Origin of the sequence: Frigidibacter sp. SD6-1, from assembly GCF_030143255.1 — a bacterium.
Classification (GTDB): domain Bacteria; phylum Pseudomonadota; class Alphaproteobacteria; order Rhodobacterales; family Rhodobacteraceae; genus TMP-24.
This window is the reverse complement of record NZ_JARJNR010000004.1, coordinates 225,714-339,062: the sequence shown is the minus strand read 5'-3', so window position 1 is coordinate 339,062 and position 113,349 is coordinate 225,714. Positions and strand designations below refer to the sequence as shown.

The 113,349-nt window shown below is 66.7% G+C and carries 101 protein-coding genes and 5 tRNA genes (2 of these 106 running past the window's edge); 50 read left to right on the top strand and 56 right to left on the bottom strand.

Features of this window, described 5'->3' with window-relative positions; translation table 11 throughout:
- Nucleotides 1–386 carry the final stretch of a tryptophan 2,3-dioxygenase gene (gene kynA, locus P0645_RS09985; protein WP_284164420.1) on the top strand. The gene continues 451 nt to the left of window position 1, outside the view, so 386 of the gene's 837 nt are visible here — the last part of the coding sequence; its start codon lies off the left edge, out of view; it ends in the stop codon at nt 384–386.
- Nucleotides 387–681: 295 nt separating this feature from the next.
- Nucleotides 682–5,733, top strand: a complete 5,052-nt coding sequence (locus P0645_RS09980) for a Hint domain-containing protein (RefSeq protein WP_284164419.1) — start codon at nt 682–684, stop codon at nt 5,731–5,733.
- 30 nt (nt 5,734–5,763) lie between these two features.
- Here P0645_RS09980 and P0645_RS09975 read toward each other — a convergent pair whose 3' ends face one another.
- The 5 genes from P0645_RS09975 to P0645_RS09955 form a co-directional block, all read right to left on the bottom strand.
- Nucleotides 5,764–6,516 (bottom strand): ABC transporter ATP-binding protein, encoded by a 753-nt coding sequence (locus P0645_RS09975; protein WP_284164418.1) that lies wholly within the window; start codon nt 6,514–6,516, stop codon nt 5,764–5,766.
- A 178-nt stretch (nt 6,517–6,694) separates the two neighbouring features.
- A complete protein-coding gene (locus tag P0645_RS09970) occupies nt 6,695–7,525 on the bottom strand; it encodes an ABC transporter ATP-binding protein (protein ID WP_284164417.1) in 831 nt (276 codons plus the stop codon).
- Entirely contained in the window at nt 7,522–8,427 is a 906-nt protein-coding gene (nikC, locus tag P0645_RS09965) for a nickel transporter permease (protein WP_284164416.1), read from the bottom strand. Before nikC ends, P0645_RS09970 begins: the two co-directional genes overlap by 4 nt.
- A complete protein-coding gene (locus tag P0645_RS09960; RefSeq protein WP_284164415.1) occupies nt 8,424–9,485 on the bottom strand; it encodes an ABC transporter permease in 1,062 nt (353 codons plus the stop codon). The genes nikC and P0645_RS09960 overlap by 4 nt, the downstream gene beginning before the upstream one ends.
- Before the next feature lie 44 nt (nt 9,486–9,529).
- The gene (locus P0645_RS09955) at nt 9,530–11,128 is read right to left on the bottom strand and encodes an ABC transporter substrate-binding protein (protein ID WP_284164414.1); all 1,599 of its coding nucleotides are present in this window, start codon (nt 11,126–11,128) and stop codon (nt 9,530–9,532) included.
- Between the two features lie 146 nt (nt 11,129–11,274).
- Here P0645_RS09955 and P0645_RS09950 point away from each other — a divergent pair, with 146 nt between their 5' ends.
- The 4 genes from P0645_RS09950 (at nt 11,275) to P0645_RS09935 (ending at nt 14,655) form a co-directional block, all read left to right on the top strand.
- A complete protein-coding gene (locus tag P0645_RS09950) occupies nt 11,275–11,727 on the top strand; it encodes a GAF domain-containing protein (RefSeq protein WP_284164413.1) in 453 nt (150 codons plus the stop codon).
- A 72-nt stretch (nt 11,728–11,799) separates the two neighbouring features.
- Nucleotides 11,800–13,161, top strand: a complete 1,362-nt coding sequence (locus P0645_RS09945) for an aminotransferase family protein (RefSeq protein WP_284164412.1) — start codon at nt 11,800–11,802, stop codon at nt 13,159–13,161.
- Nucleotides 13,162–13,249: 88 nt separating this feature from the next.
- Nucleotides 13,250–14,176: a 3,5-dioxohexanoate:acetyl-CoA acetone transferase gene (gene kce / locus P0645_RS09940; protein ID WP_284164411.1), complete on the top strand. Its 927-nt coding sequence runs from the start codon at nt 13,250–13,252 to the stop codon at nt 14,174–14,176.
- The gene (locus P0645_RS09935; RefSeq protein WP_284164410.1) at nt 14,173–14,655 is read left to right on the top strand and encodes a GNAT family N-acetyltransferase; all 483 of its coding nucleotides are present in this window, start codon (nt 14,173–14,175) and stop codon (nt 14,653–14,655) included. The genes kce and P0645_RS09935 overlap by 4 nt, the downstream gene beginning before the upstream one ends.
- Before the next feature lie 10 nt (nt 14,656–14,665).
- Here the strand turns inward: P0645_RS09935 and P0645_RS09930 are convergent, their stop codons facing one another.
- Nucleotides 14,666–15,868: an ROK family transcriptional regulator gene (locus tag P0645_RS09930; RefSeq protein WP_284164409.1), complete on the bottom strand. Its 1,203-nt coding sequence runs from the start codon at nt 15,866–15,868 to the stop codon at nt 14,666–14,668.
- 318 nt (nt 15,869–16,186) lie between these two features.
- On the opposite strand from P0645_RS09930, the gene P0645_RS09925 reads away from it, so the two are divergent.
- The 9 genes from P0645_RS09925 (at nt 16,187) to P0645_RS09885 (ending at nt 24,763) form a co-directional block, all read left to right on the top strand.
- Nucleotides 16,187–17,203, top strand: coding sequence for a substrate-binding domain-containing protein (locus P0645_RS09925; protein ID WP_284164408.1), 1,017 nt, complete (start codon nt 16,187–16,189; stop codon nt 17,201–17,203).
- Nucleotides 17,204–17,308: 105 nt separating this feature from the next.
- A complete protein-coding gene (locus P0645_RS09920) occupies nt 17,309–18,385 on the top strand; it encodes an ABC transporter permease (protein WP_284164407.1) in 1,077 nt (358 codons plus the stop codon).
- Nucleotides 18,382–19,182 carry an ATP-binding cassette domain-containing protein gene (locus tag P0645_RS09915; RefSeq protein WP_284164406.1) on the top strand — a complete coding sequence of 267 codons (801 nt, stop codon included), beginning with the start codon at nt 18,382–18,384 and terminating at the stop codon, nt 19,180–19,182. Before P0645_RS09920 ends, P0645_RS09915 begins: the two co-directional genes overlap by 4 nt.
- A complete protein-coding gene (locus tag P0645_RS09910; protein WP_284164405.1) occupies nt 19,179–19,787 on the top strand; it encodes a nucleoside triphosphate hydrolase in 609 nt (202 codons plus the stop codon). The genes P0645_RS09915 and P0645_RS09910 overlap by 4 nt, the downstream gene beginning before the upstream one ends.
- A 97-nt stretch (nt 19,788–19,884) precedes the next feature.
- Nucleotides 19,885–20,796 carry an AAA family ATPase gene (locus tag P0645_RS09905; protein ID WP_284164404.1) on the top strand — a complete coding sequence of 304 codons (912 nt, stop codon included), beginning with the start codon at nt 19,885–19,887 and terminating at the stop codon, nt 20,794–20,796.
- A gap of 69 nt (nt 20,797–20,865) precedes the next feature.
- Entirely contained in the window at nt 20,866–22,128 is a 1,263-nt protein-coding gene (locus P0645_RS09900) for a vWA domain-containing protein (protein ID WP_284164403.1), read from the top strand.
- Nucleotides 22,129–22,239: 111 nt separating this feature from the next.
- Nucleotides 22,240–23,226 carry an XdhC family protein gene (locus tag P0645_RS09895; RefSeq protein ID WP_284164402.1) on the top strand — a complete coding sequence of 329 codons (987 nt, stop codon included), beginning with the start codon at nt 22,240–22,242 and terminating at the stop codon, nt 23,224–23,226.
- On the top strand, nt 23,223–24,239 hold the full coding sequence (locus P0645_RS09890) for a molybdopterin-binding protein (protein WP_284164401.1): 1,017 nt from the start codon (nt 23,223–23,225) through the stop codon (nt 24,237–24,239). The genes P0645_RS09895 and P0645_RS09890 overlap by 4 nt, the downstream gene beginning before the upstream one ends.
- Nucleotides 24,240–24,301: 62 nt before the next feature.
- The gene (locus P0645_RS09885; RefSeq protein WP_284164400.1) at nt 24,302–24,763 is read left to right on the top strand and encodes a GNAT family N-acetyltransferase; all 462 of its coding nucleotides are present in this window, start codon (nt 24,302–24,304) and stop codon (nt 24,761–24,763) included.
- Between the two features lie 51 nt (nt 24,764–24,814).
- On the opposite strand, the gene P0645_RS09880 is transcribed toward P0645_RS09885, so the two are convergent.
- Genes P0645_RS09880 through P0645_RS09870 form a run of 3 tightly spaced genes read right to left on the bottom strand, consistent with a single transcriptional unit; the run spans nt 24,815 to nt 28,896 of the window.
- A complete protein-coding gene (locus P0645_RS09880; protein WP_284164399.1) occupies nt 24,815–27,004 on the bottom strand; it encodes a hybrid sensor histidine kinase/response regulator in 2,190 nt (729 codons plus the stop codon).
- The gene (locus P0645_RS09875; protein WP_284164398.1) at nt 27,001–28,188 is read right to left on the bottom strand and encodes an FIST N-terminal domain-containing protein; all 1,188 of its coding nucleotides are present in this window, start codon (nt 28,186–28,188) and stop codon (nt 27,001–27,003) included. The genes P0645_RS09880 and P0645_RS09875 overlap by 4 nt, the downstream gene beginning before the upstream one ends.
- Before the next feature lie 21 nt (nt 28,189–28,209).
- Nucleotides 28,210–28,896, bottom strand: coding sequence for a response regulator transcription factor (locus P0645_RS09870; protein ID WP_284164397.1), 687 nt, complete (start codon nt 28,894–28,896; stop codon nt 28,210–28,212).
- Nucleotides 28,897–29,131: 235 nt separating this feature from the next.
- Between P0645_RS09870 and P0645_RS09865 the strand changes: the two genes are divergently transcribed.
- From P0645_RS09865 to P0645_RS09845, 5 genes are all read left to right on the top strand, one after another.
- Nucleotides 29,132–29,662, top strand: a complete 531-nt coding sequence (locus P0645_RS09865) for an SRPBCC family protein (protein ID WP_284164396.1) — start codon at nt 29,132–29,134, stop codon at nt 29,660–29,662.
- Between the two features lie 40 nt (nt 29,663–29,702).
- Nucleotides 29,703–30,188 carry a (2Fe-2S)-binding protein gene (locus P0645_RS09860; RefSeq protein ID WP_284164395.1) on the top strand — a complete coding sequence of 162 codons (486 nt, stop codon included), beginning with the start codon at nt 29,703–29,705 and terminating at the stop codon, nt 30,186–30,188.
- An 11-nt stretch (nt 30,189–30,199) separates the two neighbouring features.
- A complete protein-coding gene (locus tag P0645_RS09855; RefSeq protein ID WP_284164394.1) occupies nt 30,200–32,578 on the top strand; it encodes a xanthine dehydrogenase family protein molybdopterin-binding subunit in 2,379 nt (792 codons plus the stop codon).
- 12 nt (nt 32,579–32,590) lie between these two features.
- Nucleotides 32,591–33,379, top strand: coding sequence for an FAD binding domain-containing protein (locus tag P0645_RS09850; RefSeq protein ID WP_284164393.1), 789 nt, complete (start codon nt 32,591–32,593; stop codon nt 33,377–33,379).
- Nucleotides 33,380–33,533: 154 nt separating this feature from the next.
- The gene (locus tag P0645_RS09845) at nt 33,534–34,379 is read left to right on the top strand and encodes a sugar phosphate isomerase/epimerase family protein (protein ID WP_284164392.1); all 846 of its coding nucleotides are present in this window, start codon (nt 33,534–33,536) and stop codon (nt 34,377–34,379) included.
- Here P0645_RS09845 and P0645_RS09840 read toward each other — a convergent pair whose 3' ends face one another.
- The 9 genes from P0645_RS09840 to P0645_RS09800 all read right to left on the bottom strand — a co-directional run bounded on the left by P0645_RS09840 (nt 34,380) and on the right by P0645_RS09800 (nt 43,754).
- The gene (locus tag P0645_RS09840; protein ID WP_284164391.1) at nt 34,380–35,444 is read right to left on the bottom strand and encodes a DUF1513 domain-containing protein; all 1,065 of its coding nucleotides are present in this window, start codon (nt 35,442–35,444) and stop codon (nt 34,380–34,382) included.
- A 1-nt stretch (nt 35,445) separates the two neighbouring features.
- Nucleotides 35,446–36,414: an imelysin family protein gene (locus P0645_RS09835; protein WP_284164390.1), complete on the bottom strand. Its 969-nt coding sequence runs from the start codon at nt 36,412–36,414 to the stop codon at nt 35,446–35,448.
- Nucleotides 36,414–37,895: a di-heme oxidoreductase family protein gene (locus tag P0645_RS09830; protein WP_284164389.1), complete on the bottom strand. Its 1,482-nt coding sequence runs from the start codon at nt 37,893–37,895 to the stop codon at nt 36,414–36,416. The genes P0645_RS09835 and P0645_RS09830 overlap by 1 nt, the downstream gene beginning before the upstream one ends.
- Before the next feature lie 63 nt (nt 37,896–37,958).
- The gene (locus P0645_RS09825; RefSeq protein ID WP_284164388.1) at nt 37,959–39,215 is read right to left on the bottom strand and encodes an imelysin family protein; all 1,257 of its coding nucleotides are present in this window, start codon (nt 39,213–39,215) and stop codon (nt 37,959–37,961) included.
- A gap of 17 nt (nt 39,216–39,232) precedes the next feature.
- Nucleotides 39,233–39,394 (bottom strand): hemin uptake protein HemP, encoded by a 162-nt coding sequence (gene hemP, locus P0645_RS09820; protein WP_267632549.1) that lies wholly within the window; start codon nt 39,392–39,394, stop codon nt 39,233–39,235.
- Between the two features lie 132 nt (nt 39,395–39,526).
- Nucleotides 39,527–40,579 (bottom strand): lysine-2,3-aminomutase-like protein, encoded by a 1,053-nt coding sequence (locus P0645_RS09815; protein WP_284164387.1) that lies wholly within the window; start codon nt 40,577–40,579, stop codon nt 39,527–39,529.
- Between the two features lie 151 nt (nt 40,580–40,730).
- Nucleotides 40,731–42,053, bottom strand: a complete 1,323-nt coding sequence (locus P0645_RS09810; protein WP_284164386.1) for a TRAP transporter large permease — start codon at nt 42,051–42,053, stop codon at nt 40,731–40,733.
- Nucleotides 42,050–42,679 (bottom strand): TRAP transporter small permease, encoded by a 630-nt coding sequence (locus P0645_RS09805; protein WP_284164385.1) that lies wholly within the window; start codon nt 42,677–42,679, stop codon nt 42,050–42,052. The genes P0645_RS09810 and P0645_RS09805 overlap by 4 nt, the downstream gene beginning before the upstream one ends.
- A gap of 73 nt (nt 42,680–42,752) precedes the next feature.
- Nucleotides 42,753–43,754: a TRAP transporter substrate-binding protein gene (locus P0645_RS09800; protein ID WP_284164384.1), complete on the bottom strand. Its 1,002-nt coding sequence runs from the start codon at nt 43,752–43,754 to the stop codon at nt 42,753–42,755.
- Nucleotides 43,755–43,988: 234 nt separating this feature from the next.
- Between P0645_RS09800 and P0645_RS09795 the strand changes: the two genes are divergently transcribed.
- The 7 genes from P0645_RS09795 to P0645_RS09765 all read left to right on the top strand — a co-directional run bounded on the left by P0645_RS09795 (nt 43,989) and on the right by P0645_RS09765 (nt 49,110).
- Entirely contained in the window at nt 43,989–45,902 is a 1,914-nt protein-coding gene (locus tag P0645_RS09795; protein WP_284164383.1) for a sensor histidine kinase, read from the top strand.
- A complete protein-coding gene (locus P0645_RS09790) occupies nt 45,899–46,522 on the top strand; it encodes a response regulator transcription factor (protein ID WP_284164382.1) in 624 nt (207 codons plus the stop codon). Before P0645_RS09795 ends, P0645_RS09790 begins: the two co-directional genes overlap by 4 nt.
- Before the next feature lie 41 nt (nt 46,523–46,563).
- Nucleotides 46,564–46,637, top strand: a tRNA-Cys gene (locus P0645_RS09785).
- Between the two features lie 142 nt (nt 46,638–46,779).
- Nucleotides 46,780–46,854, top strand: a tRNA-Gly gene (locus P0645_RS09780).
- 122 nt (nt 46,855–46,976) lie between these two features.
- Nucleotides 46,977–47,564 (top strand): imidazoleglycerol-phosphate dehydratase HisB, encoded by a 588-nt coding sequence (gene hisB, locus P0645_RS09775; protein ID WP_284164381.1) that lies wholly within the window; start codon nt 46,977–46,979, stop codon nt 47,562–47,564.
- The gene (gene hisH, locus P0645_RS09770; RefSeq protein WP_284164380.1) at nt 47,561–48,202 is read left to right on the top strand and encodes an imidazole glycerol phosphate synthase subunit HisH; all 642 of its coding nucleotides are present in this window, start codon (nt 47,561–47,563) and stop codon (nt 48,200–48,202) included. The genes hisB and hisH overlap by 4 nt, the downstream gene beginning before the upstream one ends.
- A complete protein-coding gene (locus P0645_RS09765) occupies nt 48,199–49,110 on the top strand; it encodes a glutaminase (protein ID WP_284164379.1) in 912 nt (303 codons plus the stop codon). Before hisH ends, P0645_RS09765 begins: the two co-directional genes overlap by 4 nt.
- On the opposite strand, the gene P0645_RS09760 is transcribed toward P0645_RS09765, so the two are convergent.
- The gene (locus P0645_RS09760) at nt 49,111–49,506 is read right to left on the bottom strand and encodes a DUF2147 domain-containing protein (protein WP_502854274.1); all 396 of its coding nucleotides are present in this window, start codon (nt 49,504–49,506) and stop codon (nt 49,111–49,113) included.
- Between the two features lie 135 nt (nt 49,507–49,641).
- Between P0645_RS09760 and hisA the strand changes: the two genes are divergently transcribed.
- On the top strand, nt 49,642–50,361 hold the full coding sequence (gene hisA, locus P0645_RS09755) for a 1-(5-phosphoribosyl)-5-[(5-phosphoribosylamino)methylideneamino]imidazole-4-carboxamide isomerase (RefSeq protein WP_284164378.1): 720 nt from the start codon (nt 49,642–49,644) through the stop codon (nt 50,359–50,361).
- A 367-nt stretch (nt 50,362–50,728) separates the two neighbouring features.
- Here the strand turns inward: hisA and P0645_RS09750 are convergent.
- From P0645_RS09750 to P0645_RS09730, 5 genes are all read right to left on the bottom strand, one after another.
- A tRNA-Ser gene (locus P0645_RS09750) sits at nt 50,729–50,818 on the bottom strand.
- Nucleotides 50,819–50,880: 62 nt separating this feature from the next.
- On the bottom strand, nt 50,881–52,812 hold the full coding sequence (locus P0645_RS09745) for a potassium transporter Kup (protein ID WP_284164377.1): 1,932 nt from the start codon (nt 52,810–52,812) through the stop codon (nt 50,881–50,883).
- Nucleotides 52,813–53,042: 230 nt separating this feature from the next.
- A complete protein-coding gene (locus tag P0645_RS09740; protein ID WP_284164376.1) occupies nt 53,043–53,762 on the bottom strand; it encodes an alanyl-tRNA editing protein in 720 nt (239 codons plus the stop codon).
- On the bottom strand, nt 53,759–56,251 hold the full coding sequence (locus tag P0645_RS09735) for a DUF3772 domain-containing protein (protein ID WP_284164375.1): 2,493 nt from the start codon (nt 56,249–56,251) through the stop codon (nt 53,759–53,761). The genes P0645_RS09740 and P0645_RS09735 overlap by 4 nt, the downstream gene beginning before the upstream one ends.
- Nucleotides 56,252–56,255: 4 nt before the next feature.
- A complete protein-coding gene (locus P0645_RS09730) occupies nt 56,256–57,287 on the bottom strand; it encodes a cysteine synthase A (protein WP_284164374.1) in 1,032 nt (343 codons plus the stop codon).
- A gap of 274 nt (nt 57,288–57,561) precedes the next feature.
- Between P0645_RS09730 and P0645_RS09725 the strand changes: the two genes are divergently transcribed.
- The 6 genes from P0645_RS09725 to P0645_RS09700 all read left to right on the top strand — a co-directional run bounded on the left by P0645_RS09725 (nt 57,562) and on the right by P0645_RS09700 (nt 63,898).
- Nucleotides 57,562–58,224 (top strand): Npun_F0296 family exosortase-dependent surface protein, encoded by a 663-nt coding sequence (locus P0645_RS09725; protein ID WP_284164373.1) that lies wholly within the window; start codon nt 57,562–57,564, stop codon nt 58,222–58,224.
- Between the two features lie 372 nt (nt 58,225–58,596).
- Entirely contained in the window at nt 58,597–59,634 is a 1,038-nt protein-coding gene (locus tag P0645_RS09720; protein WP_284164372.1) for a UDP-glucuronic acid decarboxylase family protein, read from the top strand.
- Nucleotides 59,634–60,635, top strand: a complete 1,002-nt coding sequence (gene galE / locus P0645_RS09715; protein ID WP_284164371.1) for a UDP-glucose 4-epimerase GalE — start codon at nt 59,634–59,636, stop codon at nt 60,633–60,635. The genes P0645_RS09720 and galE overlap by 1 nt, the downstream gene beginning before the upstream one ends.
- A 1-nt stretch (nt 60,636) precedes the next feature.
- Nucleotides 60,637–62,424 (top strand): glycosyltransferase family 2 protein, encoded by a 1,788-nt coding sequence (locus P0645_RS09710; RefSeq protein WP_284164370.1) that lies wholly within the window; start codon nt 60,637–60,639, stop codon nt 62,422–62,424.
- A gap of 29 nt (nt 62,425–62,453) precedes the next feature.
- On the top strand, nt 62,454–63,341 hold the full coding sequence (locus tag P0645_RS09705; RefSeq protein ID WP_502854279.1) for a glycoside hydrolase family 26 protein: 888 nt from the start codon (nt 62,454–62,456) through the stop codon (nt 63,339–63,341).
- Between the two features lie 242 nt (nt 63,342–63,583).
- Nucleotides 63,584–63,898 (top strand): hypothetical protein, encoded by a 315-nt coding sequence (locus P0645_RS09700; protein ID WP_284164369.1) that lies wholly within the window; start codon nt 63,584–63,586, stop codon nt 63,896–63,898.
- A 3-nt stretch (nt 63,899–63,901) separates the two neighbouring features.
- Here P0645_RS09700 and P0645_RS09695 read toward each other — a convergent pair whose 3' ends face one another.
- The 4 genes from P0645_RS09695 to proS form a co-directional block, all read right to left on the bottom strand.
- A complete protein-coding gene (locus P0645_RS09695; protein ID WP_284164368.1) occupies nt 63,902–64,321 on the bottom strand; it encodes a c-type cytochrome in 420 nt (139 codons plus the stop codon).
- Nucleotides 64,322–64,394: 73 nt separating this feature from the next.
- A complete protein-coding gene (locus P0645_RS09690) occupies nt 64,395–65,069 on the bottom strand; it encodes an ABC transporter ATP-binding protein (RefSeq protein ID WP_284164367.1) in 675 nt (224 codons plus the stop codon).
- Nucleotides 65,062–66,348 (bottom strand): lipoprotein-releasing ABC transporter permease subunit, encoded by a 1,287-nt coding sequence (locus P0645_RS09685; RefSeq protein ID WP_284164366.1) that lies wholly within the window; start codon nt 66,346–66,348, stop codon nt 65,062–65,064. Before P0645_RS09685 ends, P0645_RS09690 begins: the two co-directional genes overlap by 8 nt.
- Before the next feature lie 91 nt (nt 66,349–66,439).
- Nucleotides 66,440–67,777 (bottom strand): proline--tRNA ligase, encoded by a 1,338-nt coding sequence (proS, locus tag P0645_RS09680; protein WP_284164365.1) that lies wholly within the window; start codon nt 67,775–67,777, stop codon nt 66,440–66,442.
- Between the two features lie 160 nt (nt 67,778–67,937).
- On the opposite strand from proS, the gene P0645_RS09675 reads away from it, so the two are divergent.
- The 5 genes from P0645_RS09675 to P0645_RS09655 all read left to right on the top strand — a co-directional run bounded on the left by P0645_RS09675 (nt 67,938) and on the right by P0645_RS09655 (nt 75,362).
- Complete coding sequence (locus P0645_RS09675) at nt 67,938–69,017, top strand: AI-2E family transporter (protein WP_284164364.1); 1,080 nt, start codon at nt 67,938–67,940, stop codon at nt 69,015–69,017.
- A gap of 9 nt (nt 69,018–69,026) precedes the next feature.
- Nucleotides 69,027–69,713, top strand: a complete 687-nt coding sequence (locus P0645_RS09670; RefSeq protein ID WP_284164363.1) for a P-loop NTPase family protein — start codon at nt 69,027–69,029, stop codon at nt 69,711–69,713.
- A gap of 39 nt (nt 69,714–69,752) precedes the next feature.
- Nucleotides 69,753–71,915, top strand: a complete 2,163-nt coding sequence (locus tag P0645_RS09665; RefSeq protein ID WP_284164362.1) for an RNA degradosome polyphosphate kinase — start codon at nt 69,753–69,755, stop codon at nt 71,913–71,915.
- A gap of 405 nt (nt 71,916–72,320) precedes the next feature.
- Nucleotides 72,321–73,886, top strand: coding sequence for a Ppx/GppA family phosphatase (locus P0645_RS09660; protein WP_284164361.1), 1,566 nt, complete (start codon nt 72,321–72,323; stop codon nt 73,884–73,886).
- A 63-nt stretch (nt 73,887–73,949) separates the two neighbouring features.
- Nucleotides 73,950–75,362 (top strand): protein adenylyltransferase SelO, encoded by a 1,413-nt coding sequence (locus P0645_RS09655; RefSeq protein ID WP_284164360.1) that lies wholly within the window; start codon nt 73,950–73,952, stop codon nt 75,360–75,362.
- A gap of 159 nt (nt 75,363–75,521) precedes the next feature.
- On the opposite strand, the gene P0645_RS09650 is transcribed toward P0645_RS09655, so the two are convergent.
- Nucleotides 75,522–76,208, bottom strand: a complete 687-nt coding sequence (locus P0645_RS09650) for a DUF2238 domain-containing protein (RefSeq protein WP_284164359.1) — start codon at nt 76,206–76,208, stop codon at nt 75,522–75,524.
- Between the two features lie 35 nt (nt 76,209–76,243).
- Here P0645_RS09650 and P0645_RS09645 point away from each other — a divergent pair, with 35 nt between their 5' ends.
- On the top strand, nt 76,244–76,945 hold the full coding sequence (locus P0645_RS09645; protein ID WP_284164358.1) for an endonuclease/exonuclease/phosphatase family protein: 702 nt from the start codon (nt 76,244–76,246) through the stop codon (nt 76,943–76,945).
- On the opposite strand, the gene P0645_RS09640 is transcribed toward P0645_RS09645, so the two are convergent.
- The 3 genes from P0645_RS09640 to P0645_RS09630 form a co-directional block, all read right to left on the bottom strand.
- Complete coding sequence (locus tag P0645_RS09640; RefSeq protein WP_284164357.1) at nt 76,923–77,429, bottom strand: DUF1176 domain-containing protein; 507 nt, start codon at nt 77,427–77,429, stop codon at nt 76,923–76,925. The two genes, P0645_RS09645 and P0645_RS09640, sit on opposite strands and share 23 nt — an antisense overlap.
- A 79-nt stretch (nt 77,430–77,508) precedes the next feature.
- Nucleotides 77,509–79,404: an acyl-CoA synthetase gene (locus P0645_RS09635; protein ID WP_284164356.1), complete on the bottom strand. Its 1,896-nt coding sequence runs from the start codon at nt 79,402–79,404 to the stop codon at nt 77,509–77,511.
- A 123-nt stretch (nt 79,405–79,527) separates the two neighbouring features.
- Complete coding sequence (locus P0645_RS09630) at nt 79,528–81,327, bottom strand: ABC transporter transmembrane domain-containing protein (RefSeq protein WP_284164355.1); 1,800 nt, start codon at nt 81,325–81,327, stop codon at nt 79,528–79,530.
- A gap of 171 nt (nt 81,328–81,498) precedes the next feature.
- On the opposite strand from P0645_RS09630, the gene P0645_RS09625 reads away from it, so the two are divergent.
- Nucleotides 81,499–82,209, top strand: coding sequence for a hypothetical protein (locus P0645_RS09625; protein ID WP_284164354.1), 711 nt, complete (start codon nt 81,499–81,501; stop codon nt 82,207–82,209).
- 152 nt (nt 82,210–82,361) lie between these two features.
- Here the strand turns inward: P0645_RS09625 and P0645_RS09620 are convergent.
- A tRNA-Gly gene (locus P0645_RS09620) sits at nt 82,362–82,435 on the bottom strand.
- A gap of 84 nt (nt 82,436–82,519) precedes the next feature.
- Here P0645_RS09620 and P0645_RS09615 point away from each other — a divergent pair.
- Nucleotides 82,520–83,161 carry a VOC family protein gene (locus tag P0645_RS09615; RefSeq protein ID WP_284164353.1) on the top strand — a complete coding sequence of 214 codons (642 nt, stop codon included), beginning with the start codon at nt 82,520–82,522 and terminating at the stop codon, nt 83,159–83,161.
- Nucleotides 83,162–83,223: 62 nt separating this feature from the next.
- Here P0645_RS09615 and P0645_RS09610 read toward each other — a convergent pair whose 3' ends face one another.
- The gene (locus P0645_RS09610; RefSeq protein ID WP_284164352.1) at nt 83,224–84,738 is read right to left on the bottom strand and encodes a bifunctional metallophosphatase/5'-nucleotidase; all 1,515 of its coding nucleotides are present in this window, start codon (nt 84,736–84,738) and stop codon (nt 83,224–83,226) included.
- Between the two features lie 131 nt (nt 84,739–84,869).
- Between P0645_RS09610 and P0645_RS09605 the strand changes: the two genes are divergently transcribed.
- The 3 genes from P0645_RS09605 to arsC are packed head-to-tail and all read left to right on the top strand — an operon-like array spanning nt 84,870 to nt 86,607.
- Nucleotides 84,870–85,208: a DUF952 domain-containing protein gene (locus P0645_RS09605; RefSeq protein WP_284164351.1), complete on the top strand. Its 339-nt coding sequence runs from the start codon at nt 84,870–84,872 to the stop codon at nt 85,206–85,208.
- The gene (locus tag P0645_RS09600) at nt 85,205–86,266 is read left to right on the top strand and encodes a quinone-dependent dihydroorotate dehydrogenase (RefSeq protein WP_284164350.1); all 1,062 of its coding nucleotides are present in this window, start codon (nt 85,205–85,207) and stop codon (nt 86,264–86,266) included. Before P0645_RS09605 ends, P0645_RS09600 begins: the two co-directional genes overlap by 4 nt.
- Nucleotides 86,257–86,607, top strand: coding sequence for an arsenate reductase (glutaredoxin) (gene arsC, locus P0645_RS09595; protein WP_349775078.1), 351 nt, complete (start codon nt 86,257–86,259; stop codon nt 86,605–86,607). The genes P0645_RS09600 and arsC overlap by 10 nt, the downstream gene beginning before the upstream one ends.
- A 120-nt stretch (nt 86,608–86,727) precedes the next feature.
- Here the strand turns inward: arsC and P0645_RS09590 are convergent, their stop codons facing one another.
- The 3 genes from P0645_RS09590 to rlmB form a co-directional block, all read right to left on the bottom strand.
- Nucleotides 86,728–87,159, bottom strand: coding sequence for a CoA-binding protein (locus P0645_RS09590; RefSeq protein ID WP_284164349.1), 432 nt, complete (start codon nt 87,157–87,159; stop codon nt 86,728–86,730).
- 220 nt (nt 87,160–87,379) lie between these two features.
- Nucleotides 87,380–87,826 (bottom strand): YHS domain-containing (seleno)protein, encoded by a 447-nt coding sequence (locus P0645_RS09585; protein WP_284164348.1) that lies wholly within the window; start codon nt 87,824–87,826, stop codon nt 87,380–87,382.
- A 124-nt stretch (nt 87,827–87,950) separates the two neighbouring features.
- On the bottom strand, nt 87,951–88,739 hold the full coding sequence (gene rlmB, locus P0645_RS09580) for a 23S rRNA (guanosine(2251)-2'-O)-methyltransferase RlmB (protein ID WP_284164347.1): 789 nt from the start codon (nt 88,737–88,739) through the stop codon (nt 87,951–87,953).
- A 142-nt stretch (nt 88,740–88,881) separates the two neighbouring features.
- Here rlmB and P0645_RS09575 point away from each other — a divergent pair.
- Nucleotides 88,882–88,965 (top strand) — tRNA-Tyr (locus P0645_RS09575).
- A 78-nt stretch (nt 88,966–89,043) separates the two neighbouring features.
- Here the strand turns inward: P0645_RS09575 and recN are convergent.
- The 15 genes from recN to P0645_RS09500 form a co-directional block, all read right to left on the bottom strand.
- Nucleotides 89,044–90,687, bottom strand: a complete 1,644-nt coding sequence (recN, locus tag P0645_RS09570; RefSeq protein WP_284164346.1) for a DNA repair protein RecN — start codon at nt 90,685–90,687, stop codon at nt 89,044–89,046.
- A gap of 49 nt (nt 90,688–90,736) precedes the next feature.
- Nucleotides 90,737–91,576 (bottom strand): outer membrane protein assembly factor BamD, encoded by an 840-nt coding sequence (locus P0645_RS09565; RefSeq protein WP_284164345.1) that lies wholly within the window; start codon nt 91,574–91,576, stop codon nt 90,737–90,739.
- A gap of 161 nt (nt 91,577–91,737) precedes the next feature.
- A complete protein-coding gene (lpxC, locus tag P0645_RS09560; protein WP_284164344.1) occupies nt 91,738–92,658 on the bottom strand; it encodes a UDP-3-O-acyl-N-acetylglucosamine deacetylase in 921 nt (306 codons plus the stop codon).
- Nucleotides 92,659–92,905: 247 nt separating this feature from the next.
- Nucleotides 92,906–94,555: a cell division protein FtsZ gene (ftsZ, locus tag P0645_RS09555; RefSeq protein WP_284164343.1), complete on the bottom strand. Its 1,650-nt coding sequence runs from the start codon at nt 94,553–94,555 to the stop codon at nt 92,906–92,908.
- A 169-nt stretch (nt 94,556–94,724) separates the two neighbouring features.
- Nucleotides 94,725–96,056, bottom strand: coding sequence for a cell division protein FtsA (ftsA, locus tag P0645_RS09550; RefSeq protein ID WP_284164342.1), 1,332 nt, complete (start codon nt 96,054–96,056; stop codon nt 94,725–94,727).
- The gene (locus tag P0645_RS09545; RefSeq protein ID WP_284164341.1) at nt 96,053–97,405 is read right to left on the bottom strand and encodes a cell division protein FtsQ/DivIB; all 1,353 of its coding nucleotides are present in this window, start codon (nt 97,403–97,405) and stop codon (nt 96,053–96,055) included. The genes ftsA and P0645_RS09545 overlap by 4 nt, the downstream gene beginning before the upstream one ends.
- On the bottom strand, nt 97,393–98,316 hold the full coding sequence (locus P0645_RS09540; protein ID WP_284164340.1) for a D-alanine--D-alanine ligase: 924 nt from the start codon (nt 98,314–98,316) through the stop codon (nt 97,393–97,395). The genes P0645_RS09545 and P0645_RS09540 overlap by 13 nt, the downstream gene beginning before the upstream one ends.
- A gap of 71 nt (nt 98,317–98,387) precedes the next feature.
- A complete protein-coding gene (murB, locus tag P0645_RS09535; protein ID WP_284164339.1) occupies nt 98,388–99,320 on the bottom strand; it encodes a UDP-N-acetylmuramate dehydrogenase in 933 nt (310 codons plus the stop codon).
- A gap of 183 nt (nt 99,321–99,503) precedes the next feature.
- Nucleotides 99,504–99,752, bottom strand: a complete 249-nt coding sequence (locus P0645_RS09530) for a DUF2484 family protein (protein WP_284164338.1) — start codon at nt 99,750–99,752, stop codon at nt 99,504–99,506.
- Complete coding sequence (locus P0645_RS09525; RefSeq protein WP_284164337.1) at nt 99,749–100,006, bottom strand: DUF2484 family protein; 258 nt, start codon at nt 100,004–100,006, stop codon at nt 99,749–99,751. The genes P0645_RS09530 and P0645_RS09525 overlap by 4 nt, the downstream gene beginning before the upstream one ends.
- Nucleotides 100,007–100,037: 31 nt before the next feature.
- Complete coding sequence (gene murC, locus P0645_RS09520) at nt 100,038–101,456, bottom strand: UDP-N-acetylmuramate--L-alanine ligase (RefSeq protein ID WP_284164336.1); 1,419 nt, start codon at nt 101,454–101,456, stop codon at nt 100,038–100,040.
- The gene (locus tag P0645_RS09515; protein WP_284164335.1) at nt 101,453–102,577 is read right to left on the bottom strand and encodes a UDP-N-acetylglucosamine--N-acetylmuramyl-(pentapeptide) pyrophosphoryl-undecaprenol N-acetylglucosamine transferase; all 1,125 of its coding nucleotides are present in this window, start codon (nt 102,575–102,577) and stop codon (nt 101,453–101,455) included. Before P0645_RS09515 ends, murC begins: the two co-directional genes overlap by 4 nt.
- Nucleotides 102,577–103,743 carry a peptidoglycan glycosyltransferase FtsW gene (locus P0645_RS09510; RefSeq protein ID WP_284164334.1) on the bottom strand — a complete coding sequence of 389 codons (1,167 nt, stop codon included), beginning with the start codon at nt 103,741–103,743 and terminating at the stop codon, nt 102,577–102,579. Before P0645_RS09510 ends, P0645_RS09515 begins: the two co-directional genes overlap by 1 nt.
- Before the next feature lie 208 nt (nt 103,744–103,951).
- Nucleotides 103,952–105,352 carry a UDP-N-acetylmuramoyl-L-alanine--D-glutamate ligase gene (gene murD / locus P0645_RS09505; RefSeq protein WP_284164333.1) on the bottom strand — a complete coding sequence of 467 codons (1,401 nt, stop codon included), beginning with the start codon at nt 105,350–105,352 and terminating at the stop codon, nt 103,952–103,954.
- Between the two features lie 103 nt (nt 105,353–105,455).
- Nucleotides 105,456–105,956: a cupin domain-containing protein gene (locus P0645_RS09500; RefSeq protein WP_284164332.1), complete on the bottom strand. Its 501-nt coding sequence runs from the start codon at nt 105,954–105,956 to the stop codon at nt 105,456–105,458.
- Between the two features lie 107 nt (nt 105,957–106,063).
- On the opposite strand from P0645_RS09500, the gene P0645_RS09495 reads away from it, so the two are divergent.
- Nucleotides 106,064–106,957, top strand: coding sequence for a LysR family transcriptional regulator (locus P0645_RS09495; RefSeq protein ID WP_284164331.1), 894 nt, complete (start codon nt 106,064–106,066; stop codon nt 106,955–106,957).
- 12 nt (nt 106,958–106,969) lie between these two features.
- Here P0645_RS09495 and P0645_RS09490 read toward each other — a convergent pair whose 3' ends face one another.
- Nucleotides 106,970–107,914 carry a LysR family transcriptional regulator gene (locus tag P0645_RS09490; RefSeq protein WP_284164330.1) on the bottom strand — a complete coding sequence of 315 codons (945 nt, stop codon included), beginning with the start codon at nt 107,912–107,914 and terminating at the stop codon, nt 106,970–106,972.
- Nucleotides 107,915–108,052: 138 nt separating this feature from the next.
- On the opposite strand from P0645_RS09490, the gene P0645_RS09485 reads away from it, so the two are divergent.
- Nucleotides 108,053–109,288 (top strand): urate hydroxylase PuuD, encoded by a 1,236-nt coding sequence (locus tag P0645_RS09485; RefSeq protein WP_284164329.1) that lies wholly within the window; start codon nt 108,053–108,055, stop codon nt 109,286–109,288.
- Between the two features lie 123 nt (nt 109,289–109,411).
- On the opposite strand, the gene P0645_RS09480 is transcribed toward P0645_RS09485, so the two are convergent.
- Nucleotides 109,412–110,392 (bottom strand): aldose epimerase family protein, encoded by a 981-nt coding sequence (locus P0645_RS09480; RefSeq protein WP_284164328.1) that lies wholly within the window; start codon nt 110,390–110,392, stop codon nt 109,412–109,414.
- Between the two features lie 50 nt (nt 110,393–110,442).
- Nucleotides 110,443–111,243 (bottom strand): phytanoyl-CoA dioxygenase family protein, encoded by an 801-nt coding sequence (locus P0645_RS09475; RefSeq protein ID WP_284164327.1) that lies wholly within the window; start codon nt 111,241–111,243, stop codon nt 110,443–110,445.
- A gap of 83 nt (nt 111,244–111,326) precedes the next feature.
- Between P0645_RS09475 and P0645_RS09470 the strand changes: the two genes are divergently transcribed.
- Nucleotides 111,327–112,211 (top strand): LysR family transcriptional regulator, encoded by an 885-nt coding sequence (locus P0645_RS09470; RefSeq protein ID WP_284164326.1) that lies wholly within the window; start codon nt 111,327–111,329, stop codon nt 112,209–112,211.
- 12 nt (nt 112,212–112,223) lie between these two features.
- On the opposite strand, the gene hutC is transcribed toward P0645_RS09470, so the two are convergent.
- The gene (gene hutC, locus P0645_RS09465) at nt 112,224–112,922 is read right to left on the bottom strand and encodes a histidine utilization transcriptional repressor HutC (RefSeq protein ID WP_284164325.1); all 699 of its coding nucleotides are present in this window, start codon (nt 112,920–112,922) and stop codon (nt 112,224–112,226) included.
- Nucleotides 112,923–112,983: 61 nt separating this feature from the next.
- Here hutC and P0645_RS09460 point away from each other — a divergent pair, with 61 nt between their 5' ends.
- Nucleotides 112,984–113,349, top strand: partial view of a HutD/Ves family protein gene (locus P0645_RS09460; RefSeq protein WP_284164324.1) — the 5' portion only. 168 nt of this gene lie beyond the right edge of the window; the window shows 366 of its 534 coding nt (coding positions 1–366); its start codon is at nt 112,984–112,986; its stop codon lies beyond the right edge, outside the window.

The window sequence follows — 113,349 nt, the reverse complement described above, 5'->3', positions numbered from 1 at the left end:
TGACCGAGCGGCTGAAGGCAGAGCTGGCGCGCCCTTCACTTTATGACGCGGCACTTAGGGCGCTGAACGGCGCGGGCATCGCCGTTCCCGACGACATCCTGAACCGCGACGTGAGCCAGCCCTGGGTCGCTGACGACAGGGTCGAGGCCGCCTGGGCAAAGGTCTATGCCGACCCTGCAGGTCACTGGACACTCTACGATCTGGCCGAAAAGCTCGTCGATTTCGAGGATTATTTCCGCCGCTGGCGTTTCAACCATGTCACCACGGTCGAGCGGGTGATCGGCCTGAAACGCGGCACCGGCGGCACGCAGGGTGTGAGCTATCTCAAGCGCATGCTGGAGGTCGAGCTCTTCCCGGAACTGTGGCGCGTCCGCACGGCGCTGTAATATCCCGGCTCAGAATCTCAAAAGCGCCGATACTTATTTCAAAGGATCGGCGCCGGATCTCCGTTGCAAAGTGCAAAGCGGCTGAGCGCCATTTCATGAGCATTGACAAAATAATAATTCAGAGAGAACAAGTCGCTACGTCAGTCAGTGTCAGATTGAGTGATGCCCCATTGCATCATGTAATTACCTAAACGCCGCCACAATTGCGCCTTCAGTTCACTTTAACCGCAGTGACATATTATGCCCATCGGCATCAAGCCTACGGCAACAAGTAAATTGGTAAGAGGTATCGGCCATGCCCAGCGGCTATCTTGTTTCCCTTGGCGGGAACAACGCGCTTAACAGCGGCGATGTGATCAGCGGCAGCACCGTCACCTTCACGACGCAGACGGCGCTCGGCGCGGGTCAGTGGGTCTGGAGCGGCACAGCGGGCGGCACGACCTACACCAATACGACCGAGCCAGGCCAATATTACCTGGGCACCGACGGCAGCATCTATTTCGTGCCGGATTTCGGGACGGTCGACACGCTTACATCATCGAGCGTCATCAGTTCTCCCACCTTCACCCCCCTCATGGGCACGTCCGGCAATGATGCCGCAGTGTCGGGCACGGCCGGAAATGACACGATCTATGGCGGCGCATCGACCAGCGCGACGGGCACCGGCAACGACTCCGTCACCGGCGCGGCCGGCAATGACGTCATCTTCGCTGGCGACGGCAACGACACGCTGCAGGGCGGCGCGGGTGCCGATAGGCTCTACGGCGGCGCAGGCAGCGACACGGCGAGCTATTCGGCATCGGGCAGCGCGGTCAATCTCAACCTCGGCACCGGCACCGCGTCCGGCGGGGACGCCACGGGCGATGTCCTCAACTCCATCGAGAATGTCATCGGATCGGGCTTCAACGACACGCTGACCGGCAGTTCCGCCGACAACCAGATCTTCGGCGGCGGCGGCGCGGATTCGATCGCGGCCGGGGACGGGAACGATACGGTCGATGGCGGCGACGGCAATGACACGATCGATGCAGGAGCGGGCAACGATTCCGTCACGGGTGGACTTGGCAACGATTCAATATTTGCAGGCGATGGCGCCGACAGCGTTTCGGGCGGCGACGGCACCGACGTCATCTACGGCGGCGGCGGGGCGGACTCGCTTCTCGGCGACGCGGGCAACGACACGATCTATGGCGGCAGCCCGACCGTAACCGCCACGCAGGAACATCTGAGCTGGATCGCCCAGGGCACCAGCGGCACCAATATCGCGGGCGGCTTCACCCAGGACACCGGCGGGATGAATGTCACCGCCAGCTTTGTGAACAACGGCGGCAACACGGCCGTCCAGACATCCAACTCGACACAATATGTTGGAGGCGGACCCTACAGCACGTCGTCGGGCCTCTTTCTGGCAGGCAACGCCGGACCGGATGTCACCGCCACACTGACCTTCAATGCCGAATCCGGCAGCGGCCTGACCAGTCAGGTGTCCAGCCTGTCCTTCCGCCTCAACGATGTGGACATGGCGGGCTGGCAGGACATCATCACGGTCAATGCCTACGACATCAACGGCAATCCGGTCAGCGTCACGCTCACGCCCTCCGGCAACGACACGGTGTCCGGCAACACCATCACCGCCGGAAATACAAGCGACGCAGAGAACAGCGCTCAGGGCTCCGTTCTGGTTACCGTCGCAGGTCCGCTCCATTCGATCCAGATCGTCTATTCGAACGGCGGAACCGCGGCTCAGTCACTGTGGGTTACCGACGTCTACTACACGACCGTACCCGACATGTCGGACGCGACCGATGCGGGCGACATCATCGACGGCGGCACCGGCGCCGACGTGATCGTGGCGGGCAACGGCGACGATACGATCCGGCTGACGGGCGTTTTCGGCAATGACACGATCACCGGCGGCGAGACGGGCGAGACCGCGGGCGATCTGATCGACGCGACCGCGATCACCGGCAACGAGACGCTGACCTTCACCGGCAACGAGGCAGGCACCCTCTCCGACGGCACCTCGACCGCGAGCTTCAGCCAGATCGAGCGCTTCCAGATTGGGTCCGGCAACGACACGGTCAATGCCTCGGCCACCACGACGGGCGTCAATGTCGACGCGGGCGACGGCAATGACAGCATGCTCGGCGGTTCGGGCGCCGATACGCTGACCGGCGGGCTCGGCAACGACACGATCCAGGGCGGCGGCGGGGCCGACAGCCTGTCGGGCGGCACCGGCACGGACACGGTCAGCTATGCCAGTTCCGCCGCGGCGGTCAGCGTCAACCTGGCGACCAACACCGCCTCGGGCGGCGACGCGACCGGCGACACGATCTCGGGCTTCGAAAACATCGCCGGCTCGGCCTTCAACGATACGCTGACCGGCGACGCGGGCGCGAACCTCATCGACGCCGGCGGCGGCGCAGACTCGGTCGATGGCGGGCTCGGCAACGACACGCTGCAGGGCGGCGCGGGTGCCGATACGCTCTACGGCGGCGCAGGCAGCGACACGGCGAGCTATTCCGCATCGGGCAGCGCGGTCAATGTCAACCTCGGCACCGGCACCGCGTCCGGCGGCGACGCCACGGGCGATGTCCTCAACTCCATCGAGAATGTCATCGGGTCGGGCTTCAACGACACGCTGACCGGCGACGCGGGCGACAATTCCCTCACCGGCGGTGGCGGCAATGATACGTTTGTCACCTCGGACGGCCATGACACGATCACCGATTTCGGCACCGGCAGCACCAATGCCAATGACAATAACCCGGCCAACAACGATTTCGTCGATCTGACCGGCCATTACAACTGGGACAATTACAATGCCGCCGTGTTGGCGGGCGATATCGACCCGACGGTCATCCAGAACCTTCAACAATGGATGCAGGCCGACCAGAACGACGATGGCATCCTGAACGACACCCTCGCTGGCTGGACGGTGGATGACACGCTGACGATCCAGAACGGCGGCAGCGCCGTCGCGGGTTCGGCGCTGAAGACCGAAACCACCGGGGTCGGCACCGCCGGGCAATACAGCTTCTCGGTCTACAACCTTGGTACCACGACAAGCTTCACCTTCGACGGCACGACCCATTACAAGGGCGATGTCACGGTCAGCGAAACGAATGACGCCATCTTTCACGATAACGGTGGCGGCTATTACACCAATCCGGTTCACAACCCGGCAGAGACCGATCCCGATACCGGCGGGGCGCTGAAGGACCAGAAGATCACTGCCTCGACGGTATCGACCCTTCAGGTGGGCTACGGCTTCAGCTCGGCGAGCCAGATTCTGCTGACGGGCAGCGACGGGTCGCAGATCCTCGCCTTCTACACCTATGTCGACACCAACAATGACGGCACCATTGACACCTACAGCACCCTCGCCCATGTCGTAACGACCGCGCCGCTGGTGGATGGCGTGACCTACACCAAAAGCAGCGTTCCGCCGGGCTTCATGGGAAGCGGCGGCAATTCCTCCAATGCATCAGTTGCCGGCGCGCTTCTGGCGACCTACACGCCGCCCGACGGCATCGTTTCCGGCACTGCCGGCGACGATGTGATCGACGCCAGCTATACCGGCGACCCCGAAGGCGACAAGGTCGACAACAGCGACGCGACCGGCGGATACGGGGTGCCCGGATCGAACGACGACCGGATCGAGGCGGGCGACGGCAACGACTCCGTCCTCGCCGGAGCGGGCAGCGATACCGTTTTTGGCGGCGCGGGCAGTGACACGATCTACGGCGGCACGGGGGCCGACAGCCTTCTGGGCGAGGCGGGCGACGACAGGTTCAAACTGACCGGCACTTTCGGCAATGACACGGTCGTGGGCGGCGAGACGGGCGAGACCGCGGGCGATTTGATCGATTCCGGGGTGATCACCGCCAACCAAACGCTGACCTTCACCGGCAACGAGGCAGGCACCCTCTCCGACGGCACCTCGACCGCGAGCTTCAGCGAGATCGAGCGCTTCCAGCTCGGCTCCGGCAACGACACGGTCAATGCCTCGGCCACCACGACGGGCGTCAATGTCGACGCGGGCGGCGGCAATGACAGCATGCTCGGCGGCGCCGGGAACGACACCCTCCGTGGCGGCGGCGGTAGCGATACGCTTGCAGGTGGCGCGGGCGCCGATTCGCTGGACGGCGGCCTCGGCATGGACTTTGCCGATTACAGCGCCTCGGCGACCGGCGTCAGCGTCAATCTGACCACGAACCTCGGCTCCGGCGGCGATGCCCAGGGCGACACGTTCGCCGGTATCGACGGTGTGATCGGTTCGGCGCAGGACGACACGCTGATTGGTTTTGACGACCAGAGCACCACTCCGGGCGACAGCTGGACCAATGTCTTCTACGGGGGCGGCGGCAACGATTCGCTCGACGGCATGGGCGGCGACGATTCGCTTTACGGCGGCATCGGCAGCGACACGGTGATCGGCGGGGCGGGCAACGACCTGCTCGACGGTGGCGACGGCGCGGATACGCTCTACGGCGGTGACGGAAACGATACGATGCTTGGCGGCCAGGGGTCGGATCTCTTCTCCGGCCTCGGCATCGGTGACGTCGTGGACGGCGGCGAGGATACGCCCTCGACCGAGAACGACGTGCTCGACCTTTTCGGCTCGGGCTGGACCAAGGCCACCACCAATGTGCTCTATGCGGGTGGCAACAACGAGGCGGGCACCGTCGAGTTCCTCGACGGCGGCGGCGCGGTGATCGGCACGATGAGCTTCTCGAACATCGAGACGGTCATCCCCTGCTTCACCCCCGGCACGCTGATCGACACGATGACGGGCCCGAGGCCGGTCGAGAGCCTGAAGGCGGGCGACATGGTCCTGACCCGCGACAGCGGTTACCGGCCGCTGCGCTGGGTCGGCCGCCGCGATCTGGGCGTGGCCGACCTTGCCGCGAACGCCGCCTTCCGCCCCGTCCTGATCCGGCAGGGCACCCTTGGCGCGAACGAGCCCGCACGCGACATGCTTGTCTCGCCGCAGCACCGCTTCCTCTTCACCGGCGCCGGCGCAGAACTCGTATCGGGTGAAAGCGAGGTCCTGGTCGCAGCCATCCATCTGGTCGGCCAGCCCGGGATCGAACGGATAATGCCGGACGCGGGCGTCAGCTATATCCACCTCCTCTTCGACGAGCATGAGATCGTTCGCTCGGACGGCACATGGAGCGAGAGCTTCCAGCCCGGCCTTGCAACCGTATCGGCGATCGAGGAGGAGCAGCGCGCGGAGCTTCTTGCCCTCTTCCCGGAGCTTGGCTCCGGCGACGGACCGGCCGGATATCCCGCCGCCCGCCTGTCGCTGAAGCCACACGAGGCGCGCGCCGCAATCGCGCACTGAGCCTCATCGCGCGAACCGGCGAAGCGCCGGTCATAGCATGCGGTCGGCGCTCGCCTCGAACAGGCTGCGCGCATAGCCCGTCTGCATGCGCGCGCTTGCCAGATCCTCGCGCGAAAGCTCCTCGACCGCCCGACCATGCTGCATCACAAGCACCCGGTCGCACATATGGTCGATCACCGCGAGGTCATGGCTGACCATCAGGAAGGTCAGGCCGCGCTCGGCGCGGAGGCGGTTGAGAAGGTTCAGCGTCTCGGCCTGCACGCTTGCGTCGAGCGCCGAGGTCGGCTCGTCGAGAAGAAGGATTTCCGGCTTCAGCATCAGCGCGCGGGCAATCGCCACACGCTGGCGCTGGCCTCCCGACAGCTGGTGGGGATAGCGGAAGCGGAAGGCCGACGGCAGCCCCACATCGGCCAATGCCTCCTGCACGCGGCGGTCGGTATCGCCGATGCCGTGGATCCCCAGCGGCTCGGACAGTGCCCGATCGACGGTATGGCGGGGATGAAGCGAGCCGTAGGGATCCTGGAACACCATCTGGACGCGCGCGGCGAAGGCGCGGTCGCGCGGCTCGGGGACCGGCTCGCCCGCGATGCGGACCCTGCCGCCGGTGACCGGCGCCAGCCCGCAGATCGCGCGCAGGATCGTCGACTTGCCCGAGCCGCTCTCGCCGACGAGGCCGTAGCTTTCCCGTTCGGCTACGGAAAGGCTCACGCCTTCGACCGCTCGCACCAGATGGCCCTTGGCGCGGAAATGCACGGAAAGGTTCTCGATCTCGATCAGCGCCAAGGGCAGCCTCCGTTGACCGTGTCGGCGAAAGTCCGGGTGCTTCCCTCCCCCTTGTGGGGAGGGAGAGGGTGGGGGAACGGCGTTTGGCACAGGCGCCCCCCACCCCCGTCCCCTCCCCACAAGGGGGAGGGGAGGCGCGTGAGGCCAGAGGGCGGGCTCAGGGGCCGAAAGCCAGCCATCAGTCCGCCCAATCCGCCAAACGATTGAGCGCAGGCAGGGGCTCTCGTCCTCCGCCGATGCGCGGCAGGCAGTTCAGCAGGCCCTGCGTATAGGGATGTTTCGCCTGCATCAGATCCTTCGCCGCCAGTTCCTCGACCACCTTGCCCTTGTACATGACCAGCACCCTGTCGCAGAACCGCGCGACAAGCCTGAGGTCGTGGCTGATGAAGATCAGCCCCATCCCCCGGTCGCGCACCAGCGCATCGAGGATCGACAGGACCTCGGCCTGCACCGTCACGTCGAGCGCCGAGGTCGGCTCGTCGGCGATCAGGAGGTCGGGGTTCGGGATCAGCATCATCGCGATCATCACTCGCTGACCCATTCCTCCGGACAGCTCGTGCGGATAGGCGTCCATCACCCGCTCCGGATCACGGATCTGGACGGCGGTCAGTGCTTCCACCGCCTTCGCGTGCGCCTCGGCCCTCGGCATCCGGTCGCGCTGGCGCAGGCCCTCGACCAATTGCGCGCCGACCTTCATCACCGGGTTCAGCGAATATTTCGGATCCTGCATGACCATGGCGATCCGGTGCCCGCGAAGCGCGCGCATCGCCGCCTCGTCGGCCGCCATCAGGTCCTGTCCGTCAAAGATCATCCGGTCAGCCTCGATCCGCCCGGGCGGGCGGATCAGCCTGAGGACGGCGCGGCCGGTCATCGTCTTGCCCGATCCGCTTTCGCCGACGATCCCCAGCCGCTCGCGCCCCAGCGCGAAGGACACACCGCGCACCGCCTCGACGAGGCCCGCCTCGGTGTCGAAGGTCACGCGCAGGTTTTCGACCGTCAGAAGCGTCATTTCGAGGCGCTCTTGGGGTCGAGGACGTCGCGCAGGCCGTCGCCCAGCAGGTTGAACCCCAGCGAGACGATGAAGATCGCAAGGCCGGGCATGGTCGCGACCCACCATTGCTCGAACAGGTACTTGCGCCCGGCCGAGATCATCAGACCCCATTCCGGCAACGGCGGCTGGACGCCGAGGCCGAGAAAGCCGAGGCCCGCCGCCGTCAGGATCACGCCTGCCATGTCGAGCGTCACGCGGATGACGACCGAGGGCAGGCACATCGGCATGATATGACCCCAGATGATCCGCGCCCGGCCCGCGCCCTGCAGGCGCACGGCGGCGATATAGTCCGAGTTGCGGACGGTCAGCGTCTCGGCCCGGGCGACGCGGGCGTAAGGCGGCCAGGAGGTCAGCGCGATGGCAAGGACGGCGTTCACCATGCCGGGGCCGAGGACCGCGACGAGGGCGAGCGCGAGGATCAGCTTGGGGAAGGCGAGGAAGATGTCGGTGATCCGCATCAGTACCTGATCGACCCAGCCGCCGAAATAACCCGCGACCGTGCCGATGATCAGGCCCGCCACCGGTGCGGTCAGGATGACGAGTGCCACGATGTAAAGCGTGATGCGGCTGCCGTAGAGGATGCGGCTTAATATATCGCGGCCAAACTCGTCGGTTCCCAGCCAATGGCCCGCGCTGAAGGGCCGGATGAATCGGGCAGACAGGTTCTGGGCAATCGGGTCGTGCGGTGCCAGAAGCGGCGCGAAAAGCGCGATCAGCAGAAGTGCTGCCGAAATGCCAAGCCCGAGCATGGTCAGCGGATTGCGGCGGAGCCTCAGCCAGCTGAGATAGCTTTGACCCAGCCGCGCCTGCATCCTCGACTGAGGGTTCGGGTCGCGCAGCCATGCGGTGAATGTCGTCATGCGCGCGCCCTCGGGTCGGCCAGCCGGTAGAGAAGATCGGACAGCATGTTCAGCCCGATATAGACCGCGCCCACGACGACCGTGCCGCCCAGAACGGCGGGCATGTCGGCGACCAGAAGCGCGTCGGTGATATAGCGGCCAAGACCCGGCCATGCGAAGATCGTTTCAGTCAGCACAGCACCTTCGAGAAGAAACGCATAGGAAAGTGCGATGACGGTGATCAGCGGCACCAGCACGTTGCGCATCGCGTGAACCCAGACAACGCGGCGCTCCGGCATGCCCTTGACCCGCGCGGTCGTCACATATTCCTGCCCGAGCTCGTTGATCATGAAGCTGCGGGTCATGCGGCTGATATAGGCCATCGACAGATAGCCCAGAAGGCTCGCGGGCAGGATGATATGCGACAGCGCGTTCGCCCACATGTCCCAGCGTCCGGCAATTGCCGTGTCGAGAAGGATCATGCCGGTGGGCTTGTCCACCTCGAAATCGAACATCATCTGATAGGCCGCATCCAGCCGCCCCGGCCCGGCCACCCACTCAAGCCGCCCGTAAAAGATCAATAGCCCCACAAGCCCCAGCCAGAAGACCGGCATCGAATAGCCGATCAGCCCCACGACCCGCACGATCTGGTCGGTCCACGACCCGGGCCGCGTGGCGGCGGCAACGCCCGCAGGCACACCCACCAGAACGCCGATGATGGTCGCAAGCGTCGCAAGCTCCAGCGTCGCGGGGAAATAATGGGCGATATCCTCAAGCACCGGGCGGCCGGTGTTCAGCGAGGTGCCGAGATCGCCGTGCAGCGCATCGCGGACATAGAGGTAGAACTGCCACCAGTAGGGTTCGTTCAGCCCGAGTTGCTCGCGCAGCGCCTCGATCTGCGCGGCCGAGGCGCGGTCGCCGAGGATCGAGGTTGCCGGGTCGATCGGCACCACGCGGCTGATGATGAAGGTCACGGCCAGAAGGCCGACGAAGGTGACGAAAAGCGTCAGAAGCGTCGCCCCGATCTGGCGGAGCGCCTCGATCACCCTGTGATGTTCGGGAAGGGATGTATCTGTCATGGGTGGGAAGGCCGCGCGACGAAATCGCCGCGCGGCCTGATCGCTTACTTCGTGACCAGCCAGTAGGCAGCCGAATCGGTGGCGCCGCCGGTATGGAAATTGTTCACATTGGCGCGCAGCCCGGTCTGGTAGGCGATCTGGTTGAGGATGATGAAGGGTGCCGTTTCGCGGTGCTTCTTCTGGATTTCCTCATATATCGCGCGGCGCTTGTCGCCATCACGCTCCTCGACCGCCGCCTGGGTCATCGCATCCAGATCGCCCGGCTCATAGGCATTGCGCCAGGCGAGGTAGCCCGTGTTCTTGTCCTCGTCGGCATTGCCGGGATTCTGCGCGAAGGTCGAGGCGTTCGTGTGCGGGTCAGGATAGTCCGGACCCCAGCTTTGCAGCGTCGCATCATGCGTGCGGGCACGATACTCCTCAAGCTGCTCGGCCCCCTCGCCCACCTTCAGTTCGACCGTGATCCCGGCCTGGCCGAACGTGTTCTGGATCGACTGGGCCATATCCATCCGGTCGGCGGCGTTCCTGACAGACAGCACGATATGGGGATCGGTCACGCCGCTTTCGGCCAGAAGCGCCTTCGCCTTTTCGATATCGAGCGTGTAGGGCACATCGTCGAGCGCGCCGAGATAGCCCTTGGGCAGGAAGTTCTGGTGGACGATGTTCGTACCCTTGAGAAACGTATCCACCATGCCCTGATAGTCGATCGCCCAGCGCATCGCGTCGAGGTACTTCTCGTTCTTGTACTGCTCATGCTTCTGGTTGAAGGCGAGGTAGAAGACCTGCCCGCCGACGTCGGACTGGATCTTCACGTCCGCGTTGCCGGACAGCCCCTCGATGTCGGTAGGCGTCAGTTCCCGGGCGATGTCGATATCGCCCTTCTCCAGCATCAGCCGCTGGGTGGCGGCCTCGGGCACATGCTGCATGAAGACCTTGGCGATCTTGGCATCCCCCCGCCAGTGGCCCGCCCGCGCCTCAAGCACATAGCCTTCGTTCGGCTTGTAGCTCTTCAGCGTGTAGGCTCCGGTCCCGGCCGAATTGGCGTTCAGGTACTCGTGCCCCATATCGCCGTCCTTTTCGTTCGCCATCACCACCTCCTTGTCGACGATGGAGGCGACGCCCGCGGTGAGGCAGTTGTAGAGGAAGGTCGGCGCATAGGGCTTGTCGGTCCTCAGCGTCACGGTCTCGCCGTCCGCCGTGACCATCTGGTCGACATTCTCTCCCGTCCAGCCGAACTGGCCGAGGATGAAGGACGGGGTCTTGTTCAGCTTGATCGCCCGCTGCAGCGAGAAGGCCGCATCCTCTGCCCGGACCGGATTGCCGGACGCGAAGCTGACACCAGGACGGATGTGGAACGTATAGGTCACGCCATCCTCGGCGACCGACCAGCTGTCGGAAAGGCCCGGCACCATCTCGCCCGTCGCCGGGTCAAGCTCGACGAGGCCATCATAGGTGTTGTTGTTCAGGTCGGTGCCGGAAAATTCATAGGCCTCCGCCGGGTCGAGCGAGACGATATCGTCGATCGCATCGGCGATGACGAGCGTATCGGCAGGCGTTTCCGCCAGAAGCGCGGCGGGCGCCGCACCAAGCAGGAGACCGGCAAGCGCAGCGGCCCCGAACCGCCGAAGGGTCGGATCCAGTAGCATCAGTAACTCCCTGTTTTCGTTGCTTGTTTCAGAACTGGCTTTCTAACATGCCAGATTCCTTGACTGATTGGGCAGCTTCTGGCCTATGTTGTCAAGCGCCGCGACGCGGTTTGCCCCCGATCAGTACAAAAAATTGTGGAGCCCTGATGCCCCCCTCCCCGTCCGAGACCTTCCGGCGCCTGCACGAAGCCACGTCCGCGCATGGCGGCGCCCGGCTTTTCACCGTCAGCCGAATCGACTACGACGCCCAGCTGTCGCGCCGCGCCTATACCTCGCATCCTGCCGAATACCCGGTCAGCGGCACCAAGCCGATGGTGATCGACGGCTGGGGGCGTCAGGTGATCGAGGGCCAGCGGACGTTCGTCGCCAATTCGACCGACGGCTTCTCGCCCTATTTCCCCGACCATCCGCTGATCAATGCGCTGGGTTGCCAGTCGGCGATCAATATCCCCGTGGTCGAGGGCGGAAAGGTGGTCGGAACCGTCAATCTTCTTGATGTCGAGAACCATTTCACGCCCGAAAGGGTTGCGGCCTTCGAGGCGCTTGTCGCACGCGAACGCCCCGCACTCGTGGCAGCACTCGAGGCCATGCCGCTCTGACCATCTGCCCGTGCGCGGCCCCTTGCGGCCGCGAACGGCGCGGCGTCATATAGGCCCGTCAGGGGGCAGATGATGACCGACCGCCAGAACAGCCGTTCCCACCTTTTCTACCAGACCGACCATCCCCGCCCGGTACTCGACAGGGCGGAAGGCATCTATATGTGGGACGTGGACGGCAACCGCTTCATCGACGGCTCGTCCGGCGCGATGGTCTGCAATATCGGCCATTCGAACCCCCATGTGCTCGAGGCGATGCGCCGCCAGATGGAACGCTCGACCTTCGGCTATCGCCTCCATTTCGTGACCGAAGCATCCGAGGCGCTGGCCGCAAAGACGGTCGACCTGGCCTGGCCGGGCATGGACCGGGTGTTCTTCGTCTCGGGCGGCTCGGAAGCGGTGGAATCCGCCCTGAAACTCGCCCGGCAATATGCGGTGGCAAGCGGGCAGGACGGCCGCTGGAAAGTGATCTCGCGCTGGCCCTCCTATCACGGCTGTACGCTCGGGGCGCTGGCGATCTCGGGCTATGATGTGCTGACCGACCCGTTCCGCCCGATGATGCAGGCCATGCCCAAGGTGCCAGCGCCCCGCGCCTGGCTCGACGGGCTCGACCCGGCCGATCCCGCGACCGGGCGCCATTATGCCGAACAGCTTGACACGAAGATCCGCGAGGAGGGCGCCGACAGCGTTCTGGCCTTCATCCTCGAACCGGTCGGCGGCGCCTCGACCGGTGCGCTGGTTCCGCCTGCGGGCTACATGGAGGCGGTGCGCGAGGTCTGCGACCGGCACGGCGTCCTTCTGATCCATGACGAGGTCATGTCCGGAGGCGGCCGCACGGGGCGTTTCTTCGGTGGCCAGAACTGGACGGCCGCGCCCGATATCCTCGCCATCTCCAAGGGCTTCGGCGCGGGCTATGTGCCGCTCGGCGCCATGGTCGCGCGCGGCGACATCGTCGATCGGGTGATCGCGAAGGGCGGCTTCCTCCATGGCTTCACCTATGCAGGCAACCCCCTGGCCTGCGCCACCGGCCTTGCCGTGATCGAGGAGATCGAGCGTCAGGGCATGATGGCGAATGCCGTCTCGACCGGCGCTCTTCTGAAGGCCGGCCTCGCGCGGCTGATGGAGCGTTTCGCCTTCATCGGCGATGTGCGGGGGATGGGCCTCCTCCTCGCCTTTGAACTCGTCGCCGACCGCCGGACCAAGGAACCGCTCCCAGCCGCTTTCAGGGCCTTCGACCGGCTGACCGAGGCCGCCTATCAGCGCGGCCTCATCATCTACCCGCGCCGCTCGCGCGGCGGTTACGCGGGCGATCACCTGATCGTCGCGCCCCCGATGATCACCACGCCCGCCCAGGTCGAGGAGATTCTCGGCCTTCTGGGCGACGCGCTCGCCGCCTTCGCGACGGAACTGGACGAGGCAGGCATCAGATGCACCTGACCCCTGCCCCCTCTTCCGTTTGCAAATATCCTCGGGGGAGCGCGAGGGGGCGGAAGGCCCCCTCGCTCCGCCGCCGGGAGGTCGCGCCATGAGCAAGATCGTCATTTCCTGCGCCATCACCGGCTCGATCCACACGCCGTCGATGTCGCCACACCTGCCGGTGACGGGGCAAGAGATCGCACGCTCCGCCCTCGGCGCGGCCGAGGCGGGCGCGGCGATCCTGCATCTGCATGCCCGCGATCCGGCGAACGGCCGCCCCTCTGCCGATCCCGACCATTGGGCGGGCTTCCTGCCCGCCATCCATGCGGGCAGCGATGCCGTGATCAACATGACGACCGGCGGCTCGGCGGTGATGACGCTCGACCAGCGGCTCGCGGCACCGATGCGCTTCCGGCCCGAGATGTGCAGCCTGAACATGGGCACGATGAATTTCGCGCTCTACCCGATGGCGGCACGCATCCGGGACTGGAAACACGATTGGGAAAAACCCTTTCTCGACAATTCGGACGATCTGGTTTTCAGAAACACGCCCAGAGACATAGCGCATGTCCTTGAAGCGATGGGCGAAGAGCGTGGCGCGCGGTTCGAGTTCGAATGCTACGACATCGGCCATTTGTCGATGCTGCAGCATTTCATCCGGCGTGGTGCGGTGAAGCCGCCTTTCTACCTGCAGTTCGTCTTCGGCGTCCTCGGCGGCATGGCGGCGGACCCGGGTACGCTGACGCATCTGAAACGCGCCGCCGACAGGATGTTCGGCTCGGACTATCATTTCTCGGTGCTTGCCGCCGGGCGCGCGCAAATCCCGATGGCCACCATGGCCGCCGCCATGGGCGGGCATGTGCGGGTCGGGCTCGAGGACAATCTCTATATCGCCAAGGGTGTCCTTGCAGAATCGAATGCCCAGCAGGTCCGCCTGATCCGGGCGATCGTCGAAGGGCTGGGGCGTGAAGTGGCGACGCCGGCCGAGGCGCGCGCGCTTCTTGGTCTGAAAGGCAAGGAGGCGGTCGCACTATGACCGGCAGCGGCGCCAGTGCGATCACCACGCGCCGGGCGCAGGCGGAAGACGTGGCACTCCTCCGAGCGATGCTTCAGTCGCTCTCCGACCATGAAGGCGGGCCGCAGGTCGCTTCCGAAGAACGCCTCCTGTCTGACGGGTTCGGCGCGCGACCGCTCTTTCAGGCGCTTATCGCCGAGGAGGCGGGCGAACCGATCGGCATGATCCTCTGCTTCCCCGAATATTCCACCCACCGGGGCGAGCCCGGCCTATTTGTGCAAGACCTGTTCGTCGCGCCCGGCGCGCGCGGGCGCGGGCTTGGCCGGCTGCTTCTGAAGGCGGCGATGGCCGAACAGGACTGGGGTGCGCGCTATGTGACGCTGGGCGTCGATCCGGAGAACCGCATGGCGCTCGATTTCTACGAGATGCTCGGCTTCCGCCGCCGCAAGTACCGGCTCCTCCTGCTCGACGGCGCGCCGCTCGCCCGGCTTTGCCGCTGAGCGGGCGCTGTCAGGCGTTCTGGTCGATCAGATAGCGGTGCGACAAGGGAATGGCCGCCGCGCCGAGCGAGCGGGCGAGCGGCCCGATCGTGCCCTCGCGGATCGCCAGCGGCCCAACGCCCGCCAAATCGAGCCGGTGGTAATGCTCATGCGTCCGCCGCGCGAGCTCCGCGCGGACTGACGCAGGCATCCAGCCATCGATCAAGACCGCCTCAAGCTCGATCAGCGTCGCCGCCGACAGCGACGCCCAGGCAAGCCCTGCCGCCGCCCGGTCGATCCAGACCGACAGGACTTCTTGCCGGAAGGGCCAATGGTCGGGCTTTTCCCACAGAATATCGGCGCTTTCGCCCCCTGCCTCGATCTGGTCGGCGAGTGCGGACATCGAGGCGACCGACAGAAGGCGCTGCATCCGTCCGTCAGGCCCGGGCACCGGCATCGGGCCGACACCGGCGGCATTGCCGGTCCGGCCGAGATGCAGCTGGCCATTCAGCACCAGCCCGCCACCGATGAAGGTGCCGAAGTAGAAGTAAAGGAAATCCCTGGGCCGGTCGCCGGTTCCGAACACGAGTTCCGCCCGGCAGGCCGAGGTCGCATCGTTCTGGACATGCACCGGAAGGCCCGTTGCCTCGGCGAGTTCCGCCTGAATGTCGCGCGTTCGCCAGGCGTCCATCTCCGCCTGCGGTGCCCCGATGAACTCCACCCAGCTCCAGAGCTGGAAGGGCATCGCCACGCCCAGCCCGCCGATGCGCGCGCGTCCGTCCGCCGACACTGCCGCCGCTACCTCCGGCAGCGCCTCGCGCACGAAGGCCACGACCGTGTCGGGCGTCGGATAGCGGTAGACTTTCCGGCGCATCGCGCGCGCGCGCCCCAGGAAATCCACCAACGACAGATCGGCCGAGCGGCGCCCGATCTTCAGCCCCAGAAAGAAGGCGCCGTCGGGATTAAGCGACATCGGCACCGATGGCTGGCCGATACGGCCGCGCACCGGCTCGCCCCGGACCAGAAGGCCATCCTGTTCCAGTTGCCGCATGATGACCGACACGGTCTGCGCAGACAGGCCGGTCATGCGCGCGATATCGGATTTCGCCAGCGCCCCCTCCCCGCGCACAAGCGACAGGACCAGCCGCTCGTTGTGGGCCCGCATGCCCGACGCGTTCGAGCCCTTCAGCGCGACAACCTCGGTAGCAGGCCGGTCGGAACTCGCGTCTGTCATCGTCTGGCCTGTTCAGGGGCGAAGGCGCCGGAACGATCGCCCGGCGTGTTCGGCGGTGTAGCGGGGCGAGGCCCGGCGCAGCAAGGAGGCGCATATGTGGTGCCCGAAACCATTTCCCTGCCACACCCGGTCCACGCATCGGCCCCTAACCTGCGCGGCGTCATCGCTTCTGTCAATAATAATTCATTCTGATTTATTTAAGTTGACGAAGCGACGCGAATCGGTCTTTTTGTGTGCATCGCCGGGGGCCTGCGACATCCGGACGATCAATGCATGATCAATGCTCAGGGGCGCTCGCCCTTCTCTCGGGAGGATAGAATGACTTTCAGAACCACCGCACTCATGGGCGCTGCCGCCCTCGCGCTGATGGCGGGCGGGGCCTCGGCCGCCGATCTGGCCTGCCTCATCACCAAGAACAACACCAACCCCTTCTTCGTGAAGATGAAGGAAGGCGCCGAAGCGGCCGCCACCGCCGCCGGCCTCGATTTCCAGGCCTATGCCGGCGAAAAGGACGGCGACGCCGCCCCGCAGATCACCGCGATTGAGAACTGCATGGCCGCAGGCGCCAAGGGCATTCTGATCACCGCCTCGAACGACAGCGTCATCCCGGCGCTGAAGGAGGCGCGCGCGGCGGGCATCCTCGTCATCGCGCTCGACACGCCAATCGCCGACCCCGAGGCGCAGGACATGACCTTCGCCACCGACAATTTCGAGGCGGGCCTGCGCATCGGCAAATGGGCGGCGGGCAAGCTTGGGCCCGATGGCGTTGCGAACGCCAAGATCGCGATGCTCGACATCAACAAGGACAATATCTCGGTCGACGTCGCCCGTGACACCGGCTTCCTCGTCGGCTTCGGGATCGAGGTGCCGGACCTCAGCGTGATGGGCTCGGAAAGCGATCCGCGCGTCATCGGCCATGAATCCTCGGATGCGAACCCCGAAGGCGGCCTGCGCGCGATGGAAACGCTTCTGGCCAAGGACCCCGACATCAACGTCGTCTACACGATCAACGAACCCGCCGCCGAAGGCGCCTACCAGGCGCTGAAGAACGCGGGCAAGGAAGGCCAGGCGATCATCGTCTCGGTCGACGGCGGCTGCCCGGGCGTCGCTTCGGTCAAGTCGGGCGTCATCGGCGCCACCTCGCAGCAGTATCCGCTTCTGATGGCGTCGAAAGGCATCGAGGCGATCGTGGCCTACGCCGCCGACGGCACCAAGCCCGCCGCCTCCGAGGGCCTGTCCTTCTTCAACACCGGCGTCAACCTCGTCACCGACCAGCCGGTCGAGGGCGTCGAATCGATCGACTCCGCCAAGGGCACCGAGCTCTGCTGGGGCTGAGGGTCGTCACGAGTGGCTTGATATGTGGAAGGGCGGCTTTACAGTCGCCCTTCTTCACAAGGCGCGCGCCCTGATCCCGGGCGCGCCCGGAAAGGGAAGACAAGGATGAGCACGCCAGACGCGCCGACGAAGACGATTTCCGATTTCGAATCGACCCTCAGCCGCGCCGACGCGGCGGTCGCGTCGTTCGAACAGGACGACCGGACCTTCATCCATGTCCTGCGCAACTTCCTCAGGCGCAATCCGACGATGATCCCGGCCCTGGTGCTGCTGGTCTCGATCGCCGCCTTTTCGATCGTCGCGCCGCGTTTCTTCGGCATCGGGGCCCTTTCGACGATCCTCAAGCAGGTGACCGTCACCGGCTTCGTCGCCCTCGCCCAGACGCTGATCATCCTGACGGCCGGTATCGACCTTTCCGTGGGCGCGATCCTCGTCGTGTCGTCGCTCATCATGGGCAACCTCGCGGTCGGCGGCGTTCCCGTCCTGATCGCCGTCCTGATCGGCATCGCGACCGGCGGCGCAATGGGGCTGATGAACGGCCTCCTCGTCGCCCGCGTGAAGCTGCCGCCCTTCATCGTCACGCTCGGCACGCTCTCGGTCTTCACCTCGCTGAAACTCTGGTATTCGCAGTCGGAATCGATCCGCAATGCCGACATTGTCGAGAAATCCCCGGGCCTTCTCTGGTTCGGCCAGGGTTACAACATCGGCGGCGCCTCGATCTCCTACGGCGGCATAACGCTGATCCTGCTCGCGGGGCTTCTGTGGTATGTGCTGAACCACACCGCCTGGGGCCGCCATGTCCATGCGGTGGGCGATGACCCCGACGCGGCCATGCTCTCGGGCATCCATGTCGATCGCACCCTGATTTCCGTCTATGCCGTCGCGGGCCTGATCTGCGGCTTTGCCGCCTGGATCGCCATCGGCCGCGTCGGCTCCGTCTCGCCCATCGCATTCGAGACGGTGAACCTCGGCTCGATCACCGCCGTGGTGATCGGCGGCACCTCGCTTTTCGGCGGACGCGGCTCGATCGTCGGATCGGTCCTCGGTGCCTTCATCGTCGGCGTCTTCAACACCGGCCTCTCGCTCGCGGGCGTCGACGATTACTGGCAGATGTTCGCGGCCGGCTGCCTCGTCATCATCGCCGTGGCAATGGACCAATGGCTGCGGAGGGCCTCGCAATGACCACCCATCCGGTTTCCGGCCAACCGATCCTGCGCGCCAAGGGGCTGATGAAGCGCTACGGCACCGTCGTCGCGATGAATGGCGCCGATTTCGACCTGATGCCGGGCGAGATCATCGCCGTCATCGGCGACAATGGCGCGGGCAAGTCGACGCTGATCAAGGCGCTCTCCGGCGCCGTGACCCCCGACCATGGCACGATCGAGCTTGACGGCAAGCCCGTCCATTTCCGCTCCCCCGACGAGGCGCGCCAGGCGGGGATCGAGACGGTCTATCAAAACCTCGCCCTCTCGCCCGCGCTCTCCATCGCCGACAACATGTTCCTTGGCCGCGAATGGCGCGCGCCGGGCGTGATGGGCAGCCTCTTTCGCAAGATGGACCGGGCGCGTATGGAACAGTTCGCCCGCGACAAGCTCTCCGAACTCGGGCTGATGACGATCCAGGACATCACCCAGCCGGTCGAGACCCTGTCGGGCGGCCAGCGTCAGGGCGTGGCCGTGGCCCGCGCCGCCGCCTTCGGCTCGAAGGTGGTGATCCTCGACGAACCGACGGCGGCGCTTGGCGTCAAGGAAAGCCGCCGGGTGCTGGAACTCATTCGCGACGTCCGCGCGCGCGGCATCCCGATCATTCTCATCTCCCACAACATGCCGCATGTGTTCGAGGTCGCGGACCGCATCCATATCCACCGGCTCGGCCGAAGGCTTTGCGTCATCGACCCCAAGGAATATTCTATGGCCGATGCCGTTGCCTTCATGACCGGCGCGAAGCTGCCCGAAGGCATGGACGCCGACGCCGCATGACGCCCGGGGCGCTGGCCGATCTGATCGGGAAACGGGCCGAGGATTGCCCGGGGCCACGCTTTCTGGCGGGCATCGCCGGTCCGCCGGGATCGGGGAAATCGACGCTCGCCGCCGATCTGGCCCGGCGCCTCGGCGAGACCGCGAAGGTCGTGCCGATGGACGGGTTTCACTATGACGACGGGCTTTTGGCCACGCTCGGCCTCGCCCACCGCAAGGGCGCGCCCGAAACCTTCGACGCGGCGGGCTTCGGCCATCTCCTCGCCCGCCTTCGCACCGAGGCCAACGTCGCGATCCCGATCTTCGACAGGGGCATGGAACTTTCGCGCGCCGCCGCCGATCTGGTGACCGAGGATCACCGGATCCTTATCGTCGAAGGCAACTACCTCCTCCTCGACGACGCCCCATGGCGCGAGGCGCGACGCCATCTCGACCTCACGGTGATGCTCGATGTCCCCGAGGAGGAACTCCGCCGCCGCCTCCACGCCCGCTGGGCGCATTACGGGCGGTCAGAGGCGGCGGCCGAGACCTGGATCGCAACCAACGACCTGCCCAACATCCGCCGCGTTTGCGGCGGGTCGGCTCCGGCCGACATCGTTCTGTCGTGATCCGTCTCTACGCCCAAGGTCGTATGCGCCTGCCCCGCCTCCACCCTTGACCCGGACCGCGCGAGGCGAAAGCATCGCAGCGATCAGAGGAGGCGCCATGACCACCCTTCCCGCCAGCATCGACGAGGTCGCGACCCTCCTCGACCGTCAAGGCTATGTGGCCGACCGCGCGCTGGCCACCGTCACCTTCCTCGCCCTCCGGCTCGGCCGCCCGCTCTTCCTCGAAGGCGAGGCGGGCGTCGGCAAGACCGAGATCGCCAAGGCGATCGCGACCGCTCTCGGCCGCCGGCTGATCCGGCTGCAATGCTATGAAGGTCTCGACCAGGCCTCCGCCGTCTGCGACTGGAACTTCGCCGCCCAGATGATCGCGATCCGCAGCGCCGAGGCGGCGGGCGGCGCCGAGCGCCAAGCGCTTCGGACCGAACTTTTCACCGAAGACTATCTGATCGAACGCCCGCTCCTCGCCGCCATGCGCCCCCAGCCGGGCGGCGCCCCTGTCCTTCTGATCGACGAGATCGACCGCACGGACGAACCATTCGAGGCCTTCCTCCTCGAGGCGCTCTCGGACTTCCAGGTCACAATCCCGGAACTCGGCACGATCCGCGCACCAGAACCGCCCATCGTCATCCTGACCTCGAACCGCACGCGTGAGATCCACGACGCGCTGAAACGCCGCTGCCTCTATCACTGGGTCGATTACCCCGCCTTCGACCGCGAGATGGCGATACTGCATGCCCGCGCCCCCGAGGCGACCGAAAGCCTCAGCCGCGAGATCGTGGCCTTCGTCCAGCGCCTCCGCGCCGAGGATCTCTTCAAGCGCCCGGGCGTGGCCGAAACCATCGACTGGGCCAAATGCCTCCTCGCGCTCGATGTCATCGCCTTGTCACCCGAGGTAATCGCCGACACGCTGGGCGCGATCCTGAAATATCAGGATGATATCCAGAAGATCGCCGGATCGGAGGCCGCGCGCCTGCTGGGCGAGGCACGCGCCGGTCTTGCCGCAGAATGACCATGCCCGCCCCTCTTTCGTTTGCAAATATCCCGGGGGTGCGGGGGCAGAGCCCCCGCGACGGCGGCAATGGCTGACGCACCGCCACTCGAGATCCCCGAAGACGGCAGGCTCGCCGCCAATATCACCCATTTCGCCCGGGCGCTCAGGAAGGCGGGACTGCGCCTTGGTCCCGGCAAGGTCCTCGGCGCGATCCGTGCGGTCGCGGCGGCTGGCTTCACTGACCGGCGGGATTTCTACTGGACGCTGCACGCCTCCTTCGTGTCGCGTCCCGAGGACCGGGCGATCTTTGCCCAGACCTTCCGGCTCTTCTGGCGCGACCCGCGTTATCTCGAACAGATGATGAGCCTTCTGCTGCCCTCGATCCGGGGCCTGCAGGAGGACCGCAAGGCCGCCGCAGCGGAACGGCGGGCGGCAGCCGCCCTGCTGGACGGAATGATCCCTGAAGGGATAGAGGCACCGCCCGCGCCGGACGATGAACTGCAGATCGAGGGCGACGCGACCGGAACGTCGTCGGGCGAGGAACGGCTGAGGACGCTCGACTTCGAACAGATGAGCCCGGCCGAGATGGCCGAGGCGCGGCGGATGATCGCGCGGCTTCACCTGCCGGTCCCACCGCTCGCCTCGCGCCGCACCGCACCAGCCGCGCGCGGCCCGATCGCCGACTGGCGCCGCACCATCGCGCTCAGCCTCCGCCGCGGCGGCGAGATCGGCACGCTCGCGACCCGCAGGCGGCGCGCACGCCAGCCCAATCTGGTGGTCCTGTGCGACATATCGGGGTCAATGTCGCACTACAGCCGCATGGTCCTGCATTTCCTTCACGCGGTCGCGAACCAAAAGGGCGCGGGCGGTTGGGCAGATGTCCATGCCTTCACCTTCGGCACGCGGCTGACCAACATCACCCGCCATCTCGCGCGCCGAGATGTCGATCAGGCGCTGGCGGCGGCGGGGGCAGAGGCGCAGGACTGGCAGGGCGGCACACGGATCGGCGGCTGCCTGCATGCCTTCAACCGCGACTGGGCGCGCCGCGTGATGGGTCAGGGCGCGGTGGTCCTCTTGATCACCGACGGTCTGGACCGCGACCCGGCAAGCGACCTTGCCAGAGAGATGGAGCGGCTGCATCTCGCCAGCCGCCGCCTTGTCTGGGTCAACCCGCTCCTGCGCTTTCAGGGCTTTGCGCCCCGCGCCCGTGGCATCGCCACCATGCTGCCCCATGTCGACACGCTGGTCGCGGGCCATTCGGTCGCCACTCTTGCCGCGCTCGGCGCGGCGCTGTCGGCCTCGGCGGGCAGCGGCGAGAAGGATCGCCTCCTCGCCCTCATGCGCGGCTGAGCCACGGCCGGGGCGGAAAAATCTTCGCGAAGATTTTTCCGCGGCACCGCATCGCGCGGCTTCGACCTTTTGACACTGGCGTCGCACGACATCCCCGATCATAGTCGCCCCATGTCGACCGCCGATCACGACCAGATTCCCGAACGCGCGCTTGCCTGGCACCGGGCCGGCACGGGCGCCGCTATCGCCACCGTCGTCGAGACCTGGGGCTCCGCCCCCCGGCCGGCCGGATCGCTGCTCGCCGTTTCCGGCGCGGGCGAGATGGCGGGATCGGTCTCGGGCGGCTGCGTCGAGGGCGCGGTGGTCGCCGAGGCGCTTGAGGCGCTTCAGGACTGCAAGCCGCGCCTTCTGACCTTTGGCGTCGCCGATGAGGATGCCTTCGCGGTGGGTCTTGCCTGCGGCGGCACGATCCGGGTGCTGGTCGAACCCGTGGGCGGGGCCATGCCCGAAGGCCTCCTGGCCGAAATCGTCGCCGCCCGCGCCGCCCGGCTGCCGCGCGCCTATCTGGTGAACCTCGACAGCTGGTCGCGCAGGCTCGCAGGGCCGGACGGGCCGCTCGCCGCCCGCTTCCGCGCCGATCAGTCAGGCCTGGACGGGGCGGAGTTCGCCGTGATCCACAACCCGCCCCTGCGCATGGCCATCGTCGGCGCCGTCCATATCGCCCAGGCGCTTGTGCCGCTGGCACGGGCCTGCGGTTACGATCCGCTGCTGATCGACCCGCGCGACGCCTTCGGCTCGGCCGCGCGCTTTCCCGGCGAGAGGATCAGCCAGGACTGGCCGGACGAGGCATTGCGATCCTTCGGGCTCGATCCGCGCACCGCTGTCGTTACCCTTACACACGATCCCAAGCTCGACGATCCGGCGATCCGCGCGGCACTGCGTTCCGACATCTTCTATCTCGGCTGCCTCGGTTCCAGCCGCACCCATGCCAAGCGCGTGGCCCGCCTGACGGACGCAGGCTTCACCGGGGCCGAGATCGCCCGCATCCATGCCCCCGTCGGCCTCGACATCGGCGCGAAAAGCCCCGGCGAGATTGCGGTGGCGATCATGGCCGAGGTCACTCAGGCGCTGCGGCGCCCGGCCCGGCAGGTCACATGAAGTTCGGCCCGCGACCGGTCGGCGAGGCGCTTGGCACGATCCTTGCGCATTCGCTGAAGCTGAATGGCCGGAAGCTCGCCAAGGGCACACTCCTCGGCGCCGGGCAGATCGCGGAGTTGCGTGCCCACGGCGTTCAGGCAGTGACCGTCGCAGAGCTTGAACCGGGCGACGTGGGCGAGGATGAGGCCGCAGCCCGGCTCGCGGCCGCCTTGGTCCCCGATCCGGCGGAGGCGGGTCTGCGCCTCACGCCGCCCCATGCCGGTCGCGTCAATCTGGTGGCCGACCGGCCGGGCATTGTCGCGCTCGATGCGCCCAGGCTTCATGCGCTGAACCGTGTCGATCCGGCGATCACGCTCGCCACCCTGCCCGATCATGCGCGGGTCGCGCCTGGAACCTTGGTCGGAACCGTCAAGATCATTTCCTATGCCGTCGCGGGTGCTCTCGCTGAAACGGCGGCCGCAAGGGCCCGGGCCGCGATCGGGGTGCGCCCGGTCGTCTTGCGCACGGCGGCGCTGATCCTGACCCGTGCCCCGGGCGACGATCCGAAGCTGGCCGCAAAAGGCCGCGAGGCGATGCGCGGTCGGTTGACGTCACTCGGCATCGAACTGCGAAGGATCGACGAAGTTCCGCACGAGGAGGCGGCCCTGTCGGAGGCACTTCGCGGATGCGACGAGGAGCTGATCCTGATCCTTACCGGCGCCGCCACCTCCGACCTTCACGACACCGCGCCTCAGGCGCTGCGCCGGGCCGAGGGGCATGTGGCACGGTTCGGCATGCCGGTCGATCCCGGAAACCTGCTCTTCCATGGCACGCTCCGGGACCGGCCGGTGATCGGCCTGCCCGGCTGTGCCCGCTCGCCGGCGCTCAATGGTGCTGACTGGGTGCTGGAACGCCTCGCCTGCGGTCTCGCTGTCACCGACGAAGACATCGCGGCGATGGGCGTGGGCGGCCTTCTGAAGGAAATCCCGATCCGCCCGCTGCCGCGCGACCGGGGGGCGGCGCGCGGCGACTGATCCTGTTGGCAAGGGCGCGACGGCTGCTCGGCGACCGACGAAAGTCCGGCTATGAAAGGCCCATGAACGACATCCTGTCCCGCCCCTATGCCGCGTGTGATTTCGACAGGTGCCTGTCGATCTTCGATGGGAACCTGCCCGACTTCTTCGATCCGGCGGAGCGGACGGACTTCGTCCAGTTCCTGCGTGATAGTGCCGCGTCGGCAGCGCCCTATCTGGTGCTGGAGCGGGACGGCCGGGTGATCGCCTGCGGCGGCTTGGACAAAGCCCCCGGCAGCCGCAGCGCGGGCCTTTGCTGGGGCATGGTGGACCGCCCGCTGCACGGAACGGGGCTTGGCACGCGCCTGACCGAGGCGCGGCTCGCACTGGCCCGCTCCCTTCCCGGGATCGACGAGGTCGTGCTCTCCACGAGCCAGCACACGCGCGCCTTTTATGCGCGGTTCGGCTTTGCCGTCACCCGGGTCACGCCTGACGGTTTCGGCCCGGGCCTCGATCGCTGTGACATGCGCCTTTGCCTGACATAGCGGCGCCGTCACGTCGGGGCCGGCGGGTTTCACCCGGACTGCCGCGACCTGTCAGCCCAGCAGAAAGGCCGCCAGTTCCTCCGCCCGGAGCGGCTTCTGCAAGAGCCCCCAGGGCGCCGCCCGCCGCTCGACTTCGGTCGAGCGGTTTGCGCTGATCACGCGCGCCCGGACGGGGCCATAGGCCGCGCTCAATGCCTCCAGACAGCTTGCGCCATCCATCCCGGCGCCGAGGTGATAGTCGGCGAGGAAATGATCCGGCACCACGCCCATGTCGGCAACAAGCGCGAGCGCCTCTTCGCCGGTTGCGACGTCGATCACGCTGAAACCCCAGTTTTCCAGAAGAAGCGCGAGAGCCTTCCGCACGCCTTCGTCATTCTCGATCAGACAGACGATCTGGCCGCCCGGCACCTCCGGCGGTGCGGCCCAGCCGGTGCCGACGTGCGGACCGGCAGAGGCCATCGCGGTCAGGGGCAGCGTGAGCGCAAAACAGGTGCCGCGCCCGACCTCCGACGCAAGATCGAGCGGATGGCCGAGGATCGCCGCTGCCCGCTCGACAATGGCAAGGCCTAGCCCCATGCCCTCCGACGCCGAGGCACGGCCGCCGATGCGGTGGAACTCGCGGAAGATGCTGGCGCGTTCCGTCTCGGGAATGCCGGGGCCGGTATCGCGCACCTCGACCCGCACGGTGCCGGACCCGCGCCTTACGCCCACCAGCACGCGGCCCTGCAGGGTATAGCGGATCGCATTGCCGATCAGGTTTTGCAGGATGCGCCGCAGGTAGGTCGCATCGCTTTCGACCATCGCGGCCGTCGGCACGATGCGGAAGTCGAGACCCTTGCGGGCGGCGAGCGGCGCAAATTCGTCCGAAAGCTGTCGCAGCAGTCGGCCAAGATCGACCGGGCCGGCGTCGATCGCCACCCGGCCCGCCTCGAGCCGCGAGATGTCGAGCAGCGCCTCCAGAATCTGCTCGACGCTGCCAAGCGCGTTCTGCGCCTTTTCAAGCGCTGCCGATGTGGCCGGGTTGCCGACGGTGCCGTCGGTCGCCGCCGCCATGAAGAGCTTTGCCGCCGACAGGGGCTGCAGCAGATCGTGACTGGCCGCCGCGACGAAGCGGGCGCGCGCTGCATTGGCGCGTTCGGCCTCGCCGAGCGCACGGGCCAGATCCTCGGTCCGGTCCTGCACCCGCTGTTCCAGCGTCTCCTTCGCCTCGGAGATCGCACGGAGCGCCGAACGTTCGGTGCTGATGTCGGTCACGCTCATCACGAAGCCCCGGTCGGGCATTTCTTCGGCGAAGACCGCAAGAACCGTCTCGTGGCCCCGCGCGAGCTCGAAGGTCAGGGCCGGGCGCGGGTCTTCTGTCGCGACCCAACTCAGAAGCGCATCGAGGCCAAAGCCGCCACCGAACCGCATCTCGGAGCCAAGCGCGGTAACGAGGCTTTCGAACCCCGCGCCGAGCCGCAGCCGCCCGACCGGGATCGAGAGCAGATCGGCGAGCTTGCGGTTCCAGCCCAGAAGCCGCCGTTCCCGGTCGAAGATGCCGACCCCCTGCCCCAGATGGTCGAGCGTCGCGCGGATGATCCGCGCCTGTTCGTCCAGAAGCTTGCCGCGTTCCTGCCGTTCCAGCCGCAGGATCTCGGTCACGTCGGTCTGGATGATGACGGTACCGCCGTCGGGCGTCCGATGTTCGGATACCTGCACCCAGCGATCGCCGGTCAGCGGCACGGTGAAGATCACATGCCGGTCGCCATGACGGCGCAGCCGCCGTTCGGCCCAGGCCGCCGCGCTGACGCCCGGCTCGCGCGCGAGGTCGGCCGACGTGCTGACCAGGCCCACATAGTCGGTGAAGGAAAGTCCCGGGCGCAGTTCCTGATGGATACCGCCAAGCTGCATGCCGAAGCGCGAGTTGCACAGAACCAGCCGCTCGTCGGCACCAAAAAGCGCAAAGCCTTCCTGCACCGTCTCGATCGCATTGGCGAGGTTCTGGCGCGCGGCTTCGGCCTCGCGCGTTGCGGCGGCCAGAAGCGCGTTCGAGCCATTGAGGAGGTCGAGCGCGCGTTCCAGTTCGCGCGTGCGGTCCCGCACCTGATCTTCCAGCATCACCGCACGCTGGAACTGCGCATACGCCGCCCCGCCGTCGTCGGTCGCCTGCTCGACCCGCCGCATCAGCACTTCGGCGATCTGGATCAGCTTTTCGCGCTGACGTTCCGGCGGATCGGCGGGATTAACCAGCGAGAGGGTCATCGCGCGCCCTCCTCCGGCGGATAGATCGCCACGCCGGTCATCGTCTGGTTCACATGCATGGCGCCCAATTGTTCGCCATAGGTCGAAAAGCCCACGACACGGTGGCGGCGAAGAAGGTCGGACAGGCGGCCGAACGCCTGTTTTTCCTGCGCCTCGATCCGCCTCAGCACGCAGTCGCACGCCAGGATCGCCGCTGGCGGTTCGCCCTGCGCCAGCGCGTCAAGCTCGCGCGCCAGATGGTCGGCCATGTCCTGCGGCTCGGCCAGCGTCAGCACCAGCCCCTCGCCGATGGCCGAGAAGAAATGCAGATCGCCGTTCGCCTCCATCCGCTGGATCGAGCGCACATGATGGCGCCCGCCGAAACGCACGACGACCGGATGGGCGGCGAAGGTAAAGGTGGTCAGTTGTGCGGGGTCCTTGCCCAGAAGGCGCGCATATTCGAAAGCGGCCGGTTCGGCATTGATCGTGTGAACGATGCGCCGCGCCGGATCGGCGCCGGTCACCACCATGCGCTGATCGGTCGGCACCAGATGGTCGAGGTTGAAGACCTTCACCCGGCAGCGACTGCGGACGAAGGTGATCACGGCGGCCTTCTGCAGCGCGCGCCCCTCGTGAAAGACGAACGTATTGCCGAACCTCAGCCCGTCGCCCGCCGAGCCACCGAAAAGCGGCACAGGCCCGAGTGCCGCCGCGAGTGCTGCGGTCAACTCATCTTCCCGGCGCGACAGGCCGTCGACCATGACGAAGGCGAACTCGCCTTCCCAATCGGGCCGCGTGCGTGCCAGCGTCTGCCGCGCGCGGATCATGTCGCTGATCAGGCTTTCTCCCGCCAGGTCATCGAGGTCGGGCACCAGCCGCTTCTCTACGGCGAAGAGATCGGCGGGCAGGCCGATGGCGAGGATCCGGCCCTCGACATAGCCATCGGGCGAGATTTCCCCTGCGGTCGTGCAGCCGATCACCGGAACGGGCGCGAACCGGGCGCACGCGCGCCGGGCGACGGCCTCCGCATCCGCTTCGGGCGAGACGAAGAGAAAGATGGCGGCGAGCGGCGGCCCGGCGAGCGTCTTTGCGATCTCTTCGACCGGGTCGCCCTCTGCTTCGGCGGGACGCGCGGGCGCGACGCCGACGCGCAGCACGTCTCCGGCCTCGGCCCAGGATGTGAGAACTGTCTGCGCGCCGCTCATCCGTTCCTCCGCTGCGGGAGGTTACGCAGCACCATCGCGCCCTGACAAGAGTGCGGCAAAATCGACGCCCTTGGCCATCAGCACCGCCTGTGTGCGGCTGAAGACGCCCAGCTTGCGCATGATCGCGGTGACATGGGCCTTCACCGTCGTCTCGGCGATCGACAGGTCATAGGCGATCTGCTTGTTCAGCCGCCCCTCGCAGATCAGCTGCAGGATACGCGCCTGCTGCGGGGTCAGAAGCCGCATCTTTTCGATCGGGTCCTCGTCGGGCAGAGTGCCGGGTTGATAGCCCTCCGGCACATAGGTTCGGCCCGCGCCGATGGCAGCGAAGGCGGCGCGGAAGACATCACGCGCGCTGTGTTTCGGCACGAACCCCGCCGCTCCGGCCTTCAGCGCTGCGCCGATGACGCGCGGTTCCGCCATCGAGGAGACGACAAGGATCGGCACGCCACGCGCAACGCGCGCGACGCGGATCAGCCCGTCCATGCCGCTGACATCGGGCAGGTTGAGGTCGAGCACGACAATATCGGGGCGCGCACCGGAGGCGAGATGCGCAATCGCCGCCTCGATCCGGTCGGCGGTCTCGATCTGCTCGACCCCGAGGAAGGCGCTGAGCGTCATCGACAGGGCTTCGGAAAACAGGGGGTGATCCTCGACGATCAGCGCCGAGGTCAGGGGCCGTGGTCCGGTTGTGGCCTCGCTGGTCACGCCAGTTCTCCCTCCAGGCCCGACCATAGCAAGCCGTCGCTTCCCGGCAACTGGCCAAAGGTCGGACATAGCGCGGCCCTGCACACAACCTATGGACGAATCGCACCTGCCCCGGCCAGACTGGTCCACAGCCGGGACTACGACCAAGGTCAAATAGCCGAGGCATTGCCGAGCGCCTAGAGTTGCCGCGAGCCAGGGCCAAGCCAGCGCCAAGCCACGGGGGAGAGCCGCGCCGATGCAACTGACCGACGACCGCCTGATCCGGGCTGACACCGACACAGTCTGGCGCGCGATCCTCGACCCCGAGGTGCTGAAAGCCTGCATTCCGGGCTGCGAAAACCTGACCGGATCACCCGAGGCGGGATACGAGGCGGTTGTGGCGCAGAAGATCGGTCCGGTCTCGGCCCGCTTCGCCGGCGTCGTCAGCCTGTCTGACCTGCGCCCCGGCGAAGGGCTGACATTGTCCGGCGAGGGCAAGGGCGGGGCGGCGGGCTTTGCGAAGGGCAGCGCGCAGGTGAGTTTCGCGGCCGAGGGCGATGCGACGCGGCTGACCTATACGGTCGATGCCAATGTCGGCGGCAAGATCGCGCAATTGGGCAGCCGCCTGATCGACAGTTTCGCCAAGAAACTCGCCGACCAGTTCTTCGAACGGTTCCAGGCGGCGGTCGAGGGGCCGGGCGAAGCGGCAGAGGAAGAATTGGCGGAGGTCGATGGCGACGCCACCGCAGAGAAGAAGGGTTGGTTCAAACGACTCGTGGGCGGCTGAACCGCCGAAAGTACCAAGGAATGATCCAAGGGAGGAAAAGATGACGAAAGTCTCGATGACCGTGAACGGCAAGGCCGTTTCCGGCGAGGCGGAGGGGCGGACGCTTCTGTCCGCCTTTCTGCGCGAAGGGCTGGGCCTGACCGGCACCCATGTCGGATGCGACACATCGCAATGCGGCGCCTGTGTGGTGCATGTCGACGGTCGCGCGGTGAAAAGCTGCACCGTCTTCGCGCTTGACGTGGCGGGGGCAGAGGTGCGGACCATCGAAGGCATGGCTAACCTCGACGGTTCGCTCGGCACGATCCAGCAGGCCTTCCAGGATCATCACGGGCTGCAATGCGGCTTCTGCACGCCGGGCATGGTGATGTCGGCGGCGGCGCTTCTGGCCGAAAATCCGAAACCCAGCGAGGCCGACGTCCGCCACTACCTGGAAGGCAACATCTGCCGCTGCACCGGCTACCACAATATCGTCAAGGCGGTCCTTGCCGCGTCCGGACAGGACGTGTCGGCCGTCGCGGCGGAATGAGGGAGGGGAAAATGCCGAAGGATCATGGAATTGGCGCAAGCTCGAAGCGCCGCGAGGATATCCGCTTCCTCACCGGTCGCGGGGTCTACACCGACGACATGAACCTGCACGGGCAGGCCTATGCGGTCTTCGTCCGCAGCCAGGTCGCGCATGGCCGGATCAAATCGATTGACACGTCAGCGGCCGCCGCGATGCCCGGCGTCCTTGCCGTCTTCACCGGCGAGGATTTCAAGGACGTGGGCGGCAACCCGGCCGGCTGGCTGATCAATTCGCGCGACGGCACGCCGATGCGCGAGCCCAAGCGCCCGGTCCTTGCCCATGGCAAGGTCCGGCATGTGGGCGATGCCTATGCCGCCGTGGTGGCCGAGAGCTACGCCGAGGCGAAGGATGCCGCTGAACAGCTCGCCGCCGACAGCGAGATCGAGGAACTGCCCGCGATCATCGACATGGCGGCGGCGCTCGCGGATGCCTCGATCCGCGTCCATGACGAGATCCCCGACAACCAGTGCTTCGACTGGGGCTGGATCGAGGACAACCGCGCCGCCGTCGATGCCGCGATCAAGGCCGCTCCCCATGTCACGACGCTCGAACTGGTGAACAACCGCCTTGTGCCGAACGCGATGGAGCCCCGCGCCTCGATCGGCGAATATTTCCCCGGCACCGGCGATTACAAGCTGACGACGACCAGCCAGAACCCCCACCTGACGCGCTTGCTGGTTGCGGCCTTCGTGATGGGCATTCCGGAAAACAAGCTGACCGTTGTGGCCCCTGACGTCGGCGGCGGCTTCGGCTCGAAAATCTACCATTACGGCGAAGAGGCGCTGGTTCTGGCGGCGGCGAAGAAGCTCGCCCGCCCGGTGCGCTGGACGGCGGAACGGTCGGAAAGCTTCCTCTCCGACGCCCATGGCCGCGACCATGTGACGAAGATCGAACTGGCCTGCGAGACGGACGGCACCTTCATCGCCTTCCGGACCGAGACGATGGCCAATGTCGGCGCCTATCTCTCGAACTTCTCGACCGCGACGCCCACCTTCCTCCATGGCACGCTGATGGCCGGACCCTACAAGGTGCCGAACGTCTATGTGAACGTGAAGACGGTCTTCACCAATACCGCGCCCGTCGATGCCTATCGCGGCGCGGGACGGCCGGAGGCCACCTTCTCGCTCGAGCGGGTCATCGACAAGATGTGCCGCGAGCTTGGCCTCGACCCGTTCGATGTGCGCCGGAAGAACCTGTTGACCAAGGACATGTTCCCCTACACCACCCCGGTCGGCCTCGCCTATGATACGGGCGACTATCACGCGACCCTCGACAAGGCGATGGACATGGCCGACGTCGCGGGTTTCGAGACGCGCCGCGCGGCCTCCGCCGCGAGGGGCAAGCTCCGCGGCATGGGACTTTCGACCTGGATCGAGGCCTGCGGCATCGCGCCCTCGCATCTCGTCGGCGTCCTCGGCTCCCGCGTCGGGCTTTACGACGCGGCGACCGTCCGGGTGAACGCGACAGGCAATATCAGCGTGATGACCGGCGCCCACAGCCACGGACAGGGGCATGAGACGGTCTTCGCCCAGATCGTCGCAGAGAAACTCGGCGTGCCCGAGGCCTCGGTCGAGATCGTCCATGGCGACACGTCGAAGATCCCCTTCGGCATGGGATCCTACGGCTCGCGCTCGCTCGCGGTCTGCGGGGTGGCCGTCACGAAGGCCATCGACAAGATCGTCGCCAAGGGCAAGAAGATCGCCGCCCACATGCTGGAAGCCGCCGAGGAGGATATCACCTTCGAGGCGGGCACGTTCAGCGTGGCGGGCACCGACAAGGCCAAGACCTTCGGCGAGATCGCCTTCTCGGCCTATGTGCCCCACAACTACCCGCTGGAAACCCTTGAGCCGGGGCTGGAGGAAACCGCCTTCTACGACCCGGCCAACTTCACCTACCCGGCGGGCGCCTATATCTGCGAGGTCGAGGTCGACGAGGGCACCGGCAAGGTCGATGTCGTGGCCTTCCACTGCGCCGACGATTTCGGCAACATCATGAACCCGATGGTGGTCGAGGGCCAGGTTCATGGCGGCGTCGGTCAGGGCATCGGCCAGGCCTTGTGCGAGAACACGACATACGACGACACCGGCCAGCTCCTGACCGGGTCCTACATGGATTATGCCATGCCGCGCGCGGATGACGTGCCCTTCTACAATGTCGATTATTCCTGCCAGACCCCCTGCACCCACAATCCCTTGGGCGTGAAGGGCTGCGGCGAGGCGGGCGCCATCGGCTCGCCGCCCGCCGTCGTCAATGCGGTGATCGACGCGCTGCATCGCGGCGGCTACACCCACGTCAAACATATCGACATGCCGGTCTCGCCTTCGCGGGTCTGGCAGGCGATCCACGGCTGAGAGGAGGGAGCCATGCATAACTTCGATTTCGTCAAACCCGCCTCGATTGCCGATGCGGTGAAGGCCCTTGCGTCCGACGGCGCGCAGGCGCTCTCGGGCGGCCAGACCCTGCTTCCCACGATGAAGCAGCGACTGGCGGCACCCGCCGTGCTCGTCAGCCTCACCGGCATCGCCGAGATGAGGGGCGTCTGCAAGGGCGACGGCGGGCTGCATGTCGGCGCCGCCACCAGCCATGCCACGGTCGCGAAGGAGGCCGCCGCGCATTACCCGGCACTCGCGGCGCTGGCGGGCGGCATCGGCGACCCGGCGGTGCGCAATCGCGGCACGATCGGCGGCTCGATCGCCAACAACGACCCCGCCGCCTGCTATCCGGCGGGCGTGCTGGGCTCCGGCGCGACCGTCGTGACGAACAGGCGCAAGATCGCGGCGGACGACTTCTTCCAGGGCCTGTTCTCGACGGCACTGGAAGAAGGCGAGATCGTCACCGAGGTCCGCTTCCCCATCCCCGAGAAAGCGGCCTATGTGAAGTTCCGCCAACCCGCCTCGCGCTTCGCCCTCACCGGCGTCTTCGTCGCCAAGACCGGCGGCACGGTGCGCGTCGCCGTGACGGGCGCGGGCCAGGGTGGCGTCTTCCGTTGGACCGAGGCGGAGGCCGCGCTCGCGCGCGCCTTCAGCGCGGATGCGATCAGCGGCCTTGCCGTCCCGGCAGGCGACATGATCAGCGACCTCCACGGCACGGCCGCCTACCGCGCCAACCTCGTGAAGGTGCTGACCGGTCGCGCGGTGACTGCGGCTGGGTGATCGGCGAAGGGCAGCGACCTGCCTTTCATCTTGGTCCAAATACCTCGGGGGTCCGGGGGCAGAGCCCCCGGCCCTTTCCGTTTCTCCTTCCCCTCGGGCTTCCAATTCCCGGGCTCCGGGGTAGTCTGGCGCGGAAACCCTCCGGAGGCCCGCCATGAAGAACAGTCGCCCCACCCTCGGCGTCGCCCTCACGCTCGATGCGCTCGAACGGGTCGAGGGGCTGCGGGACTTCGTCTTCGACCGCGACCGCGATCTGGAAGTCCAGGATCTGGTGCCGGTGGGCGCGCTGGTCGAGGACCGCTGGACATACACGGTCGAGCGCGCCCGCCCGCTCCTTGACGGCCACAAGGGCCGCGTGGGTATCCACGGCCCCTTCGAAGGGCTCTTCATCGACACGCCCGACCCCGAGGTCCGCGCCATCGTCCAGACAAGGCTCGATGCCGCGCTCTCGGCCGCCATCGGCCTCGACCGGGGGCGCGGCCTTGGCCATATCGTGATCCACAGCCCCTATACGACCTGGCACTGGTACAACCGCGGCACGCATTACGATGATACGGCCGCGATCCTCGAGCGCACCCACCGCTGCCTCGGACCTGCGGTGAGGCGGGCCGAGGACCACGGGCTGACCTTCGTGATCGAGAATTGCGAGGACAAGGACCCTGCCGAGCGGGTCGCCCTTGCCGCCTCCTTCAACTCGCCTGCCGTGCGGGTCTCGCTCGATACCGGCCACGCCCACTATGCCCATGGCTCGACCGGCGCGCCGCCCGTCGATGTCTTCGTCCATGCGGCGGGCGCGGCACTCGCCCATGTCCATCTGCAGGATGCCGACGGCGTGGCCGACCGCCACTGGCAGATCGGCAAGGGATCGATCCACTGGCATGCGGTCTTTGCACAGCTGGCCAAACTGCCTGAAATGCCGCGCCTGATCGTCGAACTGGCCCAGATCCGCGACATATTCGCCTCTGCCGCCTTCCTCAGCGCGGCGGGCCTCGCCGACTGATCAGGCCCGGCAGGACACGAGGTGATTGTCCCAGGCCGGGCCGCCCTTCGACAGCGGCGCAAGGCCCCCATCATCGCAGGCCCAGATGCCGCCCTGCCCGTCGGTTGCGACGAACCCCGCGCCCTCTGCCGCCACGCCGCAGACATCCGCCCTGCGATGAGTGGCAAGGGCAGCGCCCGCGCCATCGAAGAGCATCAGCGCGCCGCCCTTCGGCGAGGTGATCGCGATCCGCCCCCCGTCCGCTGTCCAGGCGATGGACCCGGCATAGCCCTTCATGGCGAAGGCATCCGCCTCGGCGGGCGGGCACAGTACCGCCGCCCCGCCGGGCCGCCAGAGGCCGAGTTGCGGCACTGCCTCCGCCGGATCGCCTTCCCACTGCATGGCAAAGGCCACCCGGTCGCCGTGAACAGCGAGATGGCGGATCGAATTCTGGTGCAGGTCCTGGTCCAGTTCCGCCTGCCCGGTTAGCTGCCCCTGCGCGTCCAGAAGGCTCAGGTTCGGGCGCATTCGGTCGACGTTAAGCATCGTCCGGTCGGTCGGATCGGTTTCGATCCCGCCATTGGCGACCACCAGCCGCCCGCCGGGCAAAAGCTTCATGTCATGCGGCCCGATGCCACCGGTCTGCCATTCGCCGATCCGCCGGTAGGCTTCCGTCTCCCACAGGCCGACCCGGCCATCGGAGCCTTCCGCCTCCACCTCCGACGTCATCAGCACCGACCCGTCCGGCGAGAAGACGCCATGGCCGTTGAACTGCCGTCCGTCGGGCGGGGTAAGGCGACGGGTCACCGCACCGGTCACACAATCCAACACGATGGCGAAAGTGCCGGGGCGGCGGGCGAAGGCTACCGTCTCGGCCCGGACCGGATGGGTCGCGGCGGCATGGCCGCGTGCGGGAAGCGCGATCCGGAAGATATCCTCGCCCCGTTCGGTCAGCCCATGCAGGCTGTAGCCCTCGCCCTCCTTGCCTGCCGCAACGAAGGCGGGGCTGCCCGCCTCTGCCCAGCTCATCCGCGCGGGCAATGCCGCCGCCGCAAGCCCCGCCAGAAATCCGCGCCGCGTCGCCATCTCAGTCACCATCCGCCGCATTGAAGCCGATGCTCACGCCCAGCTCCTCGCCAAGTTCCGCGACCGCCATGTCACGCACGGCCTTCACCGCGCCCTGCAGTATCTCGACCTTCAGCCGCCGCTGAGGATCGGCCACACCGGCAAGGACCGGATCGTCGAGCTTGTCCGCCAACCCGATCGCCCGGTCGAAGGCCGCAAGCGTACCCGCCGCCCCGGGTGCCAGCCGGGCGGTCAGGTCGCGCAAGGCCGCCAGTTCCGCGCGCACGTTCGCAAGGCTCCGCCCCGAGGCCCGCGCCTCGGCCCGCTCCGGACGGGGCCGGTCGAAGGTACCCAAGGGTCGGCCAAGCCGCGTGTCGGCGAGGAACTCGAGCGCGGTCGCCACTTGCGTGAACAGCGCCTGCCGCACCTCCTGTTCGGTCAGATAGGTTGCGTTGCCCTCGCCCCCCGGCGCCAGCATCAGGCCCGCATAGCCGCCGCGCCACCCCGTCTCGATCTCGCCCGCCAGCCGCGCCAGATCGTCCGCCGTCGCCCGGATCAGCGCACACGTCTCCCCGGCCAGAGGCTCGTCGGGGTAAAGCAACCGCTCCAGCCCCATCAGCCCGCGCGCCGCGACCGACTGGTCGGCGAAAGCCCCGGGCGCCAGCGCCGCCGGATCGCCGGTCAGAAGCCCGCGCTGCGCCTTGGCGCCAAGGCCCTTGGGATCGGGCCAGAAGGCGATGGCGAGCGCGCGGCCCTTCTCCTCCACCGGGCCGAGATGCAGGTGCGACACGCCCATCCAGGCGTCGAACGCCGCCTGGTAGGCCGGTCTCAGCGCGTCCGGCTCGCAGCTTTCCCCGGCCTTTGCCGCCAGATCGGCGGTCGCTGCGGCGAAGGCGGCATAACCGGGCAGGATATGGCCCTCGACCACCTCCTTGTAATCGGCAAGCGCCGGGGTCGCGAGGAAGATCGCGGCGAGAAGCGGACGGTACATCAAAGGCTCTCCAGAAAGGCGATGAGCGCATCGCGGTCAGGTTTCGTCAGGCGGATCACGCGGTCGCGCGCGGCCTGCGCCTCGCCACCGTGCCAGAGGATGGCTTCGATAAGGCTGCGCGCCCGCCCGTCATGCAGATAGCCCACGGCCGGATCCACGCTTTGGGCAAGGCCGATGGACCACAGCGGCGGCGTGCGCCATTCGGCCGCTTCGGCACCGGGCTCGGGCAGGCTGTCGGCAAGTTCGGGACCCATGTCATGCAGAAGGAAATCGCTGTAGGGCCAGATGAGCTGGAAGCTCTGCTCCGGCCGGTCGGCGAGTTTGGCGGTCACGAAGGCGGGGCGGTGGCAGTCCGCGCAGCCGATGGCGTGAAACAGCGCTTGGCCTGACTGCACCTGCGGGTCCTCGGATCGGTCGCGCGCGGGCGGCGCCAGGTTGCGGGCATAAAAGGTCACCAGATCGAGGCTTTGGCCATCCACCTCCGCCCCGTCGCGCACGTCCGGCTCCTGCCCGTGCGGCCCGGCGCGGCAGGCCGCTTCGGTCGCGGTGCAATCGCCCCAAGGGGCAGGGAAAAGAGGCGTCGACAGGCCCATGTCAGCCGAAAAGGCGCGCGCCACCTGTTCACGCACCGTGGCGACGCCTGCCTTGAGGCCGAAGCGACCCAGCAGCTCACCGCCGTGCTCGGCGCTTGCGACCATCCGCGCCCGACCGGATATGCCGTCGCCATTACGGTCGTCGGGATCGGCAAGCGCGATGATGTCGGCCGACGGGATCGCCTCGATCAGACCAAGCCCGGTCATCGGCGGCGCCATGCGGGGCGAAAGGCCGATGTCGGCAGGAAAGGCCCCGAAGCCCGGATCGGTCAGCGCGTAGCGCGGCGCCCGAAGCGTCACGGCGGTGCCATCGGCCAGTGCGACCGGTCGCACCTCGAAGGTCAGCGACACCCGGCCCTCAGCCACCTGCCCCGGCGCGGCGCGATCCTGCAACTGCATCCCATAGACCGGATCGGGCCCACCCTCGCCCCCGAGCCGGAAGAGAAGCGAGGTGGTTTCGCTTTCGCCGTCGTCGTCAGGAGCACGGCCGCGCCCGTCGCGGATATGGCAGGCCGCGCAGGCGCGGGCATTGTAAAGAGGCCCGAGCCCGTCGGAGGCCCTGGTCGAGGCGGGTGCCGCCACCCAGAGCTTGTCGAAGATCGCCTTGCCGAGTTCGAAATCGAGCTTCCGTTCAGCCGGCATATTGGCCGACGGCGCGCGCAGCGCCGCCTCGCCGGGCGCGCGCGGCACGGTCGCCGCGCCGCCGGGAGAGCGCTCGAAGGACAAGGCGGCCCCCGCCCCGGCGGCTGCCAGAACTTCATCCCGCCGTGCGGTCTCTGCCGCGCTCAGCGGACGTATCGCCAGATGCGGGTCATCCATGGGTGCGGCGAAGATCGCGCCGGGCAGGACAGCCAGAGCAAGCGGCAGGGCAAGATGGATGCGGTTCATATGCTGACCCCCTCCCCTTCCTACCCTGCCGTCCCGGTCACCGCCAGTTCGGTCCGCCGCCCGTTACTGGAAGACCGCTCCCGGGTTATCGAGGCTGTCGGAGCCTTCGAAGGCGACCGCCGTAAGGCCGAGCGCACCCACCGCCCGCTCGATCGACGCGGTCTGGGCCACCAGCGCCTCGATCCCGCCGCCGATCAGCGCCTCGCCCTCCTTATTGCCGGGCGCAAGCATCTGGTCATAGGCCATGCCGGCTTCCGCAGCCGCCTTGATCGCACCGAGCGCCGCGACGGTCCCGTCGATCTGGCCTTCCAGCTGGCCCGCGAGCGTTCCGTCGGCCTCCTTCAGGAGATCGAGAAGCGAGGGACCGGCGATTTCGGTCCCGTCCACGCGCGTGTACTGGCCAGTCACCACATTCCGCATACCGATCCCGTCGTAATAGTGGCTGTTGTAGGTATTGTCGGAGAAACAATCCTGCTCCTCTTCCGGGTCGTTGAGCAGCAGGCCAAGCTTCATCCGCTCGCCCGCGAGTTCGCCGTAGGAAAGCGAGCCGAGCCCGGTCAGCATCGCCAGAAGCCCCGCCTCGGGCGAGGCCGTCACCACGCCGCGTGCCTCGCCGCCCGGCGCCCAGGCGCCTGCCATGTAGGAAAGGTCCGAGACCAGAAGATCGGTCGCGGCCCGCAGATAGGCGGCGCGGCGATCGCAATTGCCGCCTGTGCAGCCCTCGCCCTGCAGATAGTCGGTATGGGGCCGCGCGCCCGCGCCGGGGCCGGTGCCGTTCAGATCCTGGCCCCAGAGCAGGAATTCGATGGCGTGATAGCCCGAGGCGACATTGGCATCGACGCCGTCGGCCTCATGCAGGGTTCCCGCGATCAGCTCGGGCGTGATCTCGCTCGCGTCGATCTCCTGCCCCGCGACCTCGAGCTTCGGATTGGCGATGACATTCGCGGCCGCAAGCGGGTTTTCCTCGGATTCGCCGTAAGAGACATCCACATAGTCGATCAGCCCCTCGTCCAGCGGCCAGGCATTCACCTTGCCCTCCCAATCGTCGACGACCGGGTTGCCGAAGCGGAAGACCTCGCTTTGTTGATAATAGGCGCGCGCCTCGGTCCAGGCCGCGCGGGTGGCCTGCAGCGTCTCCTCGGACGGCGCGGCGATCAGTGCTTCGACCGCCTTTTGCAAGGCGACGGCTCTGGTGAAACTGTCCTCGTAGGTCGCCTGACCGATATCGGCATAGGTTTCGACCACCGCCGCGCGGTCGGCTGCGACCGCCGTCCCGGCGCAGGTCGTCGTCAGAAGAAGTGCGAAAGCCGTCCGTTTCATTCCCGCTCCATGTCCCGTCATTTCGTCAGGATCAGCTTGCCCGCACGGGTAATGCGCAGCGAATAGACCTGACCGTTCAAGATGATCCTTGCGAGCGGACCGCCCGCTGTCAGCCGGGTGGCATCATGCACCGGCACTGTATCGAAATTAAAACCGTCGCCAGGCACCGCTATCGTCATGGCTGAAACCTCCTGTGAGCCCCGCGATGACGCGGGCATGGGTGATCGATACGGCTTGCCCAGAGGCGGGCTGGCTCCGGAAATAGATGAGCGAAAGAGTCGGATTTGTAAAGCCCGATTCTTTAAGTCGGATTACGGTGCACGCTCCGGGTCGCGGTAGAGATGCTCGCCGCCCTGCCAGTCGGTCAGGCGATGGCTGCCGGGCTCGGCGGCGGCGCGGACCCAGGGGTCGGTCACAGGTACCTTGCCGAACCCGCCCGGGATATCTATCACATAGGTCGGCAGCGCCGTGCCGGAGACCCGGCCCCTCAGTGCCGCCATCAGCGCCTTACCTTCGGCAATGGTGGTGCGGAAATGGCTGGTGCCGCGCGCAAGGTCGCAATGATGCAGGTAATAGGGCTTCACCTTCAGCCTCAGGAAGCTGCGGAAAAGCTGCACCAGCACCTCGGCATCGTCGTTCACCCCGCGCAGAAGCACGGTCTGCGACAGAAGCGGAATGCCCGCCGCCGACAGCCGCCCGAGCGCGGCGCACGCATTCTCGGTCAGTTCGGCAGGATGGTTCGAATGAAGGACAATCCAGACCGTGGGATGCGCCCCGAGCGCCGCGATCATTGCTTCGTCGATCCGTTCCGGCGCGACGACCGGCACGCGGGTATGGAGCCGCACGAGCGAGACGTGATCCATCGCGGCGAGCGCTTGCAGGATCGCGCCCAGGCGGCGCGGTGACAGTGTCATCGGGTCGCCGCCGGTCAGGATCACCTCGCTGATGGCGGGTGTCCTGCGGATGTAGTCGAGCGCGGCCTTCAGCCGGTCATCGGCCAGAAGCCCGCCCTGCCCCACCACCTCGCGCCGGAAGCAGAAGCGGCAATAGACATCGCAGCTTTGTGTGACGGCAAGGATCACCCGGTCGGGATAGCGGTGCGTCAGCCCCTCGACCGGCATATGCGCCCGGTCGCCGATCGGATCGGTCAGTTCCTCGGGGCGGACGGTCAGTTCGGAAACGGCGGGCACGAATTGCCGCGCCACGCCGGGATCGCCCGCTGCCCCGCTCATTTCCGCCGACAGCCTGATGCGGAACGCGTCCGCGACCCGTTCCAGCTGGGCGGCCTGTGCTTCGGCGGCGAGTCCCGCACCGACCAGGTCCCGGACCGTCGAGAGCACGCCGATCCTGCTGCCTGCCGTCATGAAACCTCCGCATGGCCGCCCGACTGAGGCGACAGGCGGCTTCCATAGCCGACCCTGTGGGCGGATGCCATCGCCAGAAGAAAGCTGCAGATGTGCAAACGAAATCGCCCGCGCCGGCCTGGGCGCGGGCGGTCTTTGGGCGTGTGCGAGCCTACATACCCATGAGGCGGGGCAGGAACAGCGTGACCGCCGGGACATAGGTCACGAGCATCAGGAATAGCAGCATCGTCAGAAGCCAGGGCCATGTCGAGCGCGTCACCTCGGTCAGCCCGAGCCGCGACAGGGATGAGGCGACATAGAGGTTCAGCCCCACAGGCGGCGTACAGAGGCCGATCTCCATGTTCACGACCAGCATGATGCCGAAATGCACCGGATCGATCCCGAGCGCCATGGCGACCGGATAGAGGATCGGCGCCATGATCAGGACGATGGCGGAGGGCTCCATCACCATCCCGATCATCAGAAGCAGCACGTTGACCACCAGCAGGAAGCCCACCTTGCCAAGGCCGAGCGAGACGATCCATTCCGACAGCGACTGCGGGATCTGTTCCGAGGTCAGGATGAAGGCGAACATCACCGCGTTGGTGATGATGTAGAGAAGCATCGCCGACATGGCAGCCGAGTTCAGAAGAACCTTTGGAACGTCGCGCAGCTTGATGTCCTTGTAGATCCAGACCGCCACGATGAAGGCATAGACGGCCGATACGGCTGCGGCTTCAGTCGGTGTGAAGATGCCGCCGTAGATGCCGCCCATGATGATGACGATCAGCATCAGGCCCCAGACGCTTTCGCGGAAGGCGGTCCAGCGGTCGGCAAACGGCGCGCGCGGCTGGCGGGGATAGTTGTTCTTCCAGGCGCGCCAGGTGGTCGTGCCTGCAAGCATCGCGGCGAGCACCAGGCCCGGCACGACGCCTGCGATGAAGAGATCGCCGATAGAGGCCGACAGCACGTCTTCGCCATTCGGCCCCTTCACGACCATGCCGCTGGTCGCGACGGCATACATGACCATGACGATCGATGGCGGGATCAGGATGCCAAGACCGCCGGAACTGGTGATCGTGCCCACGCCAAACTGCTTGGGATAGCCCTGCCTTACCATCGCCGGCAGCAGGATCGAGCCGACCGCCATCACCGTTGCCGGCGACGAGCCCGAGATCGCCGCGAAAAGCGCGCAGGAAAAGACCGAGGCGAGGCCAAGGCCGCCGTGCCAGTGCCCGACCATTGACGAGGCAAACCGGATCATCCGCCGGGCGACGCCGCCATGGGTCAGGAAGTTGCCCGCGAGGATGAAGAACGGGATTGCCATGATCTCGAATTTCTCGATCCCGGTGAACAGCTTCAGCGCGATGGAATCCATCGGCACGTCCGAGAAGGCGAAGAGGAAGGAAAAGACCGTGAGGCCGAGAGCGATCGAGACCGGCATCCCGGTGATCAGCAAGAGTGCCAGGATCAGGAAGATGATAAGCGCGGTCATGCGTGACCTCCCTTGGCCAGATCCTCGGCTTCCTCGTCCAGACCATCGACCGCGCCGTGATCGTGATGCGCGATTTCGCCGGTGGTCAGGTAACGGTGCAGCGCCTGCAGGAAGCGGAAACACATCAGCGCCGAGCCGAGTGGCACGGCGAGGTAGATGATCCACATCGGCATTTCGAGGTCGGGCGAGGTCTGCCCGCCCAGGCGGACATGCCAGACGAAATCGGTTCCGATCCAGGTGATGATGGCGGTGAACAGCACCCCGCCCGACATGGCGATGGTCGTGATCGTGCGCCGCGCCGCCCCCTCCAGCCGCTCGGCCAGGATGTCGACGCCGACATGGATGCCGGTGCGCACACCGTAGGCCGCGCCGAACTTCGCCATCCAGACGAAAAGATAGATGCAGGCTTCCTGCGCCCAGGTCATCTTCAGCGCATTGATCGACTTGAAGATCGACCGGGCAGTGTCGCTCAGGCCCTGCATGTCATGAGCGCGGGCGTAGCCGACCAGATCGGCGGCAAAACCGATGGCGAAACGGTGGGTCACCGAAAGGAAGATCAGCACCGTCGCCACCGCGATCAGCGTGGCGATCAGCACCTCTTCCAGCCGGTCCAGAAGACGCAGCATGGCGCACCTCGATGGGATGAAGGGTGAAGGGTCGGGAAAGGGGCGGCCCGAAAGGCCGCCCCGATACCTCCGCTTACATGCCCGTCGCGGCCTTCACGGCGGCGATCGTCTCGGCACCGATCCGTTCGGCCATTTCCTCGTGCACCGGCAGCAGGGCTGCCTTCCAGGCCTCCAGCTCCTCGGGCGTCAGGTCGTGGAACTCGGTTGTCCCAGCCGCCTTCATCGCTTCCAGCGCCGCGTCATTCTCGCCCTTGGCGATCGAGTTGGCATAGTCGGTCGCCTCGGCCATCGCTTGCTCCAGACCGGCGCGCACGTCGGCGGGCAGCTCGTCCCAGAACTTCTTGTTCACGATCACCGCATAGCCGAGATAGCCGTGGTTCGAGATGGTCGCGTGCTTCTGCACCTCGTTCATTTTCTGGGTATACATGTTCGACGGCGGGTTCTCGGTGCCATCGACGACGCCGGTCTGCAGCGCCTGATAGACTTCCGAGAAGGCCATCACCTGCGGCACCGCGCCAAGCGCGTTCATCTCTGCTTCCAGCACCTTCGAGGACTGGATGCGCATCTTCAGGCCGAGGAAATCGTCCGGCACGTTGAGCGGCGAGTTGGCCGACATGATCTTGAAGCCGTTGTCCCAGAAGGCAAGACCGGTGATGCCCTTGTCCTCAAGCTTTGCAAACAGCATCTTGCCGACATCGCCACCGGTAACCGCATGCAGCGCGTCATAGCTCGGGAAGATGAACGGCAGGTCGAACACTTCGAAATCCTGCACACCGAGCGGACCGAACTTCGCCAGCGACGGCGCCAGCATCTGGACAGCGCCAAGCTGCAGCGCCTCAAGCTCTTCCTTGTCCTTGTAGAGCTGGCTGTTGGGATAGACTTCGACGTCCACCGCGCCGTTGGTGTATTTCTCGGCCAGCTCCTCGAACTTCGCGGCACCCTTGCCCTTCGGCGTATCGGGCGAGACGACATGGCTGAACTTGATGACGATCGGTTCGGCATGAGCCGGAAGGGCCACGGTCAGTGCAAGCGTTGCAGCCGTACCGAGGGCCGCGAAAAGGCGACGATTCAACATAATGATATCCTCCTCATCTCCGCCCCTCCGGCGGATTGGCTTCTTATTGCCAGTCGTGGCGACGTCTCGCTATTGTGGGTTTCCGCAATAGAAGTGGTCCATCGCCGGGTCTAGCCTGCAAGGGCAGGCCCGAACCGGGGAGGAGAACGGACCCTGCCGACGCGCGCAACGCAAAAGGATCAGGCCGAACCCTGGTCGTCGGACCCTGCCCTTGCGGGCGGGCGGGTCGATCTTTTGTCGCTCATCCCTCTGGTCGCCATCGTGGCCCTCGTTGGCCTCATCGGCCTTCTTTTCTGGCTCGTCAGCCGCAGCGATCTGGAACAGGCCCGCACCAAGCTTGCCACCGACGCGCTCTGGGTCGAGCAGACCTTGCGCTTCCAACTGTCGGTCGACGAGGACATGCTGGTCCGCCTCGCGCTTGACGAGGCGAGCGGCACGGCGCAGGGCGTACTCGAGGCCCGCGCGCGGCTCCATATCGCCGCCAACCCCGAGGTCCTGTCGGTCGTCTGGCACGATGCCGATGGCAGCGCACGGGCGGCGATCCCCGGACCCGACGGCGCGGACGACCCCGGCCTTGCCGCAATCCTGCAAAGATCGGCGACCCAGATCGCCCGGCCGCTTTACGGAGATGTGCGCGAGAGGCGCGTCACGCTGGGTGTTCGCGGGCGGGGCGAGGGGCATTTTGTTACCGCGACGATCTCGCTGCCACTTCTCCTTGAACGCCACATTCCCTGGTGGATCGCCGAACAATACAGCGTGCAGCTGACCGATGGCGGCGGCGCCCCCATTGCCCTGCGCGCGGGCCGCACCCCGGCAACCGGAAACCCGACCCATACGATCAGCTTCGATCCGCCGATCCGGGGGGCCGCGCTGAGCATCACCCCCTACGATCCGCCGGTCGCCATCGCCAACATGCTGATCACCGCCGCCATCGCGGGGCTCGCGCTCTTCGCGCTTCTCGCCATGCTCGCGCTCTTCCTCAGCGCCCGGCGGCGGCGGCGCGCCGAAGGGAGGCTCCGCGCCGAAATGGCCTTTCGACATTCGATGGAGGAAAGCCTGACGGTGGGCCTGCGCGCCAAGGACAAGGCGGGACGCATCCTTTATGTCAATTCCGCCTTCTGCAATCTCGTCGGCTGGCCACAGGCCGACCTCGTGGGCCGCGCCGCGCCCATGCCCTACTGGGCGCCGGACCGACTGGAAGAAACGATCGCGCGCCAAGAGGCGCTGGACAGGGGCGGCCGCGCGCCGCAATCGTTCGAGACCCGGTTCCTGCGCCGCGACGGGACCGAGATCGATGTGCAGGTCTATGAGGCGCCCCTGATCGACGCACGGGGCGAGCATCGTGGCTGGATGGGGTCGGTTATCGACATCAGTGCCGCGAAAAGTGCCGCGCGCATCGCCCGCCTGCAGGAAGAAAGCCTCGCCCGTACCGGGCGGCTTGTGACGCTTGGCGAAATGGCCTCGACGCTCGCGCACGAGCTGAACCAGCCGCTCGCCGCCATCGCAAGCTACGCGGCGGGGGTGTCAAACCTGATCGCGCAGGGCAACGCCGATCCGGCAATCGTCGGCCCGGCGATGGAGAAACTTTCCCATCAGGCGGGCCGCGCGGGCCAGATCATCCGCCGCATCCAGGATTTCGTGAAGAAGCGCGCGCCGCGCTTCTCGACCCTCGCGCTGGCCGAGATCGTCACCGAAACACTTGGCTTCCTCGCTGCCGATGCCCGCGAAAACCGCGTCCAGCTGGTGACCGACCTCCGGGCGGCTCCGCCTGTCGAGGCCGACCGGATCCTGATCGAACAGCTCCTGATCAATCTCATCCGCAACGGCATGGAAGCGATGGCCGACGCGCCGCCCGAGGCCCGTATCCTGACGCTGCGGCTTTCGAGCGGCGCCGAGGGCGACGCGCTGATCGAGGTGGAGGACCGCGGCCCCGGCATCGCGCCCGACGTGGCCGACCGGCTCTTCGACGCCTTCACCTCGACCAAGACCCAGGGCATGGGCATGGGGCTGAACATCTGCCGCTCGATCGTCGAGTTGCACCGAGGCAAGCTCTTCCACCGGCCGGGCGCGGCGGGCGGGACAATCTTCTCGGTCACCCTGCCCGCTCATGTCCCTCGTCAACAGGAACCCGAGGAGATCGCCGAATGACCGCGCCCCTTTCCGGCCGCATCCATATCATCGATGACGAGGAAACCATCCGCGACTCGCTCGCCTTCCTCTTCGCCTCGCGCGGGCTTGCCGCACAGGGCTGGAGTTCAGGCGAGGCCTTCCTAGCGGCCCTCCCCCTGCCCGACTGCGCCTGCATCATCCTGGATGTCCGGATGGAGGGCCTGAGCGGCCCCGAAACCTTCAATGCCCTGCGAAGCGCCGGTTGCGAGGCACCGGTGATCTTCCTCACCGGCCATGCCGATGTGCCCGTCGCGGTCCAGTCACTGAAGGCGGGTGCCTATGATTTCCTGGAGAAACCCTTCAACGACAATCAGATCGTCGATCTGGCACTGAGAGCGATGGCCCTCAATGCCGAGCGCGAAAACGGCGAAGAAGCGCGCCGCGATCTGGCCGCCCGCCGCGCCGCCCTGTCGGCCCGGGAAGAAGAAGTGATGGCGCTGATGCTGACCGGAAGCCTCAACAAGCAGATCGCCGACCGGCTCGGCATCGCCATGCGCACCGTCGAAGTCCACCGCTCGCGCATCCTCGCCAAGATGGGTGCCCGCAACGCGACCGAACTGGCGACCCTGCTGGCCAACCTGCCGCAATCAGACCGTTGACCCCGCGCCGCGCCCGAGCTAGAGAACCCTCGCCTTGGTCCGGCGGGTTGGCGGAGAGGTTACGCAGCGGATTGCAAATCCGTGAAGACCGGTTCGATTCCGGTACCCGCCTCCAAATCTTTCTGGATCAATTGGTTCGCATTCCAGGCGTCTGGTGCGGAATGCAGGGGCACCTTACCTGGCCAATCAGTCACCTGCGGCCCGCAATTGGCCCTTGCCATTCCCAAGCGGTTGCAGTAGCAGACCGGCCACGGAGCGCGGGCGTAGCTCAGGGGTAGAGCATAACCTTGCCAAGGTTAGGGTCGGGCGTTCGAATCGCCTCGCCCGCTCCAATCTTCCCGACAAGTGACAGGCGAACGTGTCGGTTCCGCCGCATCCCCGCGGTTTTGAGGCGCTGCGCGCTTGGCGTCCGGCGCGCGCGCGCCTATAAGGCCCGCGGATCAAGGAGAGCCAGATGCGCAAGGCCACGATCACCCGCAAGACCGCCGAGACCGACATAACGGTCAGCCTGACCCTCGACGGAACCGGCCAGTACCGGAATGAAACCGGCGTCGGTTTCTTCGACCATATGCTGGACCAGCTGGCCCGCCATGCGCTGATCGACCTTGAGGTCGCTGCGAAGGGCGATCTGCATATCGACGATCACCATACGGTCGAGGATACCGGCATCGCCATCGGTCAGGCGCTGGCCAAGGCGATTGGCGACAAGCGCGGCATCCGCCGTTACGGCCATTTCGCGCTGGCGATGGACGATGCGCAGGTCGATTGCGCGCTCGATCTCTCCGGTCGCCCCTACCTTGTCTGGGCGCTCGACATGCCGACGGCGAAGATCGGCACGTTCGACACCGAACTGGTGCGCGAATTCTTCCAGGCGCTCGCCACACATGGCGGCATCACGCTGCATGTGACGAAACGCCATGGGCTGAACAGCCACCATATTGCCGAAGCCGCCTTCAAGTCGGTCGCGCGCAGCTTGCGCATGGCGGTCGAAGCCGACCCGCGTCTGGGTGACGCGCTGCCATCGACCAAGGGGGCGCTGTGAGCCTGACCGTCCTTGTCGATTACGACAGCGGCAACCTGCACTCGGCCGAGAAAGCCTTCCAGCGCATGGCGTCCGAGACCGGCGCGGGATCGGTGATCGTCTCCTCCCGCCCCGAGGATGTCGCGCGCGCCGACCGGATCGTCCTGCCCGGCGACGGCGCCTTCCCGGCCTGCCGGGAAGCGCTCTCTCGCTTCACCGGGCTTTTCGAGGCCATCGACGAGGCGGTCACCCGGAAGGCCCGGCCCTTCATGGGCATCTGCATCGGCATGCAGATGCTGGCGACCCGCGGCCTTGAATACCGCCCGACCGAGGGCTTCGGCTGGATCGGCGGCGAGGTCGTGCGCATCGCCCCCGCCGACCGCACCCTGAAAGTGCCGCACATGGGCTGGAACGACCTCGTGATCGACCATCCCCACCCCTGCCTTGAGGGCGTGGAAACCGGCAATCACGCCTATTTCGTCCATTCCTACCATTTCCGCGTGACCGACGCGGCCCACCGGCTGGCCCACTGCGACTATGCCGGCGACATCACCGCCATCGTCGGGCGCGACACGATCTTCGGCACCCAGTTCCACCCGGAAAAAAGCCAGGCGACCGGCCTGCGCATCATCGCCAATTTCCTCCGCTGGGCGCCGTGACGGAAGCTATCCCCGCGATCCTCGAAGAGATCCGGGCCGAAATGGCCGCCCGGACCGACCGCGGCACGCCCGCCGACTATATCCCCGAACTGGCCGCCATCGACCCCGGCCAGTTTGGCCTGTCCGTCGTTCTGGCCGACGGCAGCCAGCATTCGGCGGGCGATACCGCCATCCCCTTCTCGATCCAGTCGATCTCCAAGGTGTTCGCGCTCGCCATCGCCCTTGGCCATCATGGCGACCGGCTTTGGGCGCGGGTCGGGCGCGAACCCTCGGGCCTTGCCTTCAACTCGATCCTGCAGCTGGAACATGAAAGGGGCATCCCCCGGAACCCGTTCATCAATGCGGGCGCCATCGTGGTGACCGACGCCGCCCTCGCGGGCCACGCGCCGCGCGAATATCTGGGCGAGCTTCTGACCTTCATCCGAGCGGCGGCCGGCGACGAGGATGTGCATATCAACGCCGATGTCGCCCGGTCGGAAACCGAAACCGGCCACCGCAACTTCGCGCTGGCCCATTTCATGCGCGCGCACGGCAATCTGACGAACGCGCCCGAACTGGCGCTCGGCGCCTACTTCCACCAATGCGCCATCGAGATGACGGTGGATCAGCTCGCCCGAGCCGGCCGCTTCCTGATGGGCGCGCGCCCGCGCCTGATCTCGGCCGACCGGGTACGCAGGATCAACGCGCTGATGCTGACCTGCGGCCATTACGACGGCTCTGGCGATTTCGCCTTCCGCGTCGGCCTGCCCGGCAAGTCAGGCGTCGGCGGCGGAATTCTGGTCATTGCCCCCGGACGAGCGTCCATCGCCGTCTGGTCGCCGGGCCTCAATGAACAGGGCAATTCCAAGCTTGGTACCGAGGCGGTCGAGATGCTCGCCCGCCGCCTCGGCTGGTCGATCTTCGGCTGATTACTGCACCCGCGTCCAGTCGGACGCGCGGCAGATCGCGCCGCCCAGAACGCAGCCCGAAACAGAAAGCGTGTCGCCCGAAAGCGACATCTTGGACTTGTAGGTCTTGTCGCGATCCGGCGCCCAGACCTTGCCGCCGCCGTAGGAACCGTCGCCATTGGCGGTCATGTCCCAGACGATCTGCTTGCCGACATTTTCCGAGGCTTTTTCGGCGCCCGCGCTGTCGAAGGCCTTGATCAGCACGCCGCACAGTTTCGCGCCGCAGGGCGCGATCTGGACATGACCGAAATTGCCATTGTCGTCGGGCTTGGTTTTCCAGACGCCCTCGACCGGGTCGGCGAATGCCGCACCTGCCGCAAGGGTCACGACTGCCGCAAGGGCGAGTTTCTTGATCATCTTGTCCTCCCGAGGGTTTTGCCGCGATGATTCCCGGTGCTTTCCCTTCTGGCAAGATTTACGTCGCGTAGCACCGGCCTTGGCAAGGGAAAACCCCTGTGGCAAGAGGCGCGCAACCCGAAAGGAAGGCAAGCGATGATCCTCTACCCCGCCATCGACCTGAAAGACGGCAACTGCGTCCGGCTTCTGCATGGCGAGATGGACAAGGCCACCGTCTTCGGCACCGACCCTGCCGCGCAGGCCGCCGCTTTCGAGCGCGCGGGCTGCGACTGGATCCACCTCGTCGATCTGAACGGCGCCTTCGCGGGCCAGCCGGTCAATGGCGCGGCGGTCGAGGCTATCCTCGCCCGCGTCAAGGTCCCTGCCCAACTTGGCGGCGGCATCCGCGACATGGCAACGATCGAGATGTGGCTCACGAAGGGCCTCGCCCGCGTCATCCTCGGCACCGTCGCGGTCGAGAACCCCGATCTCGTGCGCGCGGCCGCCCGCGCCTTCCCGGGCCAGGTGGCCGTCGGCATCGACGCGCGGAACGGCCGGGTCGCCACCAAGGGCTGGGCCGAGGAGACCGACGTGATGGTCACCGACCTCGCGCGGCGCTTCGAGGATGCAGGCGTCGCCGCGATCATCTACACCGACATCATGCGCGACGGCGCGATGGGCGGCCCGAACATCGAGGCGACCGAGGCCCTTGCCCGCGCCGTCTCGATCCCCGTGATCGCAAGCGGCGGCGTTTCCTCTCTCTCCGACCTCGTCGCACTGCGCGATACCGGCGTCATCGCGGGCGCCATCTCGGGCCGGGCGCTTTATGACGGGGCCATCGACCTTGCCCAGGCGATTGCGGCGCTGCGGCCCTAGCCCCCCCGCCTGCGACACCCTGCCTGCCGGGCGGTGCGCCTCTCTCTTGGCGCGGGTCCGAAAGCGTTCGCTTTCCGGTCGCGACAGCTCCCTTCCGACCCGCGCAGCGGAACGCCGAACAGGCCCTGAAAATAATAGTGAGTTGAGCCCACAAGACGCCAGAAACCGCGAAATTCCCCGTCAAATGCCCGGTCTCAGGGAAATCCCGGAAACCCCTACCGGCCGAACCGGAAAACAGGGGCCGCGCCCGGTAGCCGGAATGCATCGACCGTGTCGGCGCGTCTCAGGCAGACGCGAGCAGCATTGGTACGGACAGTCTCGGGGAAATTCCGGCCAATCCTGCATCGGCTGGTGAGAGCGGGTTCGGTGGCGGACAGAGAGGGATTCGAACCCTCGAGACGGTTCCCCGCCTACACACTTTCCAGGCGTGCGCCTTCGACCACTCGGCCACCTGTCCGTGGGCGGTTCTTTAGCCGCTCGCCGGGGCGGGATGCAAGGGGCAACGGGCGAAATCGGCGATCAGATCGAGATGCGGGCGCCAAGCTCGACCACCCGGTCGCGGGGCAATTGGTAGAACTCGCTCGGATCGGCGGAAAACCGGCCGAGCGCGATGAAGAGCCGGTCGAGCATGCGTCGCAGCCCGCCGTTGCCGCCGAGCACGACCTTGCGGCGGCCGAGGAAGAAGGAGGTCGTCATCACATCGAACTTCAGCCCCTCGCGCCGGGCTCGGCCAAGGGCTCGGCTGATGTTGGGGCTTTCCATGAAGCCGAAGCGCAGGATCAGCCGCCCGAACCGCTCGTTGATCGGCGCATATTCGGCGCGGTCCCGGTCGAGGACCACCGGCACGCGCACCGTCTCGACCGTCAGGATCACGTTGCGTTCATGCAGCACGCGGTTGTGCTTGATATTGTGCAGCATCGCGGGCGGCACGGCATTGGGGTCCGAGGTCAGGAAGAAGGCTGTCCCCGGCACCACATGGACCGAGCTTTTCATCATCGAGCGGGCGAAACTGTCGAGGTCGACCATCTGCTTGTGGGCAGCCTGCACCGCATGCTGGGTGCCGCGCCACCAGGAATACATCAGGGCCGAAATCGTCACCGACAGGACGACGGGCACGAAACCGCCCGCGAAGAACTTGGTCATGTTCGACAGGAAGAAGGTGCCTTCGAGCAGCAGGAAAGGCGTGGCCGCCAGCAGCACGACCCAAAGCTTCTTGTTCCAGCCCTTGCGCGCATAGATCATGGCGAGCGTGGTATCGACGATCATCGCGCCGGTGACGGAGATGCCATAGGCGGCGGCAAGCGCGCTCGACGTGCGGAAGTTCAGGACGAACAGGAGGACGCCCGCAAGGAGCAGCCAGTTGACGGCAGGTACATAGATCTGCCCCGACTGGCTTTCCGACGTATGGACGATCGAGAGCCGCGGCAGGAAGCCGAGCTGGATCGCCGCGCGCGTCATCGAGAAGGCGCCGGTGATGACCGCCTGCGAGGCGATGATCGTGGCCACGGTCGCCAGCGCGACTAGGAAGGGCAGGAACCAGTCGGGCACCATCAGGAAGAACGGGTTTTCCAGCGCTTCATGATTGCGCAGCACAAGCGAGCCCTGGCCGAGATAGTTCAGCACCAGCGCCGGGAAGACCAGCATGAACCAGGCAAGCCGGATCGGCCGTTTGCCGAAATGGCCGAGGTCGGCATATAGCGCCTCGGCCCCCGTCACCGCCAGAAAGACCGCCCCCATCACGATGAAGGCGATGAGGCCGTGGTCGATCAGGAAGACGATCCCGTAGTAGGGGTTGAAGGCGGCGATCACCGATGCGTCCTGCGCCAGCTGCATCACGCCGGTTGTCGCCATCGTCAGGAACCACAGCGCGGTGATCGGCCCGAAGGCAGCCGAAATCGCCTTGGTTCCGTGACGCTGCACCATGAAGAGGCCAACGAGAATGCCGACGGTGATCGGCAACACATAGGCGTCGAGCTTCGGAGTGACGAGCTTGATCCCCTCGACCGCGGACAGGACCGAGACGGCAGGCGTGATCACCGCATCGCCGAAGAAGAGCGCGGCCCCGGCAATGCCAAGGCCAAGCACCGCGTAGCTGCGCCGCCCGATCGCGAGGCGGGACAGCGTGTAAAGTGCCAGAATGCCCCCCTCGCCCCGGTTGTCGGCGCGCAACAGGAAGAGCACGTACTTGACCGTCACGATCAGGATCAGCGTCCAGATCAGAAGAGACACGACGCCCAGAACCTCGCCGACCGAGATCCCGTCGTACGACACCGGGTGCAGCGCTTCGCGCATGGCGTAAAGCGGGCTGGTGCCGATATCGCCGTAGACGACGCCGATTGCGCCCATCGTCAGGGCTGCAAGCCCCTGCTTGCGCGCGCCGTGGCCGTTTTCGGCGGCCGAAGCGGTTTCGTCTTCGGACCCTTGGGCAAGGGCCGTTTCGGGATTTGACATGTTCGGTTCAGCTCCGCCCGGCAAGCCGCAAGGCTCGAACCGGGACTTGTCTTGAGACTTTCAGGCGCGAATGCACCCAGATCGCTCCAGATTTCTTCGCGCGGGCTGGCAGGCCGTTGCGCTCCCCAGATTTCAGGCGAGTCTCCGACCCGCCCGGCTGAGAGGAAGACTAGAGTGATCTGACGGAAAGTTTCAAGATGTTTCGCTGCATCACAGCATCATACTGGGCGTCAGTCACCGAGATGCAGCGTAATCCGCCGGTTCTGGCGGCCCTTGTTCTCGATCTTGCCGAGCGTCAGGCGGCCGATCTCGGCCGTGCGCGCAACATGGGTGCCGCCACAGGGCTGCAGATCGACGAGATCCTCGCCGTCCGCGATGCGAACCAGACGCACCCTGCCCTGCCCCATCGGCGGCCTGACCGACATGGTCTTCACCAGCCCCGGATTGGCCTCCAGCTCGGCATCGGTGATCCAGTCGTCGGATACGGCCAGGTCGCGCCCGACAAGGCGGTTCAGCGCCTCTTCCAGCGCCGCGACATCTGCGGGAGGGTCCGGCATGTCGAAGTCGAGCCGCCCGCGTTCCGCCCCGATCTGGCCGCCGGTCACCGGCAAGGGCACCACGACCGACAGAAGGTGAAGGGCGGTATGGACGCGCATATGGCGATGGCGGCGATCCCAGTCGAGGTGCTGCACGACCGGCGCCCCGACCGGCGGCAGGGTCATGCCGGGGTCAGGCACCAGCACGACCGTACCGCCCTCGCCCTTCACCGCGGTCGCGATTTCGACGCGCCCGCCGTCCCAGTCAAGATGCCCACTGTCGCCCGGCTGGCCGCCCGACGTGGCATAGAAGACCGAGCGGTCGAGGATCAGGCCACCCTGATCGCCATGTCCCACCACCCGCGCCTCGGCCTGGCGCAGATAGGCGTCGGCGCGGAACAGAAGCTCGGTCATTCTTCCTCCTCCCGTTCGTCGTCGCGCGGGTCGTAATTGATGGCTGCGGGCGAAACCGGGTCCGGCGCGGCTGCTTTTGTCGCGGGCGCATCGGTCGGGACGGCTGTCGGTTCTGTCTTGCCCGAAGCGGCGGGTGGCGGGCGCTCTGCACGCTCGATGCGGAGCGGATTCCTGATCCAGATGTCGCGCTGCGTGTAGGGAATCTCGATCCCCTCGGCCATGAAGCGTTCGACGATCTGGTGAAGAATCTCGGTCTGAACCTCCAGCTTGAAATTCACGTCCGACAGGATCGCGCGTATCTCGAAGTTAAGGCTGTCGGCACCAAGCCCGACGAACTGCACCTTTGGTGCGGGATTGATGAGGACGAGGTTCTGCGCCTCGACGATCTCCTGCAGGATCGCGTGGACCTTGCGCGTGTCGCTGCCATAGGCGACGCCCACGGGCAGGATCAGCCGCCCCGTCAGATTGCCCCGCGTGAGGTTGGTCACGATGCCCGCGACCAGATCACCGTTCGGCACGATCACGTCGGTGCGGTCGAATGTCTCGATCCAGGTCGAGCGGACAGAAATGCCCTTCACGATGCCGAACTGGCCGTTCACCTCGATCATGTCGCCTTCCGAGATCGGGCGCTCGATCAGGAGGATGATGCCGGAGACGAAATTCTGGACGATGTTCTGCAGGCCGAAACCGATACCGACCGACAGCGCGCCGGCGACGATGGCAAGCGCGGAAAGGTCGATCCCCGCCGCGGTGATCGCGGCAAGGCCCGACAGGAATATCCCCACATAGCCGAGGCCCGAGACGGCGGCATTCTGCGCGCCCTTGTCGAGCCGCGTGCGCGGCAGGATCGACGAACGCAGCGCCCCCTGCACGAGCCGCGTGACCATGTAGCCGATCGCGAAGACGATGAAGAGCGTCAGGATCGCGGTGGGCGATATCCGCGCCCCGCCCAGCGTCACACCGGCCTGGATACGCGCCCAGATCTCCGACAGATCGGCCGGGCGCGCGCCCCAGGTCAGGGCAAAGAGCGGCAGCGACGCGACCGCCAGAAGGAAGCCGGTCAGGACCGGGATCAGCGCCTCGCGTCCCTCATCGCCCGTGCGCGTCACCGCGACATAGATATCGGTCAGGAACCGCTGCAGAAGGATGATGACCCCGATCAGCGCCGCCGACCCGACGACCGGCCAGATCAGCGCATTGGCCGCGGTCACATACCCCACTGCGGCCAGGAGCGGCGCAAGGACCGAGGCCGCGACCATCAGCGTGCCGCAAAGCCCGATCATCCGGTTCCGGAAGAGGACGGCATCGCCCTCCTCTGCCCCCACCAGCCTCTGGCGCCGCAGAAGCTGGCCAAGCCGGAAGAGGAAGATCGCGACGATGATGACAAGGGGCGTCAGCCAGACCGCCTGTGCCGCCTGGCTGAGCGGCGGCCGCACTTCGGTGGTGAAGGCGAGCCGGAATTCCTCGACCGCCTGCAGAAGGCCTATCATCTGGACATGGAAGCGCGCCTCGGCCGGGCGGTCGGTCAGGTTGGGGCCATGGGCACGTCTTTCGTCCGGAAAGAGCCAGCTCCCAAGCCAGCGCGCCGCGAAAAAGGAAAAAGCCGCGACCGGCAGCGCCTCGGCCAGCGCCAGCAGGCGCGGCCCGGCCATGCCGGAAATAGTGATCGCCAGATGGACAAGCATCATGCCGGACACCGGCACGATCACTTGCCCGAGCGAGACGACGGCGGCGACGACATGGCGCATGCGCATCGCCGTGCGGCCTTGCAGGCGGCGCGACAGGCGTTCCATGAAACCCGGACCGCGCAACATCAGCAGGAGCGCGACGCCAAGCGATGCGATGATGCCGAGGAGATTATTGCGCAGGTCGGTGCGGCGCGCATCGCTCGACCAGTTGCTGTCGATCTCGCTCCAGAGCGTCTTGCCGCCCTGTTCCAGAACCGCACCGGCCGAGGGCCAGTGCAGCGGGTTCAAGGGCGTCGGCATCAGCCGAAGAAGCTCCTTGGCCTGCCGGTCGCGGATCAGCTTGTCGATCTGCTTGACGATCCCGTCGGCGCGGCGATAGGCGGCGACCGCCTCGACACCCGGCGCCTGCAGGCGCGACAGCGCGGCCGTCAGTTCCTTGCGCTTGGCCGCGATCTCCGGCGCCTCGGCGGCCTCTTCTCCGGGCACAGGCCCGAGGTCGGCAATCTGGGCCTGCACCACCTCGATCTGCGGCGCATTCACCGCGCGGGCAGCGTCAAAGTCCTGGCGCCATTCCACGACCTTCGCCCGCAGATCCTCGAAAGCCTTGCTCGACGCCTTGGCGTTCTTCAGCGCCTCTTCCGCCGCCTGGGCCTCGCGTTCCCAGATTGCATAATCGACCGGCGCCTCGGCTTCCTGCGCAAGGGCCGGTCCTGACAGAAGCCCGGTCAGCGGCCCGGTCAGCGGCCCGGCAGCAAGGATCAGCGCGAGGATGAGAAGCGCCGCCGCCAGAGCCCGCCGCATCGTCTCAGCCCTCGAAGACCGAGGGCAGGTCCTGCGGCGCGCGGTCAAGCCAGCCGGGCACCGGCAGGCCCTTGGCACGCAGGAAATCGGGGTTGAAGAGCTTGGACTGATAGCGGTTGCCATAGTCGCAGAGGACCGTGACGATCGTGTGGCCCGGCCCCATCACGCGCGCCATGCGGATCGCGCCCGCGACATTGATGCCGGACGAGCCGCCAAGGCACAGCCCCTCTTCCGCCAGAAGGTCAAAGACGATGGGCAGCGCTTCGGCATCGGGGATGCGGAAGGACATGTCCGGCGTGATCCCTTCGAGGTTCGCGGTGATCCGCCCCTGCCCGATGCCTTCCGTGATCGAAGAGCCTTCGGATTTCAGGACACCCGTCGTGTAATAGCTGTGCAGCGCGGCGCCTTCGGGATCGGCGAGCGCGACTTTCACGCCCTTGGGCTGCAATGCCATCGCAAGGCCCGCGAGCGTGCCGCCCGAGCCTACGGCGCAGACGACGCCATCGACCTTGCCGCCGGTCTGTTCCCAGATTTCGGGCCCCGTGGTCTCGATATGGGCCTGACGGTTCGCGACATTGTCGAACTGGTTGGCCCAGATGGCGCCGTTCGGCTCGCTCTGTGCCAGACGCTGCGCGAGGCGGCCCGAATAGCGCACATAATTGTTCGGGTTCGAATAGGGCGCCGCCGGAACCTGAACAAGCTCCGCCCCCGCAAGGCGCAGCATGTCCTTCTTCTCCTGACTCTGGGTTTCGGGGATGACGATCACTGTCTTGAAGCCCATAGAAGATCCGACGAGTGCGAGCCCGATCCCGGTATTGCCCGCGGTCCCCTCGACGATCGTGCCGCCGGGGCGAAGCTGCCCCTTCGCGACCGCATCGCGGATGATGAACAGCGCGGCCCGGTCCTTCACCGACTGGCCGGGGTTCAGGAATTCCGCCTTGCCATAGATCTCGCAGCCGGTGATCTCGCTGGCCTTCTTCAGCCGGATCAGGGGCGTCTTTCCCACCGCATCAGCCAGATCTTTGAACGCGCGCATCTCGAGGCCTCCATTCGTCGGTCCATACCTAGGCCGCCCGGCGGGTTTGCTCAAGCCCTCGGGCGACGGCGCAGGCCGGTCGCACGGCGCCATGGGACAGGATCAGGCGAGAATCAGACAGGCGAACGAGTTCCTCAGGACGAAACAATCCGTCCGAAGCGCGCAAAATACCACGCCCCGACACTTATAATTGCGGCAAAATAATGTCAAAATCTTGCAAGCGCTCGCCGAACGACCTATAAATGCGCTGAACCAGTACGAACAGGGTATGATCATGTCTTTACGTCTCGTCGCAGGCCTCATTCTCGCTCTCGCGCCGCTCTCGGCCCAGGCCCTGACGGTGCAGACCGTCGCGACCAATGACACCGCCTGGAACATGGTCAACACCAGCCAGACCGTCACCCTGCCGAACGGCGCGACCTGGACATCGGCGCCCCTGCAGATGCCGAACGCCTGGTTTCCGCAGGTCGATCCCTGCATCTCTTTCTGCTCGCCGTTCGATCCCGGCATCTACGGCACCAACCAGACGATCGGCGCCACGCCGCTGCCCGGATGGCAGAACCTGCCCTTCTGGGCGACCTGGCAGACGGCGGACCGGTCGAACGTGAACACGCTCTCGTTCAGCGGCATCCAGAAGGGGCTCAGCCTGCTCTGGGGCTCGTTCGACGTTGGAAACCTTATCGAATTCGTGCTGAACGGTGTCGTCGTCGGCTCGGTCGCGGGCGATCAGCTCGGGCTGCAGGTCGGCAATCCCGGCCAGGGCGCGGCACTTGTCAGCCTGACCGGCATCCAGTTCGATGAACTGCGCTTCTCCTCGACGCTCGGCGGTTTCGAATATGCCAATATCGAAGCCTCCCCGGTGCCGCTGCCTCTGCCGGTGGCTGGCCTCGGTACCGCGCTGCTGATGCTTGGTTTCGCGCGCCGCCGCCGGGCCTGAGCGCCGGGCAGGCGCGACAGCTGCCTCTTAGACCGCCAGTCGATCACCGACACAACGCCTGCCGTTCGCGGCGGGCGATCTGCATTGGGCCCCTGAGGCAGCATTTGCGATCGCAACGCCGCCAAAGCCGCGATTGGCTCCGAATTGTCTCAGGTCACGCATCATTTATGTCCGCATTGTGGCGTAAAGTTGACTTCCACCCTCCCCGGCGTAGAGTCGTCTCATTGAGGCAGTTTCGGTTCGAGCGGTGACGAGTTCCATTTTCCATTGTCGCACCGCGTGGCCAGTCCGGGCACCACATCCCGGGGGGCCATCACGGCCGGACTGCATTTTGAACAGAGTCATTGCTTGCTGTTTTTTTGGGGTGGGAAGATGCCGGACGACTTTCTGAACCTGGGTGCGGGATCGCCCTTTGGTCTCTTCGGGCGCGGGCGCCCGGCGCACAAGACTGTCTTGGTCGCGGGCGGCGCGGGCTTTGTCGGCTCGCACCTGATCGACCGGCTTCTGGCGAACGGTCACCGCGTCATCTGCCTCGACAATCTCTCGACCGGCAGGCTCGCCAATATCGCGGCACATGCCGCTAACGAACGGTTTACCCTGATTAGGCAGGATGTCTGCGATCCCATCCAGATAGCGGGGGCTGTGGATGAGATCTTCAACCTGGCCTGCCCGGCATCGCCGCCGAAATATCAGAAAGACCCCGTGCACACTTTCCGGACATCCGTCATCGGCGCCATGAACCTCCTGGAGCTTGCCCGCGCCAAGGGTGCGCGCATCTTCCAGGCCTCGACGTCCGAGGTTTACGGCGATCCCGAAGTGTCGCTGCAGTCCGAAAACTACCGCGGCAACGTCAACACCTTCGGCCCGCGCGCCTGCTATGACGAGGGCAAGCGCGCCGCCGAAACGCTCTTTCACGACTACCATCACCAGCACGGGGTCGAGATCCGGATCGCGCGGATCTTCAACACCTACGGGCCGCGCATGTGCCCCGACGACGGGCGGGTCGTGTCGAATTTCGTCGTCCAGGCGCTGAGCGGGCGCGACATGACCATCCATGGCGACGGCAGCCAGACCCGGTCCTTCTGCTATGTCGACGATCTGGTCGAAGGCATCCTGCGGCTGATGGCCTCGGCTGTCTCCGAACCGGTCAACCTCGGCAATCCGGGCGAGTTCACGATGGCGGAACTCGCGGCGATCGTGCGGGAAAAGACCGGCACCACCGCCCGCCTCGTCCACAGACCGCTGCCGACCGACGACCCGCGCCAGCGCCGCCCCGACATTTCGCGCGCCCGGAAGGCGCTCGGCTGGGCGCCGCTGGTCGCGCTTTCGGAAGGGCTCGACCGGACCATTGCCCATTTCGCGGCCGAACTTGGCCGTCCCCTCCCCTCCAGAACGGAGAAGGTTGCCTGATGCGTGTGAGTAATTCCCGAGTACTGGTGACAGGCGGCGCGGGCTTCATCGGCGCCCATGCCTGCAAGGCCCTGGCCGAGGCGGGCGCACTGCCCGTGGCCTACGACAATCTATCCACCGGCCATCAGGACGCGGTCCACTGGGGGCCGCTGGTCCGCGGCGACGTGCGCGACCGCGGCGCGCTGGCTTCGGCGCTGAAACAGTTCCGGATCGACACGATCCTGCATTTCGCCGCCTCCGCCTATGTCGGCGAAAGCGTCGCGGACCCCGCGCTCTATTATGACAATAATGTCAATGGCATGGTGACGCTTCTTGATGCGGCGCGCGCCGCCGGCGTGACCCAGATCGTCTTTTCTTCAAGCTGCGCGACCTATGGCGTGCCCGAGCTGCTGCCGATCTCGGAATATACGCCACAGGCGCCGATCAACCCTTACGGCCGCACCAAACTCATCTGCGAACAGATGCTGAAGGACTACGGCGCCGCCTATGGCATCCGCCATGTGGCGCTGCGCTATTTCAACGCTGCGGGGGCGGACCCGTCGGGCGTGATCGGAGAACGGCATGAGCCGGAGACGCACCTTTTGCCATTGGCGCTGCGTGCGGCGGCCGGGGGGCAGCCGCTCAACGTCTTCGGCACCGATTACGACACGCCCGACGGAACCTGCATCCGCGATTATGTCCATGTCTCGGACCTGGCGCGCGGCCATCTTCTGGCGCTGGCCTATCTGCATGCTGGCGGCAAGAGCACGGCCCTGAACCTCGGGTCCGGGCGCGGCCATTCGGTGCTGGAGGTCTGCGCCGCGATCGAGCGGGTGACGGGCTGCGCGGTTCCCCTGCAGTTCGGGCCGCGCCGGGCGGGCGATCCGCCGGTCCTGACCGCCGACCCGGCGCTCGCCGCGCGCATCCTCGGCTTCCGCACGCGGCTTTCGGACATCGACACGATCGTCAGTCATGCCGCGCCCTGGTTCGGCCTCTCGAACCATCGGGTGAAGGTGGCCTGAGATGGACCGGCGCACGCGCTTCCTGAAGCCGATCCTGACCGGGCGCCAGGCGGTGAAGTACCGGCGCGGCGCTTGTCTGTGGTTGGCCGCGGCACTTTTCTTCTGGTCCTGGTGGCTGCAGCCCGGCCATATCCTTGGATGGCCACGCTTCCTGATCGCCTCCGCCTGCCTCTTCTGGCTTTTCTTCCTGCAGGCCTATTTCGTGGTGGTGTTCCTGAACGCCCGCCGCACCGCCGCGCCCACGCCGGAACCGGGCGACTGGCGGGTGGCGATGATCGTGACCAAGACCCCGGGCGAACCGCTGAGCCTTCTCAAGCGCACGCTGACGGCGATGCTCGTGCAGGACTATCCGCACGATACCTGGCTTGCCGACGAGGATCCCTCGCCCGAAACCATCGCCTGGTGCGCGGAGAACGGCGTCCGGATTTCGACCCGCAAGGGGGTCGCGGCCTATCACCAGCCGGTCTGGCCGCGTCGGACCCGTTGCAAGGAAGGCAACCTCGCCTATTTCTACGACCATTACGGTTATGAGGCCTACGATATCGTCGCCCAGCTTGACGCCGATCATGTGCCCCAGCCCGGTTATCTGCGGGAAATGCTGCGGCCCTTCGCCGACCCGAAGGTGGGCTATGTCAGCGCCCCTTCGATCTGCAACGCCAACAGCGCCGACAGCTGGGCCGCGCGCACGCGGCTTGATACTGAGGCCGCGTTCCACGGCGCGCTGCAATGCGGTTACACCGGCCTTTTCACCTCGATCTGCATCGGTTCGCACTATGCGGTCAGGACCGCCGCGCTGAAGGCGGTGGGCGGCCTTGGCCCCGAACTGGCCGAGGATCATTCCACGTCGATGGTTCTGGCGGCGGGCGGCTGGCAAGGCGTCCATGCGATCGACGCCATTGCCTTTGGTGACGGGCCCGCGAATGTTGCGGACCTCGCCACGCAGGAATTCCAATGGTCGCGCAGCCTTGTGACCCTGCTTCTGTCCCACACCGGCCGCTATCTGCCGACGCTGCCCGCCCGGCTGAAGTTCAGCTTCCTCTTCGGCCAGTCCTGGTACGTGTTCTTCGCCTTCTTCATGCTCTACATGTACCTCTCGCCGATCTATGCGCTGACCTTCGACGCGCGGTTCGCCGATGTCACCTACTGGGCCTTCGTGCTGCATTCGGCCCCGACCGCCGCCGTGCTCACCTGGTTCGCCCTCGAGATCAAGCGCGACGGGCTCTTCCGCCCTTACAACGGCCGGATCTTCGGCTGGGAAAAGATGCTCTTCATCTTCCTGCAATGGCCCTGGGTATTCTGGGGTGTCCTGATGGCGGCGCGCGACCGGATGACCGGAAAGTTCGTCGATTTCCGCGTGACGCCGAAGGGCGAGGCGGCGACCAAGCGCCTGCCGACCAAGGTCGTCGCGATCTATACCGCGCTTGCGACCGGCGCGCTTCTGCCGCTGCTCTTCGTCGATGCACAGGATGCACAGGGCTTCTACCTGCTTTCGGCGCTGAACGGCCTGATCTACACGATCTGCGTCGCGGTCATCGTGCTGGAGCATCTGCGCGCCAACGGGCATGAGTTCGTCCTCAAACCACGGACATTCGTGCTGCAGGCCGCCTCGGTTGCGTCACTTGTTGCCCTTATGGCAACAGCAACCGTTGTGCGCGGCAAGGAAAGCCTTTATGCGCTCACCATGGGAATGGAACCGTTCCAGCTGGTGCGCGCCCAATATCTCGTCTCCGGCGCCGGTATCTCCAACGACCGGCTTGTCGTCTACGAGTTCGATCTGGCCTGGAACTGAACGGACATGAGATTCCCAAGGGGGAAGTGATGCGGATAACCAGTTGCCTGACACCTTTGCTCCTTAGCCTCGCGATGAGCCTCTCGCCATTCGCGGCCGAGGCCGCACCGCCCGGCACCGTGCCCTTCGGGGCCTATGATCCCGGCGGCGACTTCACCGATGACCTCGAACTGGTGGTCGAACATCTGTTCCTGCCCTGGGAAGACGTCTATCTGCCGTCGCTGAACGATGCGGACGCCTATGCGCTGGAACGCAACCGCGCACTGCTGATCACGCTCGAACCCTGGACCTGGTCGCGCAGCGAGAGGAACACCCCGCAATATCTGCGCAGCGGCATCTTCGCGGGCCAGTACGACCAGAACATGCGCGACATCTGCTTGGTGATGGCGGACCTGCAAAGCCCCGTGACATTGCGCTGGGGCCACGAGATGGACGATTATTCCGGTCAGTTCATCTGGGCCGGTTGGAAGCCCGAGGACTATATCGCCGCCTACCGCCGCATGATCACCATCTGCCGCGAGGCCGCGCCGAACATTCAGGTCATGTGGTCGCCCTTGGGCGACGAGGGGATGGAGCGCTATTATCCCGGCGATGAGTATGTCGATATCGTCGGCATCTCGGTTTTCGGCCTGCAGGCCTGGGATCAGGCGAAGTATGACCGCGACCGCAGTTACCGCGACATCATGGAGCCGCGCTACCAGCGAGCCGCCGCCTTCGGCAAGCCGGTGGTCGTGGCGGAACTTGGCTATTCCGGCAGCGAGGCCTATGTGAACGCCTGGGAGAACGAGGTGCGCGTCGCCCGGCCCGACCTGCCGAACCTCGTCGGCGTGATCTATTTCGACCAGCGTGAAGTCTATCCCTGGCCCGAGAATTTCGGCCTGCCCGACTGGCGCATCCAGAACCGGATCATCCGCTGACGGCGGCCCGGACGGGGCGTGCCAGATCGCTTTTCCCGGCGCCCTGACGGAATGCGGCGAAATTGTGTCATCGCCTTGATAAGATTGACAAATTAACCAACAAATCCTTGCGCGCGGCCATATTGGCGGCGCATTGATCGGCTACCTCTCGGTAAAGCTGCCCCGGCATGTGCCGGACGGGTCACGCGCGACGCTGCTGTCGCCCGCCCCTCCGCCCTGTCGGCCCTGTTCGAGAGGTCAAGTTGTCCGTGTCCCTTCGTCCTGTCCGTCCAGCCCTGCGCGTTGGGCTAGCCGCCCTGGTCGCCCTGTCGCTCGGCCTGCCCGCCGTCGCCCAGTCGGGCAGCGCCACCGCCCCGCGCGGCATCGCGGTCGTGCAGCTTTCGAACGGCGCGACCTTCAACTGGCTCGCCAAGAAGAAGGCGCCGCAAGTGACGGATACGGTGCTTCTGTCCAGCGAAGGTGCGACGAAACTGCGCAAGCAGCGCTTCTTCGGCAAAGGGTCCTACATCTGCTCGCCCGCCGGTTTCGGCAAGAAATCCCGCTGCTTCGCGCGCTGATCCCTAGTCCTGCAAGTCCCTGAGATAGTCGGCAAGCGCGAGAAGCGCCCCGGGCACGGGCGTCTCGATCCCGTCGCCGGTATCGACAAGAACCGTCGGGCTGTCCTGAAACACCGGCCCCATTTCCGGCATCGCCGAATGGCTGTCGGTGCTGCGGGTATAGCCGTCGATCTGCGACAGCACCTTCGCCAGAGGGAATGTTCCGCCGTTTCGGGCAGCAATTCCGGTCAGATCGGCGGGCGGCCTCTTCCACTCGCCAGCCAGCACCCCATCGCCCTTGCCGCCCGGCCCGTGGCACGCCGCGCAGAAGTCCTCGTAAAGCACCTTGCCCCGGCTCGGAGCGGGCGCGGTCGTCGCGCAGGCGGCAAGCAAAAGCGCCAATGTAGCGCCGGCCGACAGCCCGGTAATCAGCTTCGTTCGCATGTCTGCCTCCTCTGTTCAGGCGCAGGATCACACGGCGGACCAGCTGCCCGCCTTGATCAGGATCAGACAGGCGTCAGCCGCTGATCCGCCCCGCCTGCAGATGAAGGATCCGATCCATGCGCGCGGCAAGCTCGGGATTGTGGGTGGCGATCAGCGCCGAAAGGCCGGTCGAGCGCACGATGTCCATGAGCACGTCAAAGACCTGATCCGAGGTGGCGGGGTCGAGATTGCCGGTCGGCTCGTCGGCAAGAAGCAGCTTCGGCCCGTTCGCCAGCGCCCGGCAGAAGGCCACGCGCTGCTGCTCGCCGCCCGACAGTTCCGCCGGACGGTGCCGGGCGCGCGCCGACAGGCCGACCCGCGCGAGAAGATCGGCCGCCCGTGCGTCGGCCACGCTGCGGGCAACTCCATCGGCAAGCTGCGGAAGGATGATATTCTCCGCCGCCGTGAATTCGGGCAGCAGATGGTGGAACTGATAGACAAAGCCGATCTCGCGCCGCCGCACGGCGGTGCGCACCCGGTCGCCCTGCCCCGCCATGGCCTGCCCGCCGACCCAGACCTCGCCCGCATCGGGGCTGTCGAGAAGCCCCGCGATATGCAGAAGCGTCGACTTGCCCGCGCCCGAGGGCGCCACCAAAGCCACCACCTCGCCGCGCGCGACCGCTAGGTCCAGCCCGTCGAGCACCGTGATCTGCGACGGCTTGCCCGGGTTGTAGCGCTTCACGATCCCCCGAAGGTCCAGCTCATTCATAACGCAGCGCCTCGACCGGGCTCAGCCGCGCGGCGCGGCGCGCAGGGAAATAGGTGACGATGAACGACAGGATCAGCGACAGGCCGACCGCGCGGCCAAGATCCCAGGCCTGCAGCTTGGCAGGCAGCCGGTAGATGCCGCGGATCGACGGGTCCCAGGCATTGCCGCCCGACAGCCAGTTCACGCCCGACATGATGCTTTCCATGTTCAGCGCCAGCAGGCAGCCCAGGATCACGCCCGCCAGGGTGCCGATCACGCCGATGAAGGCGCCGCAGAGGAAGAAGACCCTCAGGATAGACCCCTCGGTCAGGCCCATGGTCCTCAGGATGCCGATATCGCGGCCCTTGTTCTTCACCAGCATCACAAGGCCCGAGGTGATGTTCATCGCCGCTATCAGGACGATCAGCGCGAGGATCACGAACATCACATTATCCTCGATGGTCAGCGCCTCGAGAAAGGCGCCCGAGGCATCCTTCCAGGTCCAGAGATAGACATCCTGCCCGACGGCGTCGGCAACGGGCTTCATCAGCCCGTCGATCGCCTCGGGGTCGGCGACCATCACCTCGATCTCGCTGACGCCGCCCTCGCGGTTGAAGAAGCTCTGCGCTTCGGCCAGCGGCATGTAGATGCGGGTCTTGTCGATGTCGTAGCGGCCGACGCTGAAGACATAGGTCACCTCATAGGCATTCACCCGCGGGCTGGTGCCGAAGGCGGTTCGCGCGCCGTTGGGCTGGATGAGCTTCACCCTATCGCCCGGCACGATGCCCAGATCGCGGGCGATGCCCGAACCGACCGCGATACCCTTCTCGAAATCGCCGATCTCGCCCAGGCTCTGGTCCGATTGCGCCACGCCCGGAATGGCCTTCAGGTCTTCGGCGGAAATCCCGTAGACCTCGGCGACACTGGCGCTGTCATTGTGGCTGACCATGGCCTGACCGCGCACCACGGGCGCCGCCCGGACGACCCCCGGCACCGCCGCAATCCTCTGCGCCGCCGCTTCATAGTCGCGGAAGGCGTTGGTCTGCACGCCATCTTCGTCCTGATAGAACGGCTTGTAGACCGTCACATGGGCATTGGCGCCAAGGATCGTGCCGACGAACTCCGCCCGGAACCCCGCCCTGACCGCAAGCGTCGCCACCAAAGCCATCACACCCAGCGCGATACCGACGAGGCTGATCCAGGTCATCACCGAAATCCCGCCCTCGGGGCGGCGGGCGCGCAGGTAGCGCCAGGCGATCAGGAATTCGAAGCGCGAAAAAGGTCTGGTCGAACCGGCCATCCGGCCCTCCGGTCAAAGGATGGCCAATCCTCTTTCATCTTGGCCAAAATACCTCGGGGGTGCGGGGGCAGAGCCCCCGCCCGTCCCGGTCTCAGCGCCCCTCGTAAATCTGCGCCACGCGGTCGACGGCGGCCTCGGGGCTCATCTCTTCGCTTTCGCCCGTGCGGCGCGAGGTCAGTTCGACGACACCATTCGAAAGCCCGCGCGGGCCGACGGTGATCCGCCAGGGCAGGCCGATCAGGTCCATCGTCGCGAACTTGGCCCCCGCCCGTTCGTCGCGGTCGTCATAAAGCGCCTCCAGCCCCCTGGCCTTCAGCGCCTTGTAAAGCCCCTCGCAGGCCGCGTCGGCGGCGCTGTCGCCCTGCTTGAGGTTCACGATGCCCACCGGGAAGGGCGTCACGCCCTCGGGCCAGATGATGCCCTTGTCGTCGTGGCTCGCCTCGATGATCGCGCCCAGAAGGCGGCTGACGCCGATGCCGTGCGAACCCATGTGGACCGGCACCCGCTCGCCCTTGTCGTTGACGACCACGGCGCCCATCGGTTCGGAGTACTTGGTCGAGAAATAGAATATCTGGCCAACCTCGATCCCGCGTCCGACCTTGCGGTGGGCCTCGGGGATCTGACCGAACGCCGCCTCGTCATGGGTCTCGTCGGTGCGGGCGTAAAGCGTGGTGAATTCCTTGCAGACCTCGGCCACCTGGCCCCGGTCGTCATAATCGATCTCGCGGCTCCCGAGTTTGAGCGCGGTCACGCGATCATCGTAGAAGACCTCGGACTCGCCCGTGTTCGCCAGCACCAGGAACTCATGGGTATTGTCGCCGCCGATCGGGCCCGAGGCCGCGCGCATCGGGATCGCGGTCAGGCCCATGCGCTCGTAGGTACGCAGGTAGCTGACCATATGGCGATTGTAGGCGTGCAGGGCCGCTTCCTTGTCGATGTCGAAGTTATATCCGTCCTTCATCAGGAACTCGCGGCCCCGCATCACGCCGAAACGGGGGCGCAGCTCGTCGCGGAATTTCCACTGGATGTGATAAAGCGTCAGCGGCAGGTCCTTGTAGGACGACACATGGCTGCGGAAGATGTCGGTGATCATCTCCTCGTTCGTGGGACCATAGAGCATGTCACGCTCGTGCCGGTCCTTGATGCGCAGCATTTCCTGGCCGTAATCGTCATAACGCCCGCTTTCGCGCCAGAGGTCGGCGGGTTGCAGCGTCGGCATCAGAAGCGGGATATGGCCTGCCCGCACCTGTTCCTGATGCACGATCTCCTCGATCCGCTTCAGCACGCGGAAGCCGAGCGGCAGCCAGGAATAGATACCCGCCGCCTGCTGGCGGATCATGCCCGCACGCAGCATGTAACGGTGGCTGACGATCTGGGCGTCGGCGGGGTTTTCCTTCAGGACGGGCAGGAAGTAGCGGGACAGGCGCATGGATCAGGCTCTCTTTGGTTCCGCAAGGGATTATGCGAAAGGCGGGCGGCAGGCAAGCGGCGCATCCCGGGTGCGGGCTCTAAGGCGCAAAGCCGAGACGGTCCCTTGTGAAAGCCGCGCCCAAAGGCTTAGATCAGGCCCAAGGCTACCGGAGGAAGACATGGCCCTGCCCGTCCGCCAACAGGCGACCTACTGGGGGATCGCGACCCTTCTGTTCTTCGCCGTCCTTTGGGGGCTTGGCAATGTGATCCTGCCCTTCATCGTCGGCGGCGCGATCGCCTATTTCCTCGACCCGGTCGCCGACCGGCTGGAACGGGCGGGCCTGTCGCGCAGCATGGCCACTGCCACGATCTCGATCATCGCGCTTCTGATCTTCACGCTGCTGGCGCTGCTGATCATCCCGACGCTCATCCGCCAGCTCGTGGATCTGGTGAATGCGGCCCCCGAGATCTTCGGCAAGCTGCAGGCCTGGCTGACGACCCGCTTCCCCCACATCATGGATCAGGATTCGGTCGTGCGCGACACGCTGATCTCGCTCGGCAAGACCATCCAGTCGCGCGGGGGCGAGCTTGCCTCGGGCCTTCTCTCTTCCGCCGTCTCGGTCATCAATGCGCTTGTCTTCATCGTCGTGGTGCCGGTCGTGGCCTTCTACATGCTGCTGGACTGGGACCATATGGTTGCGCGTCTGGACGAGGCCTTGCCGCTTGACCATCGCGAGACGGTGCGCGGCATCGCGCGTGATATCGACAAGGTGCTGGCGGGTTTCGTGCGCGGTCAGGTCTCGGTCTGCCTCACACTCGGCACCTATTATGCCGTGGCGCTGATGGCGGCGGGGCTGCAGTTCGGCCTGATCGTCGGCGCGATTTCCGGCCTCATCACCTTCATCCCCTATGTGGGGGCGCTTCTCGGCGGCGGGCTCGCCATCGGGCTCGCACTTTTCCAGTTCTGGGGCGACTGGATGCAGATCGGCCTGATCGCCGCGATCTTCGCCGTGGGTCAGTTCCTCGAAGGCAATATCCTGACCCCGCGCTTCGTGGGCAAGTCGGTTGGCCTGCATCCGGTCTGGCTGCTCTTTGCCCTGTCGGCCTTCGGTACGCTCTTCGGATTCGTCGGCATGCTGGTCGCCGTTCCGGTCGCTGCCGCCATCGGCGTCCTTGCCCGCTTCGGCGTCGGCCGGTACAGAGACAGCCGCCTCTACCGTGGCCTGACCGGCCAAGAGACGCCCACCGACGAAAGCTGACCTTCCACGATGCCTCGCCAACTGACCTTCGATCTGCCGGTGCGCGCCGCACTGGGGCGCGACGATTTCTTTGTCTCGCCCGCCAATGCGCTGGCCGTGGCGATGATCGACGCGCCCGAAAACTGGCCGCTGGGCAAGCTTCTGCTGGTGGGGCCGGAAGGGTCGGGCAAGAGCCATCTCGCCACGGTCTGGGCCGGGCAGGCCGGGGCGGCGACGCTTGAGGCCCATGAAGTGGAACGCACGGACCCGGACGCCCTGGCGAAGGGTGCTCTGGTCATCGAGGATGCCGAACGGATCGCGGGCCGTCGCGCGGCGGAGGAAGCGCTCTTCCACCTTCACAACCTGATGCTTGCCCGCGGCCACCGGCTTCTCCTGACCGCGCGCAGCGAACCGCGCCAGTGGGGGCTGGCGCTTGCCGATCTGAAAAGTCGGCTGGAGGGTACGGCGCTCGTGCGGCTCGATCCACCCGATGACGTGCTTCTGTCGGCGGTGATCCTGAAGCTCTTCGCCGACCGGCAGCTGCAGGTGCCGCCGACCCTCGTTCCCTATCTTCTCGCCCGGATCGACAGGTCCTTCGCGGCGGCGCGTGCGCTCGTCGCCGCCCTTGATGCCCGCGCCCTCGCCCTTGGCCGCCCGATCAGCCGCGCGCTGGCGGCCGAGCTGCTGGACAGTCCGCGCCCGGACGCGCAAACATAGTGTCATCCAACCGTTACACGCCGTTTCGATAAGGGCGCCATGACCCAGGCCGATTTCCTCAAAGCTCCCTTTCCCGCCGCCAAAGAGCTGCCCGCCGACCAGATCGCCGGGCCCCGCCGCTTCTTCAACCGCGAACTGTCCTGGCTCGCCTTCAACTGGCGTGTCCTCGACGAAAGCCGCAACCCGCGCGTGCCGCTTTTGGAGCGGGTCCGCTTCCTGTCGATCTCGGCCACCAACCTCGACGAATTCTACACCGTCCGGGTCGCGGGCCTGCGCCAGCTGGCGCGCGCGGGCAATGCGCTGCCGTCCGACGACGGGCGCGCCCCGGCTGACCAGCTGAAGCAGATCGACGAAGACGCCCGGCGCCTGATGGCGGTCCAGCAGCAGGTGTGGAACAGGCTGAAGAAAGAACTTGAGGCGCAGCGCATCACGCTGCTGACCCGCTCGAAGCTGACCCGCCGCGACGAGAACTTCCTTGAGGATTACTTCCTCAACCAGGTTTTCCCGGTCCTGTCACCGCTCGCGATCGACCCGGCCCACCCGTTCCCCTTCATCCCCAACACCGGCTTCTGCCTGGCGATGGAACTGGAACGCGCCAGCGATGGGCGGCGGATGCAGGCGCTTCTGCCGATCCCCCAGCAGATCCGCCGCTTCGTGGCCCTGCCGGGCGAGGCGCGTTTCCTGCCGATGGAGGAGCTGCTTCTCCTCCATCTCGGTTCGCTCTTTCCGGGCTACCGGGACGTGGGCCATTGTACCTTCCGCGTCCTGCGCGACAGCGACCTCGAGGTCGAGGAAGAGGCCGAGGATCTGGTGCGCGAGTTCGAAACCGCGCTGAAACGCCGCCGCCGCGGCCAGGTGATCCGCATGAAGATCACCGCGGGCGCGCCGGAAGGGTTGCGCGCCCTGATCATGGAAGAGCTTGGCGTCCTGCCCGACGAGGTGGTCGAGGTGAAGGGCATGGTCGGCATGGCCGACGTCAAGGAACTGATCCTCGACAGCCGCCGCGAGCTTCTCTGGCCGCCCTTCACGCCGCGCGTGCCCGAGCGGGTGCAGGACCATGAAGGCGACATGTTCGCGGCGATCCGCAAGAAGGACATGCTGCTGCATCACCCTTACGAGACATTCGACATGGTGATCCGCTTCCTCGATCAGGCGGCGCATGACCCGAACGTGCTGGCGATCAAGCAGACGCTCTACCGCACCTCGCAGGACAGTCCGATCGTCGCCGCACTCTGCGAGGCGGCCGAGGCCGGAAAGTCGGTGACCGCGCTCGTCGAACTGAAAGCGCGCTTCGACGAGGCCGCCAACATCCGTCAGTCGCGCCGGCTGGAGCGGGCCGGCGCCCATGTCGTCTATGGTTTCACCAACTACAAGACGCATGCGAAGATCTCGACCGTGGTGCGGCGCGAGGGCGACCAGCTGGTAACCTACACCCATTACGGCACCGGGAACTATCACCCGATCACCGCGCGCATCTATACCGACCTCTCCTTCTTCACCTGCAATGCGGCGCTGGGGCGGGACGCGACCAAGGTCTTCAACTATCTGTCCGGCTATGTGCAGCCCGAGGGGCTGGAAAACCTGGCCATTTCGCCCACGACGTTGAAGCCCCGGCTGCTGGAACTGATCGCGGCCGAGGCCGACCATGCGCGCGCCGGGCGCCCCGCCGAGATCTGGGCCAAGATGAATTCGGTGATCGAGGCCGACGTGATCGACGCACTCTATGCGGCCAGCCAGGCGGGAGTGAAGATCAATCTCGTGGTGCGCGGCATTTGCGGCCTCAGACCCGGGATCAAGGGCCTGTCGGACAATATCCGGGTGAAGTCGATCGTCGGGCGCTTCCTCGAACACAGCCGCATCGTCTGTTTCGGCAATGGCCATGGCCTGCCCTCGAAGAAGGCGCGGGTCTTCATCTCCTCGGCCGACTGGATGGGCCGCAACCTGACGCGGCGGGTGGAAACATTGGTCGAGATGCTGAACGACACGGTCAAGGCGCAGATCGTCAACCAGATCATGGCCGCGAACCTTGCGGACGAGGCGCAAAGCTGGGTGCTTGGTCCGGATGGCCGCTATCTGCGCGACCTGCCCGAGGATCGCGACCTGTTCAACTGCCACCGGTTCTTCATGGACAATCCCTCGCTCTCGGGCCGGGGATCGGCGGGGGCGAAGGATGTGCCAAAACTCGCCCATGCCACGGACTGAGATTTTCGTCCCGCCTGCGGCGGGCCGACCCGCCGGGAGGGCTCTGCCCTCCCGGACCCTCCCGGAGTATTTCAGGACAGAAAGTGGCAGGATTCAGATTATCTTAACCATGAGACAGGAAATTGCGCGTACGGTACAGGCTGGAGAGCCGATGACCGTGGCAGGAAGTGACAGCCCGGCTCCTGAGCGAGGCGGGCTGTTTCACTTTCTGTCCCGAAATACTCCCGCCGGAGGCGCCCGAGATGCCCGCGCCCCGGCGCGGGCATCGAGAGATGTCTTGGCGCCGCCCTGCGGCGCCGCAATCGGATCACGGCCGGCCATACATGCGACCCGGGTCTTTGCCGCAGGGCCCCAAGCCGCTAGTCTGATATCGAGAATCCCACGCTGGCCCGACCGGAGAGCTGCATGAAGAGAAAATCCGATATTCCGGCGGAGGACGGGCTGCATTTCGACCACCCCCTCTTCGACGACCCTTCCGCCCGCGCGCTCGAACGGGTGGGCGTCGTCGATGTCGGATCGAACTCGGTGCGTCTGGTGGTTTTCGACGGCGCGGCCCGCAGTCCCGCCTATTTCTACAATGAAAAGATCATGGCGGGCCTCGGCAAGGGCCTCGCAGAGACCCGGGCGCTCAATCCCGAGGGCCGGGCCCGGGCGCTGGCAGCGCTCAAACGGTTTGCGGCGCTTGCCCGCGGCATGGACCTGCCGCCGCTGACCTGCGTCGCCACTGCCGCCGTGCGCGAGGCGTCCGATGGGCCCGCCTTCGCCCGGGAGGTCGAGGACACCACCGGCCTCAGGCTCAATGTCATCGACGGGACCGAAGAGGCGCGGCTTTCGGCCCAGGGGGTGCTGCTCGGCTGGCCAGAGGCGCAGGGCCTAGTCTGCGACATCGGCGGCAATTCCATGGAACTGGCCGAACTGAAGGATGGCGAGGTCGGTCGCCGTGTTACCTCGCCGCTTGGCCCTTTCCGCCTTCAGGAGGTCAAGGGCGGCAAGGCGGCCTTGCAGAAACACATAAGGAAGGTCGTGGCCGGCCTCGCCGCCGACATGGGCACCCATCACGAGCGCATCTATCTCGTCGGCGGCTCCTGGCGGGCGATCGCCCGGCTCGACATGGAGCGGCGCGGCTATCCGATGACGGTGCTGCACGAATACCGGATGGAGCCGCAGATGGTGATCGACACCGTCGACTGGATCGGCATGTCCGACCTGAATCAGCTTCGCCAGAAGACCGGCACCTCGCAGGCGCGGATGGACCTCGTGCCGCTCGCCTCGCTCGTCCTGAAGGAACTGGTCGAGACCTTCGCCCCGAAGGAAATCGACGTCTCCTCCTACGGTATCCGCGAGGGGCTTCTTTACGAGCAGATGCCGCAGAAGCTGCGCCGCCGCGACCCGCTGATCGAGGCCTGCCGCTATGCCGAACAGACGATGGCGCGGATGCCGGGCTTCGGCAAGAAGCTCTACAATTTCCTCCTGCCGCTTTACGAGGGCGCCACAGCGGCCCGGCTGAGGATGGTCAAGGCCGCCTGTCTTCTGCATGACACCACCTGGCGCGCCCATCCCGATTACCGGGCCGAGGTCTGTTTCGACAATGCCACCCGCGCCAATCTTGGCGGCCTGTCGCATCAGGAACGGGTCTTCCTTGGCCTTGCGCTTCTGCACCGCTACAAGAATTCGCGCGCGGGCTCGCGGCTGGAGCCCCTGTTCGCGCTTCTCTCCGCCGAGGAGATCCGGCAGGCCGAAATCCTTGGCAAGGCGATGCGGTTCGGCGCGATGCTGTCGGCGCAGAGCCCCGAGAAGACCGGCCTGCTTGCCCATGACGCCGAGGCCCGGCGACTGGCCTTCCGGCTGAAATCCGGGCAGGAGGCGCTGTTCGGCGAGGTCGCGGCGGCGCGCTTCCAGTCGCTGGCAGAGGCGCTCGGTGCCGAAGCGCGGGTCGAGCGCGAGGGGGCGGAGGCGCTGACCGAGGCATGAGCCGGGCTTGACCCGCCGCCGCCGCATGCCCAGATTGGTGCCTTCCTCGCCAAAAGGCCCGCGATGACCATTCCTTTCGACAATAGCTATGCCCGCCTGCCGGGCCGCTTCCATGTCCGGCAGGAGCCGCAAGAGGTCGCGGCGCCCGCGCTCGTGGCGCTGAACGACGGGCTTGCCCGCCGACTGGGGCTGGATCCGGCATCGCTTGCGGACATGGCCGACATGTTCGCAGGCAATCGCAAGCCCGAGGGCGCCGAGCCGCTCGCGCAGGCCTATGCGGGCCATCAGTTCGGCGGCTGGGTCCCGCAACTTGGCGACGGGCGGGCGCTGCTCCTTGGGGAAGTGGTGGCCCCTGATGGCGCGCGGTTCGACATCGCGCTGAAAGGGTCGGGCCCCACCGCCTTCTCGCGGCGCGGCGACGGGCGGGCCTGGCTTGGCCCGGTGCTGAGGGAATATGTGGTGAGCGAGGCGATGCAGGCGCTTGGCGTGCCAACGACCCGCAGCCTGGCCGCCGCGACGACGGGCGAGACGGTCTGGCGCGAGACCGCTCTGCCCGGCGCGGTCCTGACCCGCGTGGCATCGAGCCATATCCGCGTCGGCACCTTCCAGTATTTCGCCGCGCGCGAGGATCGCGAGGCTTTGCGCCTCTTGGCCGACCATGTCATTGCCCGGCACTATCCGGGCGTGACGGGGCCGGAGGAGCTCTTGTCGGCGGTGATGGCGCGGCAGGCGCATCTCATCGCGCGCTGGATGTCGCTGGGTTTCATCCATGGGGTGATGAACACCGACAATATGGCGATCTCGGGCGAGACCATCGATTACGGCCCCTGCGCGTTCATGGATGCCTATCACCCGGCCAAGGTCTTTTCCTCGATCGACAGCCAAGGCCGCTATGCCTACCACAACCAGCCCAATATCGCGCTGTGGAATCTCGCCCAGTTCGCCTCGTGCCTGCTGCCGCTCCTGGGCGAGGAACAGGCGGCGATTGCCGCGCTGACCGAGATCCTGAACCAATTTCCGGCGATCTACGAGGCGGAATGGCTAAGGCTCTTCCGCGCAAAGATCGGCATATCAGGCGCGGACGAAGGCGATGCGGCGCTGATCGAAGAGCTTCTGGCGATCATGACCGCCGGTCAGGCGGACTTCACCCGCACCTTCCGGGGCCTCGCGACCGGCCTCGCGGCGGCGGAATTCGCCGACCCGGAGCCGTTCCGCGCCTGGGCGCGGCGCTGGCAGGGGCGGATCGCGGGCGAACCCGCGCCCGAGACGCTGATGTGCGCGTCCAGCCCCGCCTACATCCCGCGCAACCATCGGATGGAGGAGATGATCCAGGCGGCGGTGGCGGGCGATCATGCGCCCTTCCACCGGCTGAACGCAGTGCTGTCGCGCCCGTTCGACGATCAGCCGGATGCCGCTGCCCTTGCGCTGGCGCCCGAACCGGACGAGGAGGTCCGCCGCACGTTCTGCGGCACCTGAGCGCTGGCGGTCACCGCCGGTCTGGCAACAAGCCCCGTCCCGCCCCGGCCTTGAGCCGGGGCCTCCTGCCCTACCTTGCCCAAGACTGGCGAAGAGGCCCCGGCTCAAGGCCGGGGCGGGGCCTATCCCGCAGATGCCGGGTGTCAGGAACCTCTGCCGTCACATCTTGCGGCGAAAGGCCTTGCGGAACAGGCGGCGGTTGTCGCGGATGAATTCCCGCAGCGCCTCTGTCAGCCCGCCAAGGCTGCGACCCTTGAGATAGAGAAAGCCCGCGAAAGCACCAAGGCTGGCGCCGACCGTGTCGAGGATCAGGTCCCACATCGTGTCGATCAGGCCGGATTTCTGCATGTTGAGACCGAAAATCTGATCCATGCCGAACTCGAAGATTTCCCACAGGGCGCCGATGGTCACAGCCAGGCAGAAGCCGGTGAAGGCCACCGCCCAGGCGGGCGCGGCATAGCGGTCGCCCTCGAACAGCATGAAGACGAAGAGAAAACCGACAAGTCCGAAGCCCACCGCAGACCCGCCATGCAGTGCGATATCCCACCACCAGAACCGGTTGTAGAAATCGAACGCCTCGCCGAGGAAAATCGTGGCAAAGACGAAAAGCGCGATGGCCCCCACGAACCGCAGCGGCAGGCGGATGCCGAACCGCCGCCCGGCAAGCTCGGGCAGGAGCGTCAGCGCATAGGTCACGAAGGACACGAAGGCGAGCGACCAGCGACCCCTGAACAGGGCCGCGACGAAGGCGAGGATCAGCACAGCGCGCACCGCCTGCGCCAGCCAGGATTGCGAATGGAACCACCTGCCGATCATGGCTGAGAGGTAGGCAACGAGCGCGGGCACTTCAACCGCGCGCCGATGAGCCCTATGTCTTTGCCATGACACTTCGTCTCCTGTCCTACAATGTCCACAAATGCGTGGGCCTCGACCGCCGCCGCCGCCCGGACCGTATCGCCGAGGTGCTGGCCAGGGCAGACGCCGACATCGCGGTGCTGCAAGAGGTCGATCACCGGCTGGGCGCACGCCCCGCCGCCCTGCCCCGCGAAATGGCCGAGCGGGCGACGGGTCTGACGCTCCTGCCCTTCGCGCTGTCGCCGGTCAGCCTTGGCTGGCACGGGCAGGCGATGATGGTCGCACCGGCGATCACGCCCACCTACCTCCGCCGTATCGCCCTGCCCGGGCTGGAGCCACGCGGCGCGATCCTCGCCGAGCTTGACACGCCGAACGGCGCGCTGCGGGTGATCGGTGTGCATCTTGGGCTGATCGGCCGCTATCGCAGGCTGCAGCTTGCCGCCATCGGCGCCTTCCTCACGCACCGGCCCGAGATGCCCACCGCCGTCATCGGCGACTATAACGAATGGTCGCAGCGCGGCGGCGCCGGCGGGCTTGGGCCGGGTTTCCATCTGCATGCACCGGGCGCGAGCTTTCCCGCCGCGCGCCCGCTTGCACGCCTCGACCGGATCGCCGCAGGCCAGGGGCTGCATCTGATCGACAGCGGGACGGTCGACACGCGCGCGGCGCGCGGCGCCTCCGATCACCTGCCGATCTGGGCCCGCGTCAGCCTTTCTGCAGCGCGGTGATGCAATCTATGAAGACCTTGATGGAAGCGCTTGATCCGGCAAGGGAATAGCTTTCCACCGCTTCGCCCTTATCATTGCCGAGATACAGGCCATTTCCCCGCATGACCTCGGATATGAAGGTCATGCCATCATCGCCGTCCGGCAGGGTGAAGAACACGCTTTGCTTGTGCATCGAGGCATTGTTGAGGGTCCAGGTCGGCAGGCTGTCGATCTGAACGACAAGGTTTGCCGTCGCGCCCTCGCCCAGATCCCAGCCGGAATCATAGAACTGTATCTCGACAGAAGCCTTGGCATCCGCCCACATGGAAAAGGATTTGTCGCCGGTGCTGACCTGCGCCATGCAGGAAAAGCTGCCATCGTCCCAGCCGACAACCTGCACCTGCCAGTCCTTGTGAGTAAAGAGCGTCTCGGAGGTCGATTCCGCCGATACTGCCGAACCGAACGTGAGGGCCGCACATGCGACAGCCCGGGCAAGATTGGCCATTCTCTGTCCCTCCTGAGCAATCAGATGAGATTTTCCAGCGAAGCGCCTGAGATGCAAGTGTTTATTGACCGGGTCCGGGTCAGGTTTTCCATTCCCAGGGCCGGGTGAACTGGCCCAGAAGATGCACGACCGCCGCCTCGTCGACCGGTCCCTTGCGTTCGAGCCGCGCCACCAGCCCGCGCTTCTTGTCTTCGACCACTTCGGCCACCTCGGCGGCGATGCCCGCATCGGCCAGCGCCTTGCCATAGACCCGCTGGATCGACAGGCGGCGCAGGTCGGGCTTGAAGATCTTGCCCACCGCCGTCTTCGGCAGTTCGGGAAGGATCTCAAGATGTTTCGGCACGGCCGCGCGTTCGGGGATCTCGCGTGCCGCATGGTCCATCAGTTCCTCGACCGTCACCTCTGCGCCCTTCACCAGCTCGACATAGGCGCAGGGCAATTCGCCCGCGAACGTATCGGGCTGGCCGATCGCGCCTACGAAGCCGACGGCCGGATGGGTCATCAGCGCCTCCTCGATCAGCGCCGGATCGACATTATGGCCGCCGCGTATGATCAGGTCCTTGGCCCGGCCGGTGATCCAGAGATAACCGTCCGCATCGATCCGGCCCAGATCGCCGGTGCGGAGGAACCGGTTCCCGGCGAAGAGCCCGATATTCTTGTCGACCTCGGTATAGGTCGAGCCCTCGAAGACGCCGGGGTTCGACACGCAAATCTCGCCCACCTCGTCGGTGCCGCAGTCGCGCGCGATACCGCCCGCGCTGTCCATCTGCAGGATCCTGACCTCGCAATAGGGCATGATCACCCCGACCGAGCCCACTTTCTTCTGGCCGTCGACCGGGTTGCAGGACACAAGGCAGGTGGCCTCGGTCAGGCCGTAGCCTTCCGATATTTCCACCCCCGTCGCCGCCTTGAACCGGTTGAACAGCTCCATCGGCATCGGTGCCGAGCCGGAGATCGCGGTTTTCAACGTCGAGACATCGGCATTCACCGGGCGCTGGACCATTGCCGCAACCGCCGTGGGGACGGTGATCAGGAACGACACCTTCCAGCGTTCGATCAGCTTCCAGAAATTGTCGAAAACGCCCTCGCCCCGGTAGCCCTGCGGCGTCGGCAGCACCATATGCGCGCCCGACCCGATGCAGGACATGAAGACCGGATAGGCGGCGAAGACATGGAAGAGCGGCAGCGGGCAGATCAGCACGTCCCTCTCGTCGAACAGAAGCTCCGCCCCCAGCCAGCCGTTGTAGATCATGCCCGAATATTTGTGCTGCGCGACCTTCGGCATGCCGGTCGTGCCGCCGGTATGGAAATAGGCGGCGATCCGGTCGCCCGCGCTATCGGCGAACGTCAGCCGGTCACCGGGCTGGCGGGCAAGCTCGGCCCGGAAGCTCAGGACGCGCGCCTTGTGGGAGGCCGGGTTCTTCGGCCGGATCAAGGGCACAATCCAGCTTTTCGGCGGGGTCAGATAGCGGTTGAGATCGACCTCAAGCACCGTCTCGACCCCCGGCGCCAGCGCCAGCGCGGCGGCGGCCTTCTGCGGCAGGTCGGTCTTGGGGAAGGGCTTCAGCGTCACCAGAACCTTGGCCTTCGTCTCGCGCAGGATCGCCGCGATCTGCTCGGGCTCCAGCAGCGGGTTGACCGGGTTCACGATGCCCGCCACCGCGCCGCCGAGAAGCGTGATCGCGGTCTCGACCGAGTTTGGCAGCAGATAGGCGACCACATCCTTCTCGCCCACGCCAAGGCTGCGGAACAGGTTCGCCGCCCGCGTCACCTCGGCATGCAGCGCCGACCAGGTCAGCGTCTCGGCCTTCGATCCGGGCGCCGACAGGATCTGGAAGCTCAGCGCATTGCGCGCGCCGTGGGCATCCTTCGTGCGGGTGAGGAACTGGTAAAGCGTTGCAGGCAGGGCCCGCGCGGCATAGGGCATCTCAGTCTCGATCGCGTCGCGGTCAGCGACCGTGGCGAATTTGGCCATCGTTTCCTCTCCCCAGTCACCCGTTCAGGCGGGCGCTTCTTTCTGATCCCGAAAGATGGCGGCAAAGCCCGGTTCAGGCAAGAGTGACGCCGCGTTTTTAAGCCGGGCGCTGCAGTTCGCCAGTCACGCGGGCTCGCCTTCGGTGAACTGCAGCCGGGCGAGGCGCGCGTAGAGGCCCCCTTCGGTGACAAGCTGGTCATGCGTCCCTTGCGCCACGATCCGCCCTTCGTCGAACACCACGATCCGGTCCGCCTTCTTCACCGTTGCCAGCCGGTGCGCGACGACGATCACCGTGCGGCCCTTCGACAGACGCTCTACCGCCTTCTGCACCGCCTGCTCGCTTTCCGCATCCAGCGCCGATGTCGCCTCGTCGAGCAAGAGGACCGGCGCATCCCTCAGGATCGCGCGGGCGATGGCGATCCGCTGTTTCTGCCCGCCCGACAGCATCACGCCGCGCTCGCCGACGTAAGTGTCGTACCCCTCCGGCAGCGCCGCCAGAAACTCATGCGCCGCAGCCGCGCGCGCCGCAGCCTCGACCTCGGCATCGGTCGCCTCGGGGCGGCCGAAGCGGATATTCTCGCGCGCGGAGGCCGCGAAGATCACCGGATCCTGCGGAACGAGCGCGATGGCGCGCCGGAAATCCGCCCGATTCATTGCGGCAAGATCGATACCGTCCAAAGTGATCCTCCCCGCTTCGGGGTCCCAGAACCGCTGTAGAAGCTGGATCACAGTGGTCTTGCCCGCGCCGGAGGGGCCGACAAGGGCCAAGGTTTCGCCCGGACGAACCGTCAGCGTGACGCCTTCCAGCGCCGACCGGTTCGGTCGCGACGGGTAATGGAAGGTGACTGTCTCGAAGGAAATCTCGCCCCTGACCGGCCGCGGCAGCGCCCGGGGCGTCGCCGGATCGCGCAGCGTGTCCTCCGCCGACAGCAGCTCCACCAGCCTCTCGGTCGCGCCCGCCGCCCTCTGCAACTCGCCCCAGATTTCCGACAGTGCGCCGGTCGATCCGGCAACCATCACCGCATAGATCACGAACTGCACGAGATCGCCGATGGTCATGGCGCCAAGGCGCACATCACGCGCGCCGATCCAAAGGACACCCACGACCCCGGTGAAGATCAGGAAGATCACGATCACCGTCATCAGGGCGCGCGCCCTGATACGGACCTTGGCCGAGGTGAAGCTCTTTTCCGTCACATCGCTGAAATCCCGGCGGCTCTCGGCCTCATGCGTGAAGGCCTGCACCACCTGGACCGCGCCCAAGACTTCCGACGCCCGGCCCGACGAGGCGGCGATCCAGTCCTGGTTCTCGCGCGACAGCCGCCTCAGGCGCCTGCCCAGAAAGATGATCGGGCCGACAACCAATGGCACCAGCAACAGCACCAGCCCCGTCAGCTTGGCCGAGGTGAAGAGCATCAGCACCAGCCCGCCCGCGAGCATCAGCATGTTGCGCAGCGCGATGGAGACCGACGATCCGATCACAGAGAGGATCAGCGTGGTGTCGGTGGTGATCCGGCTCAGAACCTCGCCGGTCATCAGCCGCTCGAAGAAGGCCGGGCTCATTCCCACCACCCGGTCGAACACCGCCTTGCGGATGTCGGCAACCACCCGCTCGCCCAGCCGCGTCACAAGGTAATAGCGGCAGCCGGTCCCCAGCGCGAGCAGAGCCGCGATGCCGACAGCGGCCAGGAAATACTGATCGAGGAGCGCACCGCCCATGTTGAACCCATCGATCACCCGCCGGACGGCGAGCGGCAGGACAAGGCTCACCCCGGCGGTCAGCGCCAGCGCCATCAGCGCGCCCAGCGCCATCAGCCGATAGGGCCGCACGAAGGGCCAGAGCGCGGCAAGCGCCCCCACTTTGCGCGAGGCCGCGCGGTCTTCGCTTATCCCAACGGGCATTTCAACGGGTCGGCGGGCCATCGGAACTCCGGTCTTCGTATCGCTTCCCTTCCTTTAGGCGGGCCGCCCCCCCGTCACAAGCGTCTGTGTGCCGCAGGCCCGACGCGGCCCGGCCAGAGCGCGCCTTAGGTTGAGCAGGTCGCGTCTCGCCTCGCGCCGTGATAGGATCGGCCGCAATCGGGGGAGGAAGGAATGAACATCAAGACATCCGTAGCCGCGCTGGCGCTTGCACTTCTGTCCGCCTGCGCCAGTGTGAACTATGAGACGACCCGCGCCGGCACCTTCCGGGGCGACCTCGTCGTGGTCTGGCTGCGCGACACCGGCAAGGCAGGCGACGGCACCTTCATCTATGTGCCCAGCCCGCGCGATCCCTTGACCTTCACCCGGCCAGAGGGCGAGACAAGGGCCAAGGTGATCGAACCGGAGATGATGTATACCGACGGTGGTTCGATCCCGCCGATCGGCCGGGTCTTCAACGGCCTCACGCCCTGGAACTACGGGCCCGCCTACATGATCCACGACTGGCTCTTTGCCGCCCGCCAGTGTCTGAACGACGGAAAGACAGACGCGGCCTACAGGAAGATCGAGAAGGCGACCTTCCAGGACTCGGCCGAGATCATCGCCGAGGCGATCAAGGCGCTCGAAGTCAGCAAGAAGGTGAAGAAACGCGACATTTCCGGCCCGACCGTCACCTACGCCGTCACCAGCCCCTTCTCGCTCGAACGCTGGAAGGTGAAGGGCGCCTGCAACCCGGTCACCGCAGAGGACCGCAGGCTCGCGCTCCGCGCCATCGGCTTCACGCCAGAAATCGGCGATATCGCAGGCTTCCGCACCTTCACCAACGAGGAAGGCGCTGTGATCAGCGAACCGGCGGCGGAAGTGGTGGCGATCTTTTCCTTCTGAGAGGGAAGAGCTTTCCACTTTCTGTCCCGAAATACTCTCGCCGAAGGCCCCGCCCTTGCACGGGCATGAGCCCGTGCAAGGGAAAATGGCCTGCCGCGCGCCAGCGCGGCGCAATCGGATCACGCACTGTCACCGGATCACCAAGGGAAGGATGGAGCGGGTGATGGGAATCGAACCCACGTATTCAGCTTGGAAGGCTGCTGCTCTACCATTGAGCTACACCCGCATGGCCTCCCCTATAGTCGCACAGACCCGCCCCGCGCAAGGGAGGGGGAGTGAAATTCGCCCCCGCCCGCGCTAGCCTTCGTCCATGACCAGACGCGGCCGCCCACCCCATGACGACCTGCTCACCCCGGCGGAATGGCGGGTGACCGAGCTTGTCCGCCACGGGCTGTCCACCGCCCGCATTGCCGCCCTTCTCGGCATCAGCATTTACGGCGCGCGGGCGCTTGCCCGGTCGGCCACCGCGAAACTCGGCCTTGAAAGCCGCGCCGGGCTGCGCACCTGGACCGGAATCCGCAAGGGCAGCGCCCGCGCCCCGTCGACAGGAGTAGACGCGATGCATCCCCTCGGCCCTCTCAGCCAGATCGCCCGCCGCGTCGAAAACCTCGACCGCGCCCGTGCCTTCTGGCGCGACCTCCTCGGCCTGCCCGAGCTTTATGCCTTCCCGGGCCTCGCTTTCTACGATCTCGGCGGCACACGGCTGATGCTGCGCGAGACGGCCGGGCGCGAAGAGGCGGACATTCTCTACCTGTCCGTCCCCGACATCGGCGCCGCGCAGGCGCATCTCATGGAAAAGGGCGCCGATTTCACCGGCGCCCCCCACATGATCCACCGCCATACCGACGGAAGCGAGGAATGGATGGCCTTCTTCAAGGACGACGAAGGCCGCGACCTCGCACTCCACGCCCGGATCGCACCTAAGGCCCCGGGGCACCTCATCGCGCCCTGACATGCGCTCTTCGGCGGTTTCCCAGCGAAGAGGCCTGTCAGGGCCGATGAGCGGCCCGGCCCTTATTGACCGAGCTTCCTGATCCGCCCGTCAAGCGCCACGTTCACGGTCCCGAGCTTCTCGACATAGGCCATCACGTCATTTGCCACGAGCGTGCCGGTCGGCCCGTCAGTCACGATCCGTCCACCGCCAAGCGCCGCGTAACCGTCGCCGCCGCCGAGGATGTAATCATTGACCGCAACCTTGTAGAGCTTGTCGGCCTCCAGGGCCGCGCCACCGACCATAACCTCGGACACGCGGCTTCCGGCCTCGGCCGAGGCATCGAACGCATAGGTCAGGCCCGAAACCTGCGGGAAACGGCCCGCCCCCTTCTCGACCTGGCTCACGCCGTTTTCCAGCGCCGCCAGCACCTGGCTGCCCGGCAGCTCGGTCACCACGGTCACATTGCCGAACGGCAGTTCGCTCAGGATATCGCGACGGGTAAGCTTGGCGCCCGCGTCATAGGTCCGGTCGCCCCGGATGCCGCCGCCGTTCATGATCGCGATATCGGCGCCGGTCTGGTCGCGCATCGCATCGGCGATCAGGTTGCCCATCGTCGCCTCTTCGCCGCGCACCACATTGCGGCGGCTGTCGAGCCCGCCTTCGAGCGTGCCGATCTCGACCCCGAGCGTCTCGTCCATCTGCGCGGCGAACTTGTCGGCGAGCGCCTTGCTGTCGGCATCGGGCTCCACGTCCGCCGTGTCGATGAAGCGGAAATGCGGATACCATTCGATGTCGCGCTTTCCGTCCTTTTCCTCGACCGTGACGAACAGATCGACCGGCGACAGGAACTGCCCGTCGATCGAGGTCTCGACATAGGCCGTCACCCCGTCATAGGCGGTCGCATAGGAATGATCGTCGCCCGACAGGATCACGTCGAACGCATGGCTCTTGATCAGCGCCCGGTCGTTTTCCATGTCGGTCTGCACCACGCCCACGACGATATCGGCACCGTCATCGCGCGCCTGCTTGGCCGCCGCCACCGCCGTATCGACGGTCGGCAGGAATTTCAGATCGCCGGTCGAGGAAACGGTGGGCGAGGTATCCTGCGCCACCGGAATGAGCGCGACCTTGAGCCCGCCCACTTCCTTCACCATCACCCCGCCCAGCCCCTCGACGGCCGAGCCATCGGCATTGGTGATATTGATGGCGGCCCAAGGGTAATTCGAGGCATTGACCTTCTCGACAAAATTCTCCGGCCCGAAGTCGAATTCGTGGTTGCCGGGCACGGCGAGGTCGAACGGCACCAGATTGGTGAAATCGATGGTATTCTGGCCCTTGTCGAAGCCCGACATCAGCGAGGGCGACAGCATGTCGCCGTCGAAGAGATAAAGCGTGTTGGGGTTGGCCGCGCGTTCGGCCTTCGCGACCGCATTCAGCCGCGCAAAACCGCCCCGACCGTCCTCTTCCTCGAAATTGTAGACATCGCCGACGCCCAGAAGCGTCAGCTTCACCGTCTCCGCCGCTGCGGGCATCGCGGCAAAACCCGCGGCAACGGCAAGCGCCGCCAATGACAAATGCGAGCTTGTTCTTTTCATCATCAATCTCCCTGAAGACTCGATTAAGGATCGTGCGGCGCGGCCGCCGCCCTGTCAAAGACTATTGCACCTGTCGTAACGACAGCGCGACAGGCTTGACCGGCGGGCCCCTGACAGGGCAAGAGCGCGCCATGCTGATCCTGAAGATCTTCCGCAGACCCGAATGGGACGCCTTCCGCAAGGCAGGCGAAACCTTGGGCGCGCCCGTCGATCTGGCCGACGGCTATATCCATTTCTCGACCCCCGCCCAGGTGACCGAGACGGCCGCGAAACATTTCGCCTCCGAAAGCGATCTGGTGCTGGTTGCGGTCGATCCCGACCGTCTGGGTGCCGATCTGAAATGGGAACCATCGCGCGGTGGCGCGCTCTTTCCCCATCTTTACCGGCCACTTCGCCTCTCTGATGTCGTCTGGGACAAGTCCCTGCCCTTGGGCGCGGTTGGCCATATCTTTCCCGAAGGCGTGTTGTGAAGCTTATCGAACGCGCGGCGCTGGCCGCCCTTCACCGCTGCGATCCCGAACGTGCACACGGCCTGTCGCTGCGCGCCCTGGCCATGGGGCTGGCGCCCTTGCCCGGCCCCGTCACCTCGCCACGCCTCGCCGCGAGTGTCGCGGGCCTCGCCCTTCCGAACCCGGTGGGTCTTGCCGCTGGCTATGACAAGAATGCCGAAGCGATTGCGCCGCTCGCCCGCGCGGGCTTCGGCTTCATCGAAGTGGGCGCCGCCACTCCGCGCCCGCAGCCCGGCAACCCGAAGCCGCGCCTTTTCCGCCTCACCGAAGACCGGGCGGTGATCAACCGCTTCGGCTTCAACAACCAGGGCATGGAGGCGATCGGCGCCCGCCTCGCCCGGCGCCGGAAGACCGCCGTTCCGGTTGGCCTCAATCTCGGCGCCAACAAGGACAGCGCCGACCGCGCCGCCGACTTCGCCCGCGTGCTGGCGCACTGCGGCCCGCATGTCGATTTCGCCACGGTCAATGTCTCCTCCCCCAATACCGAAAAACTGCGCGACCTGCAGGGCAAGGCGGCGCTCGCGGCGCTCCTTGCCGGTGTGGTCGAGGTCCGGGCAGGCCTCGCGAACCGCCCGGCCCTCTTCCTCAAGATCGCGCCCGACCTCTCGCCTGCCGAACTGGAAGACCTGGCCGAAGTGGCGCTCGCAAGCGGCATCGACGGGATCATCGCCACCAACACCACGCTCGCCCGCGACGGGCTGAAGAGCCGTCACGCGGCCGAGACGGGCGGGCTTTCCGGCGCGCCGCTCTTCGATCGCTCGACCCGCGTCCTCGCCCGGCTGTCGCACCTGACCGAAGGCCGCCTGCCGCTCATTGGCGTCGGCGGCATCGGCAGCGCCGATCAGGCCTACCAGAAGATCCGTGCGGGCGCTTCCGCCGTGCAACTCTATTCGGCGATGGTCTATCGCGGCCTCTCGCTCATCCCCGAGATCGCGCGCGGGCTTGATGCGCTCCTCGCGCGCGACGGGTTTGCCACTGTCGCCGAGGCGGTCGGCACCGGACGGGGGAACTGGCTCTGACCCTGACGCTCTGGCATAACCCGCGCTGCACGAAATCGCGCGAAACGCTCGCGCTTCTCGAGGCGCAGGGCCATCGCCCGACCATCCGCCTCTATCTCGAGGACCCACCCTCGGCCGATGAAATCCACGCGGCGCTTACCCTTCTCGGCCAGCCCGCCATCGCTCTCGTCCGCACCGTCGAGGCAGAGTTCCGCGACCTCGGCCTCAGTCACGCCTCGGACGAAGCTGACCTCATCGCCGCCATGGCCGCCCACCCGCGCCTGATCGAACGGCCCCTTCTGATCGCGAACGGCAAGGCCGCCCTCGGCCGCCCCCCTGAGGCCGTTCTCGCGATCCTGTGACACTTTCTGTCCCGAAATACTCCCGCCGGAGGCCGCGCGGCAAAGCCGCGCCAGAACAGTCTTGCCGCGCCGCAAGGCGCGGCTCCGCTGGATCACGCCATGATTGGAGGATCCCGACGGTCAGGCAAGCCCCAGCCGCCGCGCCTCGATCTTCGGACAAAGGTTCTCGATCACCGTGACCCCAGCCGCCCGCGCCTTCGCCGCCGCCTCGGGGTGGGAAACGCCGAGCTGCATCCAGATGACTCTGAGGTCCGGCAGCGCGGCCAAAGCTTGATCGACGATTTCCGGCACCGCTTCCGACCGGCGGAAGATATCGACCATCTCGACCCGCGCGTCCCTGGGAATATCGCCCAGCGCCCCGGCGACCCGCTCGCCGCCATAGGTCTGGCCGGCCTGGCCCGGGTTGACCGGAATCATCCGCATGCCGCGCGCCTTCAGGAAATCCGCGACCCCGTGCGAGGGTCGCTCGGGGTTGGGCGACCAACCCACCACCGCCACCGAGCGGACAGAGGTGAGAATCGCCCTGATGATCTCGTCACTGGGGTTCGTCATGTGCCATCCTTCCCAGAAAAAGCGCCCGGGGCCAGGGGCCGGGCGATCGCCGTCAAAAAAAGCGCCCGGGCCAGGGGCCGGGCGCCAGTCGCGGAACGAGGGACAGTGAGCTGAGGCACGGCTGTTCCGGGGCCGGCCTCACTATCCTGATGTAGGATTGTAAAGCCTGCGTAAAAGGCCGCTCGCCCGATCGTGATCACGCGCGCGCCCCGACCGGCGCTCAATAGCCGTCAAGCGAGGCCCATCTGCCTTCGGCCGCCGCCACGATCTCGGGCAGGCGCGCAGCCATCGCGGCCAGCAGCGCGTCGGTATGCATGAAATAGAGCTTGCCGTCATGGATGAAGAAGGCGGTCGGCGCCGGGGCGGCGATATGCCCCTCCGACAGCCCATAGGCGCAATGGCCGCCGAACTGCGGCGCATAGGCCTCCGGGTCCATCTCGAAGGACATCAGCGCCTCGGGGCTGGCGAAATACCAGGTGACACCACGCCAGATCACCGCATTGCCCGCCTCGCCCTCGACCGGGGCGCCGTCGGTGAAATAGGCCACGACGTCATAGCCGGACATGGCGATACCGCCCGGAGCGTAGACCTCCCTGTCCTCGGAAAGCGCGGCGAACGGCATCAGAGCGGCCGCGGCAAGGGCGCCGAGCTTCATGCGCACCATCATCCGAATTGTCCCTCCACAACGATGCTGGACGGAAAAATGCCCCCGGCGCGTCTTCAAGGGAATAGGCCTCCCGCAAGCGTGATGGCGCGTGACCGCGAGGGTGACCGCCGTGACACAATCGCCGCTACCGGGGCCGGATTGACGCCGCATAAAGCGAAACCGCCGCCGCGTTTGAAACATTGAGCGATCCGAACCCGCCGCCGTAAGGAATCCTGACCAGCCGGTCGCAGGTCGTGCGCGTCCGCTCGCGCAGGCCCGGTCCCTCGGCGCCGAGGACAAGGCCAAGCGGCCTGTCGCCCACCTCGGCCAGAGCCTCGCCCAGCGTCACCTCGGCCTGACCGTCGAGGCCAAGCAGAACATAGCCCATGTCTTTCAGCTCCTCCATCGCATCGGCCAGATTGCCGATCCTGAGGTAGGGCTGACGCTCCAGCGCCCCGCTCGCGGTCTTGGCAAGCGCGCCGGTCTCGGGCGCGGAATGGCGCAAGGGCGCCACCACGGCGCGCGCACCGAACACTTCCGACGATCTGAGGATCGCCCCCACATTGTGCGGGTCCGTCACCCGGTCGAGCAGAACCAGAAGCGGCGCGCCCTTCCCGCTGACCGCGATGTCGGCGAGCTTGCCCCAGTTGAGCGGCCTCACCTCGAGCGCCGCCCCCTGATGGACATTTTCCGGCTCCAGCGGCACCTGGGCGTCAAAGCGGCGCGGCTCGACGACCTCGGGCGCGAGCCCCGACGCGCCGATCGCCTCGGCAAGCTTGTCGGCGGCGTTCTTCGTCACCACCAGACGCAGCTTCGCCCGTGCGGGGTTAAGCAGCGCATCGCGCACCGCATGCAGGCCGAAAAGCCAGACCGTCTCGGTCGCGGCCGCGCGCTTGGCGCGTTCCTTCTCGATCACCCAATCGGGCTTTTTCATGCGCGGGTCCTTCCGTTTCTGGCCGCGCACAATGAAACGGAGGCGCCCCCGGGCGCAAGGCCACACCGCAACCAAGCGCGCCCTTCGGCACAGAATTTCCGCCTTGACGCCCCCCGCCCCCCCGCGTATTCAGCCCGCCAGTGGGCGACGTGCTGCAAGGTGCGGCAGCGGACTGTAACTCCGCCGAGGCGACTCGTGCCTGGTTCGATTCCAGGGTCGCCCACCATCATCCTAGCGACTTGACCCTTTGGCTTGGTCTCCTGCTAAGCCTTTCGAAGAGGCACTCACCGCCTTGGCGAATCTCTCAGCCGACCAGCAAGGCGCGGGCGGCGTCGCGCGCCGCGTCGGTGACTTTTTCGCCCGCCAGCATGCGGGCGAGTTCCGCCACACGCTCCTCTTGGGAAAGCGACAGGACTGTCGATGTGGCCATCTGCCCCGAGACCCGCTTTTCCACCCGCCAGTGATGGGCGCCGCGCGCGGCCACCTGGGGGCTGTGCGTGACGACGAGAATCTGCGCGCCCTCGGCCAGCCGGGCGAGGCGTCGGCCGACGGCATCTGCGGTGGCGCCGCCCACGCCCCGGTCGATCTCGTCGAAGATCATCGTCAGTGCCTCGCCGCCGCGCGCGAGCGCGACCTTGAGCGCGAGGAGGAAGCGCGACAGTTCGCCCCCGGACGCAATGCGGTTCAGGGCACCAGCCGGGGCGCCAGGGTTGGTGGCGACGGTGAATTCCACCTGATCGCGCCCCTCCGGCCCCGGATCGGCGGCGGTGATGCGGGTTTCGAAATGCGCGCGTTCCATCTTCAAGGGCGCCAGTTCTGCGGCGATTGCCGTGTCGAGCGCCCCTGCCGCCTTGCCGCGCGTGGCCGACAGGCCATTGGCCGCCGCCTCATAGGCATTCTCGGTGGCCTTCACGGCAAGGCCAAGTGCCTTGAGATTGCCCGTGGCCCCGTCGAGCCGCTCAAGCTTGCCGCGCATCTCTTCCGCGAAAGCGCCCAGATCGTCGGCCAGGACGCCATGCTTGCGCGCAAGCGCCCGGATGGCGAAAAGGCGCTCCTCCACCCGCTCCATCTCTGCCGGGTCCCAGGTGAGCGCCTCGAGGCAATCGTCGACACCCTGCGTGGCCTCGCCCAGCTCGGTGACCGCCCGGCCAAGCGCCGCAAGTGCGGCGTCAAGCCTGCCTTCGGCCTTGTCCGCCGCGCCTTCCAGCCAGCGACCGGCATCGGCCAGAAGCCCCTCGGCGCCCTCGGGGCCCAAGGCCTGCGCAGCACGCGCGATATCCTCGCGGATGCGCTGCCCGGCCTGCATCATGCGGCGGCGGCTATCGAGATCAGCCTCCTCGCCCGGCTCAGGGTTCAGCCGGTCAAGCTCGGCCACCGCATGGCGCAGATAGTCTTCCTCGGCCTTCAGGGCCGCTGCCCCGGCCTCGGCCCCGGCCAGCGCCTCGCGGGCGGCCTGCATCGCCGCCCATGCGGCACGCACGGCGCCCGTGTCGGCGCCCGCGAAGAGGTCGAGCATCTGGCGATGGCCGCGGGGGTTCAGAAGGCCGCGGTCGTCATGCTGGCCATGAAGCTCGATCAGACAGTCCGAGAGGTCGCGAAGCACTTCTGCGGTCGTCCGCCGGTCGTTCACGAAGGCGGTGCGCCGCCCTTCGGCGGTGACCACCCGCCGCAGGATCAGCTCGTCCCCGGCTTCGATGCCCGCGCCGGACAGAACGGCGCGCGCGGCGTGGCCCTCGGGCAGATCGAAGACCGCCGTCACCTCGCCCTGCGCCGCCCCCTGCCGCACCAGATCGGCGCGGCCCTTCCAGCCCAGCACGAAGCCCAGACAATCGAGAAGGATCGACTTGCCCGCCCCCGTCTCGCCGGTCAGCACGTTGAGACCGGGCCGGAACTCCAGGTCCAACCGGTCGATCAAGAGCATGTCGCGGATATCGAGCGTGCGGAGCATTCCGTCCCTCAAAAGGGCCGTCAGGCCGCCCCCTCACTCGCGGCGGGCCTCACAGCCATTCGCCCTTGATCATCTGGCGATAGATCGAGGCAAGCCAGTTTTCGCCGCGCGCCTTCGGCGCAAGGCCGCGCTTGGTCAGCTGCCGGTGGCCGTCCTGATACCAGTCGGTCGACTGGAAATTGTAGCCAAGGATCGCGCCCGCCGTCATCGCCTCGTCCTCGATGCCGAGCGAGAGGTAGCATTCGATCAGCCGGTACAGCGCCTCTGGCGTGTGGGTCGTCGTCTGGTACTGTTCCACTACCACGCGGAAGCGGTTGATCGCGGCGGTGTAATGTTTCTTCTTCAGATAGTAGCGGCCGATTTCCATTTCCTTCGCCGCGAGATGGTCGAAGGCGAGGTCGAATTTCAGCATCGCCGACTTGGCATATTCGCTGTCGGGATAGTCCTCGATCACCGCGCGCAGCGCCTGCAGCGCCTGGAAGGTCAGGCCCTGATCGCGGCCGACCTCGTCGATCTGGTCGTAGTAGGAAAGCGCCAGCAGGTACTTGGCGTAAGCGGCATCCTCCTCGGCCGGATAGGTGTCGATATAGCGCTGCGCGCTGGCGCGGCTGTTCTCGTAATCGCGGTCCTTGTGGTAGGAGAAGGCCTGCATGATCAGCGCGCGCTTTGCCCATTCCGAGTAGGGATAAAGCCGCTCGACCTCGGAGAAGTAGCGCACGGCGTCCTTGCCCTTGCGCGAGGTTTCCAGCGTGAATTCGCCGCGATTGTAGATCTCTTCGGCCGAGAGCGTTTCGAGCGGGGCTTCCTGCTGGCCGCCACCGCAGGCGGCGAGCGCCGCAATCAGGGTCAGGCTTCCGACAAGATTTGCCGCTCTTCTGCCCCGCACCATGACCTGCCTACCCTATCTCTGTTCTTCCTTTATCCGGGTCCGCGCGCGTGTGCGCAAGGCCCCGTCCGCCCTTCGGCTTCGCCCCTCCTAGCACATAAAAATCGGCGGCGCAAAACGGCTTTGCGTGCCTTCGGATGCAGGTCGGGGAAGGTGTTGCGGCCTCAGGCGACGGCCGGAATATCGGCGGTGCGGACGCCCGCGCCCGGCAGGCGGCGGCGCAGATTCGCGTCGCATTCGCGGACCCGGTAGGCGTCCGGCCGGGCAAAGAGCGCGCGGAGGAGCTTGTTGGTCATCGCATGGCCCGCGCGATTGCCGGTATAGCGCCCGAGAATCGGCGCGCCCGCCAGCGCGAGATCGCCAAGCGCGTCGAGCATCTTGTGGCGCACCGCCTCGTCAGCGCGGCGGAAACCGCCGGGCGAAAGGATGCGCTCGCCTTCGACGACGACTGCATTGTCGTAGGTGCCGCCAAGTGCAAGGCCCGCGGCGCGCATCTGATCGACGTCGGCCTGACGGCAGAAGGTGCGGCAGTCGGACAGTTCGCGCACGAAGGCGCCGTTGGCCATCGACAGGCGGCGGCGCTGCTGGCCGATCGCCTCATCGGCGAAGTCGATGGCGAAATCGATCTCCAGCGCCTCGGCCGGTTCAAGCCGCGCAACCGCGTCGCCTTCCCGAACCTCGACCCGAGCGAGGACTTCAAGGCAGAGGACCGGCTCCGACAGGTCGCGCAGACCGCGCCCGAGGATGGCAGAAACGAAAGGCTGCGCCGAGCCGTCGAGGATCGGCACTTCAGGTCCGTTGATCTCGATCAGCGCGTTATGGACGCCGCAACCGGCGAGCGCCGCCATGATATGTTCGATGGTCGAGACGCTGACACCGGCGGCATTTTCCACCACTGTGCAGAGGCGCGACGGCGTCACCGAATCCCAGATCGCCGGCACCATCGGGTCTTGCCCGACCACATCGGTGCGGCGGAACCAGATGCCGTGGTTGGCCGAGGCGGGCTTCACCACCATGCGCACGGGCAGGCCGGTATGCAGGCCGACGCCCTGGAAAGAAGCCGCTGATCTGAGAGTGGTCTGCAACGAGTGCCCCTATTATGCGGTGCCGGATTGGTCGGCCCGCTTTGGCTTGGAAGGAGGTAATCATGCGGGAGGAAAGACTCAATTCACTCTTTGTAACGGATTGAAACAAAGAGCCGTCTGTCCGGCGAGGCACGGGCAGGCGCGCGCAATGCATTGACTATAAAAGAAAAAGCCGGGCAACCCCGGCTTTCCCTCTTCACAGTGGCCTTGCGTCGCTGCGCGCGCGATGCGGCAGCGCAGCAATCGCTCAGTTGGCCTGACGGCGCAGGAAGGCGGGAATCTCCACCCGGTCCTGATCGGGGCTCGCGCCCTCTTCGTCGTCATAGTCCTGCGTGGCGCGCGGCTGCGGGACGCCGGGCTGCTGCGTGCGGAACGACGGCTGGGCCCGCTCGGGCGCGGCCTGGCCGCCTGTCATCCGGTTGATCAGCGAGTTGATGCCGAAGCGCGGCTTTTCGGCGGGCGCCGCCTGCGGGGCGGCCGCCTGTGCGGGACGTGCGGCGGCCATCGGCTGGGCCGAAGGCTGGCGGCTGACCGCCGCCTGAAGCCGGGCGAGCGCCTCGGGCGAGGGCGTGCCGGGCGTGCGCGGGCGCGGCGCGACGAAGGCCGCGCTGTCGTCGTCCACATGATGCAGGTCGCGCTGCGCGGTCTGGGCCGCGGTCGGCTGTGGCCGGTAGGCGGGCGGCGGCAGATCATCCTCCACCGCCCTCGGCGCGACGAAAGCGGGGGCCTGGTCGAAGAGCGACGGTTCGTTCGCGGCGACGGGCTGTTCGGCGCGGACCGGCTCTTCACGCACCGGCGCGGCCTGTGCCGCCACCGGCTGTGCAACAGGCGCGGGCTGCGGGGCGGGCTGAGGCGCAGGTTGCGCGACAGGCTGCTGGGCCAGCGGCTCGGCCATGCGGCGGCGCGCCACCGGAACCTCGGCCGGGACCTGCGCCGCGTCGATGCCGGTCGCCACGACCGACACGCGCATCGCGCCTTCCATGCTTTCGTCCAGCGTCGAGCCGACGATGATATTGGCGTCGGGATCGACCTCTTCGCGGATGCGGTTCGCCGCTTCGTCGAGTTCGAACAGCGTCAGGTCATTGCCGCCGGTGATATTGATCAGCACGCCCTTGGCACCGCGCAGGCTGATCTCGTCCAGCAGCGGGTTGGCAATCGCCTTCTCGGCCGCCTGCACCGCCCGGTCGTCGCCCGCGGCCTCGCCCGTGCCCATCATCGCCTTGCCCATCTCGTCCATCACCGCGCGGACGTCGGCGAAGTCGAGGTTTATGAGGCCCGGACGGACCATCAGGTCGGTCACGCCCTTGACGCCCTGATAGAGAACGTCGTCGGCCATGGCAAAAGCTTCGGTGAAGGTCGTGCGTTCGTTCGCCAGACGGAACAGGTTCTGGTTCGGGATGATGATCAGCGTATCGACGACCTTCTGCAGGGCTTCGATCCCCTCTTCGGCCTGACGCATGCGCTTGGCGCCTTCGAACTGGAAGGGTTTGGTCACCACGCCGACGGTCAGCACGCCAAGTTCACGCGCCGCCTGGGCGATGATCGGGGCCGCGCCCGTGCCGGTGCCGCCGCCCATGCCGGCGGTGATGAAGCACATGTGCGCGCCCGCGAGGTGATCGACGATCTCCTCGATGGTCTCCTCGGCGGCGGCTGCGCCCACGGAGGGCCGCGCGCCCGCCCCGAGCCCCTCGGTCGCGCGCACGCCCATCTGGATGCGCGCCTGCGCATGGTTCTGCGCAAGGGCCTGCGCATCGGTGTTCGCCACCACGAATTCGACGCCCTCAAGCTCCTTCGCGATCATGTTGTTGACGGCATTGCCGCCCGCCCCGCCCACGCCGAAAACCGTGATGCGTGGCCTCAGATCCTCACGATCGCTCATCGTCAAATTCAATGCCATTGGTAACCGCCTGTAATTGTTGGGCCGATCCGGCCATGCCCCCACATTCCGAGGATTTTAGTGACAGAATCGCCGCAGGTCACGCGAAAAACGCGTGATTACCCACAAAATCTGGGGGGAATTTGACCAAAATTCGGCGGTATTTCGCCGAACCTACCGGATTTAGCGGTTACCAGTTGTCGCGGAACCATTTCACCGCGCGCCGGAGCGACCGCGCCGGATAGCGTTCGGCGGGAATCTCGAAGTCCCACCATTCATCCTGGGGATGCGCGGCAAAGAGCGACAGGCCGACGATCGAGGAGAAGGCGGGACCCGTCGCGGCCTGCGGCAGGCCCTGCACGCGCAAGGGTCGGCCGAGGCGCACATTCTGCCCCAGAATGCGCGCGGCAAGCCCGTCGAGCCCCGGCAGCTGGCTCGCGCCCCCGGTCAGCACGATCTGCTGCGAGGGCAGCTGATCAAACCCTGCCGCGTCGAGCATTGCGCGCGCCTCTTCGAGAATTTCCTCGACCCGCGGCCGGATGATGCCGATCAGCTCGGTCCGGCTGACGGTGCGGCGATCCTTGTCCCAGTCGCCGCAATCGGCGCCGATCTCGATCATCTCGCGGTCGTCCATGCCGGTGGCAAAGACGCCGCCGTGATAGGTCTTGATCCGCTCGGCCACCGACATCGGCACATGGAAGCCCTTCGAAATGTCGGCCGTGACATGATCACCGCCGAGACGCACCGCGTCGGTGAAGATCATGTGCTTCTTGATGAAGACCGAGATGCCGGTCGAGCCACCGCCCATGTCGATCGAGGCCGCCCCCAGTTCCTGCTCGTCCTCCACAAGCGCCGAGATGCCCGAGACATAGGCCGAGGACGCCAGTCCCGCGAGTTCCAGATCGCAACGCTTGATGCAATAGAGAAGGTTCTGCACGGCGGGCGTGTCGATGGTGACGAGGTGCATGTCGGCCGCCAGCCGGTTGCCGACATGGCCGCGCGGATCGTTCATGCCGCTGCGGTGGTCGATGGCGAAATTCACCGGATGGGCATGCAGCACCTCGCGGCTTTCGCCGAAATCGGGCACGTCACAGGCAGCCAGAACCCGGCCCACGTCCTGCTCGCTCACCTGCCCCGCTGGCAGCGTGATCTCGCCCGCAAGACCATAGGACCGGGGCCGCGCGCCCGCAAAGCAGGCGATCACATGGTCAACGCGCGTCTGCGCCATCTTCTGGGCGGCCTGCACGGCGGTGCGGATCGCGCGTTCGGTTTCGGGGATCGCGTCGATCTCACCGAACCGGACGCCGCGCGACCGGGTCGTCGCCGCGCCGATCACCCGGAACTGCGACTGCCCGGCCATCGAGCCGAGCCCGTCTTCCCGCGCCGCGACACCGCCGTCGAACTTGAGGACAAGGCAGGCGATCTTCGATGTGCCCACATCGAGAATGGCCACCACCCCGCGCTGGATCGCCGCGCGCCGCATGTTCCGCATCGCCCGCTGCGCCTGATAGAGCCCCGTCATTGTCCTGCCACCTTCGTCACGTTTGCCGCCATTCTTTTCATTGTCTCGACCGCCTGAGGCCCGAGCCTCACCGTCGGCCTGTCCGGATTGCGCAGATCGACCGTCACGAGGTCACGCGCGAGCATTTCTTCCGCCGTGTCGAGCGCCATCACCCGCTCCACCGCCTCGACGGCGCCGCTTTCGGGCAGTTGCACCCGCTGGCCGCGATCCAAGACCAGATCCCAGCGCCGGTCGCCGACCCGCACGAGGCCGCGCACGCGCGGCAGGACCGGCCGGGCAGCGGCAAGGATGTTCAGCGCCTCGGGCACGCGTTCCTCGGCACCGACCCCGGCGATGACCGGCAGGTCGGCCCGCGCCGCGCGGGTCTTCAGCGTCGCCACCCGGTGCCCGGTCGCGTCGAGCATTTCCAGCGAGGCTTCGGTGCGCCACAGGACCGCGGGCTTGCGCTCGCGGATATCGACGGCAAGCACGCCACCGGGCTTCAGCTTCACGCTGGCGCTTTCCACGGCGTCGATCTGTTCGATTGCGGCCCGCATCGCCTCAAGGTCCAGCCGGAACGAAGACGTGGGCAAGGGTTCGGTCACCATCGCGCGCACCGCGTTCGCGACCGGCACCGATGCTCCGTCAATCGACATGAGCTTGACCATGAATTCCGGCCGGTTCTCGATCTGCGCGCGCAGGCCCGCGAAACTGTCGCCGATCGCCGCCCGCCGGTCGGCATCGCCAAGATACAGCCCGGCCGCCAGCGCGACGGTCAGCACCGGCAGACCATAGCGCATGAAGCGCCGGAAAAGCGGCGTCAGCCACAGCCGGTCCATCCGGTAGGCCAGACGCGAGGGCGCCGGATCGCGGCGTTCGCCCGCCGCGGCCCGCCTGTCGGCCCGTCTTTCGGGGCGTATGTCAGCTGGCTGCGACGCTCGGGTTTCGACCCGTCGCGGCATGGCTGCGACCGGCCGCTTCAATATATCGCTCGCGCGCGCGATCGCGGCGGCGGCACGTTCATATCCCTCAGGCCCGGCCTCGGGCTCTTCGGTCGTGTCCGGCTGACGCCGGGCGGTCGTGAACACCGGCGCCCGCGCCGCTTCATCAAACGTCTCGTCATAAAGATCGTCGGAATAGGCCGGAGCCAAATCCTGCCGGAAGAGATCGAACTCTCCGGCATCCATCTCGGCGGGTGCCGCAGCAGGGCCCGGCACCAGCGGCTCAGGCATTTCCGGATATGCGCTCTCCGCAGCCGCCCGCATGGACGTTTCGAAGCGCCCGGGCCGCGCGGTCACCGGCGGCTCGGGCCGCAGCGCGCCGGAGCGGCGGTGCCAGACGGGGCGCTCTCCGGCGATCAGCGGGGGCATGAGGCATCCTCCACCAGCCAGGCGCAGAGCTGCGCGAAACTCATGCCGTCCGCCGCCGCCTGTTCGGGCGACAGCGAGGTTGGCGTCATGCCGGGCTGGGTGTTGATTTCCAAGAGGAAAAGGCCAGCCAGTCCTTTCGTATCGTCCCAGCGGAAATCGGTGCGCGACAGGCCGCGGCAACCGACCGCGCGATGGGCGCGCAGCGCATAGTCCTGACAGGCCTTCGCGATCTCGCCCGGCAGATCGGCCGGGCAGACATGCCGCGAGCCGCCCGGCGCATATTTCGCATGATAATCGTACCAGCCGTCGGTCACGATCTCGGTCACGCACAGCGCCCGGTCGCCCAACACCGAACAGGTCAGTTCCCGCCCGGGCACATAGGTTTCGACCATCACTTCGGCGGGCATATCCGGCGCCAGCACGGGTGGGCCGTTCGCGCTTTCCTGAACGATGTAGACCCCAACCGACGAGCCTTCGTTATTGGGTTTCACCACATAGGGCGGCGCCATCACGTGACGCGCCTGCACCTCGACTGTCGGCGCGATCAGGCTGTCGACCACCGGCAGCGCATGCGCCCGAAACAGATCCTTCGAACGCGTCTTGTCGATTGCCAGCGCCGAGGCGAGGACACCGGAATGGGTATAGGGAATACCCAGCCATTCCAGCATGCCCTGAACCCGGCCGTCCTCGCCATAGGGGCCATGAAGCGCATTGAAACAGACATCGGGCCTGATCTCGGCAAGGCGCAGAGCAAGGTCGCGGCCGGCATCGACCTCGACCACCTCATATCCCGCCTCCCGCAGGGCCTGGGCGCAACCGCGCCCCGTGCTGAGAGAAACCTCCCGCTCTGCGGAAAGGCCACCCATCAGTACCGCCACCTTGGGGGCTTGCCTGCTCGACCTGCCCGCCATCTGCCTGTTTCCGGGGCTTTGCGCCCCTGTTGCCCTGCGATTTTACCCACAGGGTTAGTCGTTGGTTTTGTTTATTTATCCGCCGCCGGTTCGCCGACGCGCATGATTTCCCACTCTAGCCATATTCCGCTGGTTTGGAAAACCCTTTTTCGCACCTCTTCGCCCAAACCTTCCAGATCGGCGGCCGTTGCCCCGCCCGCGTTCAGAAGGAAGTTCGCATGCATCTCGCTCATCTGCGCCCCGCCTTTCCGCGCGCCGCGCATACCGGCGTCGGCGATCAGCTTCCAGGCCTTCAGATCATGGACATCATCCGCCCGCCCGGTCGAGGAAAAGCCCGCCGGATTGCGGAAGGTGGAACCGGCGGAGCGTTCCTTCGTCGGCTGCGAGGCGTCGCGCTTGGCAAGCTGGTCTTCCATCCTTTGGGCGAGCTCTGACGGGTTGGCCAGCGCGCCTTCGAACGTGGCCGAGGTGATGATGGCGCCTTCGGGCAAGACCGACTGGCGGTAGGAGAATTTCAGATCCTCCTTTGATAGCAGGGTCTTGGTCCCGTCCCGCAGCACCGCCTCGGCAGACAGCAGATGATCCGCGACATAGGAGCCGTAGCAGCCCGCATTCATCCGCACCGCCCCGCCGATCGAGCCGGGAATGGTGCGCAGGAAGGTCAGGTCCACCCCGGCCTCGGCCGCCTTGCGCGCCACATGGGCATCAAGCGCGGCGGCGCCCGCGGTGACTTTTTGTCCAGCGATTTCAATGGCATTGAAGCCGCGCCCGAGGCGGATCACCACGGCACGCAGCCCGCCATCGCGGACGATGAGGTTCGATCCGACCCCCATCGGAAAGACCGGGACGGCGGCGTCAAGCGCGCCGAGGAAGGATGCGAGGTCATCCGCGTCGGCGGGCTGGAAGAGCCAGTCCGCCGGGCCGCCCACGCGCAGCCAGGTCAGGTCGGCCAGAGGCCGGTTCGGGGTCAGCACGCCCCGGACGGGAGGGAGAGACAGCGTCATGCTGCCGTCAGTAGCCGGGATCGGGGCCAGGACGCAAGGGCGAGCGCGTAAGCCACTGGATTCGCCGGATATTGCCGTATGGCAAGTGTCGGTCTTGCGTCCCGCATGCGTATGGCATCCGTCCCGACATTTCTTGCGAAGAGGTTAATTGTACAAAGGATCAGAGGGATGCGCCGGGCGGCCCTATCCCGCCACCTTCCGCCTGACCCAGCGCCAGAGATAGATCAGCGGCCAGCGCAGGATCGAGGCGGCGGCGGCGAGGAGGATCAGGCCCATGACCGGGCCGTTCGCCCAGGTGACCCAGCCGAGGATCGGGATGCCGACGGCGATCAGTCTATAGGCGGCGCGCCAGTGATAGTCGCGCGAGGGCAGCGCGCCGATGAAGCAGGCGGTGACGATCCACAGAAGGGCGGCACAAAGCGACCAGTTCATTCCCGCCCCTCGCCGCTTGGCCGCCCCAGCGCCTTGCGCGCGAAATAGAGAAGTGGTCGGCGGAACATGGAAAGGAACCCGGCGAGGCCGAGGAGCGCGGGGATGGGGCCGTGCTCGACGCCGATCCAGATCAGGATCACGGGCGCGAGGATCAGAAGCGTGATGCCCGGCGGAAACTGACGGCGCATCGGCAACAGCGCGGTGACGGTCGCGGCGAGGACCCAGAGGAAGGCTGCGAGGAGCGCGTAGCTCATCGCGGCGGCTCCGCGCGGGTGGAGAGGCCGGTCAAGCGGCCCTCTCGCCCAGGCTTGCCGGCAGGTTGTTCGCCCAGGTCGAGATCGTGCCCGCGCCGAGACAGACGACCATGTCGCCGGGGCGCGCATGGTCGCGGACGAGCTGGGCAAGCTCCTCCTCGCCGGAGATGCCGCTGGCATGGCGGTGGCCGTGGGCGATGAGGCCCTGGACCAGATCGTCGCGCGAGGCGCCGGGGATCGGGTCTTCGCCCGCCGCATAGACATCGGCGATGGCCACCACGTCGGCCTCGTTGAAGCAGGTGCAGAAATCCTCGAAGAGGTTCGAAAGCCGACTGTAGCGGTGCGGCTGGTGGATGGCGATGACGCGGCCCTTGGTGGCCTGCCGCGCGGCGCGCAGGACCGCCGCGATCTCGACCGGGTGGTGGCCATAATCGTCGATGATCGTGACGCCGCCCAGGACCTCGCCCACGCGGGTGAAGCGGCGGTTCACCCCGCCAAAGGCCGCAAGCGCGGCACGGATTTCATCGCGCTTCATGCCGAGATGGCGGGCAACCGCGACGGCGGCCAATGCGTTCGAGACATTGTGGTCGCCCGGCATGGGCAGGGTGCAGCCTTCGATTTTCGAACCTTCGCCCTCGTTCTGAAGCAGAATATCGAACAGGGCCTTTCCATTTTCGAACATCAGGTTCACGGCGCGGACATCGGCCTGGGCGTTGAAGCCGAAGGTCACGATGCGGCGGTCGGTGATCTTTCCGACCAGAGCCTGTACTTCGGGATGGTCGGTGCAGCAGACGGCAAGGCCGTAGAAGGGGATGTTCGAGACGAAATCGTAAAAGCCCTTGCGCAGGGCCTCGATCGTGCCCCAGTGCTCCATATGTTCGGGGTCGATATTGGTGACGATGGCGATGGTGGCGGGCAGGCGGTTGAAGGAGCCGTCCGACTCGTCGGCTTCCACGACCATCCATTCCCCCGCGCCCGCCCGCGCGTTCGAGCCATAGGCATGGATGATGCCGCCGTTGATCACAGTCGGATCGAAGCCGCCCTTGTCGAGAAGCGTCGCGACCATTGTCGTCGTCGTGGTCTTGCCATGGGTCCCGGCGATGGCGACGTTCGAGCGCAGCCGCATCAGTTCGGCCAGCATCTCGGCCCGGCGGACGACCGGCAGGCCGCGGCGGCGCGCCTCTTCCAGCTCCGGGTTGCCCTTCTTGATCGCGGAAGAAATCACCACAACCGATACGCCCTCGCCGATATTCTCCGCCCGCTGGCCTTCGAAGAAGGCGGCGCCAAGCTTCACCAGCCGGTCGGTGATCTTCGAGGCCTTGGCGTCCGATCCCTGCACGCGATAGCCAAGCGTGATCAGCACTTCGGCGATCCCCGACATGCCGATGCCGCCGATGCCGACAAAATGGATGGGGCCAAGTTCGAGCGGCAGTTTGGTGGCGGCGTTCATGGCGCTTCGGTCCGGGGTTTGGGGGCGGCCAGCGCGTCGACGAGGGCCGCGAGTTTCACGGTTGCGTCCGGGACGGCCTGGGTCAGGGCGGCATGGGCCATGCGGGTGGCGGCGACCGGGTCTTCGAGGACCGAGGCGATGTGGCCCGCAAGCATGGTGGAGTCAAGCCGGGATTCGGGGATGAGGATGGCGGCGCCCGCCGAGACGAGGCCGCGGGCGTTGGCTGTCTGTTCGTCGCGGATCGCGGCGGCGAGCGGGATGAGGATCGAGGGGCGCCCGATCATCGCCAGATCGGCGACAGAGGAGGCGCCGGAGCGGCAGATCACCAGTTGCGCCTCGGCCATGCGGCGCGGCATGTCGGTGAAGAAGGGCGCGATTTCGGCCCTGATGCCCGCGGCCGCATAAGTCGCCTCGACGGCGGCGCGATCCTCGTCGCGGGCCTGATGGGCGACGCGGATGTTGCGGCGAAGCGCCTCGGGCAGTTTGGCAACGGCGGCGGGCACGGTGTCGGAGATGATGCGCGCACCCTGGCTGCCGCCGAAGACCACAAGGCTCATCGGATAATCGCCCGGCGGGATATAGGGGGCGGCCGCGCGATCGGCCACGGCCTGGCGGACCGGATTGCCGACCTGGCGGCCGAAGGCGCCTTCGGGAAGCTCAGTGGGCCATGTGCCGCAGGCGACGACCTCGACCCGCGTGGCGAAGGCCTGGTTGACGCGGCCGAGGACGCCGTTCTGTTCATGGATCATGCGCGGCAAGCGCAGGATCACCGCCGCGCCCAAGGCCGGGATCGACGGGTAGCCGCCAAAGCCCACCACGACTTTCGGCCGGTCGAGAAGCGACTGCCAGAGGACCTGCGCGACGCCCGTGGCGATGCGCAGGGGCACCATCAGCTTCGCGGCGATGCCGCCGCGCGCGAAGGTGGCAGAGGGCACCTGCCGGACCTCGACCGCCTGCGGGAAACCGCCGGTGTAGCGCGCGCCGCGCGGATCGGTCGACAGCCGCACCCGCCAGCCGCGCTTCAGCATCTCTTCCGCCAGCGCCTGGGCGGGGAACATATGTCCGCCTGTTCCGCCCGCCGCGATCAGCAGGAGCGGAGGTTTTTGACGCCTGCCCGCCATCACCGGCCCCGCTTCAGAAGGATCTCGGCCATCCGGCCCTGCGGGCGGCGGCGGGTGAGCGCCAGAAGCATGCCGACGGCGATGCCCGAGGCGATGACGGACGAGCCGCCGTAGGAGACGAAGGGCAGGGTCATGCCCTTGGCGGGCAGAAGCCGGACGGCGACGCCCATGTTGATCAGCGCCTGCACGCCGAAGGCGCAGGCCAGACCCGTGCCCGCGAGGCGCGTGAACGGGTCGCGTTCGCGCATCAGCCGGATGAGCGAACGCACGGTGATCGCCATGTAAAGCGCGATGATGATGCCGACGAGGATGAGGCCGAACTCCTCTGCCGCGACGGCGATGATGAAATCGGTATGCGCGTCCGGAAGGGTCCATTTCACCGTCCCCTGCCCCACGCCGACACCGAAGAAGCCGCCTTCCTGTATGGCGTTCGTCGCATAGCCGATCTGGGTGCGCGGGTCGATCTCGGTCGAGAGGAACCCGTTGATCCGGCGGGCGAAATGTTCCGACGCCGAATAGGCGGTGATACCGCCGCCCACCACAAGCCCGCCCACGAGCATCAGAAGGATGATCGGCGCGCCGCCGACGAAATACATCACGCCCCAGGCGAAGAGAACCAGGCAGGCCTGACCGAAATCGGGCTGGAGCGCGAGAAGGATCACCACGACGGAGGCCACGAGGAAGGAATAAAGCCGCCCGGGCGGACCGCCCAGATCCTGCGCCGCCGCCATCAGCCAGGCGCAAAGGATGACGAAGCCGGGCTTCAGGAACTCCGACGGCTGGAAGGAGGCGAAGCCCAGCGAATACCAGCGGATGGCGCCCTTGCCGAAATCGGTGCCAAGGACCGGCAGGAAGAGAAGCGCGATGAAGGACGCCGCGAACCCGAGGACGCCGAGACGGCGGACGAGGGCGACGGGCAGCATCGAACAGCCGATCATCGCGGCAAGCGCCATGCCCCCGAAGAACAGCTGGCGCGTCACGTAATAATAGGGCGGCAGGTCGTTCTTTTCGGCGAGTGGCACCGAGGCCGCGAGGCCGAGAAGAAGCCCCACCCCGAAGAGCGCGAAGACAAGGCCAAGCGTCACCCGGTCGATCGTCCGCCACCAGCGTGGAAGAACCGGATCGCCCGCGCGCGAAGGCGCGGTGCCGAACACCATTTCCGTCATCTGACCGCTCTCACTGCCTGTGCCTCGCCCGTTGTCCGGGTCTCATCGCAAAACCTATCGCGATTTCACCCGCATGGAAAGGGGAAAGCCCCGGTCCCGGCGCCCGCCGCGACGGGCCGCTCGTCAAGCCCTTGCGCGCTCTCCTCGCTGGCCACCCCGGCGAGTAGGGCCTGCAAGGGACCGAGGAGTCGGCCGACCGGCGGGACCGTCAGGCGATAAGCGCCCTGACATGGGCGGTAAAATCCTCGCCGCGTTTCTCGAAGTTCGGATACTGGTCGAAGGAGGCGGCGGCGGGGGCAAGGAGCACGGTTTCGCCGTCAAGCGCTTCCTCTGCCGCGCGGGCGACGGCACGCTCCATCGTTTCGCATATCTCGTGCGGGGTCTCGCCCAGTTCCAGCGCGAAATCGCGCGCCGAATGGCCGATGAGATAGGCCTTCACCACCGAGCCGAGGAAAGGTTTCAACGCGGCGATGCCGCCTTCCTTGCCAAGGCCGCCCGCGATCCAGCGGATCCTTTCGAAGGCCTGCAGGGCCTTTGCCGCGCTGTCGACGTTGGTGGCTTTGGAATCGTTCACGAACCGCACCCCGCCCCTCTCGCCCACGATCTGGCTGCGATGCGGCAGGCCTTCGAAGCTGCGCAAGGCCTGTTCGATCAGTTTCGGCGCCAGCCCGAGCGCGCGCGCCGCCGCATAGGCGGCGCAGGCGTTCTGGTGATTGTGGGCGCCGGGCAGACCCCGGATATCCCTCAGATCGATCGAGGCGACCTGGCGCCCCTTGCGCCACTCGGCGAGAAAGCCCTTGCGGGCAAAGACGGTCCAGCCCGCGCCTTCCAGCTTCTGGCCCGAGGAGACGCGGATCACCCGGTCGTCGGCCATGCCCGCCGACAACTGATTTGCCAGAAACGCGCCTTCGACCTCGTCCACGCCGATCACCGCGCGGTCGGGACCGCCTTGCGTGAAGAGCCGGGCCTTGGCGGCGAAATAGCCGCCCTTGCCGCCGTGACGGTCGAGATGGTCGGGCGAGAGGTTGGTGAAGATCGCGATATCGGGGGTCAGCGCGCGGGCAAGCTCGGTCTGGTAGGAGGACAGTTCCAGCACTACCACCTCGCCGTCCCGGCCCGGGTCGATGGTCAGGACGCCCGTGCCGATATTGCCCGCCATCTGTGTCGGTCGCCCGGCGACCTTCAGGATATGGTGGACAAGCGCCGTCGTCGTCGATTTGCCGTTCGATCCGGTCACCGCGACCACTTTCGGGGCCTGATCGAACCGGTCCCAGTCGGCGGTCGCCCAGGAGCGGAAGAAAAGCCCGATGTCATTGTCGACCGGCACGCCTTCGGCGAGCGCGCGGGCGATATGGCGGTTGGGATGGGGGTAGAGATGCGGAATGCCGGGCGAGGTGACGAGAAGCGCCAGCCCCGCCCAGGCGGCGTCACGGGTGAGGTCGGTCAGCGCGAACCCTTCCGCCTCGGCCTTGGCGCGCGCCTCGGGCGCGTCGTCCCACAGAAGCGTTTCCGCCCCCCCGTCCCGAAGCGCGCGCGCCGTCGCGAGGCCGGACCGGCCGAGCCCCAGTACCGCGACCCGCTGGCCCTCGTAGCCCGTGACCGGAATCATCACCGCCCTCCCTTGCTGACCGAAGCCTTAGGCCAACTGACACCGGGCGAAAAGGGGCAGCGCGACCGCCGCTGTCCGGCTGCGCGGACGCGCGGGCGCGCGATCAGGCGCCCGGCGCCTCGAACGCAAGCACATTGCCCGGTGCCGAAAACTGGTAGCTGACATCGCCGAAGGCGTCCTTGGCGAAACCATAGGCGAAGGCCAGACCATCGGCACCGGCCTGCACGCCATGTTCGGCATTGCCGGGGATATAGACCGCCGCGCCTGCCGCGACCACATGGGCGCGCCCGTCGATCATCACGGTGCCGGAGCCCGAGAGACAGAAGTAGAATTCCGGCGGCTCATGGCGGTGCAGGTTCAGCATGCCGTGCGGAGGAAATTCGGCCACGCCCAGCACCAGGTCGTTCGACCGGGTGCGGTCGGACGAGATCAGGGTGCGCCAGGTCACGTTGCCGAAGACCGGATCGACGCCGCCCTCGGCGGGCAGGTCGGCAAGATTGCGCACAAAACCAGCAGCCGGGGCATCGTTCTGGTTGGCACTTTCCGGGGCAGTCTCTTTGACCAGAGCTTGAGCGGGCACTGCGCGATCCTTCCGTCCATTCATCATTCCGTCCGGCCGGTCTTGCGGCCTGGCTCCGGTATGACGGGTTTGAATGGCAAAGAGAAATGAGTAATATTGGCCATGATACCCAAGAATTTTTAGGGATACCCATGCAACGCCTGCCGAACCTGATCTGGCTGCGCAGCTTTGAGGCAGCGGCGCGGCTCTTGAACTTCACCGAAGCGGGCAAGGAGCTGGGGCTGACCCAGACCGCCGTCAGCCTGCATATCAAGGCGCTTGAGGAAACGCTGCAATGCCAGCTTTTCCGACGCAACCCGCGCCATCTGGCGCTGACCGACGTGGGCGAGGCCTATGCGATGTCGGTCCGGGCCGCGATCGGCGAGATGAACCTCGCCACCGTCAGCCTGTTCGGTCCGGCCACCACCCAGACCCTGACGGTCCGTGCGCCGATCTCGACCGTCTCGCTGTGGCTCGCGCCGCGCCTGCCTGCCTTCATGGCCGCCCATCCCGACATCAACCTCCGCCTCGTCTCGACCATCTGGGCCAGTTCGGCTGGCGAAGAGGATGTGGACATCGACATCAAGCTGGCCACCGCAGGCCAGATCGAGCCCGGCGCGGAACGGCTGTCGACCGAGACGGTCGTTCCGGTTGCGGATGCTGACGCGGGCGATCTGACCGGGCGGCCCGATCTGCTGCTGGCGGCGCCCTTGATCCGCATCCTCGGATATGAGGACAGCTGGGCCAACTATATCGCCAGCCTGGGCATCAGCGGACCAGCCAGGGGCAAGCGCCTGTCGGTCGACACGACGGCGGCGGCGCTGGCGCTTGCCGCGGCGGGTGGCGGGCGGGCAATGATCGTGACGCGCTTTGCCCGGCAGGCGATTGCATCCGGCGCCCGGATCAGGCTCGCGGGCGCGCCCATTCCCTTCGCCCAGGCGCATTTTCTGGCACAGGGCGCGCGCACGGCGCCGCGCAAGCCCGAGGCCGAGCTTTTTGCGGCCTGGCTGCGCGCGGCTTTCGACGAGGACCGGGACCTGCCCTGACCGCGCGCCCGCTCAGACCGCGCCGGAGGCGAAGGTTTCCAGACCCTCGATCTCGCGCTGCAGATCGGCGCGGCAGCGGGCGACGATGAAATCGGTGAAGGTGCGGATCTTGGGGTCGCGCAAGCGCCGGTGCTGGGTCAGGCACGAAAGCTGCACCGGTACGGGCGGCGTGGCGCGGGCGACGGGAACAAGCGCGCCGGACTTCAGATGCTCGGCGATCTCGAAGACCGGTTTCATGATGATCCCGCGCCCGTCGAGTGCCCATATCGTCAAGACATCGCCATCGTCGGTCTCGAACGGCCCGGTCACCTCGAACCGCCGCGGCCCCTCGGGCGTGACCAAAGTCCACTGAAATTCGCGGGCGCCCGGGAAGCGCAGGTTCAGGCAGTCATGGCGGTCGCGCACCAGGGCCTCGCCGCCTTCCGGCATCCCGCGCCGCTCGATGTAGGAGGGTGCCGCGCACAGGACGCGCGGGCAATCGGCCACCACGCGCAGTTTCAGCGTGCTGTCTTCGAGCGTCCCCATGTGGAAGGCCATGTCGAGCCCCTCGCCCACCACGTCGATCTTGCGGTCCGAGAGCCTGAGCCGCACGTCGATCTGGGGGTAATCGTCCTTGAAGGCCGGTACATGCGGCGCGATGAAGCGCCGCCCGACGCCCAAGGGCGCCGCGACGAAGATCGAGCCGCGCAGGTTGAGGGTCGAGGCCATGACCGCCGCTTCCGCATCGTCGATCGCCTCCAGCACCTTGCGGGCGCCGTCGTAGAAAAGCCGCCCGTTCTCGGTGGGCTGCAGACGCCGCGTCGTGCGGTTGAAGAGCCGCACGCCCAGATGTTTCTCCAGTTCCGCCACCCTGGCCGAGGCGACGGCGGGCGAAGTGCGCTGATCGCGCGCGGCGGCGGACATCGAGCCAAGCTCAAAGACGCGCACGAACATCTTGATATTGTTGACGTAAGACATTCCCGGCCCTCCCCGACCCGGCGCCCTGAGCGGGCTTGCGGCCAGATTATCAGAATATCTTTGAAAGTCATAAGGCATTAATCGCAATATGACGAAGATGACGGCCGCGCTAGGCTGAGGTCAACGGGAGGGACCATCATGTATGATTTCATCGTCCTCGGCGAATGGCTGGAATTCGCGGTCCGCTGGCTGCATGTCATCACGGCGATCGCCTGGATCGGCTCGTCCTTCTATTTCATCGCGCTCGACCTCGGGCTGCACCGCGACCGCAATCTGGCGTCCGGCGCGGACGGCGAGGAATGGCAGGTCCATGGCGGCGGCTTCTACCATATCCAGAAATACCTCGTGGCGCCCGACCGGATGCCCGGCGACCTCGTCTGGTTCAAATGGGAAAGCTACATGACCTGGATTTCCGGGTTCGCGCTTCTCTGCCTCGTCTATTACCTCGGCGCCGACCTTTATCTCGTGGACCCCGAAGTCCGCGAACTGACCACCTGGCAGGCGATCGGCATCTCGCTCGGCTCGCTCGCCTTCGGCTGGGTCGCCTATGACCAGATCTGCAAGTCGCGCTTCGGCGACGACAATACCCGCCTGATGATCGGTCTTTTCGTGATCCTTGTGGGGATGGCCTATTTCTACACTTCAGTTTTCTCCGGCCGCGCCGCGCTCCTGCATCTGGGCGCCTTCACCGCGACGATCATGTCCGGCAATGTCTTCTGGATCATCATCCCCAACCAGAAGGTCGTGGTCGCCGACCTGATCGCGGGCCGCACGCCGGACGCCAAATACGGCAAGATCGCCAAGCAGCGTTCGACCCACAACAATTACCTGACGCTGCCGGTCATCTTCATGATGCTGTCGAACCATTACCCGCTGGCCTTCGCGACCGAATGGAACTGGCTCATCGCGTCGCTCGTCTTCCTGATGGGCGTCACCATCCGGCACTGGTTCAACAGCCACCACGCGCGGAAAGGCAACCCGCACTGGACATGGCTGGCGACCGTGCTTCTCTTCCTCGCCATCGCCTGGCTTTCGACCGCGCCTCTCTACAAGGCGGCGGAGGGCGAGGAACAGGGCGCCGTCGAGCTTACCCCTGAAGGCGCCCGCTACGCCGCCGCCGATGGGTTCACTGAGGCACAGGACATCATCCTCGGCCGCTGCTCCATGTGCCACGCCGCCGAGCCGGGCTTTGAGGGCATCCACTGGGCGCCCAAGGGCGTGATCCTCGAGACCCCCGAACAGATCGCCAATGAAGCCCGGCGCATCTACATCCAGTCGGGCGTGACCCACGCCATGCCGCCCGCCAATTCCTCGTTCATGGAGCCGGAAGAGCGGCAGAAGATCGTCGCCTGGATCAGGGCGGCACGCGGCTGACCCGGCGGCTCTTCGCGCTGGTGCCAGCGCTCATCGCCGACGGGCGCGGCTTCGCGTCGAGCGAAGCGTGGAAGCAGGTACCGGAAAGGCGCGATGAGCGCGCGACAGGGCGCGAAGAGCGGCTTAGCCGCGCCGGAACCGCCATTCCGTAACCTGCCGGACCTCCTCGCCCGGGCGCAGGACAATCGACGGAAATCCCGCCCGGTTCGGTGCATCCGGCCAGCCCTGCGCCTCGATGGCGATTCCCTCGTAAGGCCCGCACCCCGGCCGGGCAGCGCCGCGCCCGTCATAAAGCTGCAGGCCCGGTTCGGTCGTCGCCACCTCCAACGTCACGCCCTTGCGGCCGGTCAGCCACATCTCGGGCGTCAGGGCGCGGCGGGCGCGCGCGAGGGCGAAGCAATGGTCGATCGGCGGGTTTCCCGGAACCGGCGTCGCGCCGGAGCGGAAGTCGTAGGCGCCGCCCGCCACCGGCTCGACCTCGCCCGTCGCGCAATCCTCGGCATCGGTCAGGAGCCGTTCCTCCGCCGCGACGCGCAGGCGATGACCTTCCCATGTCGCGGTGCCGTCGAGGTTCCAGTAGCTGTGGTTCGTCGCGTTGAAGAAGGTCGGCCGGTCGGTCGTGGCAGTGATCGTCAGCCTGAGCGCGGCGCCCGTCACCTCGAAGCCTGCCTCGACATGGCGGTTTCCGGGGAACCCGCCCTCGCCATCAGCCAGGTCGAGCGCCAGGACGACATGGCGCGCATCGGCTTGCGCGATGGTCCAGACCTTGGCCTGCGTTCCGGCCGACCCAGAATGCAGGGTCATGCGGCCCGCGTGGTTCTTCTCGAAAGTCAGCTCCCGACCGTCCAACTGCGCCCGCGCGCCGGAAATCCGGTTGGCGACCGGCGCCACCAGCGACCCGTGATGGACCATCGGCCCTTCGTAATCCGCCAGCCGGTCCGACCCCAGAGTCAGGCTGTGCGGCACGCCCTTCAGCCACAGACCCTGCAGCACCGCGCCCCAGGTCAGGACAGTGGCCGTCAGCGCGCCCGACCGCAGGGTGACGGCATGGACGATCCGCCCGTCAGCCGTCTTCCCGAATTCCATGATCTCCGCGCCGCTCATCCTGTCCCCGCAACTCTGCCTGGCCAGATGGCCCGGCGCGGCGGCAGGCGTCAAGCGCCGGGCGCACCCTTCAGATAGGGGAACCAGTCGGCCCTGAGCCGCTGCCCCGGTTCCATTCCGTGCCCCGGGAAGGGCGGCGAGGTCCGGCCCGGCCGCTCGACGTAGAGCGCATCCCGCCCGACGAGCCTCAGCGAGAAGGCTCGGCGCCGCGTCGCGGCCTCGTTGCCGCGCGCCCCGTGCAGGGTCTGGTAGTCGAAGGCCACCGCATCGCCCGGCTCCATCTCCCATTCCATCACCTGCATCCCCTCGGCGTCAGGGTCGGGCACCGGCATGTAGGCGTCGGGGTCGGGGTAGAAGCTCGTGTCGGCCAGCCAGCGCTTGGGCAGCACCTCCTTTGGCCAAAGGTGCGAACCCGCGACGCAGCGCAGGGACGCCTCGCGCACCGGATCGACCGGCGACCAGAAGCTGACGGTCTGGCGGCCCTTCACGAAATAATAGGGCCCGTCCTGATGCCAGGGCGTGGGCTTCGAGGTCCCCGGCTCCTTCACCAGCACATGCTCGTGGAAAAGCTGGACGATATCCGACCCCATCAGGCGCGCGGCGACATCCGCGACTGCCGACTGGCGGATCACCTGCTCGAATTCCGGGATGCGCTGCCAGTTGCAATAGTCATCGAAGAACCGCCCTGCCTCGCCGGGTTTGAGGTTTTCCGCCGCATAGGGCCCGGGCTCGGCCATGTTGCGGGCGATTCCGGCCCGGATCTCCTCGACCCAGTCCTTCCACAGGCCCTTCACCAGCACGACCCCGTCGCGCCGATAGGCCTCGATCATCTCATCCGTCACCTGAACCATAGCGCCCTCCTTCGCTGTGCTTGCAGGATGGCGCGGCCCGCGCATAACTTCCAATAATATCGTCAAATGCCAGCAATGAACTGATGTTATCCATTACCCTCCGCCAGCTCGAATATGCCCTGGCCGTCGGCCGCACCGAAAGCATGACGCTCGCAGCCCGGACGCTCAATGTCTCGCAGCCCGCCCTTTCGGTCGCACTCGCGCAGCTCGAGGCGCAGATCGGCCAGCCCTTGTTCCTGCGCCGCTCGGGCGGGCCGATGCGCGCCACGCCCTATGGCCGGCGGTTCCTCGACGAGGCCGAGCGTATCCTTGCAAGCCTCACGCAGCTTGCCACCGGCAGGGCGGCACAGGACGCTCCGGTGATCCTTGGCTGTTTCGAAGACCTCGCGCCCATGGTCCTCGCCCCGCTGATCGCCGCCGCCCGCGCCCGCGACATCGGGCTGACACCGGTCGTGGCGGGTTTCGAAGGGCTGGCCGAGGGTCTTGCACAGGGGCGCATCGACCTTGCGCTGACCTACGACCTCGGCCTCGATGACAGCGTGGCGCGCGAAGAGGTCGCCCGCGTCCATCCCCATGCGATCCTTGCGCCCGACCACCCGCTAGCCGCCCGGCAGACGCTTACCCTGCACGACCTCGCCGACGAACCCCTGATCCTCGCCGACCAGGGCCTGTCGGTCAGCCACATGCGCGCCCTCTTCACCCGTGCGGGCCTTGCGCCCCGCATCGCCCGCCGCGCCGCCTCGCTCGACCTCATGCGCTCGTTCGCGGCGAACGGCCTTGGCGTCGGTCTCAGCTACAGCCGCCCCGCGCCCGATATCAGCTGCGATGGCCGTCCGCTTGCCATTCGCCCCGTCACCGGCACCGGTCGCGGGGAAGCCGTGGTCCTCGCCCGCCTCGCGGCACTGCCGCTCTCGCCCGCCGCAGAGGGTCTTTCTGCGCTGGTGCGCGGCCTGCCGATGGGGTCGTGAGGGAGCGTCGGATCAATAGCGCGTCGTCATCCGGTGGCCGCGCGCGAACGAGAGCCGCACATGGGTGATCGCCTGCCCCTGCCACCAGGTCGTGCGTTCGGCAGTAAAGACCGGCTCGCCCTCGCCATAGCCAAGCGCCGCGGCCACCTCCCCCGCCGCCGCCGTCGCGAGGAAGCTGATTTCTACCTCGGAAAAGGGCACCGCCCGGATCAGCCATTCGTTGGGTCCGATCGTCTCGAACCCTTCCGCCCCGGCCCCGGGCAGGGCGGCAAGGCTGATCCAGCGATCCTCGAACTGGTAGGGGGCGCCGTCCGCGCTGTGCAGGCAGGTCAGATGCACCACCCGCGTGCCAGGCGCCAGGCTGAGCCGTGCCGCGAGCCAGCCGGGCGCCGCCATGACCGCCCGGCCGATCAGCCGGTAGCCATAGGCCCGGCCCCCGGCCTCGATCTCGGCGCGGACAAGCGGTATCTCGAACCGCGCGGCGCGCAGCGGCGAGGGCCGGACCCGGGTTCCGGCCTTGCGCCGCCGCTCCAGCAGCCCCTCCTCCGTCAGCTCCCGCATCGCCCGGTTCACCGTGGCCCGCGCCACACCGAATTCCGTGGCCAGGTCCACCTCGCCCGGAACGAGCGCGCCCGGTGCCCAGAGCTGCGCCGTGATGCGGCGCAGAAGCTCCGCCTTCACGTCGCGAAAGGTCGTCTTCTCATCCCCCATGGACTGCGCCCGGCCTCCCGCCTATTTGTCTGACCATAACCAGCCCGAGGGTCCGCCTGCAATGCGTGTCATCACACCCGACCAATTCCTGACCCAGGCCTGGAAGAACGGCGGCGGCGTGACGCACGAGATCGCCCGCGAGGATCGGGACGGCCGCCTTCTCTGGCGCCTCTCGATCGCCGAGGTCGCCTCGGACGGCCCTTTCTCGGCCTTCCCCGGCCTCACGCGCATCCTCACGGTGATCGAGGGCGCGGGGCTCCACCTCCACACAGCCGGGGGACGGCTCGACGCGCTGCCCCTCACGCCCGTCCTGTTCTCGGGCGACACGCCCGTTGACAGCCGCCTGATCGGCGGGCCGGTCCGCGATTTCAACCTGATCTGGGACGCCGGCCGCCTCGACGCCTCGGTCAGGCTGCTCGACGGCGCG

Excerpts from the sequence above, each read along its gene's own strand:
- P0645_RS09980 (WP_284164419.1), top strand. The coding sequence starts at position 682 with ATGCCCAGCGGCTATCTTGTTTCCCTTGGCGGGAACAACGCGCTTAAC.
- P0645_RS09970 (WP_284164417.1), bottom strand. The coding sequence starts at position 7,525 with ATGACGCTTCTGACGGTCGAAAACCTGCGCGTGACCTTCGACACCGAG.
- nikC (WP_284164416.1), bottom strand. The coding sequence starts at position 8,427 with ATGACGACATTCACCGCATGGCTGCGCGACCCGAACCCTCAGTCGAGG.
- P0645_RS09960 (WP_284164415.1), bottom strand. The coding sequence starts at position 9,485 with ATGACAGATACATCCCTTCCCGAACATCACAGGGTGATCGAGGCGCTC.
- P0645_RS09955 (WP_284164414.1), bottom strand. The coding sequence starts at position 11,128 with ATGCTACTGGATCCGACCCTTCGGCGGTTCGGGGCCGCTGCGCTTGCC.
- P0645_RS09950 (WP_284164413.1), top strand. The coding sequence starts at position 11,275 with ATGCCCCCCTCCCCGTCCGAGACCTTCCGGCGCCTGCACGAAGCCACG.
- P0645_RS09945 (WP_284164412.1), top strand. The coding sequence starts at position 11,800 with ATGACCGACCGCCAGAACAGCCGTTCCCACCTTTTCTACCAGACCGAC.
- kce (WP_284164411.1), top strand. The coding sequence starts at position 13,250 with ATGAGCAAGATCGTCATTTCCTGCGCCATCACCGGCTCGATCCACACG.
- P0645_RS09935 (WP_284164410.1), top strand. The coding sequence starts at position 14,173 with ATGACCGGCAGCGGCGCCAGTGCGATCACCACGCGCCGGGCGCAGGCG.
- P0645_RS09930 (WP_284164409.1), bottom strand. The coding sequence starts at position 15,868 with ATGACAGACGCGAGTTCCGACCGGCCTGCTACCGAGGTTGTCGCGCTG.
- P0645_RS09925 (WP_284164408.1), top strand. The coding sequence starts at position 16,187 with ATGACTTTCAGAACCACCGCACTCATGGGCGCTGCCGCCCTCGCGCTG.
- P0645_RS09920 (WP_284164407.1), top strand. The coding sequence starts at position 17,309 with ATGAGCACGCCAGACGCGCCGACGAAGACGATTTCCGATTTCGAATCG.
- P0645_RS09915 (WP_284164406.1), top strand. The coding sequence starts at position 18,382 with ATGACCACCCATCCGGTTTCCGGCCAACCGATCCTGCGCGCCAAGGGG.
- P0645_RS09910 (WP_284164405.1), top strand. The coding sequence starts at position 19,179 with ATGACGCCCGGGGCGCTGGCCGATCTGATCGGGAAACGGGCCGAGGAT.
- P0645_RS09905 (WP_284164404.1), top strand. The coding sequence starts at position 19,885 with ATGACCACCCTTCCCGCCAGCATCGACGAGGTCGCGACCCTCCTCGAC.
- P0645_RS09900 (WP_284164403.1), top strand. The coding sequence starts at position 20,866 with ATGGCTGACGCACCGCCACTCGAGATCCCCGAAGACGGCAGGCTCGCC.
- P0645_RS09895 (WP_284164402.1), top strand. The coding sequence starts at position 22,240 with ATGTCGACCGCCGATCACGACCAGATTCCCGAACGCGCGCTTGCCTGG.
- P0645_RS09890 (WP_284164401.1), top strand. The coding sequence starts at position 23,223 with ATGAAGTTCGGCCCGCGACCGGTCGGCGAGGCGCTTGGCACGATCCTT.
- P0645_RS09885 (WP_284164400.1), top strand. The coding sequence starts at position 24,302 with ATGAACGACATCCTGTCCCGCCCCTATGCCGCGTGTGATTTCGACAGG.
- P0645_RS09880 (WP_284164399.1), bottom strand. The coding sequence starts at position 27,004 with ATGACCCTCTCGCTGGTTAATCCCGCCGATCCGCCGGAACGTCAGCGC.
- P0645_RS09875 (WP_284164398.1), bottom strand. The coding sequence starts at position 28,188 with ATGAGCGGCGCGCAGACAGTTCTCACATCCTGGGCCGAGGCCGGAGAC.
- P0645_RS09865 (WP_284164396.1), top strand. The coding sequence starts at position 29,132 with ATGCAACTGACCGACGACCGCCTGATCCGGGCTGACACCGACACAGTC.
- P0645_RS09860 (WP_284164395.1), top strand. The coding sequence starts at position 29,703 with ATGACGAAAGTCTCGATGACCGTGAACGGCAAGGCCGTTTCCGGCGAG.
- P0645_RS09855 (WP_284164394.1), top strand. The coding sequence starts at position 30,200 with ATGCCGAAGGATCATGGAATTGGCGCAAGCTCGAAGCGCCGCGAGGAT.
- P0645_RS09850 (WP_284164393.1), top strand. The coding sequence starts at position 32,591 with ATGCATAACTTCGATTTCGTCAAACCCGCCTCGATTGCCGATGCGGTG.
- P0645_RS09845 (WP_284164392.1), top strand. The coding sequence starts at position 33,534 with ATGAAGAACAGTCGCCCCACCCTCGGCGTCGCCCTCACGCTCGATGCG.
- P0645_RS09840 (WP_284164391.1), bottom strand. The coding sequence starts at position 35,444 with ATGGCGACGCGGCGCGGATTTCTGGCGGGGCTTGCGGCGGCGGCATTG.
- P0645_RS09835 (WP_284164390.1), bottom strand. The coding sequence starts at position 36,414 with ATGTACCGTCCGCTTCTCGCCGCGATCTTCCTCGCGACCCCGGCGCTT.
- P0645_RS09830 (WP_284164389.1), bottom strand. The coding sequence starts at position 37,895 with ATGAACCGCATCCATCTTGCCCTGCCGCTTGCTCTGGCTGTCCTGCCC.
- P0645_RS09825 (WP_284164388.1), bottom strand. The coding sequence starts at position 39,215 with ATGAAACGGACGGCTTTCGCACTTCTTCTGACGACGACCTGCGCCGGG.
- hemP (WP_267632549.1), bottom strand. The coding sequence starts at position 39,394 with ATGACGATAGCGGTGCCTGGCGACGGTTTTAATTTCGATACAGTGCCG.
- P0645_RS09815 (WP_284164387.1), bottom strand. The coding sequence starts at position 40,579 with ATGACGGCAGGCAGCAGGATCGGCGTGCTCTCGACGGTCCGGGACCTG.
- P0645_RS09810 (WP_284164386.1), bottom strand. The coding sequence starts at position 42,053 with ATGACCGCGCTTATCATCTTCCTGATCCTGGCACTCTTGCTGATCACC.
- P0645_RS09805 (WP_284164385.1), bottom strand. The coding sequence starts at position 42,679 with ATGCTGCGTCTTCTGGACCGGCTGGAAGAGGTGCTGATCGCCACGCTG.
- P0645_RS09800 (WP_284164384.1), bottom strand. The coding sequence starts at position 43,754 with ATGTTGAATCGTCGCCTTTTCGCGGCCCTCGGTACGGCTGCAACGCTT.
- P0645_RS09790 (WP_284164382.1), top strand. The coding sequence starts at position 45,899 with ATGACCGCGCCCCTTTCCGGCCGCATCCATATCATCGATGACGAGGAA.
- hisB (WP_284164381.1), top strand. The coding sequence starts at position 46,977 with ATGCGCAAGGCCACGATCACCCGCAAGACCGCCGAGACCGACATAACG.
- P0645_RS09760 (WP_502854274.1), bottom strand. The coding sequence starts at position 49,506 with ATGATCAAGAAACTCGCCCTTGCGGCAGTCGTGACCCTTGCGGCAGGT.
- hisA (WP_284164378.1), top strand. The coding sequence starts at position 49,642 with ATGATCCTCTACCCCGCCATCGACCTGAAAGACGGCAACTGCGTCCGG.
- P0645_RS09745 (WP_284164377.1), bottom strand. The coding sequence starts at position 52,812 with ATGTCAAATCCCGAAACGGCCCTTGCCCAAGGGTCCGAAGACGAAACC.
- P0645_RS09740 (WP_284164376.1), bottom strand. The coding sequence starts at position 53,762 with ATGACCGAGCTTCTGTTCCGCGCCGACGCCTATCTGCGCCAGGCCGAG.
- P0645_RS09735 (WP_284164375.1), bottom strand. The coding sequence starts at position 56,251 with ATGCGGCGGGCTCTGGCGGCGGCGCTTCTCATCCTCGCGCTGATCCTT.
- P0645_RS09730 (WP_284164374.1), bottom strand. The coding sequence starts at position 57,287 with ATGCGCGCGTTCAAAGATCTGGCTGATGCGGTGGGAAAGACGCCCCTG.
- P0645_RS09725 (WP_284164373.1), top strand. The coding sequence starts at position 57,562 with ATGTCTTTACGTCTCGTCGCAGGCCTCATTCTCGCTCTCGCGCCGCTC.
- P0645_RS09720 (WP_284164372.1), top strand. The coding sequence starts at position 58,597 with ATGCCGGACGACTTTCTGAACCTGGGTGCGGGATCGCCCTTTGGTCTC.
- galE (WP_284164371.1), top strand. The coding sequence starts at position 59,634 with ATGCGTGTGAGTAATTCCCGAGTACTGGTGACAGGCGGCGCGGGCTTC.
- P0645_RS09710 (WP_284164370.1), top strand. The coding sequence starts at position 60,637 with ATGGACCGGCGCACGCGCTTCCTGAAGCCGATCCTGACCGGGCGCCAG.
- P0645_RS09705 (WP_502854279.1), top strand. The coding sequence starts at position 62,454 with ATGCGGATAACCAGTTGCCTGACACCTTTGCTCCTTAGCCTCGCGATG.
- P0645_RS09695 (WP_284164368.1), bottom strand. The coding sequence starts at position 64,321 with ATGCGAACGAAGCTGATTACCGGGCTGTCGGCCGGCGCTACATTGGCG.
- P0645_RS09690 (WP_284164367.1), bottom strand. The coding sequence starts at position 65,069 with ATGAATGAGCTGGACCTTCGGGGGATCGTGAAGCGCTACAACCCGGGC.
- P0645_RS09685 (WP_284164366.1), bottom strand. The coding sequence starts at position 66,348 with ATGGCCGGTTCGACCAGACCTTTTTCGCGCTTCGAATTCCTGATCGCC.
- proS (WP_284164365.1), bottom strand. The coding sequence starts at position 67,777 with ATGCGCCTGTCCCGCTACTTCCTGCCCGTCCTGAAGGAAAACCCCGCC.
- P0645_RS09675 (WP_284164364.1), top strand. The coding sequence starts at position 67,938 with ATGGCCCTGCCCGTCCGCCAACAGGCGACCTACTGGGGGATCGCGACC.
- P0645_RS09670 (WP_284164363.1), top strand. The coding sequence starts at position 69,027 with ATGCCTCGCCAACTGACCTTCGATCTGCCGGTGCGCGCCGCACTGGGG.
- P0645_RS09665 (WP_284164362.1), top strand. The coding sequence starts at position 69,753 with ATGACCCAGGCCGATTTCCTCAAAGCTCCCTTTCCCGCCGCCAAAGAG.
- P0645_RS09660 (WP_284164361.1), top strand. The coding sequence starts at position 72,321 with ATGAAGAGAAAATCCGATATTCCGGCGGAGGACGGGCTGCATTTCGAC.
- P0645_RS09655 (WP_284164360.1), top strand. The coding sequence starts at position 73,950 with ATGACCATTCCTTTCGACAATAGCTATGCCCGCCTGCCGGGCCGCTTC.
- P0645_RS09645 (WP_284164358.1), top strand. The coding sequence starts at position 76,244 with ATGACACTTCGTCTCCTGTCCTACAATGTCCACAAATGCGTGGGCCTC.
- P0645_RS09640 (WP_284164357.1), bottom strand. The coding sequence starts at position 77,429 with ATGGCCAATCTTGCCCGGGCTGTCGCATGTGCGGCCCTCACGTTCGGT.
- P0645_RS09635 (WP_284164356.1), bottom strand. The coding sequence starts at position 79,404 with ATGGCCAAATTCGCCACGGTCGCTGACCGCGACGCGATCGAGACTGAG.
- P0645_RS09630 (WP_284164355.1), bottom strand. The coding sequence starts at position 81,327 with ATGGCCCGCCGACCCGTTGAAATGCCCGTTGGGATAAGCGAAGACCGC.
- P0645_RS09625 (WP_284164354.1), top strand. The coding sequence starts at position 81,499 with ATGAACATCAAGACATCCGTAGCCGCGCTGGCGCTTGCACTTCTGTCC.
- P0645_RS09615 (WP_284164353.1), top strand. The coding sequence starts at position 82,520 with ATGACCAGACGCGGCCGCCCACCCCATGACGACCTGCTCACCCCGGCG.
- P0645_RS09610 (WP_284164352.1), bottom strand. The coding sequence starts at position 84,738 with ATGAAAAGAACAAGCTCGCATTTGTCATTGGCGGCGCTTGCCGTTGCC.
- P0645_RS09605 (WP_284164351.1), top strand. The coding sequence starts at position 84,870 with ATGCTGATCCTGAAGATCTTCCGCAGACCCGAATGGGACGCCTTCCGC.
- P0645_RS09590 (WP_284164349.1), bottom strand. The coding sequence starts at position 87,159 with ATGACGAACCCCAGTGACGAGATCATCAGGGCGATTCTCACCTCTGTC.
- P0645_RS09585 (WP_284164348.1), bottom strand. The coding sequence starts at position 87,826 with ATGATGGTGCGCATGAAGCTCGGCGCCCTTGCCGCGGCCGCTCTGATG.
- rlmB (WP_284164347.1), bottom strand. The coding sequence starts at position 88,739 with ATGAAAAAGCCCGATTGGGTGATCGAGAAGGAACGCGCCAAGCGCGCG.
- recN (WP_284164346.1), bottom strand. The coding sequence starts at position 90,687 with ATGCTCCGCACGCTCGATATCCGCGACATGCTCTTGATCGACCGGTTG.
- P0645_RS09565 (WP_284164345.1), bottom strand. The coding sequence starts at position 91,576 with ATGGTGCGGGGCAGAAGAGCGGCAAATCTTGTCGGAAGCCTGACCCTG.
- ftsZ (WP_284164343.1), bottom strand. The coding sequence starts at position 94,555 with ATGGCATTGAATTTGACGATGAGCGATCGTGAGGATCTGAGGCCACGC.
- ftsA (WP_284164342.1), bottom strand. The coding sequence starts at position 96,056 with ATGACGGGGCTCTATCAGGCGCAGCGGGCGATGCGGAACATGCGGCGC.
- P0645_RS09545 (WP_284164341.1), bottom strand. The coding sequence starts at position 97,405 with ATGCCCCCGCTGATCGCCGGAGAGCGCCCCGTCTGGCACCGCCGCTCC.
- P0645_RS09540 (WP_284164340.1), bottom strand. The coding sequence starts at position 98,316 with ATGGCGGGCAGGTCGAGCAGGCAAGCCCCCAAGGTGGCGGTACTGATG.
- murB (WP_284164339.1), bottom strand. The coding sequence starts at position 99,320 with ATGACGCTGTCTCTCCCTCCCGTCCGGGGCGTGCTGACCCCGAACCGG.
- P0645_RS09530 (WP_284164338.1), bottom strand. The coding sequence starts at position 99,752 with ATGAACTGGTCGCTTTGTGCCGCCCTTCTGTGGATCGTCACCGCCTGC.
- P0645_RS09525 (WP_284164337.1), bottom strand. The coding sequence starts at position 100,006 with ATGAGCTACGCGCTCCTCGCAGCCTTCCTCTGGGTCCTCGCCGCGACC.
- murC (WP_284164336.1), bottom strand. The coding sequence starts at position 101,456 with ATGAACGCCGCCACCAAACTGCCGCTCGAACTTGGCCCCATCCATTTT.
- P0645_RS09515 (WP_284164335.1), bottom strand. The coding sequence starts at position 102,577 with ATGGCGGGCAGGCGTCAAAAACCTCCGCTCCTGCTGATCGCGGCGGGC.
- P0645_RS09510 (WP_284164334.1), bottom strand. The coding sequence starts at position 103,743 with ATGACGGAAATGGTGTTCGGCACCGCGCCTTCGCGCGCGGGCGATCCG.
- murD (WP_284164333.1), bottom strand. The coding sequence starts at position 105,352 with ATGATTCCGGTCACGGGCTACGAGGGCCAGCGGGTCGCGGTACTGGGG.
- P0645_RS09500 (WP_284164332.1), bottom strand. The coding sequence starts at position 105,956 with ATGAATGGACGGAAGGATCGCGCAGTGCCCGCTCAAGCTCTGGTCAAA.
- P0645_RS09495 (WP_284164331.1), top strand. The coding sequence starts at position 106,064 with ATGCAACGCCTGCCGAACCTGATCTGGCTGCGCAGCTTTGAGGCAGCG.
- P0645_RS09490 (WP_284164330.1), bottom strand. The coding sequence starts at position 107,914 with ATGTCTTACGTCAACAATATCAAGATGTTCGTGCGCGTCTTTGAGCTT.
- P0645_RS09485 (WP_284164329.1), top strand. The coding sequence starts at position 108,053 with ATGTATGATTTCATCGTCCTCGGCGAATGGCTGGAATTCGCGGTCCGC.
- P0645_RS09480 (WP_284164328.1), bottom strand. The coding sequence starts at position 110,392 with ATGAGCGGCGCGGAGATCATGGAATTCGGGAAGACGGCTGACGGGCGG.
- P0645_RS09475 (WP_284164327.1), bottom strand. The coding sequence starts at position 111,243 with ATGGTTCAGGTGACGGATGAGATGATCGAGGCCTATCGGCGCGACGGG.
- P0645_RS09470 (WP_284164326.1), top strand. The coding sequence starts at position 111,327 with ATGTTATCCATTACCCTCCGCCAGCTCGAATATGCCCTGGCCGTCGGC.
- hutC (WP_284164325.1), bottom strand. The coding sequence starts at position 112,922 with ATGGGGGATGAGAAGACGACCTTTCGCGACGTGAAGGCGGAGCTTCTG.